Source organism: Marinilactibacillus kalidii, from assembly GCF_017599325.1.
In the GTDB taxonomy this organism is placed as follows: domain Bacteria; phylum Bacillota; class Bacilli; order Lactobacillales; family Carnobacteriaceae_A; genus Marinilactibacillus; species Marinilactibacillus kalidii.
The window spans coordinates 1-115,343 of sequence record NZ_JAGFVM010000052.1 but is presented as its reverse complement, the minus strand read 5'-3'; the positions used below and the strand labels follow the sequence as shown (position 1 = coordinate 115,343).

Below are 115,343 nucleotides of genomic sequence, written 5' to 3'. Positions count from 1 at the left end.
CAACAGTAATACTTTCTTGGCTTTTTTATTTCCTTCAATGGAAAGTTCAATGATTCTCGTTTGATTCAACGAAATCAAAGCCATCTCAACTGCCGCAAAAACTCCATAAACAGCGGTCAATGAGACTATGAGTAAGACATGCCCAATTAAGGGCTGCAGACTCCCGGGATCAGCATTCATTATATTATTTTCTCCTTCTTCATACGCATATTTTATTGTCATTATCAAAATCAAAGCCACTATATCACATATTTACTTACGGAACAATAGTATTGTCATGCCGGATTCCAAAGGCCGGATGGTTACTCAGCCTCTTTTAATGCCGGTAAGATCGGTAAGAAACGCTCAACAACGTCGCCACTACTCTTTCCTTCTAAGAATCCTATAAATGAAAATTCATTATCATCCGCATCTATTGCATAGACAAATCCATTTGTGACATTTACGCCATCTTTTTCTACTTCAGCTGTTCCCGTTTTTGCACCCACCCTAAAAGGCAACGATGCAAATGGGTGTGCGGTTCCATTAGAATCTTCAACAGCATTGATCAAATCTTCTTTTACGATTTGAGCAGACTCGACTTCTACAGGATTCAGCTGGTTCGTTTCAGTCTCTTCATCTAATTCAAGTGAAGGAAACGTCATTAATCCTTCGTTAGCGACTGCTGAATAGAAAGATATTTGATGAATGGGACTCATCAGTAGTTCACCTTGTCCATATGCTGTATCTGCTAGTAAGGTCGGCTTGTCCAGTGCACCACTATTTGATATTTGAGCGGGCTGCATACTGAAAGGCAAGTTCATACTTGCGCCAAATGGAAATTGACTTAACTCTTTAACAAATGCACTCCCACCCATTTCTAATGCTTCCATTGCAAAATAGATGTTATCCGAATACGTAATAGCCGCTTGTAAATCAACTTCTGTAACAGCATCACTGACTCTGGTAATTTGATGGCTCCCGAACGAATCATCTTGCGGACTCCACTGGAGACCTTCAATGGTATGTGTCTTTTCAGGAGTGGTTACATTAAGATCTAAGCCAATCATAGCCGTCAAAATCTTAAATGTAGATCCTGGGGCATATCTTGCAGCGTATCTTGCCACAAATGGTGTATTGGAATCCTCGTTATACGCTTGAAATGCCTCAGAGGATATGCCTCTCACAAATAACTGTGGATCGTAAGAAGGGGAACTAGCTGCTACTAGAATTTCTCCAGTTTCTGGTTCCATCACTACTGCCGTACCTGGCTCTCCTTGTAATTGATCATAATACATTTTCTGAAGATCAACATCTATTGTCAGACGAATGTTTTCGCCATCTTTAATGTCAGATTCAATCAATACTGATTTTCTTTCACCATCTTCTGTTTCTATAAAGATTTGTCCACCTTTGGTTCCTCTTAATCTTTGATCAAAAGCTGCTTCGAGTCCAGATTTGCCGATTATATCTCCAGCTTGTAATGTAGGGTTTTTTTCGACATCTTCGGCTGTGGCTTGCCCTGTATAGCCTGTTAGATGCGCAGCAGCCTCAGAAAGTGGATAAATTCTTGTAGAAGTTTGCTGATACATGACCCCTTTAACCTCAGGCGTGTTTCCTTCTTCAACGATTGTAAAAGGAACAAAGCTATCAGGTGTTACCCAAGATTGTTCTAGTAAACTTTCTAAAGATGCTTTGTCTTGGCCAAACTTATCCGCGATCGTACTTAACGCTGTTTCACGATCACCGCCTTCACCTAATGCTGATGGGTGTAGGCCTGCTTGCCAAGCATCACCATTGCCGGCTAATAAGTTTCCATTACGATCATTTAGGCTACCTCTATTTCCCTCTTCATATTTAAGTTTAACAAGGTCCCCTTCTTCTAAATCAGGGAAGATAAGATTTGTGCGCCAATCAACTAACATCTCATCTTCTTCTTCGCGAAGGGTCGTCTCATAGTTCAAGTCTTCGATCGTCCCAAGAGAAGTATCCATAGAAAGTGTATAAGCAAAATGGTATGTATCTGTTTCTTCATCTAATCTCAACTCGGTCATTGATTCATTCAGATTCGTTGCACCAATAGCTGAAAATACATTTTCATATCGTTCTGTGATTTCCTCTCTGGAGTAAGGAGATGCTGCTATAGAATCTTCAGATAAAAGTGCAACGTAATCAGTCATCTCACCTGATCTTAGTGCATCTAGGTAGTTTTGCGTCAACTCTTCAGCAAGATTTTGTCTTCTTTGGGCCTCTTGGCCTTCTTGCCATTTTGAAAACCCGATGAATCCTACGACACTGATTAAAATAACAAGCAAAATAGCCAAGGGTATCATCCAAGTTTTTTTACTGTTCCCTTTATTCATAAATCCCTTTGAAGATCGCTTCATTTTCCTACCCGCTTTCTTATTTATTTGATTGGACTCTTATGATTTATTGCATTTATTGGTCAATGGTTAACTATCAAAAATATCTTTCTCTATTTTTCTATATTTATCCATTTTCTTGCTGAATAATTTTCCATTAGAAGGTGGTGTATACGTAATCGCATTAGCACCAGCATCGATTGTTTCTTGGATACTTTCTTCTGTTGGCCCACCGGTCGCAATGATAGGCAATTTCGGATACTTCGCTCTGATTTCTCTTACAAGCTCGGCTGTATTCGCTGCATTCGATATATTTAAAATATCCACACCAGCCGCTAACCTTTCATCAATATCTGTATATTCAGATACGATCGTCATGATGATTGGAATATCGACGACATCATTGATTGCTTCAATCGTATCGATAGGTGTGGGTGCATTTACAACAACTGCTAGACATCCATGAGACTCTGCAAATAGGGCCATGTTCGCTGATCTCGGTCCTTGTGTTGTGCCGCCACCCACTCCAGCTAGAACAGGTATCGTTGAGACAGATGTGATGGCTTCAATAATGGCTGGATGAGGCGTAAAAGGATAAACAGCCATTATCGCATCAGCATTGTTATTCATAATTATCGCAATGTCCGTCGTAAACATCATTGCTTTGAATCGTTTCCCATTTATATTAATACCACTTGCGTTTCTAATCACACTCGGTACTGCAATATAGTCTTTACGTAAATTGGTTTCAACAATGGGCATTTCTTTTCTATTAGTCACTCGCTTGTCCCTCATTTTCATTAGTATCTGTATCAAATCTTTGCAGATTGTAGGTTTCAATCAGCGATATGACTTTTTCTGGATAATCTGGATCGGTAGCATACCCAGCTTCCTTTAAAGCTTGAGCAGCTTGTTTATAATCCGGCGCCTCAATCACTTCTCTATAGAGATTCCCATCCCATTCCGTACCATCTCTTAATAATTTTGCATAATCTTCCATTGAAGCTAACAGTGAATCATAACTTCTAAACTCTGCTCTAATTTCTATCCATTCGTCCTCTTCAAACTCTTTTGTTGAATAGGCCGTCTGGTTCGATCCTTTAATACCATAATAATTGTTTTCGCGCGTTGCAAGTTTGCTTCTTCCCCAGTTCGACTCAAGAATGGCTTGCGCAATGGTCACACTTGGTCTGATACCATATGTTGAATGTAATAGTACTGCTTTTTCTCCAACTTCATCGATAAATGCTTCTTCATAACTAACCGATACACCATCCGGTTCTTCCATTAATCTTTTCCCAACAAATGTAATTGTAAAAATAAAGAAGAAAAGAAAAACTAAACCAATTTTAAATACTAGCAGAAAAGGATTCTGTTTTTTCCGACGTCCTAAACCAACTTTTTTTCTTTTAGCCAAACCATCTACTCCTTTAGGTTGAATCAGCTAGATAGTGGATCAGTTTGCTTCTTTTTCTTTCAACAACGCGACAAACTCTTCTAACACTAAATCGTGCTCCGTCATAAACATAGCATTCTCTTTTCCCACATACCTGAAGTGCCAAGATTCGTAATGAATATCTGTTAAATCTTCTGCTCCTTCGGGGTATCTTAAAACAAAGCCATGATCAGCCATAGTTTCTAAGAGCCAGTGCTGCGATTCCTGCGTGTCATAGTCCGGAGTCAAACCATTCCCATCCGCTATCCATTGTTGATCAACGATGTCGACCGCTAAACCTGTATGATGTTCACTTCTTCTGGGTATTGCAATATATTCTTCGGTCTTAGAGATTGCTTTTTCTTCAGAAAAGCCTTCTTGTTTAAACTTATCAATACTTCGATCATAATTACTTTGCTGTCTTTCAACAGATCTATAACCAGATGCAAAATAAAGTTGATGACCAGCTTTCTGACCGGCATCCATCCAATTTTTAAACGGTTCGACAATTCTAGTATCCACCGACTTTTCAGGTTCTACTTCTTGAAGATTTGGCTCAAAACCCTCTGGTAGTGGCGTCCAGTTATTCACAAGAAGAAGGTTCCAGTCATCAGAACTTGCATCTTCCGGCAGTGATTCAATCAGTGCTAAATGTGCTTGCTCCTCTTCAGTAAGTTCTTCATTATGCTCATTTTTAGTGTCCGGTTTTTCTACTTCACCCACTGGTGCTAGTGTTTCTTCTACTTGCCTTTGATTTTCTGTTGTACAACCAGAAAGTAACGATAACCCTATAGGCAATATTAACCATTTAATCTTCATCAAAAAAATCTCCTACTTAGTTTGTCCATGAATCTTATTTTACCACAATGCAAAGTCTTATAACAAAATACTCACGAATATCTAAACATTTTTAAACGGTTACTTCATTTTATTTGATATAATTGAGTTATAAAGTTTAAGATTTTATTAAACATTCGTCCTCTGGATTTTTATTTAATATCAATCCAGATAGATGAAAAGAATTTGTAGGGAGAAGGAATGGATATGACTAAAATCAAATGGGGAATCATTGGATTAGGCGATATCGCACATGGATTTGCAAAAGCTTTTACGATTGAAGATGCGGAATTGACCGCTGTCGCTTCTAGAAATTTACAAAAAGCACAGGAGTTTGCTACAAACTATGGGGTACCAAAAGCTTACGGGAATTATGAATCAATTTGCTTTGATCCTGACATTGACATCATTTACATTGCTACGCCGAACAGCTATCACGCTGAACATATCAAGCTGGCATTAACTGCTGGAAAACATGTATTTTGTGAGAAAGCAATGGTGATGGATGCTAGTGAATTCAAAGAAGTCCATGATTTGGCACAAGAAAAAAATCTGATTTTGGCAGAAGCAATGACAATTTATCATATGCCCCTTTATCGAACATTGAAGTCAAGAATTGACTCTGGAGAATTCGGTCAATTAAAGATGGTCAATGCTATGTTTGGTAGCTTGAAAGATGCAGATCCTACCAATCGCTTCTTTGCTAAAGAACTAGGTGGTGGCGCACTTTTAGATGTTGGTGTATACGCCCTTTCTTTCGTTCGTTTCTTTTTAAGTAGTCAACCGACTGAATTACAAACATTGGCTAAGTTATACGAGACTGGCGTGGACGAGATGAGTACGATTCAGATGCGTAACGATCATGACGAACTTTCTTCTGTAACGTTATCTTTTAGAGGAAAAATGCCCAAGCAAGGGGTTATCGTATGCGAGAATGCCTTCATTACTGTACTAGATTATCCAAGAGCGGATACCGCCTTGATCACCTATGCAGATGGAAAAACGGAAACGGCTCAGGCTGGAGATAAAACTACAGCTATGACTTATGAATTGGATTCTTTAACACAAACATTGCTGAATCAAGAAAATCAGTCTTATATTACTCTAACCAAAGATGTTACAGACTTGATGGATCAGTCGGCGAAAAGCTGGGGAATGGATTTAACACATTAATCTACATTTCAATATATACAAAAAGAGATAGTCGCAGATTTTGCGCCTATCTCTTTTTTCAGTTCACTTCTTATTCTTGCGCTTTTAGTGCTTCAATCATATCAATATATTTTAATTTAAAATGCATCAAGATCATGACTAGTCCTGAGAATAAGAACGTCAATAAGCCTGAGTACAAGTAGCTTGTCAGATTGATCTGTCTACTAAACCTCATGACGTCAATCTCCGCCGTATTCAATACGAATCGATGCATGATGACTCCTAATGCGAGACCTACTATGATGCCCATCAATGTAAGGACTAGGTTTTCTCTGTAGACATACATGGTTACTTCTCGATCGTAAAATCCGAGAACTTTTATCGTTGATAATTCTCGTTCTCTCTCTGAGACGTTGATATTTGTCAGATTGTACAAGACAATGAACGCTAATGTTGCTGCTGAAATAATAATGACCAGCGTTACAACATCCAAACTATCCAATGAACCTTGCATCGTATCATAGATGACCGATACGAAAGTCACTCCCTGAACAGCTTCTTCTGCATTCAATAACTGACCGATATCACTATCTTCTACTTCAGTCGTATCGTATTTCAGTAATCGCGTATTGAAAACAGGGTCTTCTCCAGTAGCCGCTTGATAGGCTGACGGGGATAGATAGACAAAGTGTTGGAAGTAATGTTCGACGGTCCCAGTCACTTCCACATCATAGACTTCTTGATCATTTCCATTGATTTGAATGGTGTCTCCAACAGAGATTCCTAACAGCTCTGCTAGTTTCTCTGTAATGACGGCTCCTTCATCAGGCAGATCATACACCATTTCTTGATCGTGTTTATCTCTCAGCACAACAAAGTCTTTCAGTATCTCTTTGTCTTCGGGTACAAATACATTTACATCTTGACGGTTGTTGTCAACTTCTGCTGTAAATGCATTTTGTTCTACTCTTAAATGATTTTCTAACCCTTCAATACCTGAAAGTGTCTCTTCGTAAGCTTCTTGGTCACCTTGATCAGCATCTGTATTTTCGGATACGATTGCTTGGTAAAGGTTGATCTCACCGTACTGGATGTCACCGATATTGGCGATAGAATCTGATAATCCGAATCCAGTGAGTAAGAGCGCGGTACATCCGGCTACACCGATAATCGTCATGAACATACGACCTTTATACCTGAATAAATTTCGTGAAGCCACCTTTTGCGTAAAGCTAAATCGATTCCAGAGGAACGGTCTTCTCTCTATTAGAATTCTTTTTCCTTTTTTTGGTGCTTTAGGTCTTAGCAAATTGGAAGCATTACTCTGCAAGGAAATTCTTACAGCTACTAAAGTAGCTAATCCCGTCGCACACAATGATGCGATAATCGAGATGATAGAGTAACTCCAGTAGAATTGGACACCAATATCCGGCAAGTTATAGAGCGCTCCATAAGCATCCATAATAACAGATGGAAAAATCCAGTAACCAACGCCTAAGCCGATTAAAGCGCCTAAAACAGTAGCTAAGAACGCATAGACGAAATACTTCAATGAAATATCCATGTTCTTATAACCGAGTGCCTTCATCGTACCAATTTGACTTCTTCCTTCGTCAACCATTCTTGTCATCGTTGTTAAAGAAATCAACGCAGCTAACAAGAAGAAAAAGACTGGGAAAATTTTTGCAATAGCCCCGATACGCTCTGCATTCTCACCATATTCGTCATATCCTGCAAAGTAAGATCGATCATTAATTAGATATTCAGGTAATTCTAAACCATCAAGATCCGCTTGCGCTTCTTCCAACTCAGTTCTAGCATCTGCAATTTCTGCTTCCGCCTCTTCTCGTTCATTCTCAAAGGTTTCAAGTCCTTCTTGATAGTCTGCTTCACCTTCTTCGAGTTCTGCTCTTACATCAGCTAATTCTGTTCTGCCAGATTCGAGCTCAGATTCCAATGTTGCTTCAGCTTCATCAAGCTGTTGTTCACCAGATACGATTTCTGTTTCTCTATTTTCAAGCTCAGCTAGATTAGCATTAACTTGTTGTTGGGACTGCTCCAACTCAGCTTCAGCTGCGGCCAATTGTTGTCGACCTTGAGCAATTGCTTGCTCTGCTTGTTCGATTTCTTGTTCTTGCGCCGCTAATTGGACACGATTATTGTCAATTTCTTGTTGCGATGCAGTTAGTTGTTCTTCAGATAGTTGTGCAGCATTTGCTTGAAGATTTTGTTCCGCTGCATTCAATTCTGCGCGGGCATTTTCAAGCTGCTGTCTTCCAGCAGCAATTTCTTGTTCCGAAGCAGTAAGTTGCGCCTCAGTTGTTTCACGCTCAGCTTCTAACTGTGCACGACCATTGTCAATTTCAGACTGCGCAGACTGCAATTGTGCACGGGCATCATTGATCTGTGTTTTACCTTCTTCGATTTCACTTCTTTTAGATTGTAATTCACTACGGGCATCAGCTTCTTTTTGCTCTAATTCTGAAAGCCCTTCTTCATATGCAGCCCACCCATCATCTAGTTCATTCCGAGCGTTTTCTAATTCGATTCGAGCATCTTCAAGTTCAGCTTCTGCAGATTCTATTTCCGCATTACCCTCATCGATTTCTTCTTGGCCTTCTGCTTGTAGCGTATCTAATCTCTCTTGTGGTCTATCTTCAACCAATGTTTCAAGCACTGTTGTTTTATCTGCAATAAATTCATCGTATTCATCACTATAAGCTTGGAACTGCTCAGACTGATCGTAACGAACAAAGGCTTCAGAGTAGTAATCAACATCAAAGTCTTTTTCTAGAATGACAGAAAAACCATCCAACGTTCCTGAACCTGCTTGTGTATTCCCTCTAGTATCGCTTTCAACATATAGTGGACTCTTAACAAAACCTACTACCTCAAAAGTTAATTGACTAAATGTATCTTCGTAAGCATCATCTGTTCCAGATGGTAATTCGATTTTATCCCCTACCTTGTAGTTCTCTTGATAAGTAGCGGTTGAATCTAATGCAATTTCTCCTGAAGTTTTCGGTAGACGACCTTCTATAATGGTGTACTGATTCAGTGACTGCCCTTTATCTGGATCATATCCATATATTTTAGAAGTCATTCCTGTTTCATTCATCACAACGTCTGAAGACACGAGCGTTTCTACTGTGGCGTTATCAATCGATTCTAATAATGTTTTATCTTCATCATTCAATCCATATGTAGACAGAATCTGAAAGTCCATTAAATCGTGATCTTGATAATAATCATCAGCTGTTTGAATCATTACGGGTCCGGTCGCGCTAATACCAGCAAAAAAAGCTACCCCTAAAAGGATAATGGCAAAAATTGAAAGAAAACGAGTCTTTGTTTTCCCGATTTCTCTAAATGTATCTTTCCATAAAGCTGTTTTTTTCAATACAATTCCTCTTTTATTTGATTTCATCTGATTTGTGTTTATGTTTACCATTCAATATCTTGTACAGGTGTAGGGGATTCATTAATCGTCATACTTCTAACTTTAGCATTATTGATATCAATCACCCGATCGGCCATCGGTGCAATCGCACGGTTATGCGTGATTACGACTACTGTAGCCCCATATTCAACTTTAGACTTATTCAAAATTTCTAATACTTTCTTTCCGGTTTCATAATCCAATGCACCAGTTGGCTCGTCGCATAGCAGTAACTTTGGTTGCTTTGCTAACGCACGCGCAATAGCGACACGCTGTTGTTCTCCACCTGATAATTGGGCTGGGAAATTATCCATTCTATCTCCTAAACCTACACTTTTTAATACTTCAGCGGCATCAAGCGCATCTGGTGAGATTTCAGCAGCCAACTCTACATTCTCTTTTGCTGTTAAATTGGGAATTAAATTATAGTTCTGAAATACAAAACCAACATCATCTCTACGATATTTTGTTAACTGTTTTTCGCTAAATCCAACAATATTGGTACCATCAATGATGACATCTCCTTCATCCGCTGAATCCATACCACCTAAAATATTCAATACAGTCGTTTTCCCTGCGCCACTGGGTCCAACGATAACAGCGAATTCATTTTTTTCAACATCAAACGTTATGCCATCATTCGCTACGACCGTTGTTTCGCCTGAGCTGTATCGTTTGTACTCATCTTTCACGGTTATATAAGCTGTCATTCTTTTAGTCCTCTCTTCATTTCACTTACTCTATATTAGCACAGGTAGGCAATAGTATGGGATTACTATGCTCTTCATCACAAAATATTCACACAATCATCATGTTTTTATGAATACACTTGTTATAAAAAGAGTTACGGGCTTCACTCCCGTAACTCTCTCCAATGCTTTTAATTTGTTTTTTCTAAAACCATCACTTTTAAATAATCACTTTCAGGGTACTGCTCATTTACTTTAAAATCTTCCGGTAAACGGTACTCATCTAGTAAGTAAGCATCTACGTTTTCATTTTCTAACGCTTCGTTTACCATTTCATAGAAATCATCACGGTCTAATTTCCAAGTGTTTGAAGAAGCAATCAACATTCCTTTGTCAGCCAATACCGCTAGTGCTTCTTGGATTAACCCAACATAATCTTTTTCTACACTGAAAGTACGTTTCTTCGTACGTGCAAATGTCGGTGGATCTAGCACAACGATATCAAATTTTAGTTCATGTTTTTTTGCATAGTCCAGATAATCGAACACATCAATTACTCGGATTTCATGGTCGTCTGGATTCAAGCCGTTGATTTCAAATTGTTCAGTTGTTTTTGCTTTACTACGATTTGCTGCATCTACATTGACTGTCTTCACAGCACCGCCCATTGCTGCGGCAACCGAGAAAGCACCTGTATAACTAAACGTATTCAGAATCGTTTTTCCGGTACCCCAGTCTTCCATTAACTTTCTTCTGACGTTTCTTTGATCAAGGAAAATGCCTGTCATCCAACCTTCGTTGATGTAAGTAGCATATTGTATACCATTTTCTTTAATGATTAATGGTTCTGGTGGAACTTCTCCATCAATATGTCTCGATGCCACTGTTGCATCACTGAAACGAACCTTCTCAACGATTCCTTTGAAGTCTGGAATCGCTACTTTAAAAGCTTGATAAATTTCTTCTCTGCGTGTGTAGATCCCTTTATTGAACCAAGAGAAAATGTAGTAGCCATCATAATAATCAATCGTTATGCCACCAATACCATCGCCATCTGCGTTGAACAGACGAAAAGCGGTTGTTGATTCATCGGCATAAAAAGCGGAACGAGCACGTTGTGCAATTCTAAATTGACGGTCAAAAAATGTTGAATCGATCGCTTCTTCTTTATCTGCTGTCAGAAGCCATCCAACTGTGCGGTTTTCTTTCCCCAGATAACCTTTACCGATAAATTTATTTTGTTGATCAACAATCTCAACAGCTTCTCCTTCTTTAAAGTCTCCGAGTGCTTTAAAATCATATTCTTCTAATGCTTGATACCCTTTGCGTAAACGGTTTGCTGCTAATGTTTTAACTTCTAGTGTTCTCAATGTATTACCCCTTTATATGTGGATGATATATACCCAACTTAATTGATCCTTCAATACTGATTTGATATGGTTCTTTTATTTACTCGTTCAGATCATATGTGATATCCAGAAATTTCATTTTACCATACAAAAAGGTGAATGCCAGTATTTTATGTGACATCCACCTTCTTGGTATTATTCAGTTATTCGCTATCTTCAACAGCCTCGGGCGCTTGTTCAGTGTCCCCAGTCTGTGTATTAGGTGCATCTGACTGATCTTCCGTATTTGTTTCGTTATTTTCTTGTAACTCTGGTGCATCTGTTTTATATAAATCTACAGTAGATTTACCACCATTTTGTTCAATCAAACTCGTACTTCTCAAAGGATCATTTTCAAAAACGCTTAATTGATTTGAATAGACATAATCATTCTTCTCTACGTCACTGAATGAATCAGGCGTGTAAAAGCGCAATAGGTCCATCATCATCAGATCATCAGAGTAAGATAATTCTTGTCTAGCATTATCACGTACTTCATTCAATTCAGTAAGTTTTTCTTCTGATAACTCATCTTGTACTTCTTCGCCAGTTTGAGAATCATAGATTTTTTGCCCGATGAATGAATACTCCGGTGTCATAACATTTCCATTTCGGAAAGGTACAGTATCATTATGCTCATCAGACAAGATATCTTGTCCCATGAAAATATAATCGTCTGTTTGAATACCTAATAAGTGTAGTAAGGTTGGTAGCATGTCTACTTGTCCACTATATTTATCGATTACTTTTCCGTTATCTACACCTGGTGCGTGAATAATTAACGGAACTCTTTGCATTTGGGCATTTTGGAAATCTCCCCACTCATTTTGATCTTCTCCAACGAGAGATGCAAGGTGAGGGTTTCTCATATTAGAAATACCATAATGGTCCCCATAAAGGACAAACACAGAGTTGTCGTACAATCCTGCTTCTTTCAAGTAATTAAAGAATTCTTCAATTGCTTGATCCGTATAATTCGCAGTTGCAAAATATTGATTGATTGTTTCGTCACCTGTCTGAGCTGATGGGAAACCTGCATTCTGTTCATCTAAAGGATACGGGAAGTGATTTGTTACAGTAATAAACTTGCTATAGAAAGGCTGTGGTAATTGTTCAATATACTGTGCTGATTCTTGGAAGAATAGTTTATCTTTCAATCCGTATTCTAATGAACGATCTCCAGAAACGTCATAGAATGCTGAATCAAAGAAATAATCGTATCCAAATTGTTGATAGGTATCATTACGGTTCCAAAATGAACCAACATTTCCGTGGAACGCTGCTGATGTATAGCCAGCTTCTTGTTTCAAAATGTTTGGTGCAGCGTGGAATGTATTCGTCGTTCCAAGTGTCTGGAAGGCACTACCTTGCGGTAAACCATACAATGAATTTTCGCCTAATATCTCTGCATCAGAAGATTTACCCTGTCCTACTTGGTGATAAAAATTCGAAAAGCTATAAGAAGATTGGTCATGGTATAAGCTATTTACAAAAGGCATAACTTCATGCATTTCACCATTCTCATCTTCTAAATCATAATCGATCACAAATTGCTGTACACTTTCCATCGCAATCACGAAAACATTACGACCCTCAGCCTGACCAAAATATTCAATATTTGGTGCTGCATTATTTTCTTTTGCAAAATCTACAATGTCTACTAAGTTAGATTCATCTGCACTAGCACGAACATGATTATTTTGAGCGGTTTGGAATGCATCGTAGGCTGTAAAGAAATTCAAGCCTAGATACTTAACAATATAATTACGGTCGAAAGTACGAACGAGCAACTGTGGACGATTGCTTTCAGCTAATGTTAAGTTCCCTGCAAAAAGCGCAAAACCTAGTACCGTTGTTGCTACTGCATAGCGTTTTTTGAAAGGGCGAACGTCCATTTTTACGTTTGTTTTCTTTTTGTAAAGTAAGGTTACAAGTAGGATAATTAAATCCATCCAGTACAGTAAGTCCCATGGTCTCATCATTGCAAGTGTTGAGGTAAAGACAGCACCAGATACATTGTTAGATCCTAATATAATGTTCATTGTCAGAAAATCTGAAAATTCTCTATAGAACATAATGTTAAAGTAGAGAATCATCGATGCTAATGTCATAATGACAAAAAGCGCGATATAAGATCTCTTAGATTTTTTGAAGTATAGTGCAATTGAAAAGAGAATAACGGTTACTGCAATAGGGTTGATTAACAATATGAATTGTTGAACCGCTCCTGATACACCTAAATTGAACTCAAATGTATACGCTAGATACGTTTTTATCCAAAATAGTATACTTGCCAATCCAAAAAAACCGATTCTTGTACTTAAAATATTTTTCATTTTAGACATGAAGATGCCTCCTATAATTTCTGTAGATCTTTTGCTTCCAATATTTTTCTTAATTCAGTCCGTTCCACTCACTCATGATATTTTACATTAAATTTACACATAAGGCAAACAAGCAAAAAAAGATAGCGAAAAAGTTAAACATGTAAAGAAACAGTTGTCATTAAAGAGAAAATAGCCTCTCGATACTTAATTTTATTGTGTAAGTATCGAAAGACTTAAGAGATATTTAAACTTTTCAGTCGTGTTTTTCATTCGGGAAATCAATTGTGAAGACCGTTCCTTTATCGGGTGTACTCTCTACACTGATATTAGCTTTATGAAGCGCAACAAGTTGTTGAACGATTGACAATCCCAATCCCGATTCTCCAAATTTCGTATTCGTCCTAGAAATATCCGCTTTATAGTATCGATCCCAAATATTTTTCAACTGATCTTCCGTCATCCCAATACCACTATCTTTAACAAGGATGCGCGTGCTATTTTCTGTCTTTTCTCCAGTTACCTCGATTGTTCCGTTTTCCGTGAACTGAATAGCATTTTTTATTAGATTAACTAATATTTGTTTGAAACGATCATAGTCCGCAAAGACAGTCATCGATTCCGCTACATGTATGTTAAGTGTATTATTCGAACTTTCCGCGAGACTCGTCATCTGTTCTTGAATCTCTCCGAAAATTTCTTGTAAAGGTAAGTGATGCTTATTTAACATGATCCGATTAGATCGTATATTTTCGTAATCTAAATTTTCATTAACGAGTCGGATTAATCTTTTCGTCTCTTTCCTCATTAATTTGATACTTCTTAAACGCTGTGATTCTGGAATAACGTCATACTCTAATCCTTCAAGTAAACCATTGATTGTTGTCAGTGGTGTCCGCATCTCATGCGCCGCGTCTTGCATAAATGTTTTACGTCGCTCTTCTTGACGTTCTACTTCTTGACGAGACATATCCAAAGCCATAATCATTTTATTAAAGTCTTGAGATAGATTATCTATCTCATCTCGATCTTTATGGTCTAATCGAATGTCATAGTCACCTTCAGCTACCATATGAGCTGCTTGTCTCAGTCCATTCACTCGCTTAACTTGGTATCGTGCAAAGATGAAACTCATAATAATAGCAATAATGGTTGATATCAAGAAGGCATTGAATAAGTTTCTTTTCAATTCACTCATTTGCCGATCAATTTGACTAACCGGTGCACTAACGGCTACAAATCCAGCGTATTCTGACGTACTCTTATTAAAATAAGGCAAGTACACGTAGGCAGTTTCTCTAGGATTACCATATAAATCTGCTTGTTCAGTCGTCAGAGATACTCGTTCACCATTTTTCAGACGGTCTTCTTCTTCCGGAACGACCTTTGTTTCTACATTATCTGGTATATCCGGAAAAACCAGGTGACCATCATTGTTAAAAACAAAGAACGTTACGCCTTGATTACTCAAGAGAGACTGAAAGTTTGCAAGCTGATCTGGGTTAAGATTTACATCAACAATCGATTCAGCATAAGTAAAGAGCCGATTCTCGGTTCCTTTGATTGCTGTATTACGCGCAAATAAAACAAGTGAGAAGACTGAAATCGTCAACAGCATGATAATAACCGATAGGAACCCTAACATCTGTTGATAGAAATAAGGAAATTTCATTAGGTCTCTACTGCTCCTGTATCATCAAATTTATAGCCGACGCCCCAGACAGTGTGAATCACTTGTGGACCATTTTGCACTAACTTTTGTCTCAATTTCTTGATGTGTGCATCAACTGTTCTCTCATCTCCGAAATACTCATAATCCCAGACAATCTGCAATAGCTGTTCTCTAGAAAAGACTCTTCTAGGGCTATTGGCTAACGTGTAAAGTAAATCAAACTCCTTTGGTGTCAAGCCTTCAAGACTTCTATCATAAAGCAATACTTCTCGAGTATTTCTATCCAATTTAAGATGTTCAGTTTCAACTTCATATTCTCCTTGAACTGTTTCTTCTGGATGTTCGGACTGTTCAGCCCTTCTTTTTAAAGATTTAATTCGAGCTACCAGTGTTAATGGGCTGAAAGGTTTAGTAACGTAATCATCTGCACCAATCTCTAGGCCAATGACTTCATCACTTTCTGTGTCCTTAGCTGTAAGCATGATGATTGGAACACGCGTAGAGTGTTTCCTGATTTCTTTACAAATTGTCATGCCATCCATTTCAGGCAACATAATATCTAATACAATCAAATCATACGTATCCTTATTATCTAAATAAGTGTCCAACCCTTTTTTCCCATTATGGACGAAAGTTGCTGCCCATTCCTCTTTCAAAAAAAACATTTCAATCATTTCACAAACGGATTCATTGTCTTCAATCATCAAAATATTCATGTATATCCTTCTTTCGCTAATGGTCTATTTACACTTTATTCTACATTATACAGTGAACATTTGAAAATTTAACGTGAATTTTACAAATCTCTAGACAAAATAAGATAAAATAATGAAATTATATAGAATAATTTTATTTTGTATGATTAATAAAAAGAGCGCACCGTATTGGATGCGCTCTTTTTATTAAACACTTGAAAAACTTTGTTCAGATTTTTTAGGTTGTAAAAAATGAACATCATTCACCAAAAATTCCACAACATAAACGGTCTCTTGTTCTGCATTTTGATAAGTTCTTGATTGCATTTTGCCATTAAAACCAATCAAATCGCCTTTTTCACAATATTCTTCAATTAGTTCAGCTCGCTTACCCCATGCTACGAAAGGGATAAAGTCAGCTTCTGCACTTCCTTCAGTCTTATAATGACGCTGCACGGCTATCACATTATTCGTAACGATTTTTCCTTCCCCAACACCACGCAATTCTATGTCCCGAACAATTCTACCGACAAACGAAACTTGATTCATTTGTTATCCTCCTATTGTTTTATAAATAGAATCAATGAATTGACTCCTAAACAATAAACTAGTGGATAATTAGAAAAAGTAACGAAAAAAGACAGATAGCAAAATTGCTATCTGTCTCCATGGTTTAGAGTAAGGATTACATGATGAAATCCAGTATATGCTGCCAAAGTTCTGGTTCGAATACATCCATTGGACTGTTTCCATCACCAATAACGCCATATCCAATCATCAAGCCACCAAAAAAGGCAACTGCGATCAGCAAAAGAATGATAATGATTTTAAGTAAATATAGGCCAGTCTTTTTCAGTACGGATTGCCATGTCATATAATTACACCTCTAAACCAAATGATTTTTTATTTCTATAATTCAATACACGTATATTATTTACGTTTTTTTAAACTCTCAAGTAAAATACCTGTTCCTAGTGCAACAGAATCCAATGGGTTCTCTGCTTTAAAAACGGGAACTTTTAATTCTTCCGCAAATAGTAGATCGATACCATCAATCAAGGCACCCCCACCAGTCAGAATGATTCCTCTGTCAATGATATCTGCAGACAATTCTGGTGGTGTTCTTTCAAGAACTTCTTTTGCTTGTTCAACAACAACAACCATAGACTCTCTAGTTGCTTCCATTACTTCTAGTGAAGTGATGGACACTGTTCTTGGTAATCCTGATACTACATCTCTTCCGCGTACATCCATTGAGTCGTTGCGACCGTGATCGAAAATAACCCCAATCTCTTTCTTAACAGCTTCAGCCGTACGTTCGCCAATCAACAAGTTATGTTTCTTTTTGATATAGACAATAATATCATTGTCTAACGTATCCCCTGCGATTTTCACTGATCTACTTGTAACGATTCCACCCATAGAAAGAACGGCGATATCACTTGTACCACCACCGATATCGATCACCATATTACCGCTTGGTTGGAAAATTTCCATTCCCGCTCCAATGGCTGCAACTTTCGGTTCTTCTTCAAGGTAAACATTTTTCCCGCCACTTTTTTCAGCAACTTCAATAATCGCTTTTTGTTCGATTGCTGTAATATTTGTAGGACAGCAAATCAAGATATTCGGTTTCGATAAAAATCCTTTAACATTTAATTTGTTAATAAAGTAAGTCAGCATAGCCTCTGTTATGTCAAAGTCAGCGATTACCCCACCTTGTAGCGGTCTGATTGCTTGGATATTTCCCGGTGTTCTTCCTACCATAAGATAAGCTTCTTCACCGACTGCTAATACTTCTTTAGTCTTTGTATCTAATGCCACAACTGAAGGTTCATTTAATACAATACCTTTACCTTTAACGTGAACCAAAACATTTGCAGTACCTAAATCGATTCCAATATCTCTTGCCATGACTGTTCTCCTCTCAATCAATTCAACAACCAACTCTTTTGTTGAATTGACGATTCATTGGTTTAGCTTTTTATTTAATTCGTTAATTTTAAAAGTTCTCACTCTTTCTATCATACTCAAGATTGCAAAAAAGAGCAAGACGAAAAAAAGAGAATTTCTAGTCGAATCAAGCGATATGTAAACAAAAACAAGCTATACAAGACTAGGTTTTCCTTTCCTACCCAATCGGTATAGCCCGTTTCATCTATATTTGTTTAGTTTAGTTTATTTTACCTTTAAGGCATCTTTGGCTTCGGTAAGCGTATCGTCTGCATTAATTCTCTCAACATTTGCTCCTAAACCGGCAAGTTTCTCGTGGAAATTATAATAACCACGATCCAAATGGTTCAAGTTTGTCACTTGAGTATAGCCAGTAGAAACTAACCCCGCCAAAATCAGCGCTGCTGATGCTCGCAAGTCACTAGAAGCTACTTCGGCTCCTTGAAGGTTTTTTCCACCTTCAATAACAAGACTTTGACCGTCTACTTTGAATTCAGCATTCATGCGACGTAACTCTTCCATATGCATAAATCTGTTTTCAAAAACGGTCTCTCTCATGACGCTTGTACCTTCAGCTTGAAGCTGTGCAATTGTCATCTGAGCTTGCATGTCAGTTGGAAAACCAGGATGTGGCATTGTTTTGACATCAGTCGCTATCAGCTTATCTGGTCCAATAACACGTAAACCATCTTGTTCTTCTTCAAAAATAACGCCCATTTCTTTCAATTTAGAAATAAGAGGCTTATTATGCTCAGAAACGGCATTTTTGATCAAGATATTTCCTTGAGTGATTGCTGAAGCAACCATGAATGTGCCACTTTCAATACGATCAGGAATGATTGTATGGTTCGTACCAGTTAACTGCTCCACACCTTCAATACGAACTGTCTCAGTACCAGCACCAACGACTTTTGCCCCCATTCGGTTCAAGAAGTTAGCAAGATCAACGATTTCAGGTTCTCTCGCAACGTTTTCGATTACGGTCGTCCCTTCAGCTAGCGTAGCTGCCATCATAATATTCTGAGTTGCACCAACACTAGGGAAGTCTAGATAGATATGAGCACCTTTAAGCTTCTCAGCTGAAGCTTCGATGTACCCTTTCTTGATATGTACCTCTACTCCCATTGCTTCGAACCCTTTTAAATGTAGATCTATTGGACGAGTACCAATCGCGCAGCCCCCAGGTAATGCTACTTTTGCGTAACCTGTTCTAGCTAATAGTGGTCCCATCACAACAATAGATGCACGCATTTTACTCATAAAGTCAAAAGGTGTTTCATCATTCAATTCTTTTGTTGCATCAAATGTCATTTGTTTGTTTTCTTCGTCAAATGAAACTTCGACGTTCAAATAATCTAAAACAGATTCCATTGTATAAATATCTGATAATAACGGCACATTAGATAATGTGTTAATGCCATTTTCTGCTAATATTGTTGCTGCTAAAATAGGTAATGCAGCATTTTTTGCGCCTTCTAATTCGACGGTACCTGATAATTTACGTCCGCCACTTACTACGATTTTTTCCATACTTTGCCCTCCAAGGTAGTACTTATCCTGATTCATCATTCTAATTCTAAGGTTTAGTCGACTAGTTCTATTTAGTTAATTTCACTTGTCATCTTTATCATTAAAGCGTAAATCTCAGTAGTACCAAGAATGAAAACGCTCCATTTTTTTGTGACAAAATGAAATTGATTTTGATTTTTCTTGTTAAAATCATTGGATTAATTAAAATCACAACAATCTGTTATATTATATCAGAAAGCGAACTTTTAATAAACAATCTCGACCGAAGCGTCTGTGACATTTATGTGAACAGCTCTATTTACTTGAAAAATCGATTTTAAATAATTGATCCATTTAATTAAATAATTGAACAAGATTTTGAGATGAGAGAATAAATTCAATAAAAAAACTACTTACTGTATAGCCAAGCGCAATTGAAATCATAATATATAGCACTCTTGCTTGTCGTATATGATACTTCTTGATCCAATAATCTGTTTTTAATCCTTGTAAAGACCAAAAGGCCAATAGCACATAAACGATATGTGAAATCAAGGTTACAAGCGATTGCAATCCAATATATGTCATCGTCTTTTTCCTTCCTGAGTAATTCTATCATAGCTACCATAGAAAATTCGCCTATTCTGTTTATAACAATAACATTCATAAGATCTTGTTATAAGTAAGAGACCTTCCATCCCTTGAAGGATTGAAGGTCTCTTCGTGTCTAATCGTTTATAGTGTGCCGAATAATCTATCACCAGCATCGCCAAGACCTGGAAGTATATAGCCTCTTTCATCTAATCTTTCATCTAATGATGCTGAATAGATATCAACATCTGGATGCGCATCTTGTAATACTTTTACGCCTTCCGGTGCAGCAACTAAACAGACAAATTTGATATTTGTAGCCCCACGTTTTTTTAATGCATCAATAGCCGCGACTGCCGATCCACCTGTAGCTAACATAGGATCAACAACTAACAATTGACGATCGGGTAAATCCGAAGGTAATTTAACAAAATATTCTACTGGTTCCATTGTTTCGTGATCACGGTACATACCTACGTGACCGACTTTTGCAGCTGGGATCAAGTCTAGCATGCCATCGACCATTCCTAGACCAGCTCTCAGGATTGGTACGATAACGACTTTTTTACCAGATAATTGTTTTTGTGTGGAAGTAACTAAGGGTGTTTCGATTTCTACATCTTCTAATGGCATTTCACGAGAAACTTCATACGCTAAAAGTCTTGCGATTTCATTTACGACTTCTCTAAAATACTTTGTCCCCGTATTCTTGTCTCTGATAATTGTCAACTTGTGTTGAATAAGCGGATGATTAATAACTTGAAGATTTCCCATTGAAATTGCTCCTTTATAATTAGATTGTGTTTGCTCATGAGTAGTTCTTGTAATGATAACCTCTAATCATTGTACAGAAAGACATGACTTTTTTCCATTATATTTATGAATTCAAATCATTTTGTTATCAATCTAACGTTTTAATATTCCCAGCACTTATATCAAATAAACGTACTTGCTGCTGATTTTTCTAAACGATTCATGTATGCCTCACCAATACCAGCGCGCTCAACTGGCTCAGCTAAGATGATCGTCGCTTCTGTATCTTCAAAATAACGCAGCCCCTTAAATAATCTTTGAGAAGCTGAAATCACGTCCCCGTTTTCCCCAAGTGAGAATGAAATGGTTTGCTCATCTGCGTATTGTCGTATCGTGTGATCGAAAGCCAACAATCCAACCACTTCACCTTTTCCTTGTGCTATTTCGATTGCTTTTTTCCAACCTAACCCTTTTTCTGAAACGATCATAACTGGCTCAACTGGTGCATAATGTGTATATTTCATTCCGGGTGCAGTAGGGATCTCAGATTGGTGCCCTACATTCGTTTTAAAGCGGACAGGTCCAATTACCGCTTCAATTTCTTCCTGCGATACGCCGCCAGGTCTCAGTATTGTTGGTTGAGATGGGTCAGATAGATCAAGAACCGTTGACTCTAGCCCCACTCCAGTCTCTCCACCTTCAACGATTCCAGCAATTTTCCCGTTCAAATCATGCGCAACGTGCGCTGCTGATGTTGGACTTGGTTTTCCAGATGAATTTGCGCTTGGTGCTGCTAGCGGTTTACCTGTTAAACGAATCAATTCCAAAGCGATTGGATGATTGGGCATTCTGATCCCGACTGTATCCAATCCAGCAGTAACGGTTGCCGCGAGCGGACCTTGCTTCTTCAACACAATCGTGCAGGGTCCCGGCCAGAATGCTGCCATGATTTTTTCAGCCTTCTCGGGTACTTCTTGGGCATAGGCACGTGCTTGATCAATACTTGCAACGTGAATGATCAACGGATTATCAGCTGGTCTATTTTTAGCTTCGTAAACTTTTTTTACGGCCGTCTCATTTGTAGCGTCTGCACCTAACCCATAAACAGTTTCAGTAGGAAACGTCACGACTTCCCCTTTTTTTAATAATGATGCTGCCTCTGCTAATGCATCTTTTTCAATCCAAATTGTTTCCACTCTACTTCACCTTTTCTATTTAACAGTTTGAATATAAACGACCCTGTCTAGTCCAGCCATGTCTTTCCAGATTGTTATATCAGCATCAGGCAGTACTTTTTCAAATATAGCTTTAACACTAGCAGCCTGTCTGTACCCTATTTCCAATATGATCTGCGCATCCTCTTCTAAGATAGCTGGTAGTTCACTTGCTAGTCTTTTATATATTTCCAGTCCTTCTTGTTCAGCAAATAATGCTAGTGCAGGTTCATACTCTAGTACTGAGCGATCCATCTCGCTATGCTCTGCTGTAGAAATGTAAGGCGGATTGGATACAACTAAATCATACTTTCCTGATTGAAGTTCAGCTGTTAAATCACTCAGACATACGTTCACATCAGCACCTAATTGTTGGGCATTCTTTTGAGCGATGGCTAACGCTTCTGGACTGATGTCTACTAGGGTTACTTCGTCTTTTGGTCTCTCTAGTTTGTGAGATATACCCAATACACCCGTACCTGTACCGATATCTAACACAGTCAATTGTCGATCAGGTAATCCTTTTAAGTAGCGATCAAACCATTCTTCTGTTTCTGGTCTTGGGATTAACGTATCCGATGTTACCGTAAATTTACGATCATAAAACCACTCATGGCCTACAATATGTTGAACAGGCCTACCACCGATATATTGTTCAAGATCGTTAAAAAAGCGAGCTTTCATTTCGAAAGGCATCGTTTCTGATCCTCTTTTTACGATGGTTGTTTTAGATAAATCAAATCGTTCTTTTAATAACCATTCAGCAGCGTAACCTTCAAGACCTTGCGCATTTAAAAAAGAAGAAGCCCCAGACAGGACTTCTCTAATCGTGTTTTTATGATTCAAATCATTCATATTCATTTTGAAGTTGCTCCATTTTTTGCGCTTGTTCCCAGAAAACTAATGCGTCAACGATTTCATCCATCTTACCAGCTAGGATCTGGTCAAGCTTTTGAATAGTCAGGTTGATGCGGTGATCTGTTACACGACTTTGCGGATAATTATAGGTACGAATTCTTTCAGAACGGTCTCCCGTACCAACAGCTGTTTTACGTTCAGCATCTACTTCAGCTTGTGCCTCTTGTGTAATCTTATCGTAAATACGAGAACGAAGTACTTTCATTGCTTTTTCTCGGTTTTTAAGTTGCGATCGTTCGTCTTGCATCGCTACGACGATTCCGGTAGGTTCATGCGTTAATCTTACGGCAGATGCTGTTTTGTTGACGTGTTGTCCACCAGCTCCACTAGCATGATAAATATCGACGCGGATATCGTTTTCGGCAATGTCGATCTCAACATCTTCCGCTTCTGGCATAACCACAACTGTTGCTGTTGATGTGTGGATTCTTCCTTGAGACTCGGTCTGTGGAATTCGTTGGACTCGGTGTGCACCATTTTCAAACTTCAGTTTTGAATAAACATTTTGTCCAGAAATCAATAGTGTAACTTCTTTATAACCACCGATTCCATTAGAGTTAGCATCTAACACTTCTGTTTTCCATCTTTGAGATTCTGCATATCTTTGATACATATCTAAAAGATCAGCCGCAAACAATTGCGCTTCATCCCCACCGGCAGCGCCTCTGATCTCCATAATAATATTACGCTTATCATTTTCATCTCTTGGCAACAAGAGTATTTTCAAGTCTTCTTCCAGCTTTTCCTTTTGCCCAAGCAATTCTGCTCTTTCTTCTCTAGCCATCTCTTCCATTTCGTTATCTAAAGACTCTTCCAACATTTCTTCCGTTTCTGAAATACCTTCTAATACTTCTTTATATTTCCGATAACAAGTAACGGTCTCTCTTAGCTCGCCTTCTTCACGGCTCAACTTCATGAATCTATCCGTATCTGTAATGACCTCGGGATCACTTAATAATTCATTCAATTCATCGTATCGATTATCGACTTGTTCTAATCTATCGTACATACTCATTTTTCTTCGCCTCTTTCTAGCTTACTTTCTTTCATCGATTCGTAGTAATGCTTTCGGCAGACAGGATAGTAAGCTTCGTTTCCACCTACCATAATCTGGCTTCCTGTTTTTACTGGTTTTCCGTCTAGCATTCGCATATTCATGATGGCTTTTTTATGACAGAACCAACAAATTGTTTTCATTTCTTCTATTTTATCTGCCAATAATAGTAAATATTTTGATCCCTCGAATAATTCATTACGGAAATCATTTTTCAGCCCGAACGTCATTACGGGAATATTCAATTGGTCTACGATATGTGCTAATTGTAGTACATGATGTTTATTTAAAAACTGCGCTTCATCCACCAGGACGCATGCCAGATCCTCTACTTGCTCTTTGACGATTTCAAAGAGATCTGTTCGTTCCTCAATAGGCGTTGCTTCACGCTTCAAACCAATCCGACTTGAAATATAACCGACTGAATCTCGGTCATCGATTGCACTTGTAAAAAGAAGAACTTTCTTGTTTTGTTCTTCGTAATTATAGGCCACTTTCAAGATTTCAATAGACTTTCCGCTGTTCATTGCGCCATATCTGAAGTACAGTTGTGCCATGGTATGTCCTACTTTCTATTCATTATGAACTGATCTATTCCAAGAGAAATCAGCCAATCCTTATAAATTATATGATAACCCTAAAGAAAGTACAAGAGCTGTGTACGATGAATCCGTGTTCGGTTGGTACATTTCTTTGAAATTTCAAGTCCAAATCTTTGTTGCGTAAGCGCTAGAGACTGACACCATTAATTAAACCGCATTCATCAAATAAAATGTGGTACACTAACCTTATTATCAAACTAAGGAGACTAAATATGATTGAACCACTATTTTTAGCAGGCGTGATGCAAGAAAAAATCTGGGGCGGAACGAATCTTAGAGACCTTTTCGGCTATTCAATCCCAAGCGATCATACTGGTGAATTATGGGCGATCAGTGCTCATAAGAACGGACCAGCTACGATCATAAATGGTCCTTACAAAAATCAAACACTTACCACACTCTGGGATCAACATCGTGAATTGTTCGGAAATCAATCTGGGGAAGTCTTCCCTTTGTTGACCAAAATTCTGGATGCTCAATCTGCTTTGTCCGTTCAAGTTCATCCCGATGATGCTTACGGTATGGAACATGAAGGTGAACTTGGTAAAACAGAGTGCTGGTACGTAATTGATGCATCTGAAGATGCTGAAATCGTATTTGGTCATCACGCTCATTCAAAAGAAGCCTTCTCAGAAATGATCGAACAGGGTAAATGGAATGAGTTATTGCGATATGTACAAGTTAAAGCGGGTGATTTCTTTTATGTACCGAGTGGTACGATTCATGCAATCGGTGGTGGTATCACGATCCTTGAAACACAACAATCTAGCGACACCACTTACCGAGTGTACGATTACGACCGTAAAGATGACTCTGGTCAAACGAGACCACTTCATATTAAACAGTCTATCGATGTAACAACCATTCCACATGTTGATCCAAATCCAGAAAGAACTGTCGCTCAGCAAGAAAATGCTGTAATCACTACATTCGTTGATAACGAATTCTTTAAAGTACAAGAATGGAAATTAAATGGCCATGCTACATTTGAAGCTGAAGGTCTCTACACATTAGTGAGTGTCTTGAACGGAGATGGCACCTTATTGATTGGGGAGCAAAAATATCCCATTACAAAAGGTTCGCATTTTATCTTACCGAACGGCATTGACCGTTGGACAGTAGAAGGTTCTTTACAAATCATCGCTTCTATACCAGGCGATCGTATTTAAACAACAAAAAAAAGCGGACAGAATACTATTTCTGTCCGCTTTTTTCTATTAGCTTCCTTCTGTTGGGTTCGTGACACTTGCTTTAAAATCTGCATAGCTACTCGCTAGTCCATGTTCACTAACATCCATCCCGGCGGCTTCTTCTCCGGGTGATACACGAAGCCCGATTGTTTTATCAACCAATTTAAAGGTTAAAATCATTGCGAAACTTACCCAAGTGATCACGGCAATAACACCGATAAATTGAACAAGTAACAAACTGAATCCTCCTCCATAAAACAAGCCACCTTCTCGAGCGAAGAATCCGACTAAAACCGTACCTAATCCACCAGCAATACCATGAACGCCAAAAGCACCTACAGGATCATCGACTTTCAACTTTTTCTCGACAAATTCACTGCCGTAAATCATTGCTATTGAAGAAAATATACCGATTCCAAAAGCGCCAGCAGGTTGTACTACAGCACATCCTGCTGTGATCCCAACCAATCCTGCAAGTGCGCCGTTCAATGTCAAATTAACGTCCGGTTTTCCAAATCTCACCCACGAGAGCGCCATTGCCACCAATGTTCCAGAAGCTGCAGCAAGATTTGTATTTAATAAGATAACACCTATCAAACTGAGAGACTCATCCGTCGATGCTTCTAGTGTGGAAGCACCATTGAATCCAAACCATGCGAACCAGAGAATAAAAACACCAAGTGCTGCCAATAATACATTGTGCCCTGGAATCGACTGGGCACTTCCGTCCTTACGATATTTACCTATTCTAGGTCCTACGATTTTCGCACCAATGAGGGCTGTTACGCCACCGACCATATGAACGGCTGTAGACCCTGCGAAGTCCTGAAAGCCAAGACTTGATAGCCATCCGCCTCCCCATATCCAATGACCAGAAATCGGATAAACCAATCCAGATATCACAACAGTATAAAGTAAATAGGCACTGAATTTTGTTCTTTCCGCCATCGCACCAGATACAATCGTAGCGGCTGTCGCACAAAAAACTGTTTGAAACATTAAAAAGACATACCCAGGTACATTCGTATCATAATTACCAGTGACGAAGAAATCTGGTCGACCAATTAAGCCTATGATACTAGGCCCAAACATGATCCCAAATCCGATTACCCAGTATAACAACGAGCCAATGACAAAATCCATTATATTTTTCATTACGATATTTCCAGCATTCTTTGCCCTCGTGAATCCTGACTCCACAATTGTAAACCCTGCTTGCATAAAAAATACCAGTACAATTCCGATTAAAACCCAAATAGTATCTGTAGCTGACATGATATGTAGTCCCCCTTTAATAAGTTGTTCCTACTATACTGATTAAGTGGTCTATATATCAATAGAATTTAAGCATCTCTTTCAAACATTAGCTATTATTAATTTATAGATAATATTTTCAAAATAATAGCCCTTCCCACTTAATATTTAACATACAAAAACTGAATTGGTCTATACAAAAAAACAAGACCTCATCAATGAGATCTTGTTTTTCAATTATTTATTTTTTTAAAGAATATCGTTTATGCGTAGGCCGTATTTTCTTCATATGAAGAAAACTGACTATTATACAAGTCGGCATAAAATCCGTCTTGTTCCATTAGTTCATCATGATTTCCCGTTTCGATTACATCTCCTTGGTTCATCACGATAATCTTGTCTGCATCACGAATCGTTGATAATCTATGCGCAACAACAAAGCTTGTACGATTTTCTAAAAGATTACTCATGGCTTTTTGAATGAGTATTTCTGTTCTCGTATCTACTGAAGAAGTTGCCTCGTCTAAGATGAGTACTTCTGGATCTGCTAAAAATGCACGCGCGATAGTAATCAATTGGCGCTGACCTTGCGAAATATTGGTACCTTCTTCATTTAAGATTGTGTTATAGCCTTCTGGCAAACGTTTCACAAAATCATCAACGTGGGCTGCTTTAGCCGCAGCAAGTATCCGATCGCGATCTTTTCCATATTCCTCACTACCATAAGCAATGTTGTCCCAAATCGTTCCATTAAACGACCATGTATCTTGAAGAACCATTGAGAATTTTTTTCTCAATTCAGACTGATCTATATCTCTTGTGTCTGTACCTTCAAATCGAATACTTCCACCTTTAACATCATAGAAGCGCTCTAATAGATTAATGAGCGTCGATTTCCCTGCTCCAGTAGGTCCAACTACCGCAACCATATCCCCTGGTTCAACTGTTAAGTTGAAATCATTCATGAGTAACGGCGCCTCTGGTTCATCATTATATCCGAATTGCACATGTTCAAATTCAACCTTGAAAGGTGAATGAGGTTTTGGTTCAAATCCAGATGCTTCTTCATGCATTTCTTCTTCATCAAGGACTTCGAAAACACGTTCACATGCTGCAATCGTTACTTGAATAGTATTTGCCAAATTAGCAATTTGACGAACTGGTTGTGAGAACTGATTGACGTATTGAATAAATGCCTGAACATTACCTAACGACATTGTTCCGTTCGCAACACCCATTCCCCCGACAATCGCTACCCCAAAGTAACCGAGATCTCTAGAAAAACTGACTAATGGCATCATAATTCCTGATAAAAATTGTGCTTTTCTTGAAGCATCATTCAATCTAGAGCTTCTTGCATCAAATTTTTCAATTTCGTCTTCTTCACGATTGTAGGTTTTGACCACTGTATGACCAGAAAACGTTTCTTCAACGTGATCATTTACATTTCCCAATTCTCTCTGCTGATTAGCAAATTGTTTTTGAGATTTGGGTGCAACAAAAGCTATTAGCAGTAAACTGATTGGTACCGTGACGATTGTCACTAGCGTCAGACGAATATCAATTAGCGTCATAACGATAAAAACGGTAACGAATTGTACAACACTGATAATGAATTGGGTCAATGACTGTTGAAGCGTATTTGCAATTTGGTCCATATCATTTACAGCACGCGAAAGGATATCTCCCGTAGAATGTGTGTCATAATATTTAATTGGAAGCTTAGACATTTTCTCTTTTAACTCTTTACGCATATCATAAACCGTTTTTTGTGCAATTCTTGCAGTGATAAATTGTTGGAAGAATTGAAAAATGGCTTGAGTGATATAAACGACAGCAACCGTAATGACAATATTTTGAATAACGCCGAAATCAATCGGGAATCGTTCAATGGTTTCGCCTGCGTCTTGAAGGGCTTTACCTTCTTGTAACCCTCTATAAATTTCTGTTGTAGCACGACCGAGAATGTGCGGTGCTTGCGCTGACATAATGGTCGCGGCTATGGCTAGACCCAGTGTAGCGAGTAAGGCCCAAAATCGAGTAGACATATAACGAACTAATCTAAAAACAGTTCCCCAAAAGTTATTGGCTTTTTTTGAGCGCATATGTGCAGCATTGCTAGTTCCACCTTTTGCCATTAAATGTCCTCTCCTTTCAATTGAGATTCCATAATTTCTTTATAAACATCATTTGATGCTTTCAATTCCTCATGCGTTCCTTTTCCGACTACTTTACCTTGATCTAGAACAATAATCTGGTCAGCATCAATCACTGTACTAATCCGTTGAGCAATAATCACCACAGCTGCATTTTCTGTATCAGGTTTCAATGCTTCTCTTAATTTGGCATCTGTTTTGAAATCTAATGCAGAGAATGAATCATCGAACACTAAAATATCAGCATTCGTTACCAGTGCTCTGGCAATACTCAATCGCTGTCTTTGCCCACCTGAGAAGTTGCCACCGCCTTGTTCTACTCTAGAATCTAGCTGGTTCGGCAAGCCTGAGACAAAGTCTTTTCCTTGTGCTACATCAAGCGCGTGCCAGATTTCGTCATCTGTCGCTTCTGGTCGACCATATTTCATGTTATCGCGAATCGTTCCGCTAAAGAGTAAAGCCTTCTGCGGCGCAAAACCGATCAGACGTCTTAGTTCTCCTTGTTTCACGTCTCTAACATCAATTCCATTAACCTTGATCTGACCACTCTCGACTTCATACAATCGTGGAATCAAATTAGCTAATGTTGTCTTACCCGATCCAGTTCCACCGATGATCGCTAATCTTTCTCCTTTATTCAACGTGAAATCGATATTGTCTAGTGCAGTTGCTTCCGCACCTTGATATCTAAATGTCACATTGTCAAACTGAAGAGATACATTTGTATCTGATAGTTCTTTAGCTTGATCTGGATCTTTGATTATATTCGGTGTATTAATCACTTCCATAACTCTTTCTGCCGCAACTTGCCCACGTGGTAAGAAGAAAAGAACCATAGATACCATCATGACACCAATCATGATTTGCATAGCATATGTCATAAAAGCAACCATATTCCCTACTTGCATATCGCCTGTAGAAACAAACTGTGCCCCAAACCAAGTAATTAAAATATTCGTAACACTGACTGCTAATACCATTGAAGGCATCATAAATGCCATGATGGTATTAGCTTTAATCGATGTTTGGGCAAAATCCCAGTTAGCTTCATCAAAACGTTCTCTTTCGTATGCATCTTTATTAAACGCTCGAATAACACGAATCCCTGTAAGACCTTCACGGAAAATGCGATTCAAATTGTCTGTTTTTCTTTGCATTGATTTAAATAAAGGACTAGAAAATCTAAGAATAAATAAAATTAATCCTGCCAATACCGGCATAGTAATAAAAAAGACAAAAGACAGTTTTGGCTCTCTAGAATAGGCCATCGCACCTGCACCAATCATCAAAAGTGGTGCTAGAATCATAGTACGTAAGACCATCATCATTACAAATTGCAATTGCATAATATCATTTGTTGCACGTGTAATGAGCGTAGATGTTCCAAAACGATCTAATTCATCATTCGTAAAGTAAATGACTGTACGATAGATTTTTTTCCTTAATTTATCACCCAATCCTTGCGACTCTTTCGCAGCAAAATAAACATTAAGCAATGCAGAAAGAATCGTCAGCAAGGTAAAACCAAGCATGAAAAAACCGTTTCTCAAAATATAGTCAATATTCCCTTCTGAAACGCCAAAATCAATAATATTTGCTGTTATCGTTGGCATTGCAAGCATACTCACCACTTGCACGGCCATGAACATTACTGTGATAAAAACATTCCAAGGATTCATTAGTTTTGCTACTTTTCTCATCTTTCATCCTCCATTTTCTGACGCGTTGTATCTCTTAAAACGCCTTTAGTCATCCACTCCAGACGCGTTGCGAATAATTGTTGCGTTTGCTCGATGGTTAGCGATTTCCAAAAGCCTTCCATGATTGTATCGTTCAAAATATTCAAGATATATCTTAAAATTGAAATAAATTCCTGATCGCTACATGCTTTTACTTGCTCTCTTTTCACTACATCAATTACGCGCTCATCCAGTGGTCGCTCTGTCTTGTTATTTGCCGGCGTTGCGATGATATTAGCGCCTGATTCTTGATTGATTTGGTAATTCATGTGTAGGTACATATTTTTAAAAAAACCAAATTTTTCTGAATCCATAATATACAAAATATATTTATCACCAAAAATACGATAACCTTCATAGAAATCACCTTCGACCTCTTTAAAGCTTTTCACCATTAAACGGTTATAATTATATTTGAATTTTCCTAATAGATAAAAATATAAATCTTTCTTATCTTCAAAATATTGATAAAAACTACCTCTTGAAATACCAGAATTTTTAACAATATTTGAAATTGACGCTTCATTTAAGGATTTTGCTGTAAATTCTTTCATGGCGCCAGCAATCAATCGTTGCCTTTTTGACTCAGGCAAATTGAAAAAGGTTTGAGTTGGCAAGTTTTCCCCTCCTACTTCTTGGAAATGATCTTTAATGAGGCTAATGTGACATAGTGTCATAATGCATACTTTTAGTATTATATGTGACACCGTGTCATAAATCAAGTGATTCGATTGAATTTTTAAATCCAAAAAAAAGAACCTTTTCAGCAAAGGTTCTTTTTATGATTTATTCTTTTGCATCTGTTATAGGAACCGAGACTTCCGGGAGTGTATCTTCATATAAATCAGACTTTCTTTGATACCAAGTAAACATTCTGGTGACGACAATTTTTAAAATCGCGTAACCGGGTATCCCTAAAATGACGCCCATTACGCCAAACAAGCGTCCGGCAATCAATAATAAAAAGATAATATTGATTGGATGGATCTTCAGTGAATTGCCAAGTATCTGAGGCGAAATGACTCTTCCTTCTAATAGTTGTTCGATTGCAAAAACGATGAGTACTTTTGCTAACATTAAAGGAGAATGCACTACAGCGATGATGATTGCTGGAATTGAAGCAATAAATGAGCCTAAATAGGGAATCAAGTTCATGAAACCTGCAAATATTCCTAAAGTGAGTGCAAAGTCTAGTCCTACAATAGAAAATCCTATCCAGAACATTACCCCTACTGAAGCTGCAACAAGCAATTGACCTCTAACATAATAACTAACTTGTTTATTCACATCCCCAAGAATGTCTTTTACACTCTCACGTGCTTTAGTCGGTACAACTTTTAATAAAAGATCAGGCAATCTTTTTCCGTCTTTCAATAAGTAGAAAACAATGAACGGCGTCGTAACGATTGTAATCCCTACTCTTGTCAGCGTCCCTATCACGCTACCGATACCACCTACAGTAAGATTAAAAAATCTAGAAGCTTGGCCACTGAAGCTACCAATCAAAGAAGTATCACCCATTTGCTCCATAAAATCTGTAAACATTTCAGTTCCGAGCAGTCCATCTAGTTGCATCATTAAACTGTCCCAATAGCTTGGCCAATTTTCAATAAGCGACTCTAACTGACTCTGAATAATTGGAACAATGAAGTTTACTCCAATTATTATTAAGACGATAATAAGTGCAAATACAAAAGCGATAGCAGAGTTCCTAGAAAATTTCTTTTTTTCCAGCCAGTCTACTGCTGGATTTAAGAGATAATAAAAAATCGTAGAAAATACAATTGGTGGACCAATTATACTCAAAATAATTTCAATCGGTTTAAAAAAGTCCGCAATCTGTTTGATCATAAATAAATTAAGGAAGACCAATAGACTGACCAATAAAATAGATACGACTTTATTGTCGATAATTTTTTTCCAAAACCATGATTGCTTAAGGGGCTTTACCTGTTTTTCCGGTTCTCCTTTATTCATCTTTAATCGTTCCTCTCTAATGTCTCACTTCAATTATCATTTTATCATATTCCAGTCATAAAGCGATCTGTTAACTCCTCCGTTAATCAGACTCCTTGATGCCCTACAACGAATCTATAATGAATTCCGTTTCATAATTTATTAAAACTTTGGTATACTGACCCTACGAATCGTAAAATAAAAGGAGGAGTCTTTTCATGACTCAAAAAGTTTTATTAGGAACGTATACTAAACGAGACAGTAAAGGTGTTTATAGCATTGAACTAGACCAAGAAAAAAAACAACTGGGAGAAATCAAACTTGTTGCTGAAGTTGGTAATCCTACTTATATCGATATCTCAAATGATGGGCAATCTTTATATACTGTTATGAAAGGAAATGGACAAGGTGGAATTGTTTCATTCAAAAAGAATGATGATGATACCTTCAAAGAGGCTTCTATTAATGCTTCTGAAGGATCTTCTCCATGTTATGTAGCTTATGATGAAAGTAGACAATTTGTTTACACAGCGAACTATCACGATGGTGAAGTAGCAGTATACAAAACGGATGAAGCAGGTCATCTAGAGCTTACAGATATGATTAAACACACTGGTAAATCTGTCCACGAAAATCAACAATCGGCTCACGCACATTATTTTGACCTTACACCAGATAATAAGTATCTTATTGCCTGCGACTTAGGTACAGATGAAGTGATCACTTATCAAGTAAATGATGAAGGTAAACTTTCTGAAGTAGATGTTATCTCAGTGGCACCAGGGACTGGACCACGTCACATCGTATTCCACCCGAACGGAAAACTTGCTTATGTTTTCGGCGAATTAAGCAGTGATATTTTAGCTTATACGTATGATGAAAAAAGTGGTACATTATCTCATATTCAAACCATATCTTCTATTCCAGATGATCACACAGACTTTAACGGTGGTGCTGCAATCCGTATATCAGATGATGGTCGCTTCGTTTATGCTTCCAATCGTGGACACGATTCGATCGTTGTTTTCGCTGTGCAAGAAGATGGCACGTTAGAACTTGTTGAATATGTTCCGACTGAAGGGGAAATTCCTCGTGATTTCAATATAGACCCTACGAATCAGTTTGTTGTCGTTGGACATCAAGATTCGGATAATTTAACATTGTTTGAAAGAAATGCAAAAACTGGAAAATTAACACTTTTACAAAAAGATGTTTATGCTCCTGAAGTTGTTTGTGTCACATTTGCATAATAAATGCTTTCACGAAAGAGATGCTTGAAAAAGCATCTCTTTTTGTTTCCTTTTTTCTAAAAATACTGTAGAATGAAATTACAACGAATTCGAGATAAATAATTTCAAACTATTCTCCCTTTCGTTATGACTGATTTGATTAGGAAAGTGTGATTTATATGTCGGCTATACAAGGAATTCATCATGTTACTGCCTTTGCTAAGTCTTTAAACGCAAATCACTACTTCTACACACAAGTGTTGGGCTTAAGACTAGTAAAACAAACTGTCCACCAAGATAACTTTCATACCCCTCATCTTTTTTATGGAGATTACTTGGGTTCAAGTGGTACCTTACTAAGCTTTTTTATTTATCCCAAGATGGGAAAGTATTATCAAAATGATCATTACTACAAAATGATTACGTTAGCTATTCCCAGAGGAAGTGTTCTATACTGGAAAAAACAATTAGAAAGCCATCACATAGACTTCGAGCTTTTGAAGAATCCGACTCGTTTATCCTTTAATGATCCCGATGGAATGGGACTATCTTTGATAGAACTGGACGAGCAGTTATCTTCGGAACAAGTCAATCCGCTTTCTTCTGTACCAAGCCAGCATCAAATGATTAGAATCATAAAAGCAAGTATTCACACTAACGATATTGAAAGAGAGCAACAATTTTATCGAACATTCCTTGGTGTATCTGATCTTTATCAACATTCACTACCTTATCCTTTCCATTTAGACTTTCTCTCGACCAATACGCAAGAAGGAACTCGAACCGGTAGAGGATCGATTGACCACCTTGCGTTTAGTGTTAAAGAAGCGAAAGATTTAGATGTTTTCAAAGACCGTGCAGAAAGACTTGGTTATACCGTTGAGAAATTAATCGATAGAACGTACTTTAAGAGTCTATATGTACAAAGCCCGTCAGGACTTAGAGTAGAAATTGCCACGGAAAAGCCTGGAATGACCATAGATGAAGAATTAGAAAAATTAGGAAATAGATTAATCACATTTAATCAATACGAAAATTCTTAGGAGGAATAATAATGATGATACAAGAAATTACTGGTATTCACCACGTTACAGCAATGACAAGTAGTGCAGAAAAAAATTATGATTGGTTTACCAATGTTTTAGGTATGCGCTTAGTTAAAAAGACAGTCAATCAAGACGATATCCAAACATATCATTTATTTTTTGCTGATGATGAAGGAAATCCTGGAACGGACATGACTTTTTTTGATTTTCCAAACAATCCAAAAGGATCTAAAGGAACAAACGACATTTCAAGGTCTTCTTTCCGCGTACCGTCTGACCGCGCGTTAGACTATTGGTTAAAACGCTTTGAGCACTACAATGTAAAACATTCTGAAATAAAAGAGCAATTTGGTGTTAAGACCATTCAATTCGAAGATTTTGACGAACAGCAGTATCAACTCGTATCTGACGAGAACCTTGATGGTGTTGCTCCAGGTAAACCATGGAAAGATGGTCCTGTCCCAGAAGCTTTCGCTATTTACGGATTAGGTCCCGTAATTGTTCGTGTATCAGATTTCGATCGAATGGCAACTGTTCTTGAAGATACGCTAGGATTTAGAAAAGTTTCAACAGAACATCAATATACGCTTTATGAAATGGGTAAAGGTGGAAATGGTGGGCGCTTGATTATCGAAGAGAGCACCATGCTTCCAGCAGCACGCCAAGGATATGGGAATGTCCATCACGTAGCCTTTCGTTTAGATGACCGTTCTGCATTAGATCAATGGACAGAAAAACTAAGCGAATTGGGATATGCAAATTCAGGTTATGTCGATCGTTTCTATTTTGAATCTCTTTATGCGCGTATGTATCCTGGTGTTTTATTTGAATTTGCTACAGATGGTCCTGGTTTTATTGATCACCAAGAAGATTATACTACTTTAGGTGAAAAATTAGCACTTCCACCTGCATATGAGACTCATCGTGAGCAAATCGAGAATATGGTACGTCCAATTGATACTGTAAGAAGTACAAAAACGTTTGAAAAAGAGTACTTCGGATTCGAAGGAGTTTAATATGCATCACTTCAAAGCAGATGAGCTCAATCAAAAACAGCAATATAAATTCATTTCTGGTAGTGTCATCCCCAGGCCGATCGCCTGGGTAACTTCCCTAAACGAAGAAGCGGGTATCGTTAATGCTGCACCTTATAGTTTTTTTAGCGCAGCATCAAATCAGCTCCCTTTACTAACAGTCGCTATTTTACGTTCTGGAAATACGATTAAAGATACAACAAGAAATATTTTAGATCAAAAAGAAGCGGTCGTTCATATTGTAAATGTTGATCTTACTAAAGAGATGAACGAGACCTCTGCGCCTTTAGCGCCCGACGAGAGTGAAATTGATCGCACCAATTTATCGTTGATCGACAGCCGCAGCGTCAAAGTTCCCGGTATCAAAGACGCGCGTATTCGCTTCGAGACTACTTTACATCAACATGTAGAAGTTCCGGATGAAAGTGGAAAGATTGTAACCGATCTTCTTCTATTAAAAGTTACTGATTTTTATTTTGCTGAAGAGGTATTTGATGTCGAGAAAGAGTATATTTTACCAGAAGCATTAAATCCAACAGCTCGATTATCTGGAAATCAGTATGCTACGATGGGTAAACTTTTTTCCTATGAAAGACCAACTGAATAAAAAAAAGCAGCTATTCCTCGATAAGAGAAATGGCTGCTTTTTCGTTTTAGCGCTTATTTAGCAGTAATGGTACCGATTTCTGTTCCTTTTGTTGTTTCGCCAGTTGTTGTTAAATCAAATTTCTCTACTTGTTCCATATTACTGAATACGATGATGACTGTACTTTCTTTACCGGCAGCTGCAACCTCTTCAAGATTAACAGTTGAAATTTTTGTGTCCGGTGTGACTTTGTCACCCTCTTTTACTAACGTATCGAAAGGCGCACCTTCTAATTCAACTGTATCAATACCAATGTGTACAAGCACCTCGACGCCATTATCCAAAAGCAAACCAACAGCATGTTGGGTAGGGAAAACACTCACAACTTTACCAGAACCTGGTGCATAAATATCTCCGTCGCTTGGTTCAATACCAAAACCGTCACCCATCATTTTTTGAGAGAAAACGGGATCTTGCACCTCTTCGATTGCAATCACTTTACCATTAACTGGACTGGACAAGGCTAATGTTGACTCACCTTCGCCACCATTTCCTTTTAAAAAATCAAACATTCCCATTTTTAACCCTACTTTCTTTATTTTAATTTCATGTAAGCAAACGCATTGTGCTTGCTGCTTACTTCCTTATTCATTATTTTACCACAGTTCTCTATCATAGATGAACCAATAAGAATGTGCCCTTTATTCTTATATCGTTGCAAGAGATCTATTTATAAAAATTTCTTAAGTGGTTGGAAATTTGATGAAAATTCGGTATGATAGATAAGTTGAAATAACCTACTTAAAATAGGAATAGGAGCATATTATGTTATTTGAGATTATTAAAGCAATCATCCTCGGCGTTGTTCAGGGGATCACTGAATGGTTACCTGTCAGTAGTACTGGCCATATGATTTTATTCGATGAATTTCTTGTTTTAGATGCAAGTAAGCAATTTAAAGATATGTTCTTTGTTGTTATACAGCTTGCCTCCATTTTAGCTGTCATTATCTTGTTCTTTAATAAGTTGAACCCTTTCGCACCTTCAAAAACTGCTGCTCAACAGCAAGAAACTTGGAATATTTGGTACAAAGTAATTGTTGGTGTTGTACCTGCTGGAATCATCGGCTTCTTATTTGAAGATGTTATCAATCAATACTTTTATAACTGGATCACCGTTTCAATTGTACTTATTATTTACGGTATTGCCTTTATTGTGATTGAGAAGAAAAACAAAGGTAAGCAACCAAGCATTACGACTTGGGAAGATTTGACCTACAAAACTGCTTTGATTATCGGTATGTTCCAAGTTCTTGCTTTGATTCCGGGTACATCTAGATCAGGCGCAACGATTATTGGTGCCATTTTAATTGGTACTGCTCGTCCAATTGCGGCGGAGTACTCGTTCTTCCTTTCCATCCCTATTATGGTTGGCGCAAGCATACTGAAATTGACAAAATTTGGATTTGACTTCACGTCTGCTGAATTAACTGTTTTATTGGTCGGCTGTCTTGTGTCATTCATCGTTTCAATATTTGCCATTCGTTTCTTGCTGAGTTATATCCGCAGAAATGACTTTAGTGCCTTTGGCTGGTATAGAATCGTTGCTGGGTTGGTCGTTATCGGTTATTTCTGGCTGATAGGATAAGGTAATGAATGGTTTTTACTAGATTTCAGTTATAATACGACTGATCTAGGTTATGTATTTTCTGTAAAAGAGCCACTTCGCGCAAAGCGAGTGGCTTTTTTTCTACCATGACTAATTAACTCTTTAAACTGTATCCTAATTTTTTCAAAATCAGTTTCCTTTAATGTTTGGAATATGTTATTTAAATTTTCATAAGTCATTTAATCTATTTAGTAAGAACACTATTCCAATTAAGACAATATATAGGTTTATTGTAATATTTCGACATATTCTCTTATATGATTACCTTGCATTTGTAATCGTATTGATATCCTTTTCAACGGTATTCACGGTATACTATGGATAGTAAAAAACGCCGTACATTTAATAAAGGAGTATCCTAGAATGAAGCAGTTATCTCTACTACAAAGAATCATTAGTTGGATCAAACCTAATCATACTCAGCCAGAAACAATGGAAGAATTGATCCACGAATCAGAATTGGTTGGTAGCTGGTCTGTTGATATGCCAAAATCATTCCAGGATGTCTCGCTGGAAATCTCTGCAAAGGGCACCGGCAAATACCATACCCAACCTCTTAAAACTGTTCTACCACAAGAAACACCCGATCGTCTTGTCTTGAGAGATCATTTCGGTTACCAATTAGTGGTCGAGAAAAAAGATAATGAGCAGTACGTATTATTTGATGAATTAGACAATGCTACTTATCCCATTGAAAAAAATAATTAAAGAAAAGCGTTCATAGAGATAAAAATCTCTATGAACGCTTTTTTTATAAAACTAAAATCATGATATTAAAAATGTCGTCAACAATGTAAGTAAAAACAATAAGCTAATTGTCCATAATACTTTATTCGTTTCTTGCTTTCTTCCAGTCACCCACTTGATTAAAGGATAAGCAATAAATCCATACGCCATACCTTCAACAATACTTCCCGTGAAAGGAATCAGTATGACAATCAGTAACAACGGCACCCAATCTAGGTAAGAAGTTACCTTAATACCTAAGTTGCCAATAATCATTGATCCCCCTGTAACGACAATCACTGGACCGACTGCCTCAGAAGGAATATAAGCTAAAAAGGGTGTAATAATAATTGAAAGTAAAAACAATACACTTGCCGTAATGGCCGTTAAGCCTGTTTTGCCGCCTTCTGCAATACCTGCCCCGCTTTCAGCTACTGGTATCGCTGGACTTGTGCCCAGTAAACCTGATAAAAACCCAGCAATTGCCCCTACCTTATAACCTTGATTCATTCGTTTTTGATCTGGAAGAAAAGCTTCTAACATCCCAATCGTTTCAAAAATCAATAACATGAGCAAGGAAAATACACCTAGCCAAAACTCAATATCTCCTAAACGACTGTAATCTGGAGCTACCAGAAGTGATGGATAGCCCGCTAATGCCGTTAAGTCAAAAGTGATCGGTTGAAAATTCTCAAGATTTAATAACCAATAAAAACTCGTTGTTAGTAAAATCCCGATTAAAAATCCACCTTTTACATTGAACTTTTTCAGGATAAGCACCAAAATCAATCCCACAATCCCAAAAAGATTAAACTGTAATTGGTTTTCAACAATGATCCCCATATTTTCTAATCCAATCAGAATCAGAAACAGACCTATTCCAATCGTGATCGCTTGCTTTAACTCTTTTGGTATCGATTCACTGAATAGCGACATAATACCAAGATAAGCAACAATAATGAATAATAACCCTGCAACGACAACGGCCGCAAGCCCTACTTGCCAAGTCAAACCGAGCCCTGCTACCAGTGTGAATGCAAAAAATGCGTTCTCTCCCATTCCGGGTGCCATTACAATAGGCGCATTTGCCATGACCCCCATTAAAAAGGTTCCGAATGCTGCTATAAAAATCGTGGAAAACACACTGTATTCAGCGGGTATGCCTGCTTGACCGAGAATACTGGGATTAACAAATAGAATATAAGAAATTGAAAAGAAAGACACGATTCCTGCTAGTACTTCTTGTTTAATCGTTGTACCAAATTCTGTTAATTTAAATTGATTGCGCACATTATCTCGTCCTTTACCTATACATAGAATAGAGCACGATATAGTTTATCAAGTAACCGTTCAAATTGAAAGCGAAATCGTTTTATAGACAATAAGTGTACACATTTGGTTTTCATAGATAGATCAAATAGGTTCATTTAATGGGTGAACGCCTTCGTTACCAGTACATTGTGGTTTCACTTTCCAGATTTCATCTGCATATTTTTTAATCGTGTAATCAGCTGAAAAAGGTGCAGAAGCTGCAATATTTAGTAATGATTTTCGGTTCCATTCTCTTTTATCTGCATATAATTGATCGATTTCATCTTGTGCTCTAACATAGTCATCAAAGTCTTCTAAAACAAAATATTCGTCGTTATAATGAACGAGTGCATCGAATACAGCTTCTCCTTCTTTTTGTGCATCTGGGATCGTGCCATCAACTAATGCATTTAGCACGCGATTCACGCGTTTATTCGAATCATAAATTCCTTTTGAGTGATACGACTGTGATAACCCATAAGCCGTGACCTCATCACTCGTCAAACCAAATGTAAAGAGATTCTCTTTACCAGCATACTCCATGATCTCAATATTTGCGCCATCTAAGGTTGCCAAAGTCAATGCACCGTTCGCCATTAATTTCATATTACTGGTACCTGAAGCTTCTTTGCCGGCTAAGGAAATTTGTTCACTCACTTCTGCTGCTGGAATAATCTTTTCAGCGAGCGATACGCCATAATTTTCGAAGAAGACAACTTTTAATCGATCCCCTACGTCAGGATCATTGTTCACTAAATGCGCAATAGCATTAATCAATTTAATAATTTGCTTAGCGTAAAGATAACTTGGTGCCGCTTTAGCACCGAAAATGAAGACTCTCGGTTGCATATCGATCGTTGGATTTTCTTTAATTCTCAAATAGCGATCTAATATGTGTAACGCGTTAAGATGCTGTCTCTTATAAGCGTGCAATCTTTTGATTTGAACATCATAAATTGCTTCAGGACTGACTTTGAGATTTTGAACTTCTTCAATGTAGTTTGCTAACTTCACTTTATTTTCAAGTTTGATTGCTGCCAATTGTTCCAGAGTCTGGTCATCATTATCAAAAGCTTTTAACAGTTTTAATTCTGCTGGATTTTGTTTCCACTCTGTTCCGATTTTTTCATCAATCAATCCTGTTAGTCCAGGATTGGCTAGATGCATCCAACGTCTTTGTGTAATCCCGTTCGTTTTATTATTGAATTTACCTGGATATAAAGTAAAGAAGTCTTTTAAAACATCATTCATCAAGATATCCGTATGCAGCTGAGCTACTCCATTCACACTGTAACTACCAATAATCGCTAAGTGCGCCATATTGACCATGCCATCTTGTAAGATAGCTGTTTTCCAGGTTAAGGCCTCACCATATAAAGGTAGTGTATCTTCTACAAAACGACGATTGATTTCGTCAATGATCATGTATATACGCGGTAGTAGTGATTGCATCATATCGATTGGCCATTTCTCAAGTGCTTCTTTTAACACCGTGTGATTAGTGTAACTACATGTTTTTGAAGTGATTTCCCACGCTTGTTCCCAGCTTAAATGCTCTTCATCAATCAGAATACGCATCAATTCAGGAATGACTAATGCGGGATGTGTATCGTTGATATGCATAGAAATTTTTTCTGGAAAATACTTTCTAGGTAAATTATATTTTCTAAATTGTTTTACGATTGATTGTACGCCAGCGGATACCATGAAGTATTCTTGTTTAAGTCTTAATAACCTTCCCTCATAGTTCGAGTCATCCGGATAGAGTACTTGTGTAATTTCTTTGATTGGCTCTATTTCTTGAAGAGAGCGGTAGTTTTCTTCTTCTTCTACCGGTATCTCTGCAGACCACAGTCTTAAGTTATTGATTTTGTTCGTTTTGTATCCTACCATTGGCGTATCATAAGGAACAGCTAACACGTTTAGCGTATCTTGATATTGTGGAGTCAAATGGCCTTGTTGATCCATCTCTAACCAGACATGCCCACCAAATCGAACGAGATAAGCAGACTGATCATTTCTTGTCTCCCAAACATTCTGGTTACGCAACCAGTACTCGGGCAATTCAACTTGATGCCCATCGACAAATTTCTGGCGAAATAAACCGTACTGATAACGAATACCGTTTCCATTTCCAGGGATACCAAGCGATGCTAAAGAATCCATAAAACAAGAAGCTAATCTTCCCAGACCACCGTTACCGAGTGCTGGGTCGGCTTCAGCTTCAACTAAATAATCAAAATCTAGTCCTAAGGCCTGAACCCCCTTTTCTATGACAGGTAGGATATCCATATTATAAGCATTGCTTTTCAATTGTCTTCCCGGTAAAAATTCCATCGAGAAATAATAAACTTGTTTCACTTTATCTTCTAAGTATTGTTCACGAGTCGCTTTCCAATTTTTAGAAAGCTTATTTTTGATAAGCGTTCCTAAGGCGATATACTGTTGCTCATTTGTTCCTTGATCGTATGTGAAGGCATATAAATTTTGAAACTGCTGCTTGTACTCTTTGGTGAATGCGTCTACTGAATTAAACATAACTTCCTCCAATTCTAAAGTGCGAACAATTTAACTTAAGTAAAAAAATATCCCTTGAATTTTTCTACTCATGACTGATAAAGAAAATTTCAAGGGATAGTTGTTTTTAATAGCTCAAATATTTATACTGGTCTAAATATTTTTCTGCTGATTTTTCCCAGCTATTATCTTTTTTCATACCTCTGACCATCATACCCTTCCAGTGTTCCGGGTGGTCATAATAAACAGATAATGCTCGATCGATCGTCTCCAACAACATCGTTGCTGAAAACCCATAGAAACTGAATCCAGTCCCTTTTCCATTACTGCTATCGTATGCTTCAACAGTGTCTACAAGCCCGCCTACTTCATGAACGATTGGAAGCGTTCCATATCGAAGTGAATTTAGTTGAGACAACCCGCATGGTTCAAACTGCGAAGGCATCAAGAAAGCGTCTGTACCTGCGTAAATCAATTGTGCAATATCACTATCAAATTCGATTTTCGCACTAAACTTATCTGGATATTTAGAAGTGAAATAGCGAAAAGCGTCTTCAAAGTATTCTTTTCCAGTTCCTAAAAGTACCACTTGCACGTGACGGTGCGTTAACAACTCATCCATTGCTTCCGCAATAAGCTGTACGCCTTTTTGTTCATCAAGACGCGTTACAACGCCTAAAAGAGCTACTTCTTTATCTTCTGGTAAACCAAACATTTTTTGTAGCGCAATCTTGTTCTCGTATTTACCAGATAGATCTTCTGAAGAGAATTGAGCAGGTATACTTTCATCCTCTAAAGGATTATACACATCATAATCAATCCCATTCAATATTCCTACTAATTTATGCGAAATCGTTTGTAAATCCTGATCAAGACCATAGCCATTTTCTGGCGTTTTAATTTCTTCTGCATAAGTCGGACTCACTGTTGTCACTAAGTCAGCATAGTATAAACCACCTTTTAGCCAATTCACTTGATCCCCTTCTTTTAGACCATGATCATGAAAAGCGCTATAACCCATATCGAAATAATCTGACAAGATGTGTTGATCATACCTACCTTGATATAGAATATTGTGAATCGTCAATACAGTTTTTACATCCTTCAATGCATTTACCCAGTGATATTTGTCTTTTAGTAAAACAGGAATGACCGCTGTTTGCCAGTCATTCACGTGCAATACATCTGGTACAAAATCGATTTTTTCCATCATTTCAATAACCGCTAAGCTAAAGAAAGCAAAACGTTCACCGTCATCACCGTAATCGTAAAGATTCTCACGATCAAAGTAAAACAGATTATCGATAAAATAATAGGTTACATTGTCTTGTACTAATTCTTTTATGCCACAATACTGATTACGCCAACCTACACGTACATTAAAACTGGTCACATCTTTGAGCTGATCTATATACTTTTCTGCCATCTTTTGTTTGAAAAAAGGCAGAACGACGCGCACATCGTTCCCCCCTCTAGCAAGTTCTTTGGGCAATGCGCCTAGTACGTCGCCTAATCCCCCAGTTTTAAAGAAAGGTGCGCATTCAGATGCTGTAAATAGAATATTCATACTGATGACTTCCTTTCTTTAAACTTCGTCTCCAGAAACGATCTCATTCTTACTGATTACGATTGGATTTTCCGCGGTACCTTCTAATTGAGCACCTTTTTTAACATAAACATGTTTATCTAAGATAACATAATTTAGGTACGCACCTTCTTCAATATAACAATCTTGCATGATAATAGCATTTTCAACTTTTGCTTCTTTTGAAATATTTGCTTTTCTGAAAATCAATGAATTTTTTACTGATCCGTATATTTCACAATCATTTGCAATTTGCGAATTTTGAATAACGGCATTTTCACCGTAAAAAGTAGGTGCAGAATTTTTTGAGCGTGTTAGTACAGGATCGGCTCTATAGAATAATGCATTGAAGTTATCTTCATTAAGCATTTCCATATTAGCTTCAAAGTAACTCTTGATATCTTCAATGGCTTTCAGATAGCCTGTATATTCAAATCCATAAACATCATCATTGTCCTCAAGTGCTAGCCCTGAAAAGCTCTTGACACTCACGCAAAGGTTGCGTTCTCTTGCTTTTTGCAAGTAATCTAGGAAGTTTTTTTTATTGATCACCATGACTTCAATCCCCACAGCAAGTGCTTCTTCGTCCATAGCAACTTCAGTAAGTGGGAGAAGTTTATTGATTCTTCCTGCTTGTTCTTCATCAAATTCGTATGCACTGTAAGCAGTATCTTCTCTAAAGACGTTACGATCAAGCTTTTTATAAGCAATTGTTACGTCACTAGATTTATCATTATGGAAATTAACGATCGATTCAATCTGGATATTGGAAAGCATACTAGAGCCCATCAACAAGATATATTCTGCTTTTGCACGTGTCACATATTTATAGTGATCATCATAATAAGCAGGCGTGTAATCTTCATTGGCGTTAGAAGACTTCAATCTAATCTGAGAATGCGTAAATACGCCTCCTCCTGCGATCGAATCTAACCCCCAAGTCGCTCCCGAACGAATATGATCGTATAAAGAATGACCAGATTCAGAAATAAACAACGCTGCTGAACTTGCTTCAGCATTGTAAAGACTTGAAAATGGGAAATCGATCAAACGATAACGACAAGCGAACGGTAAAGAAGCAATCGGTCTTCTCTTTGTTAAGGGTCTTAATTTGTCTTCATTCTCTACTAAGTTAAATATCGCTGCAATTTCATTCCGCATCTTTGTATCCTCCTACTTCTTCTCCGTAACCAACTACTGATATTTCTCCATTTTCTCCTACGATCGTAGCACCATCATAAATATAGGCATTTTCTCCAATGATTGCTTTTGTGATGGTCACATTTTCTCCGATGACTGCTCCCGGCATAATAACACTGTCTTTAATCACAGAGTTCTTACCAACTTTTACGTTATGAGAAAGGACAGAATGGTTAATTTCTCCAGAAATATAGCAGCCATCTGTAATCATTGAGTCTTTCACTTTCGCTGTATCTGTCAAAAATTGTGCTGTTGTGTTAGGGTTTTGTGAATAAACTTTCCAGTTTTTATCTCGAATATTCAACTCGTGATCCGGATTTAAAAACTCCATATTCGCTGCCCATAAGCTTTCTACTGTTCCTACATCTTTCCAGTAACCTTTAAAAGAATATGCATAAACAGACTCACTATTTCTCAAATAAGCAGGAATAACATGATGACCGAAATCGTCCATCTGTCTGTTTTTAGCTTGATTATCAATCAAGTATTGTCTTAAACGTGACCAGTTAAAGATGTAAATCCCCATTGAAGCTAAGTTGGATTTTGGTTCAGCTGGTTTTTCTTGAAATTCGGTGATACGCTCCGTACGGTCTGTGTTCATAACGCCAAAACGAGAAGCTTCTTCCCATTCTACAGGCATAACCCCAACTGTTAGAGACGCTGCTTTTTCCTTGTGGAAATCAAGCATTTTTTCATAGTCCATTTTGTAAATATGATCTCCTGAAAGAATGACTACATAATCAGGATTTTGTCCATCGATAAAATTAATATTCTGATAGACTGCATGAGAGGTACCCTTAAAGAATTTCTCACCATCTACACTTGAATAAGGCTGTAAAATCGTTGCGCCACCGTTATGACGGTTTAGCCCCCAGCTCGATCCATTACCGACATGTTGGTTTAATACTAATGGTTGATACTGTGTGACTACACCTACGTTATTAATTCCTGAGTTTGCACAGTTTGATAAAGCAAAATCAATAATACGGTAGTTTCCTCCAAATGGTACTGCTGGTTTAGCAATCTGTTTCGTCAATTTTCCTAATCGAGATCCTTGCCCACCAGCTAATATCATTGCTACAGTTTCTGTTTTCATCTATTTTCGGAAGTCCTTAAGGGCTTCCTTCCCTCCTTAATCATTGTGCTATATTTAGCGTTCCTTTTTTATTGTTTCTTTAGACCTATTTAGATCTATCTCCCACCTTGCTGACTAGCGTAATTAGATTAAGTTTTCGGTACACCGTAAACTCTCTTTGGTTTTAAAACGACCACACTTAATGCTGGCAAAATCACTTCTACCGATTGGTCATAACCATGAGCAGCTATTGTATCTGTCTTTAATATGCCTTGTCCTTTGGTCCATGTGCCACCAAATGCTTCATATTCGGTATTCCAGACTTCTTCATATTGACCTTTAAATGGTACGCCTACTCTGACACCTTGTCTCTCGACTGGCACGAAGTTACAGAGCACGACAAGAAAATCTCTCGCTTTTTTACCCTTACGAAGAAAGAAAAGAGTTGTTTCTTCATTATTTGAAGCATCTAGAATTTTTAATCCATCTTCATGATGGTCAATTTCCCATAATGCTTTTTCGTTTTTATAAAATTCATTTAATTGTTTTGTAAATTCAAGTTGGTGTTGATTATAAGGATCTTCAAGATTAGACCATTCCAGCCCTTCATCAAATCTCCATTCTAAAAATTGTCCATACTCTGAGCCCATAAATTGAAGCTTTTTACCTGGATGCATCATTTTATATGTCTCTAGTGTTCGGAGACCAGCAAATTGGTTATAACGATCACCAGGCATTTTATCCATTAATGATTTTTTTCCATGAACCACTTCGTCATGAGAGATTGGAAGTACGAAATTCTCATTGAAGGTATACATAAAAGAGAAAGTAATCAGCGCAAAATAATTTTTCCTCTCAATAGGATCCATCTCAAAAAATCTCAAGGTATCATTCATCCATCCCATATTCCACTTATAATTGAACCCTAGGCCGCCTTCGTGGACTGGATGGGTAACTTTCTTCCAAGCGGTACTTTCCTCCGCCATGACCAGAAGATCGGGGTGCCTTTCAAATAGAATCTTATTCATCTTTTGTATGAAAGCGACTCCTTGTCGATTATGATTGGTGCCATCCTCATTAGGAATCCATTCTCCAATGTCATAATCCAAATAAATCATATTACTGACTGCATCGACTCTCAATCCATCTAAATGGAACTGATCAATCCAGTAAAGGGCATTAGAAATAAGGAAACTATGAATTTCAGCTTTTTTCAAATCAAAGTTTAAAGTTCCCCATCGATTATTGTTCGCACGATTCTCATCTTCATATTCAAATTGAGGTGTGCCATCAAAATAAGCTAATCCATAGGCATTACGATTAAAATGCCCCGGAACCCAGTCCATAATCACGCCGATATTGGCTTTATGTGCTGCTTCAACAAAGTCTTGAAAAGCTTCCATTGTCCCAAACTTAGAAGAAAGTGCATAAAATCCAGTCGTTTGATAGCCCCAACTAGCATCTAGCGGGTGTTCCATCAAAGGTAGAAACTCAATATGCGTATAGCCCATTTGTTTAACATAAGGAATGAGTTCTTCTTGTAACTGACGAATGGTATACCATGATCCATCTTCATTATGTTTCCAAGAGCCCATGTGAACCTCGTAGATATTCAAAGGACGCTCATAGACGGGCTTTCTCTTTCTATTTGCCATCCAACTACCATCCGACCATTTCTTTTTCGGTAGCGCCTTGACGACTGAAGCATCTTTTGGTCTAACCTCAAATGCCTTAGCATAGGGATCGATTTTATAAGCAATCTCATCGTTATTCTGTACGATTTTGTACTTATAATGATCACCTTCTCTGGCCTCGGGTATAACAATCGTCCAAGTACCTGTCTCCAGAACTTTTTCCATCATTGCTTCTTCTTGCCATTGATTGAAATCACCTACTACATAAACTTCTTTTGCATGTGGCGCCCAAACTGTAAATCGGAAACCGTCGTCCATTTTTATAGAACCTAAACTAAGATAACTATCATAATTTTCTCCAGTGTTAAATAAGTAAAGGGATTTTTCCATTTCTAAATCAGTAAACTTGGATGAAAATTCATTATCCATTCAAGAAGACCTCCTTCCACTATATACATATTAAAGATCTATCATTTTATCAAATGAATAAATTCTGATAAAAATGTACAAATCTGATTATTTGTTTCATATCTATTTTTAATTCTCTTATATCGATATTGTATCTTAGTTTGCTGACTTTACCAAATAATTTCACTTACTCTACTCGTTTAGAATCCAATCATAATCATGATGTAAAGTTTATATCATCCAAGTAAAGTTTTATTACAACCGAGCAAAAAGGGGTTTTATTTTAATAAATAAAAAGTAAGCCGTTTCAATAAATACTAATTAAACTTAATAAATATACATCTTTAAATGTTATAAATGTTAAAGATAGCCTACAAAATATGTTTAGCCTATTTAAGGTATCAGAGCCTCATGTTAATCCATACTTAACATCTAAAAAAACTGTCTGTTATTTTATTTGCTTCAATTATCTGATAAACTAATAGTAGCCCTAAAATCATTAAAATTCTTACAGAGTATCCGACTCGAGACCGATGACTTTATAACAATAAAATGCTATCATTACTAGTGTAAGGTGATAAAAGGAGGTTACATAACGAGTAAAGGAGGCTTAAAAAATGGAAGGATTACTACTCGCTATCGGCTTTATCGGAGTTGCCATTGCGATACTGACACCCTTGGCAAAAACAGGGTTCACCGTCACAATGCTCAGCTTCTTGGCTTACTTCAGTGTAATCGGCATCAATACATGGTTACCTCTAGTATTATTCACTGCAGGATTGTTATTAATTATTTTTGAAATATTCGTACCCGAATTCGGTATTGCCGGAATCAGTGGTGCACTATTTCTCGTATTCGGTTTGTATCTCACAATAGGAGATTTCGGTACTACAATCAGAGACTTGAGTCTAGCTATTGTTATCACGTCAGGTGTTGTATTTTATTTAGTAAGAACGGGATACTCTCTTGCTAATGTCAACAAATTAGTGTTGAACACAGATGTAAAAGGTAACCAAAAATCTGCGGTTAAACAGCCTGCAATACAAATCGAACCCGGCCTTGAAGGCGTCTCACAAACACCTTTACGTCCATCCGGAAAAGTCTCATTCGGTACAACAGACAGCATATCAGTAGATGTCTTAAGTTCCGATGGTTACATCTCAAAAGATGTAACAGTTGTCATCGAAAAGGTTCTAGGGACCAAAGTATTAGTTAGAAAAAAATAAGATAGGAGACAACATATATGGAAAATTTCATGAGTGACGGCTTTGTTGGCATCATCATCATTGCGGTTATTGCGCTTGTAATCATCAGTATTTTTCTACGCTTCGTTCCTGTTGGATTATGGGTAACAGCTTATTTCTCAGGTGTAAAAGTAGGGATTGGTACACTCGTTGGTATGAGATTACGTCAAGTAAGTCCTCACGCAATCATCAGACCATTGATCAAAGCAACGAAAGCAGGTATCACTCTCTCTACGAATGAGCTTGAAGCACACTACCTTGCTGGTGGTAATGTTAATGCTGTTATCGATGCGTTAATTGCTTCACATCGTGCAGATATTGATTTGGAATTTGAAAAAGCTGCTGCAATCGATCTAGCTGGTCGTAATGTATTTGAAGCTGTTCAAGTATCGGTTAACCCTAAGGTTATCGTAACGCCAGACATTGCTGCTGTTGCGAAAGACGGTATCGAAATCGTTGCGAAAGCGAAAGTAACGGTTCGTGCAAATATTGAACGCCTAGTCGGTGGTGCAGGTGAAGATACAATCATCGCCCGTGTTGGTGAAGGTGTCGTTACTACTGTTGGTTCTGCCGACAAACACTCTGACGTACTAGAAAATCCTGATATGATTTCTAAAACAGTACTAAGCAAAGGACTAGATTCTGGTACGGCCTTTGAAATTCTATCAATCGATATCGCGGATATTGATGTCGGACGTAATATTGGTGCGAAATTGCAAACAGAGCAAGCTGAAGCCGATAAAAATATCGCACAAGCTAAAGCCGAAGAAAGACGTTCTATGGCGATTGCACTTGAGCAGGAAATGCGTGCTGAAACTCAGAAAATGCGTGCACGAGTTGTTGAATCTGAAGCAGATGTTCCACTTGCTATGGCTGAAGCACTTCGTAATGGTAGAATTGGTGTAATGGATTACTACAAAATGGAAAACATGAACGCTGATACTGATATGAGAAGTTCTATCTCTAACCAAGCCGGACCAACTGACGAAGAAGAGTGATAATTTATGGGTATATTTATCTGGTTAATTCAAATAGTCGTTTTCTTTAGTGTCGTTTCAAGTATTATGAACGCACTCAGTAAAAATACAAAGAAAAACCAGTCATCAAATAAGCGGAATGTTTTCAACGAGCCTACACAAACTTATTCTGGTAGTGCCAACGTGGAAACCGCTCCAAAACCAAAGGTTAACGCCTCATCATCCAAAAATTCTACTCAGCACCAAACCGTCGAGCAAAGACGTTCTGCTAGAAATCGTACTGTCCGTGACGCAACAAATGCTCGCGGCGCTGCGAGAGATATTACAACAGAACGAGATCGTCGCAGATTGGAAAGAGAGAAATTGGATCAAGCAAGAAACGAGCGTACGAATAAACTAAGAAGACAAGCGAATAACTCTTTAACAGAAGTCACTTCTTTAAAAAGTAAAAGTAAATCTAAAAAATCAGATACAGCTATTTACGAATTTACCGAAGATAATATCGTGAGAGCTTTCACGTATAAAGAAATATTAGATAAACCACTTGCTTTAAGAGAAGATTAAAAAAACAAGCCATCCTGAAGGAAGACGATTAAATCGTTCTCTTTCTAGGATTGGCTTGTTTTTATTTTAAGACTCATCTTTTCGAATAATGGCAATAGTACTGGATAAAGAATCAGCATGAATCCGCCATTTCCAATAGCATGATAACCATCAAACCACAGACCGGCTATCCAATAAGCAAGAAATGCTTGGAACGTCAAACCGTATAGTAAAGCATGAAAGATTGAAATGACCAGGCCATACAAAAACCCTGCGATGATGGCGTATATGACCCAAAAAAATAGTATTTTTCTAAAACGTCCTAATACTACAGATAAGGCAAAACTAACACTTACAACTACTCCATAAGCAAAAATTTGCGAGAGGGTCCATGGCCCCATTCCTAAGTACAAATTAGAAACAACGATTGCACCTGTACCTACGATCAATGCATCCACATAGCCAAAGGTTAATAAAATCAAAATCAACAAGACTGTTACAGGTTGGACATTAGGCAAAAAGCTGAATAGTAATCGGCTCGTTTGAACAGCAGCTATCAGCAAGGCTAAAACAGTCACTCTGTATACTGAAAATGTCTTGTTCTTATTCGTCACTTTGATTCGTCTCGAGGTTCCATAAAATCTCATCTCCATCTTCGAGCACGTAATCGCCTGCCCCTACCGTTGAAGATTCTCCATTAATATCAAAAAGCCAATACGCTTGTTTTGATTCGAGTTGCTCATATCCTTCAATCGATGTGATGAACCCCTCATTGTCGACTGCATCAAACTGATTTTGCATAACCTCTAAAACCGTTACTTCTTCTGTCCACTCTACTTCTTGATTTAACTCGTCTTCATCGATTGAATAAAGTTGATCGTCAATATTAAAGGTAATGGTCGCTGTTCCGCTAGATTGCTCCTCGGATTCAGCTGGGGCACCCTTATCAACAGTTGATTGGTTTCCTTGATTTCCACACCCTACTAATATAAGACTGACTATTCCTGTTCCAATAATTTTCTTCATTTATAATACTCCCTATTCGTTCGATTCTTTATAATGACTTTCTAAAAGAAAAAACTCTCTCTTTATCTTAATAAACCGATCAAAATCATTCAACACTTGAAATAATATGGCTCGACTTTCAAACTCTTCTCTTGTTACTGGCAACTTAGAATCCTTAAATTCCTGATAAAGATCCGAAATGTCCTGCAGCAAGGTCAATCCTGTATTCTTCTCATGCAACTGTTCAGCAGTTTCTTTAAAAAGATTTGCCAGCACTTCATTTTGGCTGGTTGCTAAATGTATAGCCGGTAAGTGCTCATTAATCTTTTGAAGCACGATCGACTGTTCTTTTCTCATCTGAGCATATCGTACATAGTAGCTCGTTTTTTTAAAGACTTGATTTTCGTATTCTGTCATTGCTATTTGATTCATTTCTTGAATGTGCTTATTTAATAGAGTTACTTGTGTAAATAACTGTGTATAATTTTGATCTCCTAGTAATTGATCTTGAAACATGAGCAGCGTTTGACTCATTTCATTTTCAATTCCTTTGACACGATTTTCTAAATTTTCTTGTTGTTTGGGCATCCACATATTTATGAGTAAAGCGGATAGAACGCCAATCAACATTAGACTTGCACCATTGACTTGCCAATACAAGTCGATACTCTCTGCTGTCATAAAATGTGTCACCAGGACTGTTGTCGGTGCAATACCTGATTGCATTCTCAATTTGCAAGTGATCGGCATAAAACAAATAAGATAAAGCCCCAATGCAAGGAGAGAATAGCCGATACTATAAAACAAGACTGACGCAATAAAAAAACCAATCACCATGGATCCAAGTCTTGCCAAAGCAACCTTTATTGATTCATGTTTCGTTTCCAAAACACTTAAAATCGCGATAACACCGGCAGCAAGTGGGAATTCCAGCTGAAGTTGCTGTGCAATCCACACCGCCAAGACCGTTGCCACCACGACTTTTATGGTTCGTTGAGTTGTATTCATCCAAAAGCTCCTATAATCATCACTAACATCTATTTATTAATCTACGTATTCATCATAATGTACCGGATCGGATGATAGAAATCAATAGCCACAGACCCATAATGCCAGCCCCTAAGAAGATAATAATAGCGAGGATAGAAACCCCAGTCCCTTCTGCAACGGCGAGGATAATAGCGGATGCGAGAATAAGTGCAGCAATAATCACTGCAAAAACAATTCTATTGACCATTTTATTTAAACCCGTCCACTTTTTGTCCCCATCTACCAAATCCAGATGAACCTTAAATCGACCATTATTGATCGTATCAAGTGATTTCGTTAGTTTTGTAGGAAGCGAAACGGTATTTTGACCAAATTGATATAAGCCCACCAAAGCTTTATCTTTAGTAATGGTTTCAAAAAAAGATACGCTGTCATTCGTTTTGATATATGCAGTTGCGATTTTTAAAACATTAATATCTGGATCAAGTTCAGTAATGACGCCCTCTAGAATCGTCATAGATTTTGCCAGTAATAAAAAGTCACTAGGCATAATCATTTTATATTTGTTTGTAATATATAAGACATCTGAAAAGAACGAACTTAGGTCAATATTTTTGAAACTTCTCGATGCATATATATGATAAAAATCAGCTAAATCTTCACTTAAAGCAAATCGATTGATTTTAGTCTTCACAATCGCCATTTGCAATAAAATATTCATCATCGCTTCTGTATCTTCTAATACGATTGCTTTGATTAGCTTGATCAGGCTTTCCCTTACATCAGAAGATAGCTCTCCAGTAATACCAAAATCTAAAAATACAATTTGTTTTCCTTTGATCACTAAATTACCTTGGTGCGGGTCACCATGAAAATAACCATCATTAAAAACTTGACTTAGAAAAGAGTACATCAGTTTCTCTGCGATATCTTTTTTATCGTAACCTTCTGTGGTCAATTTAACGGGGTCTAAGCCCTTTATTCCCTCAACATACTCTTCAACGAGTACCCGTTTAGATGCATACTTTAAAAACGGTTTTGGTGCAGTCACTGCTTGAATGTCTTTATTTAGTTCTCTAAATTTTATTAAATATTTTGCCTCATTACGAAAATCTAGTTCTATCTTTGTAGATTCTAGAATCTCGCTGAACGCAGAGTCAGCATCCACTAACATATCTTTGACCGTATTTGGTGCCATTGAGATAATTTTAGAAAAAAGCTTGATATCTCTTAAGAGATTCTCTTCAATGTCGGGACGTTGGACTTTAATAATGACATGTTCTCCGGTACTAAGTTTTGCTTTATGTACTTGAGCTACTGATGCACTAGCAAGCGGTTTTTTCTCCACGTATTCGAATACATCTTCCAATGTTTCATTAAACTCTTCTTGAAAAATTCTCTCGATCTCTGTATAAGGAAAATGAGGCGCATTGTCGCGTAGCTTGGATAATTCTTCTATATAATTATCTGGTAAGAGATCTCGTCTTGTAGAGATAATTTGACCAATTTTAATAAAGCTAGGACCAAGCTCTTCAAATGCTTGTCTAAGCTTTTTAGCATCTTGTTCTTGATCCTTTGATCGAATTCGTGTGTGATAAATATGCCCAAATCCGTAAGAAGCCAGCACTGAACCAATTTCTTTAAGTCTTTCTCTGTTCGATTTCACCATCATGCTACCTCCTTCCATAAAAAAGGCTGGTTAGAATGAACTAACCAGCACCATTCCTATTATTTACCAAGTGAATTATTCTCTAATTTCTTTTCGAGTTCTTGAACTTTTGCTTCAAGATCATCAATATCCTTTCTTTGCGCTACATTCATATCAAGTAGCAAAGCTTCTAATTTTTCTTTTTCTTCTGAATCATTAGTTTGTTGATTTTTCTTTTGAATCAATTCAGAAGTAAGTGTTTTGCCCTCTTCTACTGAAAGCTTGCCTTTAGCCACAAGTCGATCGATTTGCTCCATTGACTTTTCAACTGCTAACGCTGTTCCGCCAACACCAATCAATAACGCTTTTTTAATATCATCTACTAACATAAGCATACTCCTTTCGCTGAATCTAATTAATCAACTCTTCTTACCCTTACAGTATAGCACTCAAAAAAGCACTTGTCAGAGATTATACATGAAGAATTCCTTAAATAAATGAATCAATTTTATGATTTATGGTACTAGATTGCCTGCTGCGCGGTAGATTTCATACCACTCATCTCGACTAATCACTTTTCCAGAAGCCGATGCATAGGTTTTGATTCTTTCTGGATTCATCGTTCCGAGAATAACCTGCATTTTGGCTGGATGTCTTAATAACCAGGCAATAGCAGTTGCTTCATTATTCATCCCGTGTTTTTCTCCAACTTTACTAAGCACTTCATTGATTTCTGAATAATCTGGATTATTTAAGAAGACACCCTTTTCGCCTTGAACTGGTGACCACGGTTGAATTGTAATATCATTTAATCGACAAAAATCTAAAATTGCACGGTCATGATCGATTGAGTTAGCATCTTTAGTGTTCACGTGGATTCCGGCATCAATCATCCCAGAATGTGTAACACTCAACTGAAGTTGATTCGCTACAATATCTTGTTCAATATATTTTTCTAACAATTGGATTTGATAAGGACTATGATTACTCACACCAAAATGTTTGACTTTCCCAGCCTTTTGTAAGCTAGTGAATACTTCTGCAACCTCTTCTGGTTCAACTAGAGCATCTGGTCTGTGTAAAAGTAGTACATCTAAATAATCTGTTTCTAGTCTTTTCAAGATACCTTCGACCGAAGCCGTTAAATGTTCTTTTGAAAAGTCATACTTTCCATAACGAATACCTGCTTTAGATTGAATGAGAAAATCTTCTCTGTTTAAAGAGCTCTGCTTTAGCGCAGCAGCAAAGCGTTCTTCGGAATCACCACTACCATATATATCTGCATGGTCATAAAAGTTGATTCCGCTCTCATTTGCAGCTTCTAAAACAGCGGTAGCCTCTTTAACATCCAAAGCATTCATACGCATACAGCCTAATGCAATTTCTGAAACATCTAATTGACTTTTCCCTAATTTAATCGTTTTCATTATTACGCTCCTTAAGGTTATTTTCTTTCCATAAACATTGTATAAGTAAATTGTAAAATATACGAATATTATAAACTACATTTTAGATTATCTACGAACTTTTTTATTGTGACAAAAATATGACAAAAAGATTTCTTTTATTAAGTTAGTCATTTGTGACGAAATTTTGTCAAAAACTATTGATTTCTGATCATATTCAGCCTAAAATAGGTCTTGTAACAAATTGTTCACAAATTAAACTTAAACCTAATCGTCAATCATTTTACATAAATGATTAAGCACACTTTTGAAAAGGGGCACATTAAAATGATAAAATTATACGTATCACCAAGTTGCACATCTTGTCGAAAAGCGAAAGCTTGGTTAGAAGAACAGAATCTCGAGTTTGAAGAAAAAAATATTTTCCATGAACCTTTAACTACAGAAGAAGTTAAAAACATCTTAAGCCTTACTGAAGAAGGTACGGAAGAAATCATTTCATACCGCTCTCAAGCCTACCAAGCACTCGATGTTGATATTGAAGACTTATCAATGAATGAGTTGCTAGAATTATTCAAGACGCAACCGAGCTTAATCAGACGTCCAATTATTATGGATGATCGTCGTTTACAAATCGGATATAATGAAGAAGAAATCCGTTGCTTCTTACCTAGAAAAGTTCGTGAACTTGAACTTGCAGAAATCCACCGTAAATTAGCTGATGAAGAGTCAGTAGAAATAGCTTAATAAATCAGATCCTAAAATAAAAGATAGACGTGTCACACTATGAAGCGATTAACCTTCGTAGTACGACTCGCCTATCTTTTTTATTTCAAGCTTCCTTTTCTTCTGAATCCTCATCATCTTCTTCAGCTTCTTCATTACTTTCTACTTTAATCTCATTCGCTGCTTTATTATCTGTTCCTGTATCATGACCGTACTCTTCTGGACTCTCACCAAGCACTTGTTCACGATATTCATTCTCCCTATACAAAAATACATGGTGTACGATACGTATGACTGGTCTCATTAATAAGAAAAAACTAGCAAAAATATAAAGATACATGCCAATTCTTTCCAAATTAGTAAATGCCTGAACTAAACTTCCAGATAAATAGAGCCCACCGGTTAATAAGTCATTGGCTAAAGATATAATATTATAATAGTTTTGGAAATAAAGTCGAAAGTTCCCAACTTTGATAATGACATCCTGTTCTTTACCAGGTTTTATGTCATGACTTTTCGTTTCAATATTCGGCATCGGATAATCATACTCCTTTTTCAATCCATACAACTGATAATTCCTAAAACATTTTATCATTTTATTAACAAATTGTCATGTGAAAAACATTAATTTTGCTTTAAAATCAACATTCTTGAATAACAAATGTTATAGATTGAAAAAAAGACAAAAAAAAGAAGAGATAAGGGATTAACCTTATCTCTTCTTCAGCAACTTTAGCAAAGCTAAAGTGAAGTATTGTGTTCACAGCACCAGGGACTTCCGATACCAACTTCCTGTTGTGTGCAATGCACCTGTATCGTGCTTGATAGTCCACATAAAGTGAACTTATCGACTCATCGCATGAGCTAACTATAGCATATTCATTTCTGTAATACAATCTTTATTAAAATTCTAATTGATTGAGCCATGCTTCCTTGATCAAACCGTGGCCGGCAACTGTCGGATGTATGCCATCATCTCCTGTGAAATAAGGATAACCATATTTAACACCTTGTGCGTTAAATAGACCATCCAATGGGATTAAGTCTGTTTGATATTCACGCGCCATTTTTCTGACGATTTGAATACGGTGATCTAGGTCTTCTCTAAGTTCCATTCTCTCTTTTGGATGTGGCAGTACGAACGGCTCCATCAATACAACTTTTGCATCCGTTCTCTGGCTAAGGGACTTCAATAATGACCGATAGTCTTCTTCAAACTGATCGATTGCGTCCCTGTTCATTCTCTGATCAATATTTAACTGATGAGATGAATCATTGATTCCAACTAAAATAGAGACCACATCTGGATTCAAATTCAGACAATCTTCTTCCCAACGTTTTTTTAAATCGATTACCTTATCACCACTGATACCTCTATTGTAAAAAGTCAATTGTTCTTCAGGTATACCCGCTTGTAATTCTGCTGCTATCATTAATGGATAGCCTTTTCCAAGATCGTTTGGATTTGAGCGGTCTCTATCTACATCTGTAATACTATCACCAATAAACAAGATTTTGTCGTGTTGTTTGATTTTCACCATTTCGTCCTCGATTCCTATTTGAATTTAAGCACAAACTTTTAACTACTGAAATCTATTCTGGTACTCTATTGACTACTTTGTCCATATTTTCATGCGTGTGGAGAAAATGATAAACCGCACCAATCAAATTAGCATCATTCTTAAACTGACACAATTCTACTTTAGGTCTATAAGGTGGCACTCTTAATCTGCCAAATAAATCATCCATTTCCTCGTTGATTTTTTCAATCAAATCAGGTTTATTGGATACACCTCCACCTAGAAGCAACACTTCAGGATCGAATGAATAGGCTAAATTGTATAGCCCTCTCACTAAATAATGGAAAAATGTTTTCACTTCTTCCTTAGCTACCGCGTCTCCTTGTTCAGCTAATTGAAAAACTTCTTCGCCACTGACTTTATTAGTCGGTATATTCATACGTTTGGCGTATCTTCTAGCCATAGCAACGGCTGTTCCTAATTCACTGAATGTGCGTTCACCATCTAATAACATAAAGCCAAACTCGCCGCCTAATAGATGATGGCCATGTTGAATTTCTCCATCAACAATAATAGCTCCGCCTATTCCAGTACCCAAAACCACAAAAAGCACACTACTTTTATCAACAGCAGCACCGCGCCAAATTTCTGCAAGTCCTGCACAATTAGCATCATTTTCAAACGATACTGGTAATTCAAAAACTTGCTCTAGCTCATCATATATTGGAAAAAAATGAATATAAGGTACTTCGCTCACACCTTCAATTTGTCTATCCATCTGATTGATTGCACCAGGTGCTGAAAAAGCAACGCCTTGCAGAGAAAAATGCTTCTCTACCTTTTTTTTCACTTTAAGCAATGCTGCTTTCAACATTTCCCAACGCTCTGGGGTCGAAAAGCTACCTTTTTCTTTTAAGCGATCCTCATCCCAAACAGCATACTTAACAGAGGTTCCACCTATATCGAATGTCAGTATACTCATATTAACCCTCCTAAAAATCGAACAGATCATGAAAGTGCTTTCTTAATTATATCATGGTTCTGTTTCATTTAAAATATCTGTCTACTGTTTATTTCTTAGATGCTACCATGTTGAAATGTGACCATCGGCTCTAGGTTCGGTTGCACCCACAAGGACACCCATTTCATCTCTTAATATGATTTGTCCTCTACCAAATAGTCCTTTTCCTGGAACAATGGTCACTTCATGTCCTCTTCTAATCAAATCTTCAACGATGTTTAACGGCATCACAGACTCAATCGAGATTTTGTTTCCTTCATCCCAATGCCATCTAGGCGCATCCAAAGCATCTTGAGGATTGAGATGGAAATCAACCATGGAACTAATTACCTGCAAATGCGCTTGAGGCTGCATTTGACCACCCATAATACCAAAAGGTCCAACGGCTTGTTCATCTTTTGAAATAAATCCAGGAATAATAGTGTGAAACGGTTTTTTTTCTGGACCAATTACATTAGGATGCTCTTCTTCCATTGTAAATCCACAAGCCCTGTTTTGAAGGCTCACCCCATACTCAGGCACAACTACACCAGATCCAAATCCCATATAATTACTCTGAATATAAGAAATCATATTTCCTTCTTCATCTGCTGCTGCCAAATAAATGGTTCCCGAATAGTCCTTCAACCCTGGCTTGGCAGCCTTTGCTTCTTGGGATACAAGCTGTGCTCTGGAATTGGCATAAGGCTTAGAGAGTAGTCGATCGACTGTTTCTTCCATATGCTTCAAATCAGAAATCGTAGCTTGTCCATCACTGAAAGCTAATTTAATGGCTTCAATTTGTTTATGAATCGTTTCAGGATCATCTTTGCCTTTGAGCTCGATGTTCTCTAGAATCGAAAGTGCCATTAATGCGATGATTCCTTGGCCATTTGGTGGCATTTCCCAAATATCATACCCTTTATAAGTTGTTGATATAGGTGTAATCCATTCAGGTTGGTAGTCTTTCAAGTCTTCTTTACGAATAAAGCCATTGTATTTTTTAGATAGTTGATCAATTTCTTCTGCGATTTCTCCATTATAAAAGGCTTCACCCTTTGTTTTTGCGATTAACCTAAGTGTTCTTGCATGTCCTTTAGAAGACCATATTTCGCCTGGTTCCAATGGACGGCCGTTTGGCGCAAAAACATCAAACCACGTTTCTAATTCTGGAAAATCTTTTCTTTTCTTGTCAAGAATCTTGAATGTTCTTTTCCATGCATTGGAAACAGTATTGGACACTGGAAATCCTTCTTCTGCAATTTTTGCAGCAGGTTCAAGCACTTCTTCTAATGATAATTTACCATGTGCTTGGTTTAACGTTACCCAACCAGCCGGTACACCTGGAACGGTGATAGGATCTATACCGTGCGTTTCAATTTTCTCTCCTTTTTCCATGACCGCTTCTCTAGTCATGTTTTTTGGAGAATGTCCGCTCGCATTTAGTCCGTGAATCTCCCCGTCTTTCCACAAGATTGAAAAGCTATCTCCCCCGATACCATTCGACCCTGGTTCCACTATCGTTATAGCCGCAGCTGCTGCGATTGCAGCATCAATGGCATTTCCACCTTTTTTCAAAATATCCAAACCTGCTTGAGATGCCAAAGGGTGTGAACTAGCCACCATGCCTTTTTTCCCGTAAACCAGTTCCCTTCTTGAAGGATAATGAAATACCCCCGCATCAAATTCTAGTAATGACATATCTTTCTCCCCTTTTAAGTATAAAAGTAAGCTCGAGAAAAAATACTCGAGCTTACTTTAAAACAATCTCATTAACTTTATCTTGCTTGAATAACTTCTATTTTGTATCCATCTGGATCTTTGATAAAGAAGTAGTTTGCCGCACCGTCAGATAACCCTTTTAACCCGGTTACTTCATAGTGTGTTTTACTATACTCTTCATGTGTAGCTTGCAGATCGTCTACACTAATCGCAATATGACCATAACCATTACCAATTTCGTAAGGCTCTTCTTGATCGTAGTTGTACGTTAACTCAACTTCGTAGTTATCTCCTGGCAATGCCAGGTAAACTAATGTGAATTTGTCATCAGGATAATCAGCCTTCTTAGTGATTTCCATCCCAAGTACGTTTGTATAAAAATCAACTGATTTATCAAGATCCATTACTCTAACACATGTGTGTAAAGCTTTTTTAGCCATGATATTTCCTCCTATATAGTAAGTAATAAGATAAGTTTGCCTCATATCTCTGATCTGGTCAAGTGAAGCGAGGGGCAATCCTTTATTTAAATGATTTGATTGTTATTTTTCATACAATTCCAAAGGCAGTCCATCCGGATCTTTGAAAAATGTAAATCGTTTTCCAGTTACAGGATCAATTCTAATCGGCTCGACGATAACTGACTTATTCTCCAACCATTTAACCACGTGATCGATATCGTTAATTTCAAAACACAGATGTCTTAGCCCTTGTGCTTCGGGTGTACTCGGTCTTTCAGGAGGATCTGGAAAAGAAAACAACTCAATCTGTGCATCACCGATAGCAAGGTCAAGTTTATAAGAATCTCGTTCTTCTCTGTATAATTCATTGACGATTGGAAGTTCTAACGTTTCAGTATAAAATTTCTTAGATTCTTCATAATTAGATGCAATAATAGCAGTATGGTGGATACGTTCTAGCATGTTCTCTTCCTCTCAGTTTTATTTACAGTATACATCAATAAAGACCAATAGTGACAGCTTATGTGGTCATATTGATTGAATAACCTGCCCATTTGGCGCATACTGATGATGTTAAGATGACTAAACAGATTACAATCGATAGAAAATCGAAAGGGTGATCATATGAACCTTATTTTATTATTACTATTAACTGGATTTTTAACTGTAATACCCGCTGCACTAATACTGGTCGCTTTAAACCAACCCAAAGCAGAAAAGGTAAAAGTTCGCGTACACGTTGAAGATGACCAACAGTATCCGCATCGATAATCACTAAATGGCTACCTTAACGGGTAGTCTTTTTATTTGCAACCCCTTTTACTTAGGTGTATATTGATAAAAAATAATCAATGGGAGGGCCACCTTATTTCACTAGTTATTCTAGCGCAATTAGCTACCATGTTTTTCATTATGCTTTTTGGATTTATGCTCGTTCGTGTCAATATTTTGGATATGTTCGGTAGTCAACAGATTGCCAACATGACAACAAAATTGATTATTCCAATCGCTTTAATGATGTCCTTTCAACAACCTTACGATTCAGATCAGTTATCGCTTTTAGGATTGATGTTTGTGGGTTCTGTTTTAATAATGATTTCTCGCATTGTTTTTGCAAAATTATTGATTCGAAACGGGAAAAAAATTGATTTGTTCGCCGTTGTTTTTTCAAATACGGCGCTGGTCGGTATTCCAATTGTTTTACCGCTGCTAGGTTATCAAGGAATTTTTTACTTATCGATGTATATTGTTGCATCAAGTATTTTTCAATTTACATATGGTATATGGCTACTATCTGAAGGAAAACAAACCGTTACCATCAGACAAGCTTTTTTCAATCCAGCTTCTATTGGTGCCTTTACCGGTTTAGCTTTATATTTACTCAGAATCGAAATACCTTCTATCCTATATAATGGTTTCGATAAAATTGCAGATACTAGTTCACCATTAGGTATGATTCTGCTAGGTGGCTACTTAGCCAGAAGTCAGCTTAAAGAAATCTTTATGGTCAAAAACAATTACTGGACAGTAATCGTCAGATTGGTCATTACCCCCTTTGTCGGACTAGTGATCATTTGGTTCCTCCCTATTCAAAATGAATCCGTACTCCTTGTACTCTCTATCGCAAACTGTACCCCTACTGCTGTCAATACTGCCCTATTTTCTCAACTATACGGTGGAGATTATGAATATGGGGCACGTCTAGTTGTTCTGGCAAGTTTACTAGCTATGATCACGATGCCCTTATTCATTACACTATCTACTGTTGTTTTGTCTATCAATTAATACTTATCTTTTTCGGTTCTTACTATAAAAAAGGAGTGGATAATGATGGAAACATTCAATGACTTTTTAAGTACAATCGATCAAATCGAACAAAGAGATAAACTTGCAAAAATACTGGACTATATCATAGAGACATTTCCAGATTTAAAACAACGCATTGCTTGGAATCAACCAAATTTTACAGATCACGATACTTTTATTATTGGTTTTAGCGTAGCTAAGCAGCATATTTCTGTAGCGCCCGAAGTAAAAGCACTTCTAGCATTTGCAGCGGCTATCGAAAAGGCTGGCTACGAAACAACAAAAGGACTTTTTAAAATCAAACAATCACAGACTGTTGACTACGATTTACTTAAGGCTATTATTGCGTATAATATCGAAGATAAAAAAGAGTGTCAGACATATTGGCGAAAATAGTAACAACAAAAAAAGAACAGTTGAGAACTGTTCTTTTTTTGTTTAGGCTACACAATTGGAACAGATTCATTTTTAGCTTCACGAACTATCCGAAGTCGATTATTATCAATATTTCTTCTGCTATTTATGTAAAGGCAATTCCTTATTCTTCCATTCTAATATGATCGGCAGTAGGTTTAAAAAGATCGCAGCAATAGTCAAGAGCCATAACAGTTTTTCCATAGTCGGAACGACATCTGCCAGCGCTGTCCAATCATTCGCTTTTACCCAGCGAAACACAAGACTATATTCAGCACAAAGTGTCAATGCTGTGAAAGATAAACCTGCCGCCATCGCAAGCGTATAGTCCTTTCCAGCTTTGTATCTATAAAGATTCATAAATGTTGCAATCATTGCCATGATTCCTAGTATAATCCACATGCTCACTCCACCTTTTCTTTGTAGTATAGCATAACCATATCTAGATTATTGATGTTAACCCTATTATCAACTCATTAGACAAAAAAACAAGGTTTGCAGAGATCTGCAAACCTTGTTTTACGAGTTTTTAATGATGCACACGAGAAGACTCGAACTTCCACGGGGCATCGCCCCACCAGCCCCTCAAGCTGGCGCGTCTACCATTCCGCCACGTATGCTAAGCGCTACAAGCACTATCATAACAACGTTAGACGAATGTGTCAATCCTCTTTTATACTTACACCTTATTCAATGGCGATATTCTCTTTACCATCTAGAACTAATGTACCTCGACATTTGGAGCAGACATAGCGCGTTGTATTTATCCGTCTTTTTCTGTAATAAATTTGCAAGCAATTTTTACAATGATATTTCCATAATTCATTCACTTGTTTTCGTTCTTTTAAGGCAGGTGTATAACGCAATCCATCTACTTCCTTTAGCAGTTGCTTGAAGTCCTGATCTTTATGTCGATGTCCTTTTCCTTCAAGGTGCAAATGGTAGTGACAAAGTTCGTGACGGATGACCCCTTCAAAAGTTTCCATCCCGAGCACTTCAAGTACAAGTGGGTTAAAGTCCAAATGATGCGTCTTCAGAAAGTACCTTCCGCCAGTAGTTTTCAAGCGTGGATTAAAAATTGCTTGGTGTTCAAATGGCTTAGAAAACACCCTCATTGAAATAGTTTCTACAAGTTTTTGCAAAGTGATTTGATCCATCTTTTACTCCTTATAAAAAGAACGAGATGCTAGCTTGGCACCCCGTCATGTTCTCTTTACTTTTGCTCATTCAACATCGTTAAAGCGATTCGACCTTTTTTCAGATCGACTGAGTCTATCCAAACTTTTACAATATCACCAACTGCAACAACCGCACTTGGATGCTTGATAAATTTATTACTCAATTTAGAAATATGCACAAGTCCATCTTGTTTTACACCTATATCAACAAATGCACCAAAATCAACAACATTTCTCACTGTACCCTCAAGTTCCATTCCTTGTTTGAGATCTTCCATTGTCAATACATCTGTTCTCAAAAGTGGCGCTGGCATATCATCACGCATGTCTCTTCCAGGAGCAACCAACGCTTTCATCACATCTTCGAGCGTTTCGGATCCTAAACCTGTTTCACTTAACAGTGTATCCTTATTTAAGGATTGGATACTTTTGCTTAGTTCTTCAGAACCGATTGCTGATTTCTTCATACCGGCCATTTCGATAATCTGTTTTGACTCTTTATAGGTTTCAGGGTGAATACCTGTGCGATCAAGCGGTTCTTTTCCATCCGGTATCCTCAAGAAACCGACTGCTTGCTCATAAGCTTTTGGTCCAAGTCGTTTTACTTTTTTCAGCTGTGCACGGCTGGTGAACTTCCCGTTTTCTTCTCTGTAAGTTACAACATTCTCTGCTGTCGTCTTCGTTAAACCAGCGATGTGTTTCAGTAAAGCTGCACTGGCAGTATTAACGTTGACACCCACTTGGTTAACAACGGTTTCGATAACGAAATCCAATTGTTCTGTCAGTTTCTTTTGTGAGACATCATGCTGATATTGACCGATACCAATAGACTTCGGATCGATTTTAACTAGTTCAGCTAAAGGATCCTGTAAACGTCTAGCGATACTGACCGCGCTTCTTTCTTCGACTTGTAAATCTGGAAATTCTCTTCTCGCTTCTTCACTGGCAGAGTATACTGATGCTCCTGCTTCGTTGACAATAACATAAGCCACTTTATGTTTGGCTTCTTTCAATTGTTCTGCTACGAAGGTTTCAGATTCTCTACTGGCCGTACCATTTCCAATCGCTACAGTGTCTACGTTGTATTCTTCGATCACTTCTTTGAATCGTTTTGCAGCATCTGCTCGTTTTTGTTGTGAAGCAGGTTTATGTGGGTAAATAACATCGATCGCCAGCACTTTACCTGTCGCATCAATAACAGCTAACTTACATCCTGTACGATAAGCTGGATCTAACCCCAATATCGTTTGATCTTTAAGGGGTGCTTGTAGGAGTAAATTACGCAAGTTCTCTCCAAAAACGTTTATTGCCTGCTCTTCCGCCCGTTCAGAGAGTTCGTTACGAATTTCTCGTTCAATAGCCGGACGAATAAATCGCTTATAAGCATCATTGATGGCTTCTTTAATTTGTTTTACCGCAGGTGTTAGCTCAACACTTTTGATTTCTTGCTTGATTATATAGTGCTCTATGCGGTCTTCAGCGATATCGATTGAGACAGACAAGATGCCTTCTTTCTCACCCCTGTTCAAAGCTAAGATTCGATGCGCTACTAACGATTTAAGTGTTTCTGAATATTCATAATACATTTCATAAACAGCTTTATCATCAGCAGACTGATCTTTTACTGATGATTGTAAAACACCATTTTTATTCGTATAGTCGCGAATCCATTCACGATACTTTGGATTATCTGAAATATATTCAGCAATGATTTCGTGTGCTCCAGTCAGTACATCCTCGACTGATGTTACTTCTTTTTCTTCATCTAAATATTTTTTTGCTTCGTCTTCAAGATCATCTGTTGGAAATGACAAAATCCAGTCTGCAAATGGCTGAAGCCCCTGTTCTTTCGCAATCGTTGCTTTTGTCCGGCGTTTTTGTTTGAAAGGTCGATATAAATCTTCAACCTTTTGCATTTGTGTAGCTTTTTTTATTTCGCTTGCAAGTTCTGGTGTTAACTTCCCTTGTTCTTCAATAGAAGCTAAGACATCTGTTTTTCTTTTTTCAATATTACTTATATAGGTATGACGCTCTTCGATCTCTCTAATCTGTACTTCATCGAGTGAGCCAGTAACTTCTTTTCGGTAACGCGCAATAAAAGGTACTGTGTTTCCGTCATCCAGCAAATCTAATACGGATGTGATTTGCTTTTTAGAATAGGCTGATAATTCTTTTGTGAGTAAGTCCATTACTTGTTTGTTTTCAATTTCTGCCAATCTATTCATCTCCAATGCATGTATTCAACTCTCCTATTTTATCATAAATGAGCACGCTAGAATCATTGGATTCCGTATTTGATTTCCATTAACATCTTTTCACCTTGATCAATTCCATAAAAAAAGTAGCAAAGTGAATAAAATCACTACGCTACTATTTTAGATATCAATGACAACCAGTGTTTTCTCAAGTTGTGCTTTGAAATTTTTATGTCGCCAATGTCTTTTATTTCCTAAACAAGCTACAATAAAAGTGCGGTCCCCTTCACGAAAGGTCTTTCTAAAGTGAACATGTCCCATTAAACTATACTTGATAGTCGGATATTGGTCGTATAGATACTCGTAAGATTTTGCCCCTAAGAAACCATTCGCATAATCATAAATACGGTTCGGTAAGGGTACGACAAACTCTGGATGAGTCGCTACATGGGTCATTAAAATCAACTGACGACCTTCCGTTGCTTCGATGTCCTTGATGAGTTGCTTCAACATCTTTTTACTCACTGTTTGATCATCGACGCCCCAATCGACATAATGGCGATCGTTCCAAGAAGCAAATTTGTATTTTTTCTTCTCGAATTGTTCAACTGTATACTGATCATGGTCCCCATATCCATAATCATACCAACCGGGTGTCCCGACAATTGCCCATTTTTCGTTGATGATTTTTGGCTTACCAACAAGCGATTGTTGTTTAGACATAAAGTAATTATCTATGATATTGGTGTCTTTTACTTCATGATCTTTAGACCAATAGTCATGATTTCCAGGCGTAAAATAAACTTCCGCTTTTGTTGCAGTTTGGATATGTTCTATAAAAAGTTGGCTTTCCTTGTAGTGATTGGAAATATCCCCTGCTATCAGGAGAATGTCCAATTCGTGTTTCATGACCAAATCGATGATTAATGATAAAGCCGTCTGATTCGGTTCTAATGTTTTCTGATTGATATCTACATGCAAGTCAGATATCATGCCGATTTTCATGATGAGTTAACTTTCCTTTCGTAAGAGGTTATTGAACGCGTACCCTGTGTTTGGAATACTGTATTGCTCAATCATACCACTTTGATCAATAACAATGCCATGTAGCGAACCACCATAGACAGCCCCACCATCAATACCGATTTTTCCATCTCCAGAAAGCCATATAGAAGCATCTGACTGTTTTTCATTCAACATGGCGGTTACAGTATGTCCAAAAATAATTGTCTTACCTGTATTATTCGGTTGATCATAAAAGCCTTCACGAATCCAAACGAGATTTTGATTCGATGTTTCTTTCCAATCTTTGATGGTTAAGTCTACCCCTGCGTGAACAATTAGATAATTCCCCCATTCAACTTTAAGTGGCAATGATTCAATAAACGGCTTCAACCATGGTGCTTGTTGCTGCAATTTTTCTGCTAGTTCTTTCGGTTTCTTCCCCTCGATCTCCTCATCAATAAACGAATTGATCGTGACTAATCCACCATTCATTGCGTAATTCTCAATATACTGTTCTGGATGATTCATAAAGTTTAATAGCATTTCTTCGTGGTTCCCTCTAAGACAGATCGCACCTTCTTCCAATACCAACTGTCTGGCGCGTTCAAAACAAGCTTTTGGATTTTCACCTCGATCTCCCAGATCTCCTACAAATACTAATTGCTGTTTTTCTCTATTCCATTTCTGTAACAGCTGTTCAAGCATCGTTATTTGACCATGGATATCGCCGATTACAAAATAGTGCTCCTTCATTTTATACTTCCCCCTATAAAATTCAGTTATTCTAATGTATGTCTATTCTACCATACACCTTCTAGACAACCGAACCGACTGATACTGATTTCAACATTTATCTTTTAACAATCAATCGGAACAAATCGTTTTACTGTTTTAATGGAGGCGTCAGAAATCTTCGATTTTTCTTCATGGATATCAATCATGTCGACAGCTATAATGGAGGAATGAACAAAATTGTGCGAAAAGAGAGGAAGCATTATATATGAATGGGAAAAAATGGTTAAGTGTTGTGGTGTTAATCGTTGTCGTGGGATTTATCGGATTTAGTATTTGGAATAGTTCACAAGATGAACCAAACACTACTGTCCGTGCGGCCGATGTAGTCACAGACGATGTAAGAGAAGTTATTGCATCGAATGGAACAATCGTTCCTTCAGCATCTCAAGAGGTGTTAGGTCAAGGAATCGTTACAGACGTAAATGTAACCGTTGGTGACACCGTAGAGGAAGGCGATACACTCGTCACTTATTTAGATGGTACAACGTATACAGCGAATTTTAATGGAACAGTCACAGAAATGAATGTTGCGGAAGAAGAACCCGATAACAATGCACAACAAGGCCAATCATCTATCGTTTTAGCTGATTTAGATAACTTAGAAGTAACTATTCAATTATCACGATCAGATGCAACTCTTGTATCGGTCGATCAGCCTGTCGTATTGACTTATGCCAATGAAGAATATCAAGGAAAAGTTTCTAGCATTGATCCAGTTGCTACACAAGAACAATCACAAGTTGGATCTTCAACTTCTCTTGGGGCTGTCGTAACATTTGATGAAAAACCAGAAGGGTTGATAGCTGGATTTGAAATAGACGCAGACATTACGGTTGCTTCTGCAGATCAAGTATTAGTCGTTCCGATTGAAGCCATCAACTACGATGACGATAACCAACCTTACGTTTATACAGTCGTTGATCAACAGGCACAAAAAATAGCGGTTGAAACAGGTATTCAATCAAATACTACAATTGAAATCACTGAAGGACTTTCTGAAGGAGATCAAGTGATTCTCTCTCCTGGAGATGAAATTTCTCAAGATGTTCAGGTCGTAATCGAAGATTAAAAGGAGGTGTTCTCTTGATTGAGATCAAAAATATAGAAAAGATTTATCGAATGGGTGGAGAAACTTTGACAGCACTGAACAAAGTCTCCCTTTCTATTCAAGAAGGAGAATTCACTTCTATCATGGGGCCCAGCGGCTCAGGTAAATCAACCCTAATGAATATTCTCGGTTTACTCGATCAGTTTGATAGTGGTACTTATTTTCTTAATGGAACTGACGTATCCAGTATTTCTGATAATGAACGAGCGCATATCCGAAACAAAGAAATTGGTTTCGTCTTTCAGTCTTTCAATCTGATGACCCGTATGAGTGTACTTGAGAATGTTATGTTACCACTTGTCTATGCTAAGGTACCTAGAAAAGAGCGCAAAGAACGTGCGACAGAAGCCTTAGAAAAAGTAGGTTTAGGTGATCGTATCAACCATTTAACGAATGAAATATCTGGTGGTCAAAAGCAACGGGTGGCGATCGCAAGAGCAATCGTGAATAACCCTTCGGTTCTCATGGCTGATGAGCCTACTGGTAATTTAGATTCCAAGACCACAGAAGATATCATGCGTATTTTTCAGGATTTGAATGATGAAGGTACCACCATCGTAATGGTTACGCATGAACCCGAAATGGCAGAGTATACTAAACGAATCGTCCATTTCAGAGATGGTGTGCTTCGTAAAAACGAATACCTGACACCTAAACGATTGAATCAGACGGAGGTGGATGGACATGTTCTTTAAAGAAAACCTAAAAATGGCGCTGGACAGTATTTTTGCCAACAAAATGCGGTCATTCTTGACTATGCTCGGTATCATTATTGGTATTGCTTCTGTTATCGCCATACTCGCTGTCGGAAATGGTGCGGCTAGTGAAATCACTGGTACTTTCAGTGAACTAGGCGCAACAACCATCCAATTAAGTGCAAGCGACTCAGAACAAGGCGGTGATGCCTTAACGGAGGATGATTTGACTGTACTAAAAGAATCCATTGATGATATTCGCTACATCTCTTCTGATGGACAAACACAAGGTACAGTATCCTCAGATGATGAATCTCGCCAAGCGGTGATTTCTTATGGTTCACCTGACTTGCAGTATGTCAGTCAGGCCATGAGTGCTAATTTAGTTAGTGGTCGTTATTTTAATCAAAATGACTATGATGAGTCAGCTGATGTCGTTGTCATTGATGAAGATACAGCAGAGGCTTTATACGGAAGAACAGATGTGGTCGGTGAAAATCTACGCGTAACTGCAGCTCAAGTGCCTTTAAACTTAAGAATCGTTGGTGTTCTTGAAGGACGATTCGGCGATATGCAGGGCTCGTTTGATACAAGTGAGCTACCCGTTTTCGTCGCAATACCCAATTCAACGATCGGTAATACGATTCCTCAATTTTCCGGTATCAGTTCAGCAACCATTCAAGTCGGTGCGACTGAACAAATCGAACCAGTCTCTAATCAGATTGTTCGTTTGCTTGAACTGAGAAATAATGCGGTAGGCGAAAATATTTACACCGCAACCAACTTCTTACAGGCATTAGATCAAGTGGATAACGTTTTAGGACTCTTTATCAACTTTATCGCTGCTGTAGCAGCAATAGCATTACTTGTAGGCGGTATTGGTGTGATGAATATCATGTTAGTATCTGTTACAGAACGAACAAGAGAGATTGGTACGCGTAAAGCTCTTGGGGCAACAACCAATACGATACTCACTCAGTTTTTGATGGAATCCATCATTCTCAGTTTGATTGGTGGTTTGATTGGCTTAACACTCGGTATTCTTCTTTCCAATGTCATTGCCGGTTTCCTGGATATTATTCCTAATGTTACCTTGGGTAGCGTTGCGCTTGTCTTGATTTTCTCAACAGCTGTCGGTGTATTCTTTGGTATCTATCCTGCTCGAAAAGCAGCAAAACTAGATCCGATCGAAGCTCTCCGATACGAATAATAAAAAAGGCTTCCGTCAAATCCAAGAGGATTTGACGGAAGCCTTTAATTTTTTTAGATATTTGCCATTACAATAAAATTGATAATGAATAAAGCAGCTGTTACCCAGATAACCGGATGAACCACTTTTGCTTTCCCTTTAACCACTTTAGTAATAATGTAGAATACGAATCCAGCAGCGATACCATATGAAATACTATAAGCGAATCCCATAAAGATAGAAGCAAAGAACGCTGGAACAGCTTCTTCCATATCATTCCAGTTGATTTCTCCGAAAGCTGACATCATCATGATCCCAACTACAATCAATGCAGGGGCTGTAGCAGCACCTGGTACAATCGCAATAACTGGTGAGAAAACAGCAGCTAACAAGAACATCACACCGGTTGCAACACTCGTCAGACCAGTACGGCCACCCGCTCCGATACCTGCGGTACTTTCCACAAATGTCGTAACATTCGATGTACCAAATATTGATCCAGCAGTCGTAGCGATTGCATCTGCAAATAGTGCTTTTTCTAGCTTCGTGTTGATGCCTTTTCCTTCATCCATTGCTTTCTCGTCGTCCAAAGTAAAGATGCCGGTTTTACGACCAGTACCAATAAATGTACCGATTGTGTCAAAAATATCGGTTAGCGTAAATGCAAAGACCGTAATAAAGACTAAGGCATAACGTGATGGATCCGCTAAGAGAGACCCAAAACCTTGTGAACTAAAAGCAGCACCAAATGTCGTGCCTAACTCAGAAAAAGCTGAACCAATGGAATTAGCAGGGTTCGTTAAACCTGATAAATCTGTAACCCCCATTGGAATACCAATAAAAGTTGTTGCAATAATCCCAATCAGAATGGCACCTTTTACATTAGCAATCAAAAGGATAATCGTAATCACCAAGCCAATGAGGCCCAATAATACATGAGGTGTAGTAAATGCAGTAAGATCAGGAATGATTCCCCCACCTGTTACAACTGTATTCAAACCACCTTGATAAGTTTCGTTCGTAGCATCGAATGCCTGATTGTTTGCAGAAATAATATTTGGGGCTTCAGAAGTGAATTCTAAAAAATCAGCATTTTTCAATCCGATATAGGCAATAAAGACACCGATACCCCCACCGATTGCATGTTGCAATGTTTCAGGAATCGAATGAATGATCATTTTACGAATGCTCGTCATCGTGATAAATATGTTGACGATACCGCATATAAATACCATTGCCAAAGCTTCTTGCCAAGAGAACCCTAAATTAAATACCACTGTGTATGTGAAGAAGGCATTTAATCCCATTCCCGGTGCTTGTGCGTAAGGAACTTTTGCGTATAACCCCATGATTAATGTCCCGATTGCTGAAGAGATGATCGTTGCTAGAAAAACTGCTTGTGAAGGCATCCCTGTTAGCGATAAGATTTGTGGATTAACAAAAACGATATATGACATTGCAAAGAATGTTGTGACACCTGCGGCGATTTCACGACCGACATTCGTATTATTTTCTTTCAACTGAAAGTATTTTTCAAACACTGACATGACCCTCTTTCAAAATAGTTGCTTCGATTATCGAAGTCCTTGTAATCAAACGCTAAGCTCATACTAAAAAATACGTTTTATGTTAATACCCAAACACCTCTAAGCGTGTGTATTGTATAAGAGCATATAAAAAAGGATGAGAGAACTCATCCTTAAAAAGTATATTAGACTCACAAAAAACAGTACAAGCTGTCTTCATTAAGCCTAATAGTCAATCTTTTAAGGTGATTGGTAGAAACATTAGCCCGTATCGCTAAACTATATTAGACGTTCTATACAAATTCATTTCCAATTATAATCTGTACTATTTAAAAAAGCAAGGCAATTATAGAACATTCGCTATTTTACTACCTTTAACGTTCGTGTTTAGAAGCAAAATTGCAGTCAAACCTATTTTAACTTTCGTATAAAGACTGATATGACGATGATGGAAAAGCTTTCAAAAAAAAGAAGAGAACTCTCTTACAAGTTCTCTTCTACACCTATCTCATTGTCACGAATTCTTCTGCCGCAGTTGGGTGGATAGCTACTGTGTCATCAAAATCAGCTTTTGTTGCCCCCATCTTGATTGCTACAGCAAACCCTTGAAGCATCTCGTCCATTCCTCGACCAATACCATGTAAGCCAACGATTTTTTCATCTTTACCTATACAAACCAATTTCATATACGATTTCTGTTTGTTTCTAGTAATCGAACTGTGCATGGAGGTAAATACTGATTTATATACTTTTACCTGGTCTTTTCCGTACTCATCCATTGCTTGTTCTTCTGTCATCCCTACTGTACCAATTGGTGGGTGGGTAAAAAACACTGTTGGGATATTATTGTAATCAAGATACAAATCGGTTTTCCCGTTGAACAGTCTTTCTGATAATCTTCTTCCCGCTGCAATGGCAACAGGCGTCAACTCCACTCTACCAGTTACATCTCCCACAGCATAAATATGTTCGGCTGTCGTATTTTGATACTGATCTGTCTCAATATAGCCATCAGGATATAAGTTAACACCCGTCACTTCAAGGTTCAAGCCACTTGTGTTAGGCGTTCTTCCGGTTGCCCATAAAATCAAATCAGTCTCGTGAGTTGTTCCATCTCCAAAGTACATAGTGTAAGAACCGTCTTGGTTCTCTTTTACTTCTGTGACAGATTTATTGGTGTGTACATTTTTCCCTTCAGCTTCGGCTAATGCTGTAAACCCTTCACGAATAATCGAATCAAATCCATGTAATGGTGTTGATTTACGAATAAATTGATGTGTATCTGCCTTAAAACCATGGAAAATACCACTCATCTCAACACCAATGTATCCACCACCAACAACAGCTATTCTTTCAGGTAGTGCTTCTAAATCAAACACCCCATCAGATACGATTCCAAATTCACCACCAGGAATAGATGGACGCTTAGGTTTCCCCCCTGTTGCCAGTAGTATACGTTTTGCTGTATATTGTTTCCCTTCTACTTCAACAGTATGGGGATCGACAAACTTAGCATAACCTCTAATCAATTCAACGTGATTGCTATCTAGTCCATTTTTATAAGCACCATGCAATCGTTCAATAAATAGTCTACGATTTTCTGCCATTTTTTTGAAATTAAGTTTCGGCACTTCACTTAATTCTAAACCATAATCTTCTGCATACATATCTAACTCTTCCATCATCTCAGAAACATGCCACATAACTTTTTTCGGTACACAGCCAAGATTGACACAAGTGCCTCCGAGATCTTTTGCTTCGATCAAGCCAACTTTGGCACCGTGCATTCCCGCACGATTTGCAGAAGCGATCCCTCCGCTACCGCCACCAATCACAAGATAATCAAAGTGATTTTCATTTGTCGATTTTGTCATTTCTCTCATCCTAACCTTTTTTATTCACTTACTAATTGTACATTATTTTATACTGTTGACCTAGTACCTATTCAAAAAATGAATCATATCTTAATCATTATCGTTTGTAATCCTCATAATTGCATGAATATTGATTAGGTTAAAATGATAAACGGTATTATATATTTATTTAAATAGAACGATTAAATAATCTAGCTAGTGTCGTATTCTGTTCATCTGTCTAAGGTATTTCAAAAGCACCTTTTTCCTAATTAAACTGAAGAAAAAGGTGCCCTTATGGTTTATCTATTCAACTCTCCCTGACGATCGTATTTCGTTTTCGGTCGACTCTTGTGACCATATATTCTCGGCATCAATCTACCATCGATAAATGGTGCTAACAAATTCATAATGAGTATGGCGAAACCTACTCCTCCAGGATAATCAAATACAATTCTGAAAAAGGCCGTTAAAAATCCACAACCAATCGCAAAGACCGTTTTCCCAGCTGGTGTCAGCGCTCCTGAACTATAATCAGTGGCCATAAAAGTCGCTGCAAAGAAAAGTGTTCCTGTCAGCGCATGGGTCATCATAAAGTCAAAGTTAAAGCCACTCCAAAAACCCATAACAACAACAGTCGTTAAAATATATAAAATTGGAATTTTCGGATGGATCACTCTTCTAAAAATTAAGTATAACATCCCAATCAGGATAGCAAGCTTTGACGTTTCACCAACATTCCCACCAAGATTTACACCTAAAAACAAATCCCATAACTTAGGCACTTGTTCAGAGACCGTCTGAGCCCCATCACCGATAAATTCTAGCGGTGTCGCGCCTGCCACGGCATCTACTCCCCAAGCACTTGGCAAAACCCAATTCGTAATCCAAGGTGAAAAGAAAGCTTTCAACATAACTCGGGCAGCGACGGCAGGATTAAAATAATTTTTCCCGATACCTCCGTTTAATTGCTTAACAATAATAATAGCAAACATCGATCCGATCACAACAGTCCAGAGTGGCGCTGTAACGGGTAAACTTAAACCAATCAACATACCGGTAACGCAAGCACTTAAATCATTGATTTTGACTTGCTGATAACGAATCCTTTGGTAAGCATATTCACTTAATACTGCTGTTCCAATACCTACAGCTACCATTACAAGTACTTGTAATCCGAAAAAGAAAGTCGCAGCAACTAGTGGGGGAACAAGTGCAATCAATACTTGTCCCATCAACCAAGCTGATGTTCTTTTAGAACGGATATGGGGTGAGGGTCCCATTTGAAGGTTTCCTCTAACATCTATTGTCTGTGCCATAAGTGATTACCCCGCTTCCTGTTCTTTAATTGCAGCTTTAGCGGCAAGGATATTATCTAGTAACGGAATTTTTGAAGGACAGATGAACGAACAGTTTCCACATTCGATACAATCCATCGCGCCCAATTCTTTCGCTTTTTGTAAGTTCCCTCTATCGAATGCATCACTAATTAAAATTGGTTGCAAGCTGACAGGGCAAACATTCAAGCATTCTGAACACATAATACAATCTTTTTCTTCCCCTTCATCTGCTTCAGCAGGTGTTAAAACGGTTATGGCCGTCGTACCTTTAATGATTGAGATACCTAAGTCAGAAATTGGTTTCCCCATCATCGGTCCTCCAGAAAGTACTTTCCCTGGAACTTCAGAAAATCCACCACAATCTTCAATCAACGAGTCAATAGGCGTTCCAATTTTAACGCGTAAGTTTTTAGCCTCTTTGATTGGTGTACCAGAAACAGAAACAATTCTGTCTGTTAATGGTTCTCCAAATTCACAAGCTCTATAGCAAGCTCGAATCGTTGATGTATTCATCACAACACAACGCACTTCTGCCGGCAAACCACCTGGTGGTACTTCTCTTCCGGTCATGGTTTTAATTAAACCTTTTTCAGAGCCTTGCGGATACATTGTTTTCAATGGTTGCACAATAACGTCGCGATAACTCGCAGTCGCTTCTCTCATTGATTTAAGTGCATTGGGTTTATTATCTTCAATACCGATATACACTTTTTTAATCTTTGGAAATAATTTTCTAATCAGATTAATGCCACTCACAATTTCTTCGGCATACTCTACCATTACTCGATTATCAGACGTCGAATATGGCTCACATTCTGCACCATTTATAATAAAGGAATCAATGGTCATCCCCGGAGGCGGGCTCAGTTTTACTGCCGTAGGAAAGGTAGCGCCACCCATTCCTACGATACCTGCTTTACGAACCGTTTCAATAATCTCATCATCTGTCATGTGAGCTGACTTCCCAGGCTCAACGATTGGTTCATCTTTAATATATTCATAATCATTTTTTATGATAATCGAATCAATCTCTCCACCTGTAGAAGGTCTTTTCTCCACTGCAATAACTTCCCCTGAAACTGAAGAATAGATATTGGCAGAAATAAACCCACCAGCCTCAGCAATCATCTGACCGACTTTCACTTTGTCGCCAACTTCAACAATTGGCTTTGCTGGTGCACCAATGTGCATGGACACTGGAAAAATCAACACTTTAGGAATGGTCGCATCTACAATTGGGATTTTCCTGGTTCTGTCTTTTTTCTCTTCAGGATGTGACCCACCCTGTTTTTTCATAAAAGAAAACTGCATATCGATCTTCCTCTCTAGAATTTTTATGTATAGTTTCTGTCTTCAATAACTGATTTTCTAATTTATCATTATTATTACATTTTAATGATGATAAATTAGATAGTCTTAATTTGATTATACAGAACCCCTCTTCAATATAAAAGCATTTTCATCTATGATTTTTCAGATAAAATTTAACTTAACTTTATCTGTCTTGTTTAGTATGATAGGACATAAACAAAGAAATTTTCTGCAGGGGAGATAAAGCTGGATGATATTTACTAATCTAGAATTACTATTGAGGTTACTGATTGCGGCTTCTTTAGGAGGAATCATCGGTTACGAGCGTGAATTAAAAGGGAGAGACGCTGGCATTAGGACGCATACGCTTGTCAGTCTCGGCGCCGCTATAATCACATTAACGCAACTTGAAGCCAGCGAATGGGTCATCGAGTTCGCAAGAGCGAACACTGACCTGGCACCCATTGTTACGACAGATATCACAAGGCTGACAGCACAGATCGTAAATGGTATCGGTTTTTTAGGCGCTGGAACGATTATTGTTAGTCAAAAAAGCGTGACTGGACTGACAACAGCTGCTTCTATTTGGGCAGTGGCTAGTCTTGGAATTGCCGTGGGAATGGGGTATTATTTCATGGGTATCTCCAGCACACTTATTATGTTAGTTGTTTTGAGATCCGTTAAAACAGTCTTTAAGATTGAAAGAACACGTCAACTTGAAGTTCGCTATGTTAATAGAAATGAGACATTGCGTTATATGGAAGCTTGTTTCAAAGAACATCAGATCAGTGTCGTCTCTACTGACCACTCTATCACCTATCAAGAGGATGGTTCTTCTGTTTGTCGTGATCTATATACCTTACATCTACCCGCAAAATTTAATATGATGGGCTTTATAGCGATTCTTGGAGAGAGTAAGAATATCTTCGAAATCAATACCCTTAAAACAGCGCTAGATAACTAGAGATCTCATACAAAACAGCATAAAAGACGCAACATATCAATTCAGTTGATATACTGCGTCTTTTATTTAGGGTTACATCAGGTGAGTACTCTATAAGAGTATTTCAAATTTGCTAAGTTTCCCCATTACATACGGAGCTATTAAAAATAAACAAATTATTAAAGCAGATATACTATTTAGAAAATGCGTTAGCATACCTACTGTAACCAAAATGACAAGTAAACTAGCCAGTATAGCAATTTGCTTGAACAAGCTGAGAGTAGATTTGGCTAATAAAAATAAACCGATAGGATAAATGCCAAATAGTAGAAATGGCCAATGTTTCCTTGACACATACTCACTCCTTTATGATCTATTTAAAATGGGGACGTCTTCTTAAAAGAAAGCCCTTTTTATTCAGTATGCCTTTCTAACATAGAATTTTCAACTGATTTCACATGATGTTACTATCTATTAAAATTTTTAGAGTGGTTGTCTATCACCCAATTATCACTCTGGTACAAGGCAATTTATTTCCCCACATACCATCTGCTAACAGTTACTAGTGGCAATCACACTAAAAAGGAGCGAAACCGGCGAGGGTTTCACTCCTTTTTTTAGTTATTTGAATTGCGATTCATGTAGACGATAGTAGTAGCCTTTTTCTTTCATTAGCTTGTCGTGATTTCCCACTTCTACAACGTTTCCTTTGTCCATAACCAATATGACATCTGCTTCTCGAATAGTAGATAGTCTATGTGCAATCACAAAACTTGTTCTGCCATCCATCATTTTTAAGAAAGCTGTTTGAATTCTGATTTCTGTTAATGTATCAACGGAACTCGTCGCTTCATCTAAAATTAGCATTGGTGGATCTGCCAACATTACTCTGGCAATGGTCAATAATTGCTGTTGTCCCGTAGAAAGCGAAATCCCTTTATTTCCTAATTTCGTATCATATCCTTTAGGTAACCGTTCAATAAAAGAATGCGCATAAGCAGACTTAGCTGCTTCGATAATCTCTTCATCTGTTGCATCAGGTTTACCATAAAGTATATTTTCTTTTACTGTCCCATTAAATAGCCACGTGTCTTGAAGAACCATCCCAAAGCTTGTTCTTAGACTGTCTCGTGTATACAATGTACTGTCTTTTCCGTCTATTTCGATCGTACCATGATCTAGTTCATAAAAACGCATCAGCAAGTTAATCAGCGTCGACTTTCCTGCACCCGTTTGTCCTACAATAGCAACTGTCTCTCCAGGTTCAACGGAGATCGTCAAATCTTTTATCAATTCAACTTTTGGATCATAAGAGAACGAAACATTTTTAAACGCTACTTTCCCATTGGGATTCTCCATGACGATGGCATCAGGTGCATCTTGTTTCTCAATTGGCGTATCGATAATATTGAAAATTCGACTCAATCCAGCTACAGCTGTCTGAACTTGTGTCATAATACCAGAGATTTCAATAAATGGCTTAGAAAACTGTGATGAATAAATCACAAAACTTGAAATCGTACCAATCGTTACAGACCCTGTACCATTAATAACGAGTAGTCCCCCAATAACACCGATCAATAGATACGAAATATGATCAATAAATCGACTGGCAGGATTTGTTACGGAAGACGCAAATTGTGCTTTTTGTCCCCAGTTATATAAATCCATATTCATCCCTTGGAATGTATGTTCCATTTCAGACTCGTAATTAAATGCCTTAACCACTTTCTGACCCGTAATCATTTCTGATGCATAGCCAGATAAATTCCCTAAAATATTTTGTTGCTTAGTGAAATACTTTTGAGAATAGTTTGCGACAAGCCATCCAACCAAAAAGAATAGTGGTGTAATGAGTACGATAACTAATGTTAAAATTGGACTCAGATATAACATGAATCCTAGAGAAGCAATTATGATAATCACACCCGTAAACAAGTTGCTCAATATCAATACTAATGCTTCTGATAGACTTTCTAAGTCATTCGTAAACCGACTGACTACATTTCCGTGACTCGTACGATCAAAGAAACTAAGTGGTAATTGATTCAACTTGAAAAATGTATCCACTCTTAAATCTCGTACAATCTTGAAAGAGACTTGATTTGATAAAACGCGAACCAACCATTGCGATAATACGGTCAGTAGATAGGCAACGCCCAACCAGATCAAAACGCTATAGAGTGCTTTGAACTCGACTTGTCCAGCTCCAACGAGCGCATCAATACTGAGACCGATAAGGTATGTTGAGGCAACTGTTCCAACACCTGAAACAATACCAAAAATCAGTGCTACGATTGCGATCAGTTTATAATTTTTCATGTAACCAAGTAATCTATTTAAGTCAGAAGGACGGATAGGTTTCTTTTTCATTTCGTTTCCTCCTCCAATAAAGTCGCTGCCGGATCTGTTTGTGATTGATAAATTTCTTGATACGTTTCAGAGTGAGCGAGTAATTCCTCGTGCGTACCTTTCCCATCAAGTTTACCGTTATCCATAACGAGTATTTGATCAGCAGATTGAATAGAACTGATTCTTTGAGAAACAATAATTACTGTCGCGTCTTTAATTTCTTTCAAACTCTCTCTTAGTTTGTAATCTGTTTCGTAATCTAACGCACTTAAAGAGTCATCTAAAATAACAATTTTCGGTTTAGAAACTAGCGCTCTAGCAATCGTTAACCTTTGTTGTTGACCACCAGAGAAGTTTTTCCCATTTTCTGAAACCGGTGATTCAAGACCATCCGGCATACTTCGAACGAATGCTTCCATTTGTGCGATACGTAGTGCTTCATATAGCTCTTCATCTGTTGCATCTACCTTACCCCATCTCAGGTTTTCAGCAATGGTTCCACTGAATAGCGTATTTCTCTGAGGAACAAATCCAATCAACTGTCTTAATTCCTTAAGCTGAAAGTTTGAGACATCTTCATCGTACACTGAGACTTTACCTTTCGTAGTATCATAAAAGCGGGGAATCATATTGATCAAGGTACTCTTACCGCTACCTGTAGCCCCTGTTATACCTAAAACATTTCCAACAGGTACGGAGAAATCAATGTCTTCCAATGCATTTGCGGCATCCGCATCATAATCGAACGATACGTGATCAAAATGTATAGCTGTTTTTGGTTTTTGTGCGACATCTTTTAACGTATACGTTCCAGTTGCATCTTCTATTGTTACAGTTGCCTCTAACACTTCATTGATTCTTGATGCAGATGCTTGCGATTTCGTGAAGATAACGACGAGGTTAGCTACAACAATCAACGCCAACAACATTTGGTTCATATAGTTAATCAAGGCAAGCACTTCTCCCTGAAATAGTGCGCCGTTATTCGTTTGAATCGCACCGATATACAAAATGATCATAATTCCGATGTTCATCACAAAGGTCGTCGCCGGTGTCATCAGTGCTGATAGATTATTTACTATAATGTTCGCTCTTGAAAGCTGTTCACTATTTTCAGTTGATCGTTTTGCTTCATAGCGTCTTCTAGCAAATGAACGAATCACACGTACACCACTCATATTCTCACTAACCGTTTGTGCCATCTGATCCAATTTTAATTGTACTTTTTTATATAAAGGAACCGTGATCCACATAATCGTTCCAAGAATAATAGCGAATATCGGTAAGAGTACCGCAAAAACAATGGCTAATCGTGGACTGATGTAAATCGCCATGATAATGGATCCAATGCTCAAAAAAGGTGCTCGAATAACGAGTCTAATCAACATTGCTAAGGCAAGCTGTAACTGATTCACATCATTAGTGACTCTCGTGATTAATGTTGAAGAACCAAAGTCATCTATTTCCTTATGGGAGAAAGTATTGATTTTTTTAATCAGTACTTCTCTTAACTCTGTACCAAAGCCTTGCGAAGCAACTGACGAGGAGTATTGACAAACCATTGCGAAACCGAAACCGACTACTGAAAGTATCAGCATGAATCCGCCCATCCTTACGACATAGGCTGTGTCTCCTGCATTGATTCCTTTGTCAATCAACCTTGCTAATAAAATAGGTAGGAACAATTCAAATACTGCTTCCAGTAGTTTCGCTATTGCGCCCACATATGCATATCTCTGATTTTTCTTTGCGTATTTAAGTAAACGTATCAAGATAAATGAGCCCCTTTTTAATTTTCCATTCTTTCTCACTCTTAAAAGTGTATAGAAGTTACTATAAATGAACAAATACATATTTCGTTTGTAAGTATACATCAAATGGTATACTTACAACTCTTCTATATAGATTATAATGATTCAATAGATTTTGCAAAGGTTTCGATAAATTCCATCACAAGCGGCGTATATTGTCGGTCGTTTTTTGATATAACGGCCATCTGTGTGTGCAACTCTTCAACATTTACTTCTTTATAGATTAACTCTTTTCGATCTTGTTCCGTCAATGCTGATAGTGGAACGATCCCGACTCCAAAACCTGCTCTTGTCCAGTTTAAAGTTGTTCTCGCATCATCATTTCTACATCTTATCGAAGGTGTAATTTGTTCTTTCTCGAAAGCAATATTGATTAATTCTGCGAAACGTCTATAAATAATCAGTGGTTGTTCGTACAATTCAATCAGTTCGATTGAACGCTTACTCTTTCCATAATTTTTCCCAGTAGGAAAAACCGCAACGATCGGTTCAGTTTTAGCGTAACGAATCGTTAACCCAACTTTTTTGAAAGGGGTCCGCACGATTCCAACATCAATCACTCCCTTTTCAAGCATTTCGATAACTTCATAACTATTTCCCTCATGAATATCAAATTGAACATTCGGATACTTTCCTGCAAAATCCAATATGGACTGATCCGGTATGATCGTACTTGAAGAAGAAATTGTTCCAATCGATAGCGTTCCTGCATTGCCTTTTTTGAACAACTCCATTTCTCTGTTGGTAGCTGTCGTTAAAGAAAAAATCTGTTCTGCTCTTTGTTTTAATAATTCTCCTGCAGGTGTTAACGTAATTTTTCTAGAGCCTCTTTTCATCAGCTGTACACCTAAATCCTCTTCCAATAATCTTAGCTGATAGCTTAGGGGTGGTTGAGCAATATGTAGCTTCTTAGCAGCTGCTGTAATTTGTCCTTCTTCTACAATCGTCAAAAAGTACTCTAATTGTTTTAAATTCATCTAAATCTCTCTTTTCTTTGTGGGTTCACCAGTGTCGTTGCTTTCAAATGACTTATTTGCCTTATAGACTATTATAACGAAAGGACAGTCTATCGCGTACTGAAATCACTAAGAATATGTCATAATCATATAAGTTTAATTTTTCTGCCATCAGTTATATGATAGAGATACGCTTATCAAGGAAGGAGGCGCTCGAATTGGCTACTACTAACGCACCATTCCCATTGATTAATACTGTCCAGTCTGGACTAGGTACGACCGATATTGAAGTGAAAAACGGCTCTATGGATTCAGTACAAAAAATTGTCGTTGAAGAAGAAAATGTTGTATTTTACGTTCTTCCAAACGATTTATTTTTATATTCTCACCCTTTATCTACAGGAAGAGAATGGCATTCAAATGGCGCAATTTCTTTAAACGAAGAAGATAAATTAGTTATTGAACTGGTTTAAGTCAAGACAAGTTACTATTCGTAGTCGAGATATTTTAATCTCGGCTACTTTTTTAAAACAAGTTTAAAAGCAACAAACTAAAGACAGCTATCGTTACAATAGCTGTCTTTTTGTTAACATCTTATTTGATTTTAGCTGGCACTTTTTTTGACCATTCCTAACTATTACGATCAAATAGCTAACTTGCTTTCCAAAGCAGCCGAGATTTTATGTAGTAGTAGACACATATGATTGCTGATACAGGAAAGAGATACCATAAAAATCCTCTTGCCAATGCAAAGGGTGTTTCAAATAAAAAGGAGAACCAAAAAGATAGACCATTTGATTGCCATAATCCAGGAGTTAAATAAAGCGATTTAGGATTCAAACTCTTTACTAGATTTGACTCATCAAAAAATACGATTGTTAAAGATATAAGAAATAGAAAATTACTTCCAAAATAATACATCATTTTTTTGTACCTCGTTGCTTTCGACTTTCCGTCTGAAAAGATATCGTATTCTTCTTTAAAAGCTTCATTAGTCTCATCTTTTTTAAAGTACTGTTTTCCTGAGGACTTTGTTCCTGCTATATGGATCCATCCCGAATCTTCAAATAAAGCAATGTAATCTAAGTAATCTTCGCGATGTTTAAATGTTTGATAATCTATCCTATAAACTGATTCGCTAGTGTCGTTTTGTTCAAACTGGTACCCTATTTTTTTATTCTGGAAACCATGTCCTTTTGTGCTCATTTCCCTCAACCAATTTTCTTCCTTAGTAAGATCTAAAAAAAATTTATATTTAATCATGATTCTCCTCCTTTCATACAATCGTTCGTTATGTTTACCATGTGTACCATACGATCATGATCCGCTCTCAACAATTCTGTTCCTTTTTCTGTAATGATATACGTTTTCCTTCTTTTGTCTTCACTTTCTGTTGGTTTGATCAACTTTGCTTTAAGAAGATTATCCAATGCTCCATAGAGCGTACCGGCTGCCATTCTGACTTGACCCTCGCTCAACATTTCGATTTTTTGCATAATTAAGTACCCATGCGCGGGCTCGATCAATGCGAGTAAAATATAATACACTGTTTCTGTTAATGGTAGATTCGAATCTCTATTCATTTACTTCCCCCTCCTTTTTATACAGTTCAACTATATAGTTTGATTATATATAGTTGAACTGTATAAGTCAAACAACTTCATATTCTATTTTTTTATCAAACACAATCCGTTCATCTTTTTCACATGTTCGAATCAAATGCTATGAAAAAAAAGACCTTGTCTAAAGAAGACAACGCCTTGTTTCTCACTCTATAGCCTATTAAGTTATGAAACCCTATTCAAGAATATGTTCAAAAGGTATTAGTCTTTCTCTTGTGGATAAACGAGTTCCATCTGTCTGCGGCATTCGTCTAATAGATCCATGACCTCTATAGTACTTTGAGCAGATACTTTTTGGCCTTCTGTTTTTCCAGAACGAATTTCTTTTGCAACATTTGAAAATTGTTTACCATATAGCAACTCTTCACTAGCGTGAATCGTTTTTTCACCGTCTTCTGTCGTCAATGTAGCTTCTTTTGCCATGTGGAATTGTGGCACGGATATAGACCCTTTAGTTCCTTTTATATTAAAATAGTGACCACCATTCTCCGTCATTGATACATTCATTGTGGATTCAAAATTTGGATACTGGAACACGACTCTTTCTTTGTAGTCTACCTCATCTACTTCTCCTTCACATTGAACCGATTCTGGTAAACCGAAGAGTTCGTAACTGTATCTTAAATTGTATACCCCAAGATCCATCAGTGCTCCTCCTAACATGGAAGGCGTTGTTAATCTCGGATTCTCCTTGTAGTTAAGTGCCACTTCAAATGCACTATCTGCAGATACGATATCGCCTATCATCCCTGAACGTATCCATTCCTTCACTTGTAAAGCTATTTCGTTATGCCACGTCCACATCGCTTCCGAAACATATACATGTTCTTTTTTTGCATAGTCAAACAGTGCCTTACTCGCTTCTGCATTTACCGTAAAAGGTTTTTCACATAAAACAGCTTTTCCATTTTTGATGGCAAGTTCAGTATAATAACCGTGTTGATCTCCATTTACGTTAACATAAACCCCTTCAACTCCCGGTGCATTAATGGCTTCTTCAGCTGTATCATAGACCGTTCCACCAAATTTTTTCGCAAAAGTATCTGCTTTTGATTGCGTTCGATTCCACACTGCAACAATCTGATTATCTTCTGTTTGTATTAATTCGCTTGCCGTACCTTGCGCAATACCACCACAACCAATGTAAGCCCATCCAAATTTTTCCATTTTAAATATCCTCCGTTTTAATGTCAGTTAATCTGATGCATGAGACAGGCTCAAGCGCTCAAACCGACAAGTTACTTTAATCCTTATTCTGTAAATCTAATCCATGCTACTTGATAGTAACACAATGGGTGTCTCTTCTAAAGTAAACGCCTTCTTAATTTTCATCAATTCTACTATCGCTTGTTTACTATCATTAGGGTTGGGATTAACTGTAAAATAAAAAGGGTAGAAACGTTTATAAATCAACGTTTCTACCCTTACTTGACCTCACCAGAGGGAATCGAACCCCCAGCTTGAGAACCGGAATCTCAGGTGTTATCCATTACACCATGGTGAGTGATCACTCAATTAACTAGTTTACTTTAAAATCGTCTTGGATACAAGGTCGAATCCCGATAAACCATTACCGAGATTCTTTGTACTTGAATCAGGCTGGATACTGTTTCAATTCTTCAGCCATTTTATTCAGCTTTCTCAGTCTATGATTCACACCTGACTTCGATACGCCTCCATTAGGTACAAGTTCACCCAATTCTTTCAAACTAATGTCTGGATACTCTACTCTCAGTAATGCAATCTCTTGTAATTTATCAGGAATCGAATCTAACCCAACCATCTGATCAATTAATTTAATATTTTCAATTTGTCTACTGGCTGCATCAATCGTTTTATTCATATTGGCATTTTCACAGTTCACTAAGCGATTAACAGAATTCCGCATATCTCTTACAATACGAACATCTTCAAATTTAAACATACTGCCCGTCGCACCAATTAGAGAAAGGAAATTGGCGATTTTTTCTGACTCTTTTAAATAAACAATGTACCCATTTCTTCTTTCATGTGTACGACCATTCAACTCAAATTCTTTCATCATGTTACAAATATCTTCATTGTGCTCTTCATAACTAGAATGAATTTCCAGATGATATCGACTAGTTCCTGGGCTATTGACCGATCCGCCAGCCAGAAAGGCTCCACGTAGATAAGATTTTGCTTTTTGTCTATTCTTTAGAATTTCATCCGGCACATGCCCGTGATATAGCATGCCGTCCATAATACCTAACTCTGATAATATCAGCTTACTGCCGTTCTTTAAGCGAACGATGTACACATTATTTTTCTTTAATTTCATTTTTTTACGAACAAGCAATTCCGACTCTACATCGAAATTGTCTTTGATCAATGAATAAATTCGTCTAGCAATTGCTGCATTCTCTGTTTGAACATTCAGTAAAAACTCCTGATTAACGATACTGAGCGTTCCGTTCATACGAATCAATGCCGCTAACTCTGCTTTTGCGTGTTCTGGATGAACCTCTAGCATCGTTAACTCTTTTTTTACATCAGCTGCAAATGACATGTTTCCACTTCCTTTCTTGCCAACTCAAACGCTATCGGTTAAAAATTCGAAAAAGCTCTTTGTGAGTTAAAAGCTGTTCTGAAAATCTCTTCAGCTACTTTTTCTCCGTTATGATAGACGCCTTTATTTCTATACTCTAAGAAATCATCCGAAATAATAATCGGTACTTCCTTCTGCATTCCTTTAAAGTCATGATCGACTTGGAGTAAATTCTCTGTTGACTGTTCTTCTTCTACATATTCGTCAGGTACTTTTCCAATATTTGCCAAAGCGATATCTACAAATTGCTTCCCTAAATGTCGGTGCAATACTTGTATATGTTCAGCATCAGAAAGGGTCTCTGTCTCGCCAAGCTGGGTCATGATGTTACAGATATAGACAACTTTCGCCTCTGTATTCATGACAGCTTCTCCAAGATCTGGAATCATTAAATTAGGCAAAATACTTGTAAATAGACTTCCGGGGCCAAGTACGACCATATCGGCATCCATAATAGCAGAAACCACTTTTCTACTTGCTTTAATCGGATGCGATTCTCCCACACAAGATAAGGCAACATAATCAATCATTTTACCTGCTTTAGGAATCTTAGACTCCCCTTTTTCCGTTGATCCATCCATGTATCTTGCATTCAAAATTAAAGGTTCTTCTGCTGCTGGATAAACATGCCCTTTTACTTGCATCATTTTAGCCAATAATTGAATTGCTTCGTAAATATTGCCTTTCATATCTGCTGTGGCAGAGATAATCAAATTACCAATTGAATGACCAGCTAATGTTTCATCATCTGTTTTAAAACGATATTGAAAAATTTCTTTGAAAGTTTCTGGAATTTCAGATAAGGCAATGAGTACATTTCTTAAATCTCCCGGCGGTACAGCATTGATACTCTCTCTTAATGCGCCGCTACTTCCTCCGTCATCTGCAACTGTTACAACTGCTGTGACATCAGCATCCTTTTCTTTCAAACTTCTTAAAACAACTGGCAATCCTGTCCCGCCACCAATCACAACGATTTTTGGTCGTCTTTTTTTCTGTTTTGGATTCATCATGATCTTACGGTAGACTCCTTTGTTTTGTCCTTATCACGGTGCGTGATATGAACAAGATATCCGTCAGCTTGAATTTTTTGTCCTAATCTTTCCGCTAACGCTACTGAACGGTGTTTTCCACCCGTACAACCAATGGCGATTGTTACACTACTTTTACCTTCTCTTTTATATCCTGGAAGAGAGTAATCTAATAGTTCAGCAAATTTTTTATAAAATGGCGCTGTTTCAGGTTGCTGCATCACATAGTCGTAAACGGGTTTATCTAATCCTGTTTTGGGACGCAAATCTTCAATATAGTGAGGGTTCGGTAGAAAGCGAACATCCATCACGATATCCGCATCGATTGGCAGACCATATTTAAAGCCAAATGAGACCATTTCTACACGGAACATTTGCTTTTCCTTCGTCTTAAAGTTGCTGATCAATTCTTCTCTCAGCTGACGAGGCGTCATGTTGCTCGTATCAATCACGACTTGTGATCGGGTTTTTATATCTTCTAATAATTGTTTTTCTTTTCTAATACCTTCAATCGTTCGACCACTTGAAGCTAACGGATGTGACCGTCTTGTTTCTTTATAGCGGGAGACAAGTTCTTTTTCAGTTGCTTCCAAATACAATATGCGCGTTGTAATATGGGGACTATTTTCAACCTTTAAAATCATTTCTTTCATCTGTTCGAAAAAGTCTCTCATTCTTAAATCCATTACAAGTGCTATTTTAGAAAACTGTCCAGATTCTCTTACAAGATCCCAGAAAGTAGGTAATAAATTGGGTGGCATATTATCCACACAATAGTAGCCCATATCCTCAAAACTTTGCATCGCTACCGTTTTTCCTGCTCCACTCATACCGGTTATTACTACGAGCTCTATATTCTCTGCCACTTGTCAGCACTCCCCTAATGTATTTCCTTTAGTCGACGTTACTATGTCACTCACTCTAACCATTATAACATTCCGGGCGTGTCATGTATACAGCTCAGGGTAACTAATCAATTACTTATCGCTTTATTATTGTTTTCGTAAACAAAAAACAGATAGTATACGATTGTATACTATCTGTTCAAGCTACTTTTCCTGTTTACTTCTCATTTAGATGATTCATATGGAACTGAATGTGTTCTTCAATAAAAGTCGCAATCGTAAAATAACTGTGATCATGTCCATTTTCCAAACGATACTGAACAGCTTTACCTTTTGCTGCTTCCATAAAAGTTGCTTCCTCTAGTTGTTCCTTGTAGAATTGATCGTTCGTTCCTTGTGTGATCAGAATCGGCGGTACTACATCAGCTTGTTTGATCAAGTGAGTTGAGTCCCACTCCAACCAAGTATTTTTATCTTTACCAAGATACGCAGTAAACGCCTTTTCTCCCCATGGCACTTGTGTTGGGGTCAAAATCGGTGCAAATGCAGAAATCGACTTGAATCTATCAGCCTGTTTCAGACCTATCATCATTGCGCCATGTCCACCCATCGAATGCCCCATGATACTCTCTTTTCCAGAAAAATCTGGTATAAGCGCATGGACAACTTCAGGTAATTCTTCCGTAAGGTAGCGGTACATTTGATAATGTTCAGACCATGGTGCCTGTGTTGCATTCACATAGAAACTCGCACCTTTACCTAAGTCATAACTATCATCGTCTGCTACTGATTCTCCTCTTGGAGAAGTATCGGGTATCACTACGGCTACATCATTTTCTGAAGCAGCCTTTTGGAAACCACTTTTCTGACTGAAATTATTATCAGTACAAGTCAATCCAGATAACCACCAGATTAGAGACGTAGGCTGATGTTCAGATGCCAGCGGTAGATATAAGCTAAAGTCCATTTCGCAGTTTAAAACATCTGAGTGGTGACGATATTTCCGCTGTTCTCCTTTGAAAGATTGATGCGTTTCGACTAATGTTATTGCCATGCTTCTCACTCTCCAAACGTTAAGATCGTACGGATTGATTCTCCTTTGTGTAATAACTCAAAGGCATCATTGATTTCACTGAACTTCAAGTGGTGTGTAATGAATGAATCTAAATCAATCTCACCGTTCATATAATCATCGACCATACCTGGTAATTCAGAACGACCTTTGACACCGCCGAAAGCTGAACCTTTCCAGACCCTTCCTGTAACAAGTTGGAATGGACGTGTATGGATTTCTTGACCTGCACCAGCAACACCAATAATGATGCTTTCTCCCCAACCTTTGTGGCAAGCTTCCAGTGCAGATTTCATGACTTCAACATTACCAATACATTCGAAGCTGTAATCTACTCCGCCGTCTGTCATCTCAACGATTACTTCTTGGATAGGCTTGTCATAATCAGAAGGATTAATAAAGTCTGTAGCACCCATTTCTTTTGCTAAAGACCATTTGTCAGGGTTCATATCAATTGCAATGATTCGTTTAGCATTCGCTTTTTTCAATCCTTGAATAACCGCCAGACCAATTGCACCTAAACCGAAAACAGCTGTCACCGCATCTTCTTCAACTTGAGCTGTTTTCTCAACAGCACCAATACCTGTCGTTACTCCACAACCAAACAGACAAACTTTATCTAATGGTGCTTGTTCATCTACTTTTACTAAGTTGATTTCATTTACGACTGTGTATTCGCTGAATGTACTCGTGCCCATATAGTGATAAACTGGTTCACCGTTATAAGAAAAACGTGTTGTGCCATCTGGCATTAGTCCTTTTCCTTGTGTTTCGCGGACTGCCCCACATAAGTTAGTTTTACCTGATAAACAGAATTTACATTGCCCACATTCTGGTGTATAAAGAGGAATAACATGATCTCCTGGTTTAACAGAAGTAACATTTTCACCTACTGAAACAACTTCTCCAGCACCTTCATGACCTAAAACAGATGGGAAAATACCTTCTGGGTCTTCACCTGATAAAGTAAAGGCATCTGTATGACAGACAGATGTGTATAAAATTTTCACCATTACTTCATTTGCTTTTGGTTCCGCTACATCTAACTCTACTATTTTTAATGGTTCTCCTGGGCCAAATGCTACGGCTGCTTTACTTTTCATTGTTATGCCCTCTTTCTTCATTCTTTTGTATCGTAAGTCTTAATTGTATTGTATAATACACTAAAAGTGAATACTGACATTTTTGTCACTACTACTTTCATTTTACTTAAAGGATTGATTGATTTGATTGAATATAAAAATAAAACCTTTCCTACTAGCAAAGATTTAGCACTTTCTGTTGTTGGCGGCAGGTGGAAAATCAGTATTATATGGGCACTCTTGCATAACCCTTCTCTTCGATTGAGCGAATTCCAAAAAAAATTCCCAGATATTAACCAACGTATGTTGATCCGTCAACTAAGAGAACTAGAAGAAGATCAGATTATTTATCGTACGATCTATCCTGTTGTTCCACCCAAAGTGGATTATACGTTAACTAGCATCGGGCGAGACTTAGAACCCGTTGTTACTGCCATTTGTAACTGGGGAGATGAGTATGCCCACACACTCGAAAAAAGTGATTCAAAATAAAAAAGACCAGATAGAAACTGAAAAGAGATAGCCGGTACAAAACATTCATTTACTGGTTAATGTTTCGTACCTTCTCTCATTTCAATACTCTATCTGGTTTGATTTTCATCATTGATTATTCAGCTGTGTAGGTACTTGTACCTATAGCGTTATATAATTCACATTTTTTAGTTTTCCCAGATGCCAACAAAGCAATACCTAGTACACCTAGAATTTTACCCATACCTTTTGTGAAAATCAGATTCGGTACTAATGCTGCTCCAAAAACAATTCTAACTATACTGTCTAATTCTCCAACATTTCTATTCATACGTTCACTCCCTTTCTTTCTCTATTCTTTGTTCATTATAAAAGACTTTTCCTTATTCCTAAAGGAATACCCCTTATCTTACTGATGCACTAATCAAATTAAAAATCGCAAGACTACCTAAAAGAACCAGATAGTCTTGCGGTTTGAACAGTGATTATTGATTATCTACAATTGTTTGAATCGCTTTTTCAAAAGCTTCCATTTTTTCTTCAACAGCTACACCTGAATCATCAAATGCGGCAATATAGAATTTAATTTTCGGCTCTGTTCCTGAAGGACGTGCAGCAATCCAACTTGAATCGATCAAGCGATATTTTAATACATCTGCGGAAGGCATATCAATTGTTTCTTCTTCGCCTTCACAATTTATCCGTTTACCTGTTTTGAAATCTTCAACTTGTTCGATTTTGATTTCACCAAATTCTGTTGGAGAATCATTTCTTAATGTATCCATCAAGTTTTTGATTTTTTGGGCACCTTCAATACCATCCATTTTTATAGAGATTGTTTTCTCTTTGAAATGACCATGTTCATGATACAAGTCTTGAAGTGCATCAAAGCAACTGTAACCACGTTCTTTATGGTAAGCAGCCATTTCCGCAGAGATAACCAAAGCTTGTATAGCATCTTTATCACGTACGAACGGTTGAACTAAATAGCCATAGCTTTCTTCAAAGCCAAACATAAAGGTCTTGGATTGATCTGCTTCAAAATGCTTGATTTTCTCAGCAATAAATTTAAAGCCTGTCAATACATCAATCGTTTCTACACCATTCTTCTCAGCAATTGCTTTAGGCATATCACTAGATACGATAGATTTCAAAATCACACTATTTTTAGGTAAAATGCCTGTTTCACGGTGTGCTTTTAATATATAGTCCAGCATCAGACTGGCAATCTGGTTACCAGATAATACTTCATACTTACCTTTTGCCGTTCTAACAGCCATACCTAAACGATCAGCATCAGGGTCAGTGGCAATTAGAATATCCGCATCTATTTTACAGCCTAGTTCGATGGCTTTTTCAAAAGCAGCTGGATCTTCTGGATTAGGAGATTTAACAGTTGAAAATTCTGGATCTGGTTCTGCTTGCTCAGGCACTAGGTGGATATTGCGGAAGCCAGCTTGTTTTAAGGCTTTTTCTCCAATCATCTTACCTGTTCCATGCAATGGTGTGAAAACAATGGTCAAGTCGTTTGCTACACGATCTACTAGATTAGGATCAATCGTGACTGTTTTCATTGCTTCTAAATAAGCTTTATCAACATTTTCGCCAATCATTTCCAGTAAACCTTGTTCTTTTAATTTATTCTCGTCTGCTACTTCAATAGACAATACATCTTCTACACTTCTAACCATTTCTGTCAGTGCATCCGCTTCTTTAGGAGGTAATTGACCACCATCTTCGCCGTACGTTTTGTAGCCATTGTATTCAGGTGGATTATGACTTGCAGTGATCATAATACCAGCAGCAGCTTGTAAGTGGCGTACTGCAAAAGATAATTCAGGTGTTGGTCGTAGACTTTCAAAGACATACGCTTTGATACCATGTGCACCTAATGTTTTTGCGGATTCTATCGCAAATTCTTGGGACATATGACGAGAATCATAAGCGATTGCAACGCCGCGGCTTTTAGCTTCTTCGCCTTGCTCTTTTTCGATAAACAGTGCGAGACCTTCTGTTGCTTGACGTACCGTATAGATATTCATACGATTGATTCCAGCACCAATAATCCCTCTCATACCTGCCGTACCAAACTCAAGCGGAGCGTAAAATGCATCTTCTAGCTTCGATTCATCTTTTTCAGATTTCTCTAAATCTGCGCGTACATCAGCATCCAATTCAGCATCATTTTTCCACGTCTTATAAGTTTCCTGCCAGCTCATATTAAAACCTCTCTTTTATCATTAATTTATTCGTTAGTACAATTGTACCATTTTTGTTTATATTATGCATGATATTTGATATAAAAGGCTTTCATCATACCTTTCATTATATTAGCCGATAAAAGATTTATTTATGAAAAAAGCACAAGAGACTATTGAGTGGATTAGACCACTCGTACTCCTGTGCTTTTATTCGTTTACTGGTTAAAGTGATTAAGCGTGCGCTTTTTCTAATTGCTCTTTTAATTCCTCAACGTACTGGTAAGCTGCATTTCCTGCAATAGATCCATCTCCAACAGCCGTTGCAACTTGGCGAAGTACAGTTTTACGAACATCGCCGATGGCAAAGATACCAGGGACGCGTGATTCCATGTTCTCATCTGTTTCGATCCAACCCTCTTCATCCGTAATACCAAGTGAACGGAATTGATCCGAGTTTGGTAAGATACCGATGTAGATAAACGTACCGCCAGCTTCAAGCGTTGAAACGTCTCCTGTTTTCAGGTTGCGTATTCTAACACCACTAACTGCTTGATCGCCTTCAATTTCTTCAATCACTGAATCCCATACAAAATCGATTTTCTCGTTTTTGAATGCACGATCTTGAAGAATTTTTTGTGCACGGAGAGAATCTCTTCTGTGAACAATGGTTACTTTGCTTGCGAATTGTGTCAAGTACGTTCCTTCTTCGACAGCTGAATCTCCGCCACCGGCAACAATGACATGTTTGCCTTTAAAGAAAGCCCCATCACAGACAGCACAGTATGAAACACCTCTACCATTTAATTCAGCTTCACCTGGGACACCTAATTTTTTGTGTTCTGCACCAGTAGCTAAGATGATAGAGCGTGTACGGAATGTCTTAGAAGAAGTAACGATTTCTTTGTATTCTTCCCCATTGATGATTTCTTGAACATCACCATAAGCATATTCAGCACCAAATTGCTGCGCACCTTCGTACATTTTAGTCGAAAGATCAGGACCTAAAATACTACTAAATCCTGAATAATTTTCTATTTCGGCCGTATTATTCATTTGTCCACCTGGTAAGCCACGTTCAAGCATCAATGTAGAGAGATTTGAACGGGAAGCATATAACCCTGCAGTGAGTCCTCCTGGTCCAGCGCCGATAACAATAACATCATATATTTTTTCAATAATTTCCATTAGAGAGCTCCTCTCGGTTGTTCTTATCCTTATTATAGTAGAAAATCAGGTAGATAATCCACTATTAAAACTTACTTTTAGTAAGTTTTAATCTTTAGGTCTTTTTCCTGACAATTGTTGTTCAATCATTTTTTTCATTTCGTCTGCTTCTGCTGAATAGGTACCATTTTGTCTAGCACCTCTATACACATCCAGCATGGCTTTTGCTGTTTCGTAATCTTCTAAGTGAATATAATTCGTTGCTTGAAAAAAATAGATGTCATAATATTTTTTAGATTCGTTTTCTAAAACATCATTTAATACAGCAATTGATTTTTCAAATTCAAAGGAATGTTGGTAAATCAATGCCAATTGCACATTACCGAAGATTCTCTCATCTATATTGGCAGCAAGACTAAGTCCTGTTTTGAAATGTTTTTCTGCCTTTTTAAAGTCTTTTTTTTCATAGGCAATCATTGCTCGTCCATAGTAGGTTCTAGCACTGGGAATAAGTGAAATCACCTGATGCTCATCCGCTTGTCTCAATCAAGACACTCCCCCTTTAACAATTAAAGCAACTCTTTCAATAGTATATCTTTTATATTTAATTGTAAATAGTTCTACGTCAAATGTTACTACAACTCGTTATACTTTCTATATTATAGCAAAAGTCCCTAGTAAATAAATACTGAACTTATTTCTCGTACAAAAAACATTGCCCACTTTAATGAGTAGGCAATGTTTCTAAAAGATTATTTAGCTTTTTTATCTTCTAATTCATGTGATTCTGCATCCATTTTTGATTCAGCGCCACCATTTTCCAACTCTTTGGCTAGTTCAATAATATAATTTCTTAAATTGTCTTTTACTTGTGGATGTGTGAGTCCATATTGAATCGTTGTTTTCAAGAAACCAAATTTATCGCCTACGTCAAAACGGTCACCTTTAAATTCTTTCGCGAAAACGCGTTGGGTTTTATTCAAGGCATCAATCGCATCTGTTAATTGAATTTCTCCACCAACACCAGGTTCTTGTTTTTCAAGCAAGTCAAAGATTTGTGGCGTCAACAAGTAACGACCAATAATCGCTAAATCACTTGGTGCATCTTCTGGTTGAGGTTTTTCTACAAATTTACGTACGTTATACAAACCTTCTTCAGCTTCAGCTTCTGGATCAATGATACCGTAGTTAGATGTTTCTTCATGAGGTACACGCATAACTGCAATATTTGATGCATGTGTTTTTTCGTAACCTTCAATCAGCTGTTTGGTCAAAGGTACTTCATCTGCCATCACATCATCACCAAGCATGACAACAAATGGCTCATCTCCAACAAATGCTTTTGCTTGAAGAACTGCATGACCTAAACCTAATGGATAAGATTGTCTAGCGAAGTATAAGTTCAAACCAGTTGTTTCTTCTACTAGTTTTAATAAGTCATGTTTACCTTTCGCGCGAAGACTTTCCTCAAGCTCAGGGTTAGAATCAAAATGATCCTCGATTGGACGTTTCAGCTTCCCAGTGATGATTAGAATATCTTCGATACCTGAAGCAATCGCTTCTTCTACAATGAATTGAATAGTTGGTTTATCAACAATTGGAATCATTTCTTTCGGCATTGCCTTCGTTGCGGGCAAAAAACGTGTTCCGTAACCAGCTGCTGGAATAATCGCTTTTCTTACCTTTTTCATTTCTTTCTTCTCCTTTTTCATTCAGATCTCCTTCATTTTACATAATTTTATGTAGAAAGACTTCGTCTTCCTTCTACATTTAAGTAGACTTATTTTCACTCGATAGTTGAATCAATACAGCGCTTCATGCTGACATCGGTTATCCGCTTTTATTCTGATTTTCCTTCTCGTTGCATTAAATCCAGTATAACACATTTTACTTCTGCGTCACTATAAACTACTTCGTAGATTGCTGCCGTGATTGGCATATCAATTTTATATTCTTGAGCAAGTTCGTATGCGGCCTTCGTCGTTGAGATCCCCTCAACAACCATTCCCATCTCGTTCAAAATGGTATCTACTTGCTGCCCTTTTCCTAGTAAGTTACCCGCACGCCAATTCCTTGAATGCGGACTTGTACAAGTAACGATTAGATCTCCAACACCACTAAGTCCCATGAAGGTTAGTGGCTCAGCACCCATTGCTACACCCAATCTTGTGATCTCCGCAAGACCTCTTGTCACAAGTGCCGCTTTTGCATTATCACCAAAGCCCATTCCGGCTATTGCACCTGCGCCTACTGCGATAATGTTTTTTAAAGCTGCACCAATCTCTACACCTACAATGTCTTGATTGGTATACACTCTAAAGTAGTCATTTATAAACAAAGCTTGAACGACTTTAGCTTGCTCTTCTTCCTCACAAGCAGCCGTTATCGTAGTCAAGTCGTCAGCCATCACTTCTTCGGCATGACTGGGACCTGACAATGCAACGACACCTGTTCGAGAAGTCAAAGCAATCTCTTCTTCAAGAATCGTGGAGATTCGTTTATGGGTCTGCTGTTCAAGCCCTTTCGAAGCGTGCACGATCAACTTTGGCACTTCTATAAACTGATTAACTTGCTGAGCAAGTGACCGAATGGCCTTAGTGGGTACAACGAATACAATAACTTCAGCACTATGAACAGCTTTTTCAAGATTAGTCGTCGCAGTTAGTGCTTCTGGTAAAACAGCGTCTGGTAAATAAGTTTTGTTGGTATGCTTTTGATTGATTTCATCAACTTGATCCTGATTGCGGCTCCAAAGCGTAACTTGGTGACCATTTTCAAACAATACTTTCGTTAAGGCAGTTCCCCAAGAACCTGCTCCTAGTACAGCTACTTTTTTAGTCACTGTTTAGGCGCCTCCTCTACTATTCGCTGCATGCGATTGTTGGTTTCAGATTCTCCAAGAATCAACGTCGTTAATTCAGCCATCGATTTCACTTGATAAGTGGGATGACAAGGCGCAATCTCTTCTGATGTTTTCTGCGACCATTCTACGAACACACTCGGAATACCTGCATTCGTTGCGGATTCAATATCGTGAGGATTGTCACCAATCATGATTGCTTCATTGTGTGGAACATTCAATGAAGCTAGTGCCCTGTAAACCGGTTCTGGATGAGGTTTAAAATGCGTATAAGATTGCGACCCGATAATCACATCAAATAGCCCTTCCAATCCTAAAACTCGAATCCCACGCTCAATCATATCATTTCGTTTGGTAGAGACAACGGCTAATTTCACACCATGATTTTTTAATTGTTGTAATGCTTCTTGGACGCCATCAAACAGCGAAATCATTTCATCATGTAGACTCGCATTAAGATCTCTGTAGCGGTTAATGGTTTCTTCTGCTTTATCTGGCACTAATGTTTCATAAACTTCCGTTAACGATGGCCCATTAAACTGGCGAACAGAGTCCATCGTATAAACGCCTGGAAATAATTCCTCTAATATCGTCAAATGTGTACGATTAATCAACTCATTTGAGTTGGCAAGTGTGCCATCAAAATCAAATAGTGCTGCTGTATATTCCAAAAATGAATTCCTCTCTATCTAAACAATTATTTACTTTTTTGCGCAGCCTTTTGCTTTTTTTCAGCAAATGTTTTTTCAGGCAATAAGCCTTCTGTATAGTAAGGTGGCGTTGGATACTGGTAGAAGCGTCTATATAAAATCAAAGCTACTGCCCCAACAAACAGAAGAACCGAAAGAACTTGAGACACGCGAAGTGGTCCTAGATATAAGCTATCTGTACGCATCCCTTCGATCCAAAACCGTCCCATACTATACCAAGCTACGTATCCTAACGCGACTTCTCCTCTTCTTAAAACGCCCTCTTTACTACGGACGATCATTAAGACGATAAAGCCCACTAAATTCCATAATGACTCATACAAAAAAGTCGGATGGTAATAGACGCCGTTGATATTCATTTGTTCAATCACAAAATTAGGTAACATCAGCCGTTCTAGAAAAGATCGAGTTACTTCGCCACCGTGGGCCTCTTGATTAACAAAGTTTCCCCAACGACCGATTGCTTGTGCAATCATGACGTGTGGCGCAAGTACGTCTAGTAACAACCAAACGGGTACGTTTCTTTGCTTACTGAACCACAACAGTGTTGCAAAACCAGCTAATAAACCGCCATAAATAGCGATTCCGCCTTCCCATATGTAAAAAATACGTATAGGGTCTTGCAAATAAACATCTAATTCAAAGAGAACATAATAAATTCTCGCCCCTATTAATCCTGCGGGAATCGCTCTAAAAGCGAGATCGACAATAAAGTCCTCTTCAATCCCTCTTTTTTCACCTTCTCTAATACTTAGCCAAACAGCTAAAAACATCCCTGTAACAATAATAATACCGTACCAAGCAACGGTTAAAGGACCCAGTCTTATAGCGACTGGATCGATTGCACCTAATTGATTACTCATAGCCTTATATCCTCCATACTAGACATCTTCTGAATTTTTCTTGATCAGTTGCTCAAGATTACGCTCGAATGTTTCAGTCGCATCATAACCCATTTGTTTTGCGCGAATATTCATTGCAGCAATTTCAATGATAATAGACAAGTTACGACCTACACGAACAGGTATGGATAATTTTGGTACATCGACATTAAAGAATCTCATATTCTCGAGATTATTACCTAGTCTGTCATATTGACGATTTCTATCCCAATGTTCTAGATTCATCACTAAATCAACTGTCTTGCTCGTCCGAATAGAACCTACACCAAACAGATTCACGACATCAATGACACCAATCCCACGAATCTCGATTAAATGTCTTAAAATTTCAGGTGGTTCTCCTATTATACGGTGCTCATCCATCATGTACAGTTCAACACGATCGTCGGCGACTAATCGATGGCCACGTTGAATCAATTCTAACGCTGTCTCTGATTTACCAATGCCGGAATCTCCTATGATTAAAACGCCCATACCATAAATATCTACTAGCACTCCGTGCTGAGAAATTCTTTCTGCTAGACGTTCTTCCAGAAAGTTCGTTACATTAGATGAGAGTCTCGTAGTTGGTCTTGTAGATACTAAAACGGGAATACCCTTTTCTGAAGCAGCTTTAATCAATTCTTTAGGGGGTTCCTGATTTCTCGAAACTAGGAATGCTGGCGTATCACCTTGGCACATTCTTTTCATGATAATATATCGTTCATCACTTGTCATACGCTCGACAAAAGAAAGCTCTGTTCTCCCAAGTAGTTGTACTCGGTTCTGTGGATAAAAACTAAAATATCCAGTCAACTCAAGTGCAGGTCGAGATAAATCACTGATAGTAATATGTCTTTCTAGATTATCTTCTCCAACAATGACCTTAATGTCGTTCATTGCATCGACTAATTGTTTAATCGTAACTGTATTCGTCATATTACGCTCCTTTACTACGATTCAATGCTTTTAATACTCCTTTATTGAGTCATTGATCATGTTTTCTTTAAGTTGGTTTGTAAGCATTCTGGATTCTATCGTGTTATCTGCTTCAAACTAATAAGCACTTACATCATATCATAATTGACTTATGGTTTATAGTAGCTATCACCCACCGAAATCAGCATTCATTTAATTTAGAACAATTAAAAAGACCTTTTATCTCAGAGAATAGATACTGAGATAAAAGGTCTAGATTAACGCTTATCATAAACGGTCTCTTACGTTTCACTCGTACCCGTTACTGAAAAATGCATTCAAAGCTGAAACGATCAGCGCCACAAACAGTGACATACCGAATGAACTGAATTCAAATCCACTGACCAATGCTGCAGTGAGCCACAACATCAATCCATTAATGACGAAATAAAATAATCCAAGTGTCAGAAAAGTAATGGGTAGAGACAAAATCACTAAAACCGGTTTAACAAACAGATTCAACCCTGCAAAGACAACCGCTGCAATCAGTGCTGTTTGCCATGTTGCGATTTGGAAACCACTAAGGAATCCTGCCAACGCTAGAAAAATAACCGTATTAGCAAGAATTCTTTGCCACCATTTCATAATTAAAAGTCACTCCAGTCATCCTCGTCCACTTTTTCTGCTTCTTTTCTCTTAGACTCTTTAGAGTTTGAGAATGGATTAGGACGATCGCCATAAGCGTTAAAATTTCTTGACTGATCGGATGATTTAGAACTTTTACCATCAGGCATTAGTAAGGCAGCAAATAGATATAACGGAACGGTTATTCCTACTCCTGCAAAAGTTGCGACAACAACGATTACACGTAAAAGTACGGGATCCACGTTGAAGTACTCTCCGACGCCCCCAAGGACACCGAAGATCACTGCATTATTTTTTGATTTTCTTAAATTACCCATTATAAATGACCACCTTTATTTATTATGATTTATCTGAATCTTTTAAGAGAATGTTCCCAGAAGTTGTTTGGGCTGTTAATTGAAGTACTTTACCTTCTCTAATACGATTGAATTTTAGTTTAGTTGCCTGTTTAGACTGAACATCAATATCTGTCAATCTAGACTTAACTTCACCAAAGACAGTTTTTGCTTCGCCTTCAATATCTAGTGATTTAGGAATAGCGATTTTGACGTTACCATTGACTGAGCTTGCTTTGATTCTTGTCATTTCTTTATTGTTCAATGTCAACTTCACTTCTCCGTTTGTCGTAGAAACATCCGCGCTTAAAGGGGATCCGTTGAATATAACAGAACCACTCACTGTACTGACCAAGAAATCTCTGATATCTGAGTCTTGAACTTGTACCGTTCCATTTGTTCCTTTAACTTCAAGCATCACTACATTTGTATTCTTGAATGCCATGTTACCATTCGTCGATTTAACAAACACATCTTTACCTTCGAATGACTTGAACTGAACGTCTCCATTCAATAACTTGATTGAAGTATAGTCATATACTCGTTTTGGTAGTGAGATCGTAACGATTGCTTCAATGCGTTTATTTGGTACATGGAAGATGAACCGATCTTCGTCTACTTCAATTTGACTACGTTCTTCAAATGCTGCTAATGGTGTTTCTTCGTCTATTTTACCATAAATTTTAACTTTTGCAGAAATCTTGATCGTATCATCTGAGCTGGCTTTTAATTTAAGCTTCCCGTTTGCTAGTTTGAAATCTAAAATACTAGCTGTGGTATTCTCAAAAGTCCATTCGTTTTCAAAATTAGTAGAAGCTAATTTTGGTACGCGAATATTGATGTCTTTCCAGTCAAAATTCTCAAGAGCAGAATTGAACGATCCTTTGACAGATTGTGCTTTTTCACTCTTCATTGACGTTGAGACAGATTCACGAATGAACTTACCAAGCTCTTTACCGCTAGCCTCTAATTGTTTGCCCGCTTTCGTCAATGTTTCAGAAGCATCGTCTTTCCAATTTTCTGGTAGTTCTAATTTATCAGAGACTTGTTTAGCTTTATTGGTCCATTGTTTCATTTTTGTCGCATGTAATTGTTTCATCACAGCTGTTTTTTGTGTTTGGACTTCTTCAAGTTCTGCTTCAAGCGTTTCGACCTCTGCTTCAAGATCAGCTACTTGTTCAGCTGTCTGGGGATCTTTTCTCGCTTCTAGTTTTTCTAATGCTGCTCTAGTCGATTGAATATCTGCTTTTAATTCTGCTACTTCAGCAGTATTATCTAACTCATCGATTTTTTGGATTAAAGACAATTCTTTTTCCAAATTCGCTAAATCTGTTTGAATTTCTGAGCGTTCTTGTGATTTACGCATTTTAGATCCTTCACGTAAGTCATTGAGTTCAGCTTTTTTATTGTCTAATTTTCTTTTCTTATCTGATAACTGGTTATTTACTTGGTCAAGCTCAACAGAGTATTGATTGATTTCAGTAGCCAAGGTTTCCAGTTCTTTTTCTAACTCATCATTTTGCGCAGCTTTTTTTTCTGTTTCGTCATCTGCTTTATTTTCGTCTACTGAAGAATAAATAGGCTCTTCTACGTCGCCAGTGACATTGGGTGATTCTGTTTGTTCAAATTCTCTGTCTTCATTTTGTTTATTCTCTTTTTTGACCAAAGACTCTAACAGATCTAAGCCTTCCTGAGTTGAAATGACACCGTTTTTGACTAATTCTAAAATTCGTTCTCTCTCTTGCATGTTTTTTCCTCCCATTCGATTCTTCTACCATTATCGTCTGTTGTGTTTAACATTCATTTTACGTAACTTGATTCAATACCTTAATGAATAGATCATTTCTTCTACCCGTATCTATAGTATGCAACATCTATAAAAAAATGTCATAGGACTTGCGACTGATATTTGGGTTTAATTTAGTTTGAAACGATCGATACACACAAAAGCCTTCAAAGGATACCCTTCGAAGGCTTCGTAACATTAGTTCGTTTTTAATTGTTCTTTACGCTTAGTTTCTTTTTCTAAGACTTCTTTCAGGTAGTACCCTGTATAACTTTCGTTGACTTGAGCTAATTCTTCAGGTGTACCGGTAGCTAAAATTGTCCCACCACCAGCGCCCCCTTCTGGTCCTAAGTCGATCACGTAGTCTGCTACTTTGATGACATCTAAATTATGCTCAATAACAAGTACAGTATTACCTGCCTCAACGAGTCTATCCAACACGACAAGTAGTCTAGAAATATCATCTGCATGCAAGCCCGTTGTCGGTTCATCTAAAATATAGAAGTTATGACCACTTTGTCTTTTATGCAACTCACTCGCTAGCTTCATCCGTTGTGCTTCCCCACCCGATAGTGTAGTGGCTGGCTGACCAAGTGTCATGTATCCTAAGCCGACATCAATGATCGTTTGCATTTTTCTAGAAATTTTCGGAACATTTTCAAAGAATTCTGCAGCTTCTTCAATGTTCATTTCCAGTACTTCTGCGATGTTTTTACCTTTATATTTCACTTCCAGTGTTTCTGAGTTATATCTTGTTCCATGACAAACCTCACAAGGAACATAAACATCTGGCAAGAAATGCATTTCGATTTTTAGTATACCGTCGCCTTTACAAGCTTCACATCTTCCGCCACGAACGTTGAAACTAAAGCGGCCTTTTTTATACCCACGCATTTTCGCTTCATTTGTTTTAGCAAACAAGTCTCGAATATCATCGAAGACACTTGTATAAGTGGCAGGATTACTTCTAGGTGTACGCCCAATAGGGCTTTGATCAATATCGATAATTTTTTCAATACCTTCGTAACCAGAGATACTTTTATGCAAACCGGGTTTTGCTTTCGACCGACCAACTTCTCTAGATAAGGCTTTTCTCAATATACCATTTACCAAAGAACTTTTTCCTGATCCAGAAACGCCTGTTACAGCTGTAAATCTACCCAATGGGAAAGAAACATTTACGTTCTTAAGATTATTTTCCTTCGCACCTTTAATGACGACTGCACCGAGATCTTCTGAACGACGCGTTTCCGGAACGGCGATAAATTTTTCTCCAGAAAGATAAGCGCCCGTCAAAGAATCCTTATTGTTTTCAATTTCCTCTGGTGTTCCACTTGCAACGATATTACCACCGTGCTCTCCAGCACCTGGTCCAATATCTATTAGATGATCCGCTGCTCGCATTGTATCTTCATCATGCTCTACTACAATTAATGTATTGCCTAAATCACGCATATTTTTCAAAGAATCGATCAAACGATTATTATCCCTTTGATGTAACCCAATAGAAGGTTCATCTAAGATATAAAGTACACCCGAAAGGTTTGATCCAATTTGAGTCGCTAGTCGGATTCGCTGTGCTTCTCCCCCCGATAAGGTACCGGCTTTACGGCTCAATGTCAGATAATCAAGCCCCACATTTTTAAGAAATCTCAATCGATCCAATATTTCTTTTTGAATCGGTAAAGCAATTGTCGTGTTCCGTGAAGACAAGTCCATACGATCAAAAAAGCTGTGTGCTTGATCGATAGAATAACCACTGACGTCACCGATGTCTTTTCCAAGAACCTTTACAGATAAAGCTTCTCTGTTCAGTCTCTTTCCTTTACAAACAGGACATTCTAGTTCTGTCATGTACTGAAGCATCTGGTTTCTTGTGAAATCACTATTCGTTTCTTTATATCTTCTTGAAATATTCGGCAAAATACCTTCGAAAGGAATCATGGTATCTCTGACACTTCCAAAATCATTTTTGTAATGGAAGTGAAATTTTTTATCTTTTGACCCATTTAAGATTGTATCTTGGTCATTCTTCGAAAGTTCTTCAAAAGGAACATCTGTCTTAATGCCAAAATGCTCACAAGCTTGAGCCAACATTTGCGGGTAATAATTTGAACTGATTGGGTTCCAAGGAATAATGGCGCCATCATCAATAGAAAGAGATTGATCTGGAATAACAAGATCAATATCGACTTCAAGGTTTGTACCTAAACCATCACAAGCTGAACAAGCGCCAAAAGGTGCGTTGAATGAAAACAGTCTTGGTTCAATTTTAGGTAAAGTGAATCCACAATGTGGACAAGCATAATGTTCACTGAATAATTCTTCTCTATCTCCAATGAAATCAGCAATCACAAACCCGTCTGCTAAGCTAAGTGCAGATTCAACAGACTCAAATAGACGAGAACGAATCCCTTCTTTAATAACAATTCTATCAACAACAACTTCTATCGTATGTTTTTTATTTTTCTCAAGCTCGATATCGTCTCCAATATCCATCATTTCGCCATTAACTCTTACTCGAACAAATCCTTCTGACTTGATTTTATCTAATACTTTTTTGTGTTGTCCTTTTTTACCTTTGATGATTGGTGCTAAGATTTGAAGTTTTGTTTTCTCTGGATTTTCTAGAATTTGATCGACCATCTGCTCTACTGATTGACTAGAAATCTCCGTTCCATCATTCGGACAAATCGGTGTCCCAATGCGCGCAAACATTAGTCGCATATAATCATTGATTTCTGTAGCAGTACCGACAGTAGACCTAGGATTATTGCTAGTGGTCTTCTGATCAATTGATATTGCTGGGCTTAAACCATCAATACTATCGACATCTGGCTTATCCATTTGTCCAAGAAACTGTCTTGCGTAGGCTGAAAGAGACTCTACGTATCGACGCTGTCCTTCTGCATACAGCGTATCGAAGGCTAACGAGCTTTTTCCCGAACCAGACAGCCCTGTCATGACAACAAATTTATCTCGTGGTATCGTAACATCAATATCTTTGAGGTTATGCGAACGGGCACCACGTACAACAATTTTATCGTTACTCATCAATTACATCATTCCTTCTACTTAAAGTCTAGCCAACTTCAAAACAAGTTTCTGAACATGGCCCTAGTCGATCTATTCATTCTTTATGATACACAACGAAGAGGTAAGCGGACTTCTCCCTTACCTCTTCTTCCTACTCTATTATAGCACACACGTTCTACTTTTGCGAATGTTTGTTCTGTATGTTAACCTTTGAGAATCTTGCTTGTTCTACTTTCTAAATCTGCTTGATTAGTAAATTCTCCACTGATCAAGTCAGGTAGAATCTCTCGTAAGAAATATTGGACACTCGCTAATTCTTTGAACTCTAATATCGTAAGGAGAGACTCTTCATAAATTTCTGTGAAAAGAGATTCAGGATTGCCTTTTTGAATTTCTCCAAATGATTCATAGAGTAAGTCTACTTTATCAGCTACAGAAAGAATTTGTCCTTCAAGTGAATCATCTTTTCCTTCTTTAAATCGGTTTCGATAGGTTTCTTGGAATTCTTCTGGAATTTCTTGATCGATAAAATGGTGCGCCATCGTTTCTTCAACATTTGCGAGTCTTTCTCTTAAATCTGGATCTGCGTATTTCACTGGTGTTTTGATATCACCGATAAAAATTTCTGTATAGTCATGGTTTAAGGCTTTTTCATATAAAGAACGCCAATCCACTTCTTTTCCTGATTGTTCTTCAACAGTTCCTAAGAATTGTGCAACTTGCGTGACTTTAAATGAATGCGCTGCTACCGAGTGTTCCTCATACTTGAATTTTCCCGGACAACGATTGATTTTTTCTAGATCACTTAAACTTTTAAAGTACTCATGCATACCCATTTGATCATCTCCTTTTATTTAGATAGCCAGTTTTGGATAAATTTTCACTATATTATCAGTTCAGTCGATTAAATGCAACTGCTTATTTATTGTAGTATGGACAGTGACCAGAAAGCAATCATCTTGATTCAAAAAAAATAGCTAGCCCCAAATTCAAGGCTAGCTGCTCTATTAACGTTTAAGATTTGTTCTATTCTCAAACACTTTGGGTAAATAAACTTCAAAAATGGTTCCTTTATCTACTTCACTGTTTAGTTCAATATGACCATTTAGATTTTCGACCAAGTATTTTACGATTGAAAGCCCTAGTCCTGTGCCTCCAGCATTTCTACTACGTGCTTTATCTACTCGGTAAAATCGTTCAAAAATCCTTGATTGCTCTGATTGCGGAATACCGATCCCATTATCTCTTACCTTAATCATAACTTCTTGATCCAAGTAGGACATCTCCACAACGACTTCCCCATATTCTGGTGTATAAGAAACAGCATTCCCCACTAAATTGAGTATAATCTGCTTCAATTGATCGTGATCAACTTCCAATTGAACATGCTTAGGATCAATAATCCTTAGCTCCATTTTCTTGAGCTCCGCTTTTTGCTGTAATATCTGGAAGACTTCTTTTACAACAGCTTTTGCTTCAATCGATTCTACATTCATTCGGATCTGTTTTTGCTCCAATTTGGATAATTGTAAAATGTCTTGAACCATTAAATCTAGTCTACTGCTCTCTTTTAACATGATCTCCAGAAATTCAATGAGCACTTCGCGATCTTCCATTGCACCATCTAGCAGGGTTTCGCTAAACCCTTTTAACGCTGTGATTGGCGTACGCAACTCATGAGAAGCATTGGCTACAAAATCAGTCCGTACAGTTTCCAGTCTTCTGATCTCTGTTATATCGTAAAGTAGTACAATTAAATTCGTTGTTCCTTGAATTCTTCCAGGTATAGGGACAATATTGGCATCTACGATACGTTCATCTTGTAAAAACAAGGAGATTTCCCGATTTTGCAATCTTTTCTTCTCAAACGCCGCTTCAATCAACTGATTCAATCCATAGCTCTTAATGACTTCAAGATAGCTATGACCGATTTTTCCGTAAAGATTTTCTCCCAACGTTTCGTTCATGATCGGATTGACCATCTCGATTTCGCGGTTTTCGTTTAATACCATTACACCAATAACCAAATGATTGATAAGCTCTTTCATTCTTTTGTCATTCTGCTTGATCTCTTGCATCTGAGATTCTAAATTTCCAGCAAGATCATTGATCGTTTGACCTAAATCGTCTATTTCATGATAAGAGGTCGAACGGTAACGCGTACTATATTTCTGATGTGAGAGCTTGTGCGTGATTTGCTTGATCTCTTCAATCGGATCTCCAATTCTTCTAGTCCAATAATAGGTAAACAAAACCGTTAAAAGAAGAGAAATCCCCATAAAAACGAGTAGGAATCTTAGAAGTTCGTCTGTTACACCTGTCATTTCTTCGACTCGTTTAGAAAGTCTCAATATACCAATCGTTTCTCCACTTGTGTCTAGTAATGGTGTAGCTGTATAGTAACGTAAATCCTCCGTACTCGTACTAATCCGGTCATAAGTTCCAATCATTTCACCATTCAACACGGCTTGGATCTCTGGACGATCAAGATGATTTTCAATCACATTCTGATCAGCATGAGAATCATAGATAACATTACCTGTTAAGTCAATCAGTGTAATTCGTTCAGAAATAGCTGCCGCTGCTTTTTCAATTCCAGGTAACACTTCTTCTATATCATCTTGGGAATCTACTGTACCATTTAATTGACTTTGTAAGGTGACCAGTTGCGACTCTAAATCTTCTCCTTGCTGTTCTAGACCTTGCTGAACGAAAACATTGGAAGAGATATAAAAGAAAATAAACGAGAAAATACCAAATACCACAAGGAAAAAAAGAAGTATTCGACCTCTCAGTTGCTTCATTTCGGTTCCTCTAATTTATAGCCAAAGCCTCTAGCTGTTTTTATATATTGTGGGTTCTTTGTTTCTTTTTCAATTTTTTCTCTCAAATGACTGATATGCACGTCGACGATTCTAGTCTCTCCCGCAAAATCGTAATCCCATATCGCATTCAATAATTGTTCTCTACTTAAAATCCGATTTTGCCGTCTTGCCATGTATAACAATAGATCGAATTCTTTCGGTGTACACTCAATCAATTCCCCTTTTAGGCGAACTTCGTATTGCTCAGGAAAAATTTCTACATCCTTAATGATAATCGATTTTTCATTAGATTCTTGTCTATCATCTTCCACATCGCTTACTTTTTCGTATCTTCTGAAGATGGCTTTCATACGTGCCAAAACTTCTCTTGGACTAAATGGTTTAGTCATGTAATCGTCGGCACCAATTTCCAATCCAATAATTTTATCGATTTCTGAATCTTTTGCTGTCAACATAATAATCGGTGTATCAACTTTTTCCTGTCTCAAACCTTTACAGATATCGATACCATCTTTTGAAGGAAGCATCAAATCCAATATGATTAAATCATATTGACCGGTACTCGCCATTTCATAACCTTCTTGACCATCAAGTGATGAAGTCACTTGATAGCCTTCTTTTTCCAAATTATATGATAATAATTTGACGATTGATTGCTCATCTTCCACAATTAAAACTTTTTTCATCGCTTAAAATCCAATCCTTTCGTCTAAACCTATTTAGCCTTACACAAGTTGATTTCGAAAAACAAAGTGACTATTTCACAATATTGATTTCCTCTAAGGTAATCAAACCTAAATCATGCGGATCGTCTTCATAAATGGCCGTTTCGGACAAGATAATTTCATTATCTACTCTGTTCACTTTCAAATGGCAGTATGCACGGTTTGAGAATAAGGCCTCGTTTAAGTCTTCACTCGTGTGTAACTGTCTTTCGTTACACTCTAGCAAAGCGTCTCCGATACCAATACCCATTTTTTCAGCAGGGCTTCCTGGCCTCACCGCGATCACTCTCAATCCTTGTTCAGCTGGACCGAATCGGAAACTCCATTTTTGTTCTCGTTTACGGTGACGATATAGCGCAAGAAAACCACCGATAATCAAGAACAACAACCCAATTGCAGCAACTTCTTTCATCCAGAACGATAAAGCAAACAACACGATTCCAATCACTGATAAACCAACAAAATCTTTTAACAAGCGATCCTTGGCTTCACCTGGAATTTGAGCTTGCACAGTGTATCGCAACCCCATCAATACGGGCAAAAGGAAAAATGAATACGTTTGATTCCCAATAGTAAATACTGGCCACCAATCAAAGAAAGGTTGGAATCCATTACCGGGTATAATCAATAATAACGGCACTAACCAAAATGGCGTCATGCGATACTTCGCTACTAGTTTCCCGCGTTTAGTCGCTAAGAACCTAGGAATGAATTTCGACATGTTGCCTGTACTTAATACAAAAACCGTACTTAATAAAAGCAAAAGTGCGATGATAAAGCTTACTTGCGTCAATTCATAAGCCACTGGTAGTCCTTCATTCAATGGACTAAACCAATTTTCTGGAACGGTAGCTATTTGATCGGTTGTTACACCAAAAAAGGTTAATCCAAGCATCAATAGACTAGTTGCAGAAAAAGTAAAAATTGGATGAATAAATCGATAACCTAGCCCTAACGCTAGTATGGTGACGATTTGATATAAGATAATCCAATCTAACGTAATCGGCATTCCAATACCGACCGTTATGGCAGAAATCAACAAGCCTGGCGCAAGCCCCCATAAAAGAAACCTTTTTATTTCAAAATTATCTTTATAAACCGTTGCGCGTAATTGCTTACGGTCGTAACTAATTCTTCTACTCTTAGAAACTATCACTAAAATCACACCAACGATAAACAATGGTTGGATAAGAAATAGGCCAAAAGCGAGTAGTAAACTCTGTAGTATATTCATTATTTTTTTGCACCTTTCTTATTTTCTTTCTTTATTATTTTAACACATCTTAAGAAAAAGTTATGTACTCGATTGTATTTATAACCGGTTTTTCCTAATGGTTCTTCGCAACCTTTTTGATCTCTATAGACTATGCTATACTATTTAGAATGAATCTTACTTGAAGGTTTAAAAAAGGAGTGAACTTCGTGAAAATATTGCAACAATTTGGCTGGATTTTATTTTATTCACTACTTGGTAAACTGATTGCCTATAGTCTTCCATTCTCAGTACCGGGAAGTGTTATCGGTATGATTCTTTTATTTTTTTCTTTACACTTCGGACTTTTAAAAATGGAAAAAGTTGAAATGGTCGGTCATTGGCTAACTCAAAATATGGCCATATTGTTTGTCCCAGCAGCTGTCGGTTTGATGGTTTACTTTGAAATGATACTTTCTATGTGGTGGCAAATTGGAATTATTTCACTGATTTCTACTTCTACCGTGATGATCAGTGTTGGTAAGACAGTTGAATTTACTAAACGAAAAAGACAAACTCGTTTAAATCAAAATAAGGTAGAGGAATTTGAATGAAAGAAATGATTACAGATACTCATATGTTTGGTCTGCTTTTGACCATTAGTGCTTATACATTAGGCCATCACTTACACAACCGTTGGCCTTACCCCATCTTTACACCACTGATTTTTTCAGTGATTTTGATTATCAGCGTACTGGTGGTATTCGATATTGATTATGAAACTTTCCTAATCGGTGGTGATTTTATTGATATGCTGATTACGCCAGCTACTGTATCACTAGCCATCGTACTAGAAAAAAATGTTCGCTATCTCAAGAAATATTATCCTTCAATATTATTAGGTATTGGCGTTGGTGCAATTGCTCATACTTTAGTCGTTACTCTTTTCATGGTCTTGTTTAAATTTGATCAGCTGATTTTTGCCTCTTTCTTTTCTAAAAGTATTACTACAGCGATTGCTGTTAGTATTTCAGAATCCTTGGGTGGTATCGAAGCTTTGACACTTGCTTTAGTTATCGTAACGGGTACATTAGGCGCAGTTATTGGACCTATCTTGTTTAAATTGACCAATATTACCGATCCGATCGCGCAAGGTGTTGCGTTAGGAAGTGGCGCACACGCGATGGGTACGTCTAAAGCGATTGAACTTGGCGACGTGCATGGAGCGATGTCTGGTCTTTCCATTATTCTAACCGGTATTGCGTATGTGATGCTTGCTCCGCTTACACAATTTCTAGAAATGCTATTTATCTATCAATAAAATCTGCTTATACGATAAATAAAAAAGCTAGTCCAAGACAATATGGTGCTTACCCCTAAAAGTTAGAGTTTAATATTATGCAGCCATTTGGCTGGTTTTTGTTCGGTATTCAACTGGACTTAAACCAGCCAATTTTTGTTTTCCACGAACTGTATTATACCATTCGATATAATCCTCGATTTCTTTCTTAAGTTCCTCATATGTCAATAGAGATTCTCCGTGATACATTTCTTGTTTCATAATGCCGAAAAAATTTTCTATCACAGCGTTATCAGAACAAGTTGCTTTACGAGACATACTTTGAAATACTTTATTTTTTTTCAGGCAATTTCTCCACTTTTTATGCTGGTAATGCCATCCTTGATCAGAGTGGATGGTCGTTCGAACGGTAGCGTTATTTTTAATCACTTGAATCGCTTTTTCTAAAGGTTGCACAACGAGATCTAACACAGGACGTTTACTGATGCCAAAGGAAATGATTTCTCCGTTATATAAATCCATAATAGGATTGAGATAGAGTTTTTCGTCTCTAAGACACTTCAATTCGGTGATATCTGTTACCAATTTTTGTAAAGGATATGGTGTAGAAAACCGTCGGTTTAAAAGATTTCTTGCTAGTTTGCCTACTGTTCCTTTGTACGAGTTGTATTTACGTGTTTTGCGTGTGAATTTTATACATTTCAGATTAAGTTCTTTCATCAATCGATAAACTTTTTTGTGATTAATCGTTATGCCAGATTTATTCAATTCTTTTGTAATTCTTTTGTATCCATATCGCTCTTTGAATTGGTAAAAAAGCTTTGAAATAAGTTCCTTTAAGGATAAATCATCATTCTTATTATTCAAATATTTCATATGATAGTGGTAGGTAGCCTCAGGAATCCCTATCACTACAAGCACATCTTTTAATTTGTATCCTTCTTCTTTAAGTTCGAATGCCACTGTTGCTTGTGCTTTTCGAGAAAGGCATTCGGGTTCTTCTCGTAAGCTTCTAATTTTTTTAAGTAGGCATTCTCCAATCGGAGAAGCTCATTTTCTCGTTCTAATTCTCTTTCTCTAGACATCTTTTGAAGATCTTTTTCTGTCTGTTTTTTAGGTTGTTTTGACATAGAAGGTCGCCCCTTAATTTTTGGTTTCAGGCCTTCTATTCCCTCTTTACTGAAAGCTCTATTTCCAGTTCGCTATAATGGAATCTTCTCTGATTCCGAAGGAATGAGCTGTTTCTTGATAAGAAGCACCTGTTCGTTTCATAAATTGTATTACATCTAATTTAAAATGAACAGAGTAGACCTCCTTTGACTCTTTCCTTCTTAATCCCTCATTACCTAAATGCTTGAAGCGGTGAACCCATTTTTTGATAGGCGAGATACTAGGAATACCATATTTTTTAGCTAACAAGGTATAGCCCAAAGGACCATCTAAATATTCTTTTACAATTTTATTTTTAAATTC

The 115,343-nt window shown here is 37.7% G+C and carries 108 protein-coding genes, 1 tRNA gene and 1 riboswitch (1 of these 110 running past the window's edge); of the genes, 23 read left to right on the top strand and 86 right to left on the bottom strand.

Annotated features, from left to right (window positions below):
* From J5J05_RS12480 to J5J05_RS12460, 5 genes are all read right to left on the bottom strand, one after another.
* Nucleotides 1-180 carry the beginning of a hemolysin family protein gene (locus tag J5J05_RS12480; protein WP_208560989.1) on the bottom strand. 1,173 nt of this gene lie to the left of the window's left edge, so only the first 180 of its 1,353 coding nucleotides appear in the window; the start codon lies at nucleotides 178-180; its stop codon lies off the left edge, out of view.
* A 122-nt stretch (nucleotides 181-302) separates the two neighbouring features.
* Nucleotides 303-2,366 (bottom strand): penicillin-binding protein PBP4(5), encoded by a 2,064-nt coding sequence (gene pbp4, locus J5J05_RS12475; RefSeq protein WP_208560988.1) that lies wholly within the window; start codon nucleotides 2,364-2,366, stop codon nucleotides 303-305.
* 66 nt (nucleotides 2,367-2,432) lie between these two features.
* Nucleotides 2,433-3,137 carry a hydrolase gene (locus J5J05_RS12470; RefSeq protein WP_425270362.1) on the bottom strand — a complete coding sequence of 235 codons (705 nt, stop codon included), beginning with the start codon at nucleotides 3,135-3,137 and terminating at the stop codon, nucleotides 2,433-2,435.
* The gene (locus tag J5J05_RS12465; protein ID WP_208560986.1) at nucleotides 3,115-3,759 is read right to left on the bottom strand and encodes a glycoside hydrolase family 73 protein; all 645 of its coding nucleotides are present in this window, start codon (nucleotides 3,757-3,759) and stop codon (nucleotides 3,115-3,117) included. Before J5J05_RS12465 ends, J5J05_RS12470 begins: the two co-directional genes overlap by 23 nt.
* A gap of 39 nt (nucleotides 3,760-3,798) precedes the next feature.
* Nucleotides 3,799-4,596: a M15 family metallopeptidase gene (locus J5J05_RS12460; protein WP_208560985.1), complete on the bottom strand. Its 798-nt coding sequence runs from the start codon at nucleotides 4,594-4,596 to the stop codon at nucleotides 3,799-3,801.
* A 225-nt stretch (nucleotides 4,597-4,821) separates the two neighbouring features.
* Between J5J05_RS12460 and J5J05_RS12455 the strand changes: the two genes are divergently transcribed.
* Complete coding sequence (locus J5J05_RS12455) at nucleotides 4,822-5,787, top strand: Gfo/Idh/MocA family protein (RefSeq protein ID WP_208560984.1); 966 nt, start codon at nucleotides 4,822-4,824, stop codon at nucleotides 5,785-5,787.
* 70 nt (nucleotides 5,788-5,857) lie between these two features.
* Here the strand turns inward: J5J05_RS12455 and J5J05_RS12450 are convergent, their stop codons facing one another.
* The 16 genes from J5J05_RS12450 to J5J05_RS12375 form a co-directional block, all read right to left on the bottom strand.
* Complete coding sequence (locus tag J5J05_RS12450; protein WP_208560983.1) at nucleotides 5,858-9,166, bottom strand: ABC transporter permease; 3,309 nt, start codon at nucleotides 9,164-9,166, stop codon at nucleotides 5,858-5,860.
* A 44-nt stretch (nucleotides 9,167-9,210) separates the two neighbouring features.
* Nucleotides 9,211-9,915, bottom strand: coding sequence for an ABC transporter ATP-binding protein (locus J5J05_RS12445; RefSeq protein ID WP_208560982.1), 705 nt, complete (start codon nucleotides 9,913-9,915; stop codon nucleotides 9,211-9,213).
* 170 nt (nucleotides 9,916-10,085) lie between these two features.
* On the bottom strand, nucleotides 10,086-11,264 hold the full coding sequence (locus J5J05_RS12440; protein WP_208560981.1) for a class I SAM-dependent rRNA methyltransferase: 1,179 nt from the start codon (nucleotides 11,262-11,264) through the stop codon (nucleotides 10,086-10,088).
* Nucleotides 11,265-11,446: 182 nt separating this feature from the next.
* The gene (locus J5J05_RS12435; RefSeq protein WP_425270363.1) at nucleotides 11,447-13,618 is read right to left on the bottom strand and encodes an LTA synthase family protein; all 2,172 of its coding nucleotides are present in this window, start codon (nucleotides 13,616-13,618) and stop codon (nucleotides 11,447-11,449) included.
* 244 nt (nucleotides 13,619-13,862) lie between these two features.
* Nucleotides 13,863-15,278 (bottom strand): sensor histidine kinase, encoded by a 1,416-nt coding sequence (locus J5J05_RS12430; protein ID WP_208560979.1) that lies wholly within the window; start codon nucleotides 15,276-15,278, stop codon nucleotides 13,863-13,865.
* On the bottom strand, nucleotides 15,278-15,994 hold the full coding sequence (locus J5J05_RS12425; RefSeq protein WP_208560978.1) for a response regulator transcription factor: 717 nt from the start codon (nucleotides 15,992-15,994) through the stop codon (nucleotides 15,278-15,280). Before J5J05_RS12425 ends, J5J05_RS12430 begins: the two co-directional genes overlap by 1 nt.
* Nucleotides 15,995-16,180: 186 nt before the next feature.
* Entirely contained in the window at nucleotides 16,181-16,522 is a 342-nt protein-coding gene (locus J5J05_RS12420; RefSeq protein ID WP_208560977.1) for a single-stranded DNA-binding protein, read from the bottom strand.
* Between the two features lie 136 nt (nucleotides 16,523-16,658).
* Nucleotides 16,659-16,847 carry a DNA-directed RNA polymerase subunit beta gene (locus J5J05_RS12415; protein WP_208560976.1) on the bottom strand — a complete coding sequence of 63 codons (189 nt, stop codon included), beginning with the start codon at nucleotides 16,845-16,847 and terminating at the stop codon, nucleotides 16,659-16,661.
* Nucleotides 16,848-16,903: 56 nt separating this feature from the next.
* Nucleotides 16,904-17,887 carry a rod shape-determining protein MreB gene (gene mreB, locus J5J05_RS12410; RefSeq protein ID WP_208560975.1) on the bottom strand — a complete coding sequence of 328 codons (984 nt, stop codon included), beginning with the start codon at nucleotides 17,885-17,887 and terminating at the stop codon, nucleotides 16,904-16,906.
* Nucleotides 17,888-18,151: 264 nt separating this feature from the next.
* On the bottom strand, nucleotides 18,152-19,456 hold the full coding sequence (gene murA / locus J5J05_RS12405) for a UDP-N-acetylglucosamine 1-carboxyvinyltransferase (protein ID WP_208560974.1): 1,305 nt from the start codon (nucleotides 19,454-19,456) through the stop codon (nucleotides 18,152-18,154).
* Nucleotides 19,457-19,789: 333 nt separating this feature from the next.
* Entirely contained in the window at nucleotides 19,790-20,023 is a 234-nt protein-coding gene (locus J5J05_RS12400; protein ID WP_208560973.1) for a DUF1146 family protein, read from the bottom strand.
* Nucleotides 20,024-20,170: 147 nt separating this feature from the next.
* Nucleotides 20,171-20,800, bottom strand: coding sequence for a uracil phosphoribosyltransferase (upp, locus tag J5J05_RS12395; protein WP_208560972.1), 630 nt, complete (start codon nucleotides 20,798-20,800; stop codon nucleotides 20,171-20,173).
* A 161-nt stretch (nucleotides 20,801-20,961) separates the two neighbouring features.
* The gene (locus tag J5J05_RS12390) at nucleotides 20,962-21,975 is read right to left on the bottom strand and encodes an L-threonylcarbamoyladenylate synthase (protein WP_208560971.1); all 1,014 of its coding nucleotides are present in this window, start codon (nucleotides 21,973-21,975) and stop codon (nucleotides 20,962-20,964) included.
* 15 nt (nucleotides 21,976-21,990) lie between these two features.
* Nucleotides 21,991-22,854, bottom strand: a complete 864-nt coding sequence (prmC, locus tag J5J05_RS12385; RefSeq protein ID WP_244244747.1) for a peptide chain release factor N(5)-glutamine methyltransferase — start codon at nucleotides 22,852-22,854, stop codon at nucleotides 21,991-21,993.
* Nucleotides 22,841-23,920 (bottom strand): peptide chain release factor 1, encoded by a 1,080-nt coding sequence (gene prfA / locus J5J05_RS12380; RefSeq protein WP_208561014.1) that lies wholly within the window; start codon nucleotides 23,918-23,920, stop codon nucleotides 22,841-22,843. Before prfA ends, prmC begins: the two co-directional genes overlap by 14 nt.
* Before the next feature lie 2 nt (nucleotides 23,921-23,922).
* Nucleotides 23,923-24,522, bottom strand: coding sequence for a thymidine kinase (locus tag J5J05_RS12375; RefSeq protein ID WP_208560970.1), 600 nt, complete (start codon nucleotides 24,520-24,522; stop codon nucleotides 23,923-23,925).
* 257 nt (nucleotides 24,523-24,779) lie between these two features.
* Between J5J05_RS12375 and manA the strand changes: the two genes are divergently transcribed.
* Nucleotides 24,780-25,736, top strand: a complete 957-nt coding sequence (gene manA / locus J5J05_RS12370; protein WP_208560969.1) for a mannose-6-phosphate isomerase, class I — start codon at nucleotides 24,780-24,782, stop codon at nucleotides 25,734-25,736.
* Between the two features lie 48 nt (nucleotides 25,737-25,784).
* Here manA and J5J05_RS12365 read toward each other — a convergent pair whose 3' ends face one another.
* The 5 genes from J5J05_RS12365 to J5J05_RS12345 form a co-directional block, all read right to left on the bottom strand.
* On the bottom strand, nucleotides 25,785-27,032 hold the full coding sequence (locus J5J05_RS12365; protein ID WP_244244746.1) for an ammonium transporter: 1,248 nt from the start codon (nucleotides 27,030-27,032) through the stop codon (nucleotides 25,785-25,787).
* Between the two features lie 242 nt (nucleotides 27,033-27,274).
* Nucleotides 27,275-29,149: an ABC transporter ATP-binding protein gene (locus J5J05_RS12360; RefSeq protein ID WP_208560968.1), complete on the bottom strand. Its 1,875-nt coding sequence runs from the start codon at nucleotides 29,147-29,149 to the stop codon at nucleotides 27,275-27,277.
* Complete coding sequence (locus J5J05_RS12355) at nucleotides 29,149-30,867, bottom strand: ABC transporter ATP-binding protein (RefSeq protein WP_208560967.1); 1,719 nt, start codon at nucleotides 30,865-30,867, stop codon at nucleotides 29,149-29,151. Before J5J05_RS12355 ends, J5J05_RS12360 begins: the two co-directional genes overlap by 1 nt.
* Nucleotides 30,864-31,523 carry a TetR/AcrR family transcriptional regulator gene (locus J5J05_RS12350; RefSeq protein WP_208560966.1) on the bottom strand — a complete coding sequence of 220 codons (660 nt, stop codon included), beginning with the start codon at nucleotides 31,521-31,523 and terminating at the stop codon, nucleotides 30,864-30,866. The genes J5J05_RS12355 and J5J05_RS12350 overlap by 4 nt, the downstream gene beginning before the upstream one ends.
* 169 nt (nucleotides 31,524-31,692) lie before the next feature.
* Nucleotides 31,693-32,883: an AI-2E family transporter gene (locus tag J5J05_RS12345; protein ID WP_208560965.1), complete on the bottom strand. Its 1,191-nt coding sequence runs from the start codon at nucleotides 32,881-32,883 to the stop codon at nucleotides 31,693-31,695.
* A gap of 197 nt (nucleotides 32,884-33,080) precedes the next feature.
* Between J5J05_RS12345 and J5J05_RS12340 the strand changes: the two genes are divergently transcribed.
* The 4 genes from J5J05_RS12340 (at nucleotide 33,081) to J5J05_RS12325 (ending at nucleotide 36,778) form a co-directional block, all read left to right on the top strand.
* Nucleotides 33,081-34,112 carry a lactonase family protein gene (locus tag J5J05_RS12340; protein WP_208560964.1) on the top strand — a complete coding sequence of 344 codons (1,032 nt, stop codon included), beginning with the start codon at nucleotides 33,081-33,083 and terminating at the stop codon, nucleotides 34,110-34,112.
* Nucleotides 34,113-34,270: 158 nt separating this feature from the next.
* Nucleotides 34,271-35,134 carry a VOC family protein gene (locus J5J05_RS12335; protein WP_208560963.1) on the top strand — a complete coding sequence of 288 codons (864 nt, stop codon included), beginning with the start codon at nucleotides 34,271-34,273 and terminating at the stop codon, nucleotides 35,132-35,134.
* Nucleotides 35,135-35,148: 14 nt separating this feature from the next.
* A complete protein-coding gene (locus J5J05_RS12330) occupies nucleotides 35,149-36,153 on the top strand; it encodes a ring-cleaving dioxygenase (RefSeq protein ID WP_208561012.1) in 1,005 nt (334 codons plus the stop codon).
* A 1-nt stretch (nucleotide 36,154) separates the two neighbouring features.
* The gene (locus tag J5J05_RS12325) at nucleotides 36,155-36,778 is read left to right on the top strand and encodes a flavin reductase family protein (protein ID WP_208560962.1); all 624 of its coding nucleotides are present in this window, start codon (nucleotides 36,155-36,157) and stop codon (nucleotides 36,776-36,778) included.
* A 53-nt stretch (nucleotides 36,779-36,831) separates the two neighbouring features.
* On the opposite strand, the gene J5J05_RS12320 is transcribed toward J5J05_RS12325, so the two are convergent.
* Nucleotides 36,832-37,335 (bottom strand): PTS sugar transporter subunit IIA, encoded by a 504-nt coding sequence (locus J5J05_RS12320; RefSeq protein ID WP_208560961.1) that lies wholly within the window; start codon nucleotides 37,333-37,335, stop codon nucleotides 36,832-36,834.
* 247 nt (nucleotides 37,336-37,582) lie between these two features.
* Here J5J05_RS12320 and J5J05_RS12315 point away from each other — a divergent pair, with 247 nt between their 5' ends.
* Together J5J05_RS12315 and J5J05_RS12310 are read left to right on the top strand one after the other, a co-directional pair.
* Nucleotides 37,583-38,404: an undecaprenyl-diphosphate phosphatase gene (locus tag J5J05_RS12315; protein ID WP_208560960.1), complete on the top strand. Its 822-nt coding sequence runs from the start codon at nucleotides 37,583-37,585 to the stop codon at nucleotides 38,402-38,404.
* Nucleotides 38,405-38,788: 384 nt separating this feature from the next.
* Complete coding sequence (locus tag J5J05_RS12310; RefSeq protein ID WP_208560959.1) at nucleotides 38,789-39,133, top strand: DUF4828 domain-containing protein; 345 nt, start codon at nucleotides 38,789-38,791, stop codon at nucleotides 39,131-39,133.
* Between the two features lie 57 nt (nucleotides 39,134-39,190).
* Here the strand turns inward: J5J05_RS12310 and J5J05_RS12305 are convergent, their stop codons facing one another.
* The 6 genes from J5J05_RS12305 to glgB form a co-directional block, all read right to left on the bottom strand.
* Nucleotides 39,191-40,441: an NCS2 family permease gene (locus tag J5J05_RS12305; RefSeq protein WP_208560958.1), complete on the bottom strand. Its 1,251-nt coding sequence runs from the start codon at nucleotides 40,439-40,441 to the stop codon at nucleotides 39,191-39,193.
* A gap of 123 nt (nucleotides 40,442-40,564) precedes the next feature.
* Nucleotides 40,565-43,000, bottom strand: coding sequence for a glycogen/starch/alpha-glucan phosphorylase (locus J5J05_RS12300; RefSeq protein WP_208560957.1), 2,436 nt, complete (start codon nucleotides 42,998-43,000; stop codon nucleotides 40,565-40,567).
* Between the two features lie 106 nt (nucleotides 43,001-43,106).
* Nucleotides 43,107-44,546, bottom strand: coding sequence for a glycogen synthase GlgA (gene glgA / locus J5J05_RS12295; RefSeq protein ID WP_208560956.1), 1,440 nt, complete (start codon nucleotides 44,544-44,546; stop codon nucleotides 43,107-43,109).
* A gap of 18 nt (nucleotides 44,547-44,564) precedes the next feature.
* Nucleotides 44,565-45,725 carry a glucose-1-phosphate adenylyltransferase subunit GlgD gene (gene glgD / locus J5J05_RS12290; RefSeq protein ID WP_208560955.1) on the bottom strand — a complete coding sequence of 387 codons (1,161 nt, stop codon included), beginning with the start codon at nucleotides 45,723-45,725 and terminating at the stop codon, nucleotides 44,565-44,567.
* The gene (locus J5J05_RS12285; RefSeq protein WP_208560954.1) at nucleotides 45,715-46,860 is read right to left on the bottom strand and encodes a glucose-1-phosphate adenylyltransferase; all 1,146 of its coding nucleotides are present in this window, start codon (nucleotides 46,858-46,860) and stop codon (nucleotides 45,715-45,717) included. The genes glgD and J5J05_RS12285 overlap by 11 nt, the downstream gene beginning before the upstream one ends.
* 128 nt (nucleotides 46,861-46,988) lie before the next feature.
* The gene (glgB, locus tag J5J05_RS12280) at nucleotides 46,989-48,902 is read right to left on the bottom strand and encodes a 1,4-alpha-glucan branching protein GlgB (protein ID WP_244244745.1); all 1,914 of its coding nucleotides are present in this window, start codon (nucleotides 48,900-48,902) and stop codon (nucleotides 46,989-46,991) included.
* Nucleotides 48,903-49,498: 596 nt separating this feature from the next.
* Here glgB and J5J05_RS12275 point away from each other — a divergent pair.
* Genes J5J05_RS12275 through J5J05_RS12265 form a run of 3 tightly spaced genes read left to right on the top strand, consistent with a single transcriptional unit; the run spans nucleotide 49,499 to nucleotide 51,666 of the window.
* Entirely contained in the window at nucleotides 49,499-50,107 is a 609-nt protein-coding gene (locus J5J05_RS12275) for an NfeD family protein (RefSeq protein WP_208560953.1), read from the top strand.
* Between the two features lie 17 nt (nucleotides 50,108-50,124).
* A complete protein-coding gene (gene floA, locus J5J05_RS12270; protein WP_279633346.1) occupies nucleotides 50,125-51,123 on the top strand; it encodes a flotillin-like protein FloA in 999 nt (332 codons plus the stop codon).
* Between the two features lie 6 nt (nucleotides 51,124-51,129).
* On the top strand, nucleotides 51,130-51,666 hold the full coding sequence (locus J5J05_RS12265) for a hypothetical protein (protein WP_208560952.1): 537 nt from the start codon (nucleotides 51,130-51,132) through the stop codon (nucleotides 51,664-51,666).
* 44 nt (nucleotides 51,667-51,710) lie between these two features.
* Here the strand turns inward: J5J05_RS12265 and J5J05_RS12260 are convergent, their stop codons facing one another.
* From J5J05_RS12260 to J5J05_RS12235, 6 genes are all read right to left on the bottom strand, one after another.
* Nucleotides 51,711-52,259 (bottom strand): ECF transporter S component, encoded by a 549-nt coding sequence (locus J5J05_RS12260; protein WP_341868524.1) that lies wholly within the window; start codon nucleotides 52,257-52,259, stop codon nucleotides 51,711-51,713.
* Nucleotides 52,249-52,671 (bottom strand): DUF4430 domain-containing protein, encoded by a 423-nt coding sequence (locus J5J05_RS12255; protein ID WP_208560951.1) that lies wholly within the window; start codon nucleotides 52,669-52,671, stop codon nucleotides 52,249-52,251. Before J5J05_RS12255 ends, J5J05_RS12260 begins: the two co-directional genes overlap by 11 nt.
* Before the next feature lie 12 nt (nucleotides 52,672-52,683).
* A complete protein-coding gene (locus tag J5J05_RS12250; protein ID WP_208560950.1) occupies nucleotides 52,684-53,658 on the bottom strand; it encodes an aromatic acid exporter family protein in 975 nt (324 codons plus the stop codon).
* Nucleotides 53,659-53,710: 52 nt separating this feature from the next.
* Nucleotides 53,711-55,309: an ABC1 kinase family protein gene (locus J5J05_RS12245; protein ID WP_208560949.1), complete on the bottom strand. Its 1,599-nt coding sequence runs from the start codon at nucleotides 55,307-55,309 to the stop codon at nucleotides 53,711-53,713.
* Between the two features lie 59 nt (nucleotides 55,310-55,368).
* Nucleotides 55,369-55,677, bottom strand: coding sequence for a phasin family protein (locus J5J05_RS12240; protein ID WP_208560948.1), 309 nt, complete (start codon nucleotides 55,675-55,677; stop codon nucleotides 55,369-55,371).
* A gap of 126 nt (nucleotides 55,678-55,803) precedes the next feature.
* Entirely contained in the window at nucleotides 55,804-56,715 is a 912-nt protein-coding gene (locus tag J5J05_RS12235) for an aldo/keto reductase (RefSeq protein WP_208560947.1), read from the bottom strand.
* A gap of 306 nt (nucleotides 56,716-57,021) precedes the next feature.
* Between J5J05_RS12235 and spx the strand changes: the two genes are divergently transcribed.
* Entirely contained in the window at nucleotides 57,022-57,441 is a 420-nt protein-coding gene (spx, locus tag J5J05_RS12230) for a transcriptional regulator Spx (RefSeq protein WP_208560946.1), read from the top strand.
* 85 nt (nucleotides 57,442-57,526) lie between these two features.
* On the opposite strand, the gene J5J05_RS12225 is transcribed toward spx, so the two are convergent.
* The 6 genes from J5J05_RS12225 to gloA2 all read right to left on the bottom strand — a co-directional run bounded on the left by J5J05_RS12225 (nucleotide 57,527) and on the right by gloA2 (nucleotide 62,585).
* Nucleotides 57,527-57,955: a YrhK family protein gene (locus J5J05_RS12225; protein ID WP_208560945.1), complete on the bottom strand. Its 429-nt coding sequence runs from the start codon at nucleotides 57,953-57,955 to the stop codon at nucleotides 57,527-57,529.
* 367 nt (nucleotides 57,956-58,322) lie between these two features.
* Entirely contained in the window at nucleotides 58,323-58,961 is a 639-nt protein-coding gene (locus J5J05_RS12220; protein WP_208560944.1) for an SGNH/GDSL hydrolase family protein, read from the bottom strand.
* 52 nt (nucleotides 58,962-59,013) lie between these two features.
* Nucleotides 59,014-59,922, bottom strand: coding sequence for an ROK family protein (locus J5J05_RS12215; protein WP_208560943.1), 909 nt, complete (start codon nucleotides 59,920-59,922; stop codon nucleotides 59,014-59,016).
* A 102-nt stretch (nucleotides 59,923-60,024) separates the two neighbouring features.
* Entirely contained in the window at nucleotides 60,025-61,641 is a 1,617-nt protein-coding gene (ggt, locus tag J5J05_RS12210; protein WP_208560942.1) for a gamma-glutamyltransferase, read from the bottom strand.
* Nucleotides 61,642-61,718: 77 nt separating this feature from the next.
* A complete protein-coding gene (gene gloA / locus J5J05_RS12205) occupies nucleotides 61,719-62,102 on the bottom strand; it encodes a lactoylglutathione lyase (RefSeq protein WP_208560941.1) in 384 nt (127 codons plus the stop codon).
* Nucleotides 62,103-62,204: 102 nt separating this feature from the next.
* Nucleotides 62,205-62,585 (bottom strand): SMU1112c/YaeR family gloxylase I-like metalloprotein, encoded by a 381-nt coding sequence (gene gloA2, locus J5J05_RS12200; RefSeq protein ID WP_208560940.1) that lies wholly within the window; start codon nucleotides 62,583-62,585, stop codon nucleotides 62,205-62,207.
* 162 nt (nucleotides 62,586-62,747) lie between these two features.
* Here gloA2 and J5J05_RS12195 point away from each other — a divergent pair, with 162 nt between their 5' ends.
* The 3 genes from J5J05_RS12195 to J5J05_RS12185 all read left to right on the top strand — a co-directional run bounded on the left by J5J05_RS12195 (nucleotide 62,748) and on the right by J5J05_RS12185 (nucleotide 64,325).
* The gene (locus J5J05_RS12195; protein ID WP_208560939.1) at nucleotides 62,748-62,894 is read left to right on the top strand and encodes a hypothetical protein; all 147 of its coding nucleotides are present in this window, start codon (nucleotides 62,748-62,750) and stop codon (nucleotides 62,892-62,894) included.
* A gap of 63 nt (nucleotides 62,895-62,957) precedes the next feature.
* A complete protein-coding gene (locus J5J05_RS12190) occupies nucleotides 62,958-63,908 on the top strand; it encodes an AEC family transporter (RefSeq protein WP_208560938.1) in 951 nt (316 codons plus the stop codon).
* A gap of 45 nt (nucleotides 63,909-63,953) precedes the next feature.
* The gene (locus tag J5J05_RS12185) at nucleotides 63,954-64,325 is read left to right on the top strand and encodes an iron chaperone (protein WP_208560937.1); all 372 of its coding nucleotides are present in this window, start codon (nucleotides 63,954-63,956) and stop codon (nucleotides 64,323-64,325) included.
* Between the two features lie 120 nt (nucleotides 64,326-64,445).
* On the opposite strand, the gene J5J05_RS12180 is transcribed toward J5J05_RS12185, so the two are convergent.
* From J5J05_RS12180 to J5J05_RS12155, 6 genes are all read right to left on the bottom strand, one after another.
* On the bottom strand, nucleotides 64,446-64,745 hold the full coding sequence (locus J5J05_RS12180) for a hypothetical protein (protein WP_208560936.1): 300 nt from the start codon (nucleotides 64,743-64,745) through the stop codon (nucleotides 64,446-64,448).
* Between the two features lie 134 nt (nucleotides 64,746-64,879).
* Nucleotides 64,880-64,963, bottom strand: a tRNA-Leu gene (locus J5J05_RS12175).
* A 66-nt stretch (nucleotides 64,964-65,029) separates the two neighbouring features.
* The gene (locus J5J05_RS12170) at nucleotides 65,030-65,500 is read right to left on the bottom strand and encodes a SprT family protein (protein WP_208560935.1); all 471 of its coding nucleotides are present in this window, start codon (nucleotides 65,498-65,500) and stop codon (nucleotides 65,030-65,032) included.
* A gap of 56 nt (nucleotides 65,501-65,556) precedes the next feature.
* Nucleotides 65,557-67,746: a Tex family protein gene (locus tag J5J05_RS12165; RefSeq protein ID WP_482809867.1), complete on the bottom strand. Its 2,190-nt coding sequence runs from the start codon at nucleotides 67,744-67,746 to the stop codon at nucleotides 65,557-65,559.
* Between the two features lie 150 nt (nucleotides 67,747-67,896).
* Entirely contained in the window at nucleotides 67,897-68,721 is an 825-nt protein-coding gene (locus J5J05_RS12160) for a metallophosphoesterase (RefSeq protein ID WP_208560933.1), read from the bottom strand.
* 6 nt (nucleotides 68,722-68,727) lie between these two features.
* On the bottom strand, nucleotides 68,728-69,474 hold the full coding sequence (locus J5J05_RS12155) for a metallophosphoesterase family protein (RefSeq protein ID WP_208560932.1): 747 nt from the start codon (nucleotides 69,472-69,474) through the stop codon (nucleotides 68,728-68,730).
* 247 nt (nucleotides 69,475-69,721) lie between these two features.
* Here J5J05_RS12155 and J5J05_RS12150 point away from each other — a divergent pair, with 247 nt between their 5' ends.
* Genes J5J05_RS12150 through J5J05_RS12140 form a run of 3 tightly spaced genes read left to right on the top strand, consistent with a single transcriptional unit; the run spans nucleotide 69,722 to nucleotide 72,529 of the window.
* Nucleotides 69,722-70,585 carry an efflux RND transporter periplasmic adaptor subunit gene (locus J5J05_RS12150; RefSeq protein ID WP_208560931.1) on the top strand — a complete coding sequence of 288 codons (864 nt, stop codon included), beginning with the start codon at nucleotides 69,722-69,724 and terminating at the stop codon, nucleotides 70,583-70,585.
* 14 nt (nucleotides 70,586-70,599) lie between these two features.
* Complete coding sequence (locus J5J05_RS12145) at nucleotides 70,600-71,319, top strand: ABC transporter ATP-binding protein (protein WP_208560930.1); 720 nt, start codon at nucleotides 70,600-70,602, stop codon at nucleotides 71,317-71,319.
* Nucleotides 71,309-72,529: an ABC transporter permease gene (locus J5J05_RS12140; RefSeq protein ID WP_208560929.1), complete on the top strand. Its 1,221-nt coding sequence runs from the start codon at nucleotides 71,309-71,311 to the stop codon at nucleotides 72,527-72,529. Before J5J05_RS12145 ends, J5J05_RS12140 begins: the two co-directional genes overlap by 11 nt.
* Before the next feature lie 53 nt (nucleotides 72,530-72,582).
* On the opposite strand, the gene J5J05_RS12135 is transcribed toward J5J05_RS12140, so the two are convergent.
* The 4 genes from J5J05_RS12135 to rsxC form a co-directional block, all read right to left on the bottom strand.
* Complete coding sequence (locus tag J5J05_RS12135; protein WP_208560928.1) at nucleotides 72,583-74,055, bottom strand: NCS2 family permease; 1,473 nt, start codon at nucleotides 74,053-74,055, stop codon at nucleotides 72,583-72,585.
* A 188-nt stretch (nucleotides 74,056-74,243) separates the two neighbouring features.
* A riboswitch (purine riboswitch) is annotated at nucleotides 74,244-74,341 on the bottom strand.
* Nucleotides 74,342-74,537: 196 nt separating this feature from the next.
* Nucleotides 74,538-75,908 carry a glutathione-disulfide reductase gene (gor, locus tag J5J05_RS12130; RefSeq protein ID WP_208560927.1) on the bottom strand — a complete coding sequence of 457 codons (1,371 nt, stop codon included), beginning with the start codon at nucleotides 75,906-75,908 and terminating at the stop codon, nucleotides 74,538-74,540.
* Nucleotides 75,909-76,189: 281 nt separating this feature from the next.
* Nucleotides 76,190-77,206 carry an RnfABCDGE type electron transport complex subunit D gene (locus J5J05_RS12125; RefSeq protein WP_208560926.1) on the bottom strand — a complete coding sequence of 339 codons (1,017 nt, stop codon included), beginning with the start codon at nucleotides 77,204-77,206 and terminating at the stop codon, nucleotides 76,190-76,192.
* A 6-nt stretch (nucleotides 77,207-77,212) separates the two neighbouring features.
* Nucleotides 77,213-78,538: an electron transport complex subunit RsxC gene (gene rsxC / locus J5J05_RS12120; RefSeq protein ID WP_208560925.1), complete on the bottom strand. Its 1,326-nt coding sequence runs from the start codon at nucleotides 78,536-78,538 to the stop codon at nucleotides 77,213-77,215.
* Between the two features lie 250 nt (nucleotides 78,539-78,788).
* Between rsxC and J5J05_RS12115 the strand changes: the two genes are divergently transcribed.
* The gene (locus J5J05_RS12115; RefSeq protein WP_208560924.1) at nucleotides 78,789-79,502 is read left to right on the top strand and encodes an MgtC/SapB family protein; all 714 of its coding nucleotides are present in this window, start codon (nucleotides 78,789-78,791) and stop codon (nucleotides 79,500-79,502) included.
* 600 nt (nucleotides 79,503-80,102) lie between these two features.
* Here J5J05_RS12115 and J5J05_RS12110 read toward each other — a convergent pair.
* The 3 genes from J5J05_RS12110 to J5J05_RS12100 form a co-directional block, all read right to left on the bottom strand.
* Entirely contained in the window at nucleotides 80,103-81,854 is a 1,752-nt protein-coding gene (locus J5J05_RS12110; RefSeq protein ID WP_208560923.1) for an ABC transporter ATP-binding protein, read from the bottom strand.
* Nucleotides 81,851-83,605 (bottom strand): ABC transporter ATP-binding protein, encoded by a 1,755-nt coding sequence (locus tag J5J05_RS12105; RefSeq protein WP_208560922.1) that lies wholly within the window; start codon nucleotides 83,603-83,605, stop codon nucleotides 81,851-81,853. Before J5J05_RS12105 ends, J5J05_RS12110 begins: the two co-directional genes overlap by 4 nt.
* Nucleotides 83,606-83,739: 134 nt before the next feature.
* The gene (locus tag J5J05_RS12100) at nucleotides 83,740-84,621 is read right to left on the bottom strand and encodes a LysR family transcriptional regulator (RefSeq protein WP_208560921.1); all 882 of its coding nucleotides are present in this window, start codon (nucleotides 84,619-84,621) and stop codon (nucleotides 83,740-83,742) included.
* A 197-nt stretch (nucleotides 84,622-84,818) separates the two neighbouring features.
* Between J5J05_RS12100 and J5J05_RS12095 the strand changes: the two genes are divergently transcribed.
* Entirely contained in the window at nucleotides 84,819-85,073 is a 255-nt protein-coding gene (locus J5J05_RS12095; RefSeq protein ID WP_208560920.1) for a hypothetical protein, read from the top strand.
* 178 nt (nucleotides 85,074-85,251) lie between these two features.
* Here J5J05_RS12095 and J5J05_RS12090 read toward each other — a convergent pair whose 3' ends face one another.
* The 8 genes from J5J05_RS12090 to J5J05_RS12055 form a co-directional block, all read right to left on the bottom strand.
* Nucleotides 85,252-85,863 (bottom strand): DUF2812 domain-containing protein, encoded by a 612-nt coding sequence (locus tag J5J05_RS12090; protein WP_208560919.1) that lies wholly within the window; start codon nucleotides 85,861-85,863, stop codon nucleotides 85,252-85,254.
* The gene (locus J5J05_RS12085) at nucleotides 85,860-86,183 is read right to left on the bottom strand and encodes a PadR family transcriptional regulator (RefSeq protein ID WP_208560918.1); all 324 of its coding nucleotides are present in this window, start codon (nucleotides 86,181-86,183) and stop codon (nucleotides 85,860-85,862) included. Before J5J05_RS12085 ends, J5J05_RS12090 begins: the two co-directional genes overlap by 4 nt.
* 240 nt (nucleotides 86,184-86,423) lie before the next feature.
* A complete protein-coding gene (locus J5J05_RS12080; RefSeq protein ID WP_208560917.1) occupies nucleotides 86,424-87,389 on the bottom strand; it encodes a Gfo/Idh/MocA family protein in 966 nt (321 codons plus the stop codon).
* A 427-nt stretch (nucleotides 87,390-87,816) separates the two neighbouring features.
* Complete coding sequence (gene whiA / locus J5J05_RS12075; RefSeq protein ID WP_208560916.1) at nucleotides 87,817-88,752, bottom strand: DNA-binding protein WhiA; 936 nt, start codon at nucleotides 88,750-88,752, stop codon at nucleotides 87,817-87,819.
* Nucleotides 88,753-88,790: 38 nt separating this feature from the next.
* The gene (locus J5J05_RS12070) at nucleotides 88,791-89,801 is read right to left on the bottom strand and encodes a gluconeogenesis factor YvcK family protein (protein WP_208561008.1); all 1,011 of its coding nucleotides are present in this window, start codon (nucleotides 89,799-89,801) and stop codon (nucleotides 88,791-88,793) included.
* Nucleotides 89,801-90,688 carry an RNase adapter RapZ gene (gene rapZ / locus J5J05_RS12065; protein ID WP_208560915.1) on the bottom strand — a complete coding sequence of 296 codons (888 nt, stop codon included), beginning with the start codon at nucleotides 90,686-90,688 and terminating at the stop codon, nucleotides 89,801-89,803. The genes J5J05_RS12070 and rapZ overlap by 1 nt, the downstream gene beginning before the upstream one ends.
* Before the next feature lie 196 nt (nucleotides 90,689-90,884).
* Entirely contained in the window at nucleotides 90,885-91,721 is an 837-nt protein-coding gene (gene fghA / locus J5J05_RS12060; protein ID WP_244244744.1) for an S-formylglutathione hydrolase, read from the bottom strand.
* Between the two features lie 5 nt (nucleotides 91,722-91,726).
* Nucleotides 91,727-92,842: an S-(hydroxymethyl)glutathione dehydrogenase/class III alcohol dehydrogenase gene (locus J5J05_RS12055; RefSeq protein ID WP_208560914.1), complete on the bottom strand. Its 1,116-nt coding sequence runs from the start codon at nucleotides 92,840-92,842 to the stop codon at nucleotides 91,727-91,729.
* 123 nt (nucleotides 92,843-92,965) lie between these two features.
* Between J5J05_RS12055 and J5J05_RS12050 the strand changes: the two genes are divergently transcribed.
* Entirely contained in the window at nucleotides 92,966-93,313 is a 348-nt protein-coding gene (locus J5J05_RS12050; protein WP_244244743.1) for a winged helix-turn-helix transcriptional regulator, read from the top strand.
* Nucleotides 93,314-93,428: 115 nt separating this feature from the next.
* Here the strand turns inward: J5J05_RS12050 and J5J05_RS12045 are convergent, their stop codons facing one another.
* The 17 genes from J5J05_RS12045 to J5J05_RS11965 all read right to left on the bottom strand — a co-directional run bounded on the left by J5J05_RS12045 (nucleotide 93,429) and on the right by J5J05_RS11965 (nucleotide 112,612).
* Entirely contained in the window at nucleotides 93,429-93,623 is a 195-nt protein-coding gene (locus tag J5J05_RS12045; protein WP_208560913.1) for a YgaP family membrane protein, read from the bottom strand.
* A 154-nt stretch (nucleotides 93,624-93,777) separates the two neighbouring features.
* Nucleotides 93,778-95,511, bottom strand: a complete 1,734-nt coding sequence (locus J5J05_RS12040) for a phospho-sugar mutase (protein ID WP_208560912.1) — start codon at nucleotides 95,509-95,511, stop codon at nucleotides 93,778-93,780.
* Nucleotides 95,512-95,724: 213 nt separating this feature from the next.
* Complete coding sequence (trxB, locus tag J5J05_RS12035) at nucleotides 95,725-96,678, bottom strand: thioredoxin-disulfide reductase (protein WP_208560911.1); 954 nt, start codon at nucleotides 96,676-96,678, stop codon at nucleotides 95,725-95,727.
* 87 nt (nucleotides 96,679-96,765) lie between these two features.
* The gene (locus tag J5J05_RS12030; protein WP_208560910.1) at nucleotides 96,766-97,203 is read right to left on the bottom strand and encodes a tetratricopeptide repeat protein; all 438 of its coding nucleotides are present in this window, start codon (nucleotides 97,201-97,203) and stop codon (nucleotides 96,766-96,768) included.
* Between the two features lie 206 nt (nucleotides 97,204-97,409).
* Complete coding sequence (galU, locus tag J5J05_RS12025; protein ID WP_208560909.1) at nucleotides 97,410-98,348, bottom strand: UTP--glucose-1-phosphate uridylyltransferase GalU; 939 nt, start codon at nucleotides 98,346-98,348, stop codon at nucleotides 97,410-97,412.
* Nucleotides 98,349-98,497: 149 nt separating this feature from the next.
* Nucleotides 98,498-99,499 carry an NAD(P)H-dependent glycerol-3-phosphate dehydrogenase gene (locus J5J05_RS12020; protein ID WP_208560908.1) on the bottom strand — a complete coding sequence of 334 codons (1,002 nt, stop codon included), beginning with the start codon at nucleotides 99,497-99,499 and terminating at the stop codon, nucleotides 98,498-98,500.
* Nucleotides 99,496-100,188, bottom strand: a complete 693-nt coding sequence (locus J5J05_RS12015; protein ID WP_208560907.1) for an HAD-IA family hydrolase — start codon at nucleotides 100,186-100,188, stop codon at nucleotides 99,496-99,498. Before J5J05_RS12015 ends, J5J05_RS12020 begins: the two co-directional genes overlap by 4 nt.
* 26 nt (nucleotides 100,189-100,214) lie before the next feature.
* Nucleotides 100,215-101,090: a prolipoprotein diacylglyceryl transferase gene (gene lgt, locus J5J05_RS12010; RefSeq protein ID WP_208560906.1), complete on the bottom strand. Its 876-nt coding sequence runs from the start codon at nucleotides 101,088-101,090 to the stop codon at nucleotides 100,215-100,217.
* Between the two features lie 18 nt (nucleotides 101,091-101,108).
* Nucleotides 101,109-102,047: an HPr(Ser) kinase/phosphatase gene (hprK, locus tag J5J05_RS12005; protein ID WP_208560905.1), complete on the bottom strand. Its 939-nt coding sequence runs from the start codon at nucleotides 102,045-102,047 to the stop codon at nucleotides 101,109-101,111.
* Nucleotides 102,048-102,335: 288 nt separating this feature from the next.
* Nucleotides 102,336-102,671 (bottom strand): phage holin family protein, encoded by a 336-nt coding sequence (locus J5J05_RS12000; RefSeq protein WP_208560904.1) that lies wholly within the window; start codon nucleotides 102,669-102,671, stop codon nucleotides 102,336-102,338.
* 2 nt (nucleotides 102,672-102,673) lie between these two features.
* Nucleotides 102,674-102,988: a PspC domain-containing protein gene (locus tag J5J05_RS11995; protein WP_208560903.1), complete on the bottom strand. Its 315-nt coding sequence runs from the start codon at nucleotides 102,986-102,988 to the stop codon at nucleotides 102,674-102,676.
* Between the two features lie 22 nt (nucleotides 102,989-103,010).
* The gene (gene liaX / locus J5J05_RS11990; protein ID WP_208560902.1) at nucleotides 103,011-104,753 is read right to left on the bottom strand and encodes a daptomycin-sensing surface protein LiaX; all 1,743 of its coding nucleotides are present in this window, start codon (nucleotides 104,751-104,753) and stop codon (nucleotides 103,011-103,013) included.
* Between the two features lie 237 nt (nucleotides 104,754-104,990).
* Nucleotides 104,991-107,846 carry an excinuclease ABC subunit UvrA gene (gene uvrA, locus J5J05_RS11985; RefSeq protein ID WP_208560901.1) on the bottom strand — a complete coding sequence of 952 codons (2,856 nt, stop codon included), beginning with the start codon at nucleotides 107,844-107,846 and terminating at the stop codon, nucleotides 104,991-104,993.
* Nucleotides 107,847-108,031: 185 nt separating this feature from the next.
* Nucleotides 108,032-108,664, bottom strand: coding sequence for an HD domain-containing protein (locus tag J5J05_RS11980; RefSeq protein WP_208560900.1), 633 nt, complete (start codon nucleotides 108,662-108,664; stop codon nucleotides 108,032-108,034).
* A 171-nt stretch (nucleotides 108,665-108,835) separates the two neighbouring features.
* A complete protein-coding gene (pnpS, locus tag J5J05_RS11975; RefSeq protein WP_208560899.1) occupies nucleotides 108,836-110,632 on the bottom strand; it encodes a two-component system histidine kinase PnpS in 1,797 nt (598 codons plus the stop codon).
* Entirely contained in the window at nucleotides 110,629-111,339 is a 711-nt protein-coding gene (locus J5J05_RS11970) for a response regulator transcription factor (RefSeq protein ID WP_208560898.1), read from the bottom strand. Before J5J05_RS11970 ends, pnpS begins: the two co-directional genes overlap by 4 nt.
* A gap of 70 nt (nucleotides 111,340-111,409) precedes the next feature.
* On the bottom strand, nucleotides 111,410-112,612 hold the full coding sequence (locus J5J05_RS11965; RefSeq protein ID WP_208560897.1) for a PDZ domain-containing protein: 1,203 nt from the start codon (nucleotides 112,610-112,612) through the stop codon (nucleotides 111,410-111,412).
* Between the two features lie 188 nt (nucleotides 112,613-112,800).
* On the opposite strand from J5J05_RS11965, the gene J5J05_RS11960 reads away from it, so the two are divergent.
* Both J5J05_RS11960 and J5J05_RS11955 read left to right on the top strand, forming a co-directional pair.
* On the top strand, nucleotides 112,801-113,184 hold the full coding sequence (locus J5J05_RS11960; RefSeq protein ID WP_208560896.1) for a CidA/LrgA family protein: 384 nt from the start codon (nucleotides 112,801-112,803) through the stop codon (nucleotides 113,182-113,184).
* Nucleotides 113,181-113,891, top strand: a complete 711-nt coding sequence (locus J5J05_RS11955) for an LrgB family protein (RefSeq protein ID WP_244244742.1) — start codon at nucleotides 113,181-113,183, stop codon at nucleotides 113,889-113,891. The genes J5J05_RS11960 and J5J05_RS11955 overlap by 4 nt, the downstream gene beginning before the upstream one ends.
* A gap of 75 nt (nucleotides 113,892-113,966) precedes the next feature.
* Here the strand turns inward: J5J05_RS11955 and J5J05_RS11950 are convergent, their stop codons facing one another.
* The 3 genes from J5J05_RS11950 to J5J05_RS11940 all read right to left on the bottom strand — a co-directional run.
* Nucleotides 113,967-114,833, bottom strand: a complete 867-nt coding sequence (locus J5J05_RS11950; protein ID WP_208560828.1) for an IS3 family transposase — start codon at nucleotides 114,831-114,833, stop codon at nucleotides 113,967-113,969.
* Nucleotides 114,797-115,000, bottom strand: coding sequence for a hypothetical protein (locus J5J05_RS11945; protein ID WP_208560827.1), 204 nt, complete (start codon nucleotides 114,998-115,000; stop codon nucleotides 114,797-114,799). Before J5J05_RS11945 ends, J5J05_RS11950 begins: the two co-directional genes overlap by 37 nt.
* Nucleotides 115,001-115,058: 58 nt before the next feature.
* On the bottom strand, nucleotides 115,059-115,343 hold a 285-nt coding region (locus J5J05_RS11940; RefSeq protein WP_208560895.1), incomplete at its 5' end, for a helix-turn-helix domain-containing protein.

What these genes read in the sequence shown, in the direction of transcription:
- J5J05_RS12335 (WP_208560963.1), top strand. Translation starts at nt 34,271, where the DNA reads ATGTCGGCTATACAAGGAATTCATCATGTTACTGCCTTTGCTAAGTCT.
- glgD (WP_208560955.1), bottom strand. Translation starts at nt 45,725, where the DNA reads ATGCGGAATGAAATTGCAGCGATATTTAACTTAGTAGAGAATGAAGAC.
- J5J05_RS12085 (WP_208560918.1), bottom strand. Translation starts at nt 86,183, where the DNA reads ATGAATAGAGATTCGAATCTACCATTAACAGAAACAGTGTATTATATT.
- J5J05_RS12375 (WP_208560970.1), bottom strand. Translation starts at nt 24,522, where the DNA reads ATGGCACAACTGTACTTCAGATATGGCGCAATGAACAGCGGAAAGTCT.
- J5J05_RS12150 (WP_208560931.1), top strand. Translation starts at nt 69,722, where the DNA reads ATGAATGGGAAAAAATGGTTAAGTGTTGTGGTGTTAATCGTTGTCGTG.
- J5J05_RS12160 (WP_208560933.1), bottom strand. Translation starts at nt 68,721, where the DNA reads ATGAAAATCGGCATGATATCTGACTTGCATGTAGATATCAATCAGAAA.
- J5J05_RS12455 (WP_208560984.1), top strand. Translation starts at nt 4,822, where the DNA reads ATGACTAAAATCAAATGGGGAATCATTGGATTAGGCGATATCGCACAT.
- J5J05_RS12470 (WP_425270362.1), bottom strand. Translation starts at nt 3,137, where the DNA reads ATGAGGGACAAGCGAGTGACTAATAGAAAAGAAATGCCCATTGTTGAA.
- J5J05_RS11970 (WP_208560898.1), bottom strand. Translation starts at nt 111,339, where the DNA reads ATGAAAAAAGTTTTAATTGTGGAAGATGAGCAATCAATCGTCAAATTA.
- floA (WP_279633346.1), top strand. Translation starts at nt 50,125, where the DNA reads ATGGAAAATTTCATGAGTGACGGCTTTGTTGGCATCATCATCATTGCG.
- trxB (WP_208560911.1), bottom strand. Translation starts at nt 96,678, where the DNA reads ATGGAAATTATTGAAAAAATATATGATGTTATTGTTATCGGCGCTGGA.
- pbp4 (WP_208560988.1), bottom strand. Translation starts at nt 2,366, where the DNA reads ATGAAGCGATCTTCAAAGGGATTTATGAATAAAGGGAACAGTAAAAAA.
- mreB (WP_208560975.1), bottom strand. Translation starts at nt 17,887, where the DNA reads ATGGCAAGAGATATTGGAATCGATTTAGGTACTGCAAATGTTTTGGTT.
- J5J05_RS12055 (WP_208560914.1), bottom strand. Translation starts at nt 92,842, where the DNA reads ATGAAAAGTAAAGCAGCCGTAGCATTTGGCCCAGGAGAACCATTAAAA.
- J5J05_RS12240 (WP_208560948.1), bottom strand. Translation starts at nt 55,677, where the DNA reads ATGTTAGTAGATGATATTAAAAAAGCGTTATTGATTGGTGTTGGCGGA.
- J5J05_RS12110 (WP_208560923.1), bottom strand. Translation starts at nt 81,854, where the DNA reads ATGAAAAAGAAACCTATCCGTCCTTCTGACTTAAATAGATTACTTGGT.
- J5J05_RS12135 (WP_208560928.1), bottom strand. Translation starts at nt 74,055, where the DNA reads ATGTCAGTGTTTGAAAAATACTTTCAGTTGAAAGAAAATAATACGAAT.
- J5J05_RS12090 (WP_208560919.1), bottom strand. Translation starts at nt 85,863, where the DNA reads ATGATTAAATATAAATTTTTTTTAGATCTTACTAAGGAAGAAAATTGG.
- J5J05_RS11980 (WP_208560900.1), bottom strand. Translation starts at nt 108,664, where the DNA reads ATGGGTATGCATGAGTACTTTAAAAGTTTAAGTGATCTAGAAAAAATC.
- lgt (WP_208560906.1), bottom strand. Translation starts at nt 101,090, where the DNA reads ATGAGTAATCAATTAGGTGCAATCGATCCAGTCGCTATAAGACTGGGT.
- J5J05_RS12170 (WP_208560935.1), bottom strand. Translation starts at nt 65,500, where the DNA reads ATGGATCAAATCACTTTGCAAAAACTTGTAGAAACTATTTCAATGAGG.
- J5J05_RS12100 (WP_208560921.1), bottom strand. Translation starts at nt 84,621, where the DNA reads ATGAATTTAAAACAATTAGAGTACTTTTTGACGATTGTAGAAGAAGGA.
- J5J05_RS12155 (WP_208560932.1), bottom strand. Translation starts at nt 69,474, where the DNA reads ATGAAGGAGCACTATTTTGTAATCGGCGATATCCATGGTCAAATAACG.
- J5J05_RS11945 (WP_208560827.1), bottom strand. Translation starts at nt 115,000, where the DNA reads ATGTCAAAACAACCTAAAAAACAGACAGAAAAAGATCTTCAAAAGATG.
- J5J05_RS12355 (WP_208560967.1), bottom strand. Translation starts at nt 30,867, where the DNA reads ATGAGAAAAGTAGCAAAACTAATGAATCCTTGGAATGTTTTTATCACA.
- J5J05_RS12330 (WP_208561012.1), top strand. Translation starts at nt 35,149, where the DNA reads ATGATACAAGAAATTACTGGTATTCACCACGTTACAGCAATGACAAGT.
- rsxC (WP_208560925.1), bottom strand. Translation starts at nt 78,538, where the DNA reads ATGCAGTTTTCTTTTATGAAAAAACAGGGTGGGTCACATCCTGAAGAG.
- J5J05_RS12420 (WP_208560977.1), bottom strand. Translation starts at nt 16,522, where the DNA reads ATGAATCAAGTTTCGTTTGTCGGTAGAATTGTTCGGGACATAGAATTG.
- J5J05_RS12080 (WP_208560917.1), bottom strand. Translation starts at nt 87,389, where the DNA reads ATGGAAAAATTTGGATGGGCTTACATTGGTTGTGGTGGTATTGCGCAA.
- J5J05_RS12345 (WP_208560965.1), bottom strand. Translation starts at nt 32,883, where the DNA reads ATGAATAAAGGAGAACCGGAAAAACAGGTAAAGCCCCTTAAGCAATCA.
- J5J05_RS12325 (WP_208560962.1), top strand. Translation starts at nt 36,155, where the DNA reads ATGCATCACTTCAAAGCAGATGAGCTCAATCAAAAACAGCAATATAAA.
- murA (WP_208560974.1), bottom strand. Translation starts at nt 19,456, where the DNA reads ATGGAAAAAATCGTAGTAAGTGGCGGACGTAAATTATCAGGTACCGTC.
- J5J05_RS12185 (WP_208560937.1), top strand. Translation starts at nt 63,954, where the DNA reads ATGGAAACATTCAATGACTTTTTAAGTACAATCGATCAAATCGAACAA.
- J5J05_RS12445 (WP_208560982.1), bottom strand. Translation starts at nt 9,915, where the DNA reads ATGACAGCTTATATAACCGTGAAAGATGAGTACAAACGATACAGCTCA.
- J5J05_RS12365 (WP_244244746.1), bottom strand. Translation starts at nt 27,032, where the DNA reads ATGTCAGCTACAGATACTATTTGGGTTTTAATCGGAATTGTACTGGTA.
- gloA2 (WP_208560940.1), bottom strand. Translation starts at nt 62,585, where the DNA reads ATGCTAGAACGTATCCACCATACTGCTATTATTGCATCTAATTATGAA.
- fghA (WP_244244744.1), bottom strand. Translation starts at nt 91,721, where the DNA reads ATGGCAATAACATTAGTCGAAACGCATCAATCTTTCAAAGGAGAACAG.
- J5J05_RS12415 (WP_208560976.1), bottom strand. Translation starts at nt 16,847, where the DNA reads ATGACATGGCAATCCGTACTGAAAAAGACTGGCCTATATTTACTTAAA.
- J5J05_RS12000 (WP_208560904.1), bottom strand. Translation starts at nt 102,671, where the DNA reads ATGAAATGGTGGCAAAGAATTCTTGCTAATACGGTTATTTTTCTAGCG.
- hprK (WP_208560905.1), bottom strand. Translation starts at nt 102,047, where the DNA reads ATGACGAATACAGTTACGATTAAACAATTAGTCGATGCAATGAACGAC.
- gloA (WP_208560941.1), bottom strand. Translation starts at nt 62,102, where the DNA reads ATGGCTAAAAAAGCTTTACACACATGTGTTAGAGTAATGGATCTTGAT.
- J5J05_RS12435 (WP_425270363.1), bottom strand. Translation starts at nt 13,618, where the DNA reads ATGAAAAATATTTTAAGTACAAGAATCGGTTTTTTTGGATTGGCAAGT.
- J5J05_RS12360 (WP_208560968.1), bottom strand. Translation starts at nt 29,149, where the DNA reads ATGGCAAAAGGTGGAACTAGCAATGCTGCACATATGCGCTCAAAAAAA.
- J5J05_RS12220 (WP_208560944.1), bottom strand. Translation starts at nt 58,961, where the DNA reads ATGGTGAAAATCAAACAACACGACAAAATCTTGTTTATTGGTGATAGT.
- ggt (WP_208560942.1), bottom strand. Translation starts at nt 61,641, where the DNA reads ATGTCATTACTAGAATTTGATGCGGGGGTATTTCATTATCCTTCAAGA.
- J5J05_RS12140 (WP_208560929.1), top strand. Translation starts at nt 71,309, where the DNA reads ATGTTCTTTAAAGAAAACCTAAAAATGGCGCTGGACAGTATTTTTGCC.
- J5J05_RS12285 (WP_208560954.1), bottom strand. Translation starts at nt 46,860, where the DNA reads ATGAAAACAGAAACTGTAGCAATGATATTAGCTGGTGGGCAAGGATCT.
- J5J05_RS12250 (WP_208560950.1), bottom strand. Translation starts at nt 53,658, where the DNA reads ATGAATACAACTCAACGAACCATAAAAGTCGTGGTGGCAACGGTCTTG.
- J5J05_RS12255 (WP_208560951.1), bottom strand. Translation starts at nt 52,671, where the DNA reads ATGAAGAAAATTATTGGAACAGGAATAGTCAGTCTTATATTAGTAGGG.
- J5J05_RS12215 (WP_208560943.1), bottom strand. Translation starts at nt 59,922, where the DNA reads ATGAGTATACTGACATTCGATATAGGTGGAACCTCTGTTAAGTATGCT.
- manA (WP_208560969.1), top strand. Translation starts at nt 24,780, where the DNA reads ATGATTGAACCACTATTTTTAGCAGGCGTGATGCAAGAAAAAATCTGG.
- J5J05_RS12425 (WP_208560978.1), bottom strand. Translation starts at nt 15,994, where the DNA reads ATGAATATTTTGATGATTGAAGACAATGAATCCGTTTGTGAAATGATT.
- J5J05_RS12300 (WP_208560957.1), bottom strand. Translation starts at nt 43,000, where the DNA reads ATGTTTAATTCAGTAGACGCATTCACCAAAGAGTACAAGCAGCAGTTT.
- J5J05_RS12315 (WP_208560960.1), top strand. Translation starts at nt 37,583, where the DNA reads ATGTTATTTGAGATTATTAAAGCAATCATCCTCGGCGTTGTTCAGGGG.
- J5J05_RS12245 (WP_208560949.1), bottom strand. Translation starts at nt 55,309, where the DNA reads ATGGTGAAATCGAACAGAGAAAGACTTAAAGAAATTGGTTCAGTGCTG.
- prmC (WP_244244747.1), bottom strand. Translation starts at nt 22,854, where the DNA reads ATGAATATGAATGATTTGAATCATAAAAACACGATTAGAGAAGTCCTG.
- J5J05_RS12275 (WP_208560953.1), top strand. Translation starts at nt 49,499, where the DNA reads ATGGAAGGATTACTACTCGCTATCGGCTTTATCGGAGTTGCCATTGCG.
- J5J05_RS12115 (WP_208560924.1), top strand. Translation starts at nt 78,789, where the DNA reads ATGATATTTACTAATCTAGAATTACTATTGAGGTTACTGATTGCGGCT.
- uvrA (WP_208560901.1), bottom strand. Translation starts at nt 107,846, where the DNA reads ATGAGTAACGATAAAATTGTTGTACGTGGTGCCCGTTCGCATAACCTC.
- J5J05_RS11965 (WP_208560897.1), bottom strand. Translation starts at nt 112,612, where the DNA reads ATGAATATACTACAGAGTTTACTACTCGCTTTTGGCCTATTTCTTATC.
- upp (WP_208560972.1), bottom strand. Translation starts at nt 20,800, where the DNA reads ATGGGAAATCTTCAAGTTATTAATCATCCGCTTATTCAACACAAGTTG.
- J5J05_RS12225 (WP_208560945.1), bottom strand. Translation starts at nt 57,955, where the DNA reads ATGCCGAATATTGAAACGAAAAGTCATGACATAAAACCTGGTAAAGAA.
- whiA (WP_208560916.1), bottom strand. Translation starts at nt 88,752, where the DNA reads ATGTCATTTGCAGCTGATGTAAAAAAAGAGTTAACGATGCTAGAGGTT.
- J5J05_RS12195 (WP_208560939.1), top strand. Translation starts at nt 62,748, where the DNA reads ATGAACCTTATTTTATTATTACTATTAACTGGATTTTTAACTGTAATA.
- J5J05_RS12045 (WP_208560913.1), bottom strand. Translation starts at nt 93,623, where the DNA reads ATGAATAGAAATGTTGGAGAATTAGACAGTATAGTTAGAATTGTTTTT.
- J5J05_RS12430 (WP_208560979.1), bottom strand. Translation starts at nt 15,278, where the DNA reads ATGAAATTTCCTTATTTCTATCAACAGATGTTAGGGTTCCTATCGGTT.
- prfA (WP_208561014.1), bottom strand. Translation starts at nt 23,920, where the DNA reads ATGTACGATAGATTAGAACAAGTCGATAATCGATACGATGAATTGAAT.
- J5J05_RS12125 (WP_208560926.1), bottom strand. Translation starts at nt 77,206, where the DNA reads ATGGCACAGACAATAGATGTTAGAGGAAACCTTCAAATGGGACCCTCA.
- gor (WP_208560927.1), bottom strand. Translation starts at nt 75,908, where the DNA reads ATGACAAAATCGACAAATGAAAATCACTTTGATTATCTTGTGATTGGT.
- J5J05_RS12340 (WP_208560964.1), top strand. Translation starts at nt 33,081, where the DNA reads ATGACTCAAAAAGTTTTATTAGGAACGTATACTAAACGAGACAGTAAA.
- J5J05_RS11995 (WP_208560903.1), bottom strand. Translation starts at nt 102,988, where the DNA reads ATGGGTAATTTAAGAAAATCAAAAAATAATGCAGTGATCTTCGGTGTC.
- J5J05_RS12460 (WP_208560985.1), bottom strand. Translation starts at nt 4,596, where the DNA reads ATGAAGATTAAATGGTTAATATTGCCTATAGGGTTATCGTTACTTTCT.
- pnpS (WP_208560899.1), bottom strand. Translation starts at nt 110,632, where the DNA reads ATGAAGCAACTGAGAGGTCGAATACTTCTTTTTTTCCTTGTGGTATTT.
- J5J05_RS12265 (WP_208560952.1), top strand. Translation starts at nt 51,130, where the DNA reads ATGGGTATATTTATCTGGTTAATTCAAATAGTCGTTTTCTTTAGTGTC.
- J5J05_RS12180 (WP_208560936.1), bottom strand. Translation starts at nt 64,745, where the DNA reads ATGTGGATTATACTAGGAATCATGGCAATGATTGCAACATTTATGAAT.
- J5J05_RS12070 (WP_208561008.1), bottom strand. Translation starts at nt 89,801, where the DNA reads ATGAATCCAAAACAGAAAAAAAGACGACCAAAAATCGTTGTGATTGGT.
- J5J05_RS12400 (WP_208560973.1), bottom strand. Translation starts at nt 20,023, where the DNA reads ATGACATATATTGGATTGCAATCGCTTGTAACCTTGATTTCACATATC.
- J5J05_RS12165 (WP_482809867.1), bottom strand. Translation starts at nt 67,746, where the DNA reads ATGAATAGATTGGCAGAAATTGAAAACAAACAAGTAATGGACTTACTC.
- galU (WP_208560909.1), bottom strand. Translation starts at nt 98,348, where the DNA reads ATGAAAAAGGTAAGAAAAGCGATTATTCCAGCAGCTGGTTACGGAACA.
- liaX (WP_208560902.1), bottom strand. Translation starts at nt 104,753, where the DNA reads ATGCAAGAGAGAGAACGAATTTTAGAATTAGTCAAAAACGGTGTCATT.
- glgB (WP_244244745.1), bottom strand. Translation starts at nt 48,902, where the DNA reads ATGGATAATGAATTTTCATCCAAGTTTACTGATTTAGAAATGGAAAAA.
- J5J05_RS12235 (WP_208560947.1), bottom strand. Translation starts at nt 56,715, where the DNA reads ATGAAAACGATTAAATTAGGGAAAAGTCAATTAGATGTTTCAGAAATT.
- J5J05_RS12040 (WP_208560912.1), bottom strand. Translation starts at nt 95,511, where the DNA reads ATGAGCTGGCAGGAAACTTATAAGACGTGGAAAAATGATGCTGAATTG.
- glgA (WP_208560956.1), bottom strand. Translation starts at nt 44,546, where the DNA reads ATGAATATTCTATTTACAGCATCTGAATGCGCACCTTTCTTTAAAACT.
- J5J05_RS12320 (WP_208560961.1), bottom strand. Translation starts at nt 37,335, where the DNA reads ATGGGAATGTTTGATTTTTTAAAAGGAAATGGTGGCGAAGGTGAGTCA.
- spx (WP_208560946.1), top strand. Translation starts at nt 57,022, where the DNA reads ATGATAAAATTATACGTATCACCAAGTTGCACATCTTGTCGAAAAGCG.
- J5J05_RS12310 (WP_208560959.1), top strand. Translation starts at nt 38,789, where the DNA reads ATGAAGCAGTTATCTCTACTACAAAGAATCATTAGTTGGATCAAACCT.
- J5J05_RS11955 (WP_244244742.1), top strand. Translation starts at nt 113,181, where the DNA reads ATGAAAGAAATGATTACAGATACTCATATGTTTGGTCTGCTTTTGACC.